Raw genomic sequence first — 115,343 nt, 5'->3', positions numbered from 1 at the left:
ATGGCACGGCCAAGCAGATCCTTACCGATAATCGCGACAAGCTTGATGCAATGGCTGATGCATTGATGAAGTACGAGACCATCGATGCAGACCAGATCGACGACATTATGGCCGGTCGGGCGCCTCGTGAGCCTCGTGATTGGGAAGGTGGTTCGGGTACTTCGGGCACCCCGCCAGTGGTTCAGAACGAACGTCCTGAAACCCCAATCGGTGGCCCGGCAGCTGACCATTAAGGTTTGAAATGACTTTTGCTTCGTCCTCCCCCCGGTTGCCTTGCGGCAACCGGGTTCTTGATTTGGCCCATACGCATGTCATGGGCATTCTTAATGTAACCCCTGACTCCTTTTCCGATGGTGGCCGCTTCAGCCAGCTTGATGCTGCATTGCGCCACGCAGAAGCTATGGTGGCGGCTGGCGCGACCTTGATTGATGTGGGCGGTGAATCGACTCGGCCTGGTGCTCGCGCAGTTTCTCCTTTGGAGGAGTTGGAGCGCGTGGCGCCGATTGTCGAGCGCATCGCTCGAGAGTTGGATGTGATCATTTCGGTTGATACCTCCACCCCGGCCGTGATGCGTGAGACTGCGCGATTAGGTGCCGGCTTGATCAACGATGTGCGGTCCCTGCGGCGCGACGGTGCCCTGGATGCAGCCGCAGCTACCGGTTTGCCGGTGTGTTTGATGCATATGCTGGGTGAGCCCGGCAATATGCAGGACAGCCCGCACTATGATGACCTGGTTGGTGAAGTGAGTGGTTTTCTCTCCGAGCGCGTTGCCCAGTGCGTCGCGGTAGGTATTGCGCCGGAAAAGATCATCCTTGATCCGGGGTTTGGTTTCGCCAAGACCCTGCAACACAATTTGAGTTTGTTCAAGCACATGGAGTCCTTGCACGCCCTTGGTCGGCCCCTGTTGGTCGGTGTTTCGCGCAAGAGCATGATAGGGCTGGCATTGAGCCGTCCGGTGGGTGAGCGGTTGTACGGCGGTCTTGCACTGGCGGCGCTCGCGGTGACCAAGGGTGCGCGCATCTTGCGTGTGCATGACGTTGCTGAGACCGTGGATGTGGTACGCATGATTGCAGCTGTGGAATCAGCCGAATAAGAATGATGGAGCACTTATGACTAAAAAATACTTTGGCACCGACGGTATCCGTGGTCGGGTCGGCGAGTTTCCGATTACTCCTGATTTCATGCTCAAGCTTGGATGGGCGGCGGGTATGGCGTTCCGCAGCATGGGGGCGTGTCGCATCCTGGTGGGCAAGGACACCCGGATTTCGGGGTACATGTTTGAATCAGCGCTTGAGGCCGGCTTATCCGCCGCAGGCGCCGATGTGATGTTGCTGGGGCCAATGCCGACGCCCGCGATTGCATACCTGACGCGTACCTTTCACGCTGAGGCCGGTATTGTGATCAGTGCTTCGCACAATCCACACGACGACAACGGCATCAAGTTCTTCTCCGGCCAGGGCACCAAGTTGCCGGATGAGATTGAGCTGATGATCGAAGAATTGTTGGATACGCCGATGACCGTGGTCGAGTCCAGCAAGCTGGGCAAGGTGTCACGTATCAATGACGCGTCTGGTCGTTATATCGAGTTCTGCAAGAGCAGTGTGCCAACCAGCACCAATTTTGCCGGCCTGAAGATTGTTGTCGACTGCGCCCATGGTGCGACCTACAAAGTCGCGCCAAGCGTATTCAAGGAGTTGGGCGCAGACGTGACAGTGCTGTCGGCTCAGCCCAACGGATTGAACATCAACGAAAACTGCGGCTCCACCCATATGGAGCAGTTGCAAGCCGCTGTCCTGGCCGAGCATGCCGACCTCGGGATTGCCTTCGACGGTGACGGCGACCGTGTGCTGATGGTCGACCACACGGGTGCCGTGGTCGATGGCGATGATCTGTTGTTCATCATTGCCCGTGACCTGCATGAGCGTAACAAGCTGCAAGGCGGTGTCGTCGGTACGCTGATGAGCAACCTGGGGCTTGAGCTGGCGTTGGCAGACCTGGGTATTCCTTTTGTTCGCGCCAACGTCGGTGACCGGTATGTGATCGCCGAGCTGCTGGAGCGTAACTGGCAGGTAGGTGGTGAGAACTCCGGGCACGTGGTGTGCTTCCAGCACACCACCACCGGTGACGCGATTATTGCGGCGTTGCAGGTGCTATTGGCTTTGCGTCGCCGCGAAGAGAGCCTGGCCCAGGCGCGTCAGGCTTTGCGCAAATGCCCGCAAGTATTGCTGAACGTGCGTTTCGCAGGTGGGGAAAACCCGATCGAGCACCCTGCTGTCAAAGAGGCTTGCGAGCGCGCGACCCTGGCAATGGCTGGTCGTGGACGGGTATTGCTACGCAAGTCCGGCACAGAGCCTTTGGTGCGCGTCATGGTCGAAGGTGACGACGAAATACAGGTTCGCGGTCATGCCGAGGACCTGGCAAAACTGGTAACTGAAGTTTGCGCCTGAATTCGGCTTGCCAGTGATGATGTGGTTGGGTAACATCTGCGCCCACTTTGACCGACGAGGTACAGCATGCGTCGCACTATGGTAGCTGGTAACTGGAAGATGCACGGTACCCGCGCCAGTGTCGCTGAGCTGATCAATGGCCTTCGTCACTTGGCCTTGCCTAGCGGTGTTGATATCGCGGTGTTCCCGCCTTGCTTGCATATCACCCAAGTGGTGGATGGCTTGAAAGGTAAGTCGATTCAGGTCGGCGCGCAGAACTCCGCGGTGGAAGCCATGCAAGGTGCGTTGACCGGTGAGATTGCACCGAGTCAGCTGGTTGATGCGGGTTGTTCCTATGTGCTTGTCGGGCACTCCGAGCGCCGTCAGATGATGGGCGAGCGTGATGGGACACTCAATCGCAAGTTCGCAGCAGCGCAGGCTTGTGGCTTGATTCCGGTGTTGTGTATTGGGGAGACCCTTGAGCAGCGTGAATCGGGCAAGACTCTTGAGGTTGTCTCGCGTCAGCTTGGCAGCATCATCGAGGAGCTGGGTGTTGGTGCGTTCGCAAAGGCGGTAATTGCTTACGAGCCGGTCTGGGCCATTGGCACCGGGCTGACTGCTACACCGCAACAGGCGCAGGATGTGCACGCAGCCATCCGTGCTCAGTTAGCGGCAGAGAATTCTGAAGTCGCACAAGGTGTGCGGCTTCTATACGGCGGCAGCGTGAAGGCGGCCAATGCGGTCGAACTGTTCGGCATGCCGGATATCGATGGGGGGCTCATTGGTGGAGCTTCCCTGAATGCAGATGAGTTCGGTGCGATTTGTCGCGCCGCGGGAAACTGAAAAAATGCTGGAAACAGTCGTAGTCGTTTTTCATCTGTTGGCTGCCCTGGGCGTAGTTGCCCTGGTTTTGTTGCAACAGGGTAAAGGTGCGGATGCTGGTGCGTCTTTCGGTGCAGGTGCTTCAAATACTGTGTTCGGAAGCCAAGGTTCCTCTACCTTTCTTAGTAAGTTTACTGCTATACTTGCCGCCGGTTTCTTCATAACCAGCTTAGGGTTAGGTTACTTTGCTAAAGAGAAAGCTCATGTGCTGACTCAAGTAGGTTTGCCAAACCCAGCAGTGTTGGAAGTGCCAAAAGCAAAACCGGCTTCTGATGATGTCCCGGTGCTTCAAGAGCAAAAGTCGGCTACTCCAGCGACTGACGTACCTCCAGCTCAAGAGCAGAAGTAAGAAGGGTTGTAAGCGCTGTATTGCCGAGGTGGTGGAATTGGTAGACACGCAACCTTGAGGTGGTTGTGCCCATAGGGTGTAGGGGTTCGAGTCCCCTTCTCGGTACCAATTATCAGGAGAGCCCGCTGTTGCGGGCTTTCTTGTAGGTGGAAGGTTACATTGACCCTGTAAGGGATCGGTCGTATACTTCCGCCCCAGCTTTGTCGCGGGGTGGAGCAGTCTGGTAGCTCGTCGGGCTCATAACCCGAAGGTCGTCGGTTCAAATCCGGCCCCCGCAACCAGTTTTAGCGGAGCCCCTTTTAAGGGGCTTTTTGTTAGCTGGACACTTTCAACGCCGCTGTTCGACGGCGTTTCAAGGATGGGCGTTTCGCCCATTTTTTTATTTTGCACAGCATGCACATACATGCACGAGGGGGTTCAGGTGTCGAGCAAGCTAGAAGAGTTGCAGGCCTTGTTGGCCCCGGTGGTCGTGGCCCTAGGCTATGAATGCTGGGGTATTGAGTTTTCGGCTCAAGGTCGCCACTCAATGTTGCGCGTTTATATCGATAAAGAGGGCGGCGTGCTGGTGGACGATTGTGCCATTGTCAGCCGTCAGATCAGCGGTGTTCTGGATGTTGAAGATCCTATCTCCGTTGAATACACCCTCGAAGTTTCCTCGCCAGGCATGGAACGCCCACTGTTCACTATTGATCAGTTTGCAAAATTTGCCGGTGAACAAGTGAAGATCAAGCTGCGATCCCCGTTCGAAGGGCGTCGCAACTTTCAGGGCCTTCTGCGCGGTGTAGAAGAACAGGATGTCGTGGTGCAGGTAGAAGACCATGAGTTCCTGTTGCCGATCGATATGATCGACAAGGCCAACATTATTCCCAGTTTTGACTGAGACGCGGATCCCGCGGATCCAATGGCTTGCGAAAGGCGAGGCGTACGATGAGCAAAGAAGTACTGCTGGTTGTTGAGTCGGTATCCAATGAAAAGGGCGTACCGGCAAACGTGATTTTTGAAGCGCTGGAGCTGGCCCTGGCCACTGCTACCAAAAAGCGTTTTGAAGACGAAGTTGATCTGCGTGTGGAAATCAACCGCCACACCGGTGCCTATGAGACTTTCCGTCGCTGGACGGTCGTCGAAGAAGCCGATCTTGATGATCCGGCCATCGAAACCTGGCCAAGCAAGGTTGCTGAAACGCACCCAGGCGCCCAGGTCGGTGATGTCGTTGAAGAAAAGATCGAGTCCATCGAGTTCGGCCGCATTGCTGCACAGACCGCCAAGCAGGTCATTGTGCAGAAGGTTCGCGAAGCCGAGCGCGCTCAAGTCGTTGATGCCTATCGCGAGCGCCTGGGTGAAATCATCTCCGGCACCGTGAAAAAAGTTACCCGCGACAATGTGATCGTCGACCTGGGCAACAACGCTGAAGCGTTGCTGGCCCGCGAAGACATCATCTCCCGCGAAACCTTCCGTGTTGGCGTGCGTTTGCGTGCGCTGCTCAAGGAAATCCGCACCGAGAACCGTGGCCCTCAGTTGATCCTGTCGCGCACTGCGCCGGAAATGCTGATTGAGCTGTTCCGTATCGAGGTGCCGGAAATTGCCGAAGGCCTGATCGAAGTCATGGCTGCGTCCCGCGACCCGGGTTCGCGTGCCAAGATCGCGGTCCGCTCCAAGGACAAACGCATCGACCCGCAAGGCGCTTGCATTGGTATGCGCGGTTCGCGCGTCCAGGCAGTGTCGGGCGAATTGGGTGGTGAGCGTGTGGACATCGTCCTCTGGGACGACAACCCGGCGCAGTTCGTGATCAACGCCATGTCGCCGGCTGAAGTGGCGGCAATTATCGTTGACGAGGATGCCCATGCAATGGACATCGCCGTTGGCGCAGACAATCTGGCCCAGGCCATTGGTCGTGGTGGTCAGAACGTGCGTCTGGCCAGCCAGTTGACCGGCTGGACCCTGAACGTGATGACCGAATCGGACATCCAGGCTAAGCAGCAAGCTGAAACCGGTGACATCCTGCGCAACTTCATCGACGAGTTGGAAGTCGACGAAGACCTGGCGCAGGTGCTGGTAGATGAAGGCTTCACCAGCCTGGAAGAGATTGCCTACGTACCGTTGGAAGAAATGCTCAACATCGACGGCTTTGACGAAGACACCGTCAACGAGCTTCGCGCTCGGGCCAAGGATCGTTTGTTGACTAAAGCCATCGCTACTGAGGAAAAGCTGGCAGACGCCCATCCGGCCGAAGACCTGCTCTCGCTTGAGGGTATGGACAAGGATTTGGCGATGGAACTGGCGGTGCGCGGCGTAATTACCCGCGAAGACCTGGCCGAGCAGTCTATTGACGATCTGCTCGACATCGACGGCATTGACGATGATCGTGCCGGCAAGTTGATCATGGCCGCCCGAGCCCATTGGTTCGAGTAATTAGGCGCGGCCTGAGGAGAGAAGTGCATGACGCAAGTCACGGTGAAACAACTGGCCGATGAGGTCAAAACACCGGTAGAGCGCCTGTTGCAGCAGATGCGTGAGGCAGGTCTGCCGCACACCGCCGCCGAGGAACATGTGAGCGACAGTGAGAAGCAATCGTTGCTGACTCACTTGAAAAGCAGCCACAAGGCGAAAGTGGAAGAACCGCGCAAGATTACATTGCAGCGCAAAACAACCAGCACCCTGCGGGTGGCTGGTAGCAAGAGCATCAGCGTTGAAGTGCGTAAGAAGAAAGTCTTCGTACAGCGCAGCCCGGAAGAAATCGAAGCCGAGCGCAAACGCGAGATGGACGAACGTCGCGCAGTAGAAAATGCTGCACGCCAGAAGGCTGAAGAAGAAGCCAAGCGTCGCGCCGAAGAAGAAGCGCGTAGCCAGCCTGCTGCTGCGCAATCCGCTACTGACGCAGTCGCTGCACCTAGCGCGCCTGTTGAAACTGTGCGTGAGGCCGCTCCGGTTGCCGCTGCTCCAGCACCTGCTGCTGACGCTCGCAAGCGCGACGAACCTCGTCGTCCGGACAAACCACGTGCCGACGATAACAATCGTCGCAGTGGTGGTGGCGATGGCGAGCGTAAAAACGCTCCGCATCGTGCCTCGGTCAAAGAGAAAGCGCCTGCTCCACGCGTTGCGCCACGCACTACCGACGAAGAAAGCGATGGCTTCCGTCGTGGTGGTCGCGGCAAGGCCAAGCTGAAGAAACGCAACGCCCACGGTTTCCAGAGCCCAACCGGCCCTGTCGTGCGTGATGTGCAGATCGGCGAGACCATCACGGTTGGCGATCTGGCCAATCAGATGTCGGTCAAGGCTGCTGAAATCATCAAGTTCATGTTCAAACTGGGTACTCCAGCGACCATCAACCAGGTGCTTGATCAGGAAACTGCTCAACTGGTAGCCGAAGAACTGGGCCACAAAGTGACCCTGGTCAGCGACACCGCCCTGGAAGACTCCCTGGCCGAGTCCCTGAAGTTTGAAGGCGAGACCTTCTCCCGTGCACCAGTCGTGACCGTAATGGGCCACGTTGACCACGGTAAGACCTCGCTGCTCGACTACATCCGTCGTGCCAAGGTAGCTGCCGGCGAAGCCGGTGGTATCACCCAGCACATCGGTGCATACCACGTTGAAACCGAGCGCGGCATGGTCACCTTCCTTGACACCCCAGGTCACGCCGCGTTTACCGCAATGCGTGCCCGTGGTGCCAAGGCGACCGACATCGTGATCCTGGTAGTTGCAGCGGACGACGGCGTAATGCCGCAGACCATTGAAGCTGTCCAGCACGCCAAGGCCGCTGGTGTTCCACTGGTTGTTGCCGTGAACAAAATCGACAAGCCGGGCGCCGATCTCGATCGCATCCGTAGCGAACTGTCGGTTCACGGTGTGACTTCCGAGGAGTGGGGCGGTGATACGCCGTTCGTTTCGGTTTCGGCGAAAGTCGGTACTGGCGTAGACGAGCTGCTCGAAGCGGTCCTGCTGCAAGCCGAAGTCCTGGAACTCAAAGCAACGCCATCGGCCCCGGGTCGTGGTGTTGTAGTTGAATCGCGTCTCGACAAGGGTCGTGGCCCGGTTGCTACCGTTCTGGTTCAAGACGGTACCCTGCGCCAAGGCGACATGGTGCTGGTCGGTTCGAACTATGGCCGTGTACGTGCCATGCTCGACGAGAACGGCAAGCCAATCAAGGAAGCGGGTCCATCCATCCCTGTCGAGATCCTCGGCCTGGACGGTACCCCGGACGCTGGCGACGAGATGAGCGTGCTGTCGGACGAGAAGAAAGCCCGTGAAGTGGCTCTGTTCCGTCAAGGTAAGTTCCGCGAAGTCAAGCTGGCCCGTGCTCACGCCGGCAAGCTGGAAAACATCTTCGAGAACATGGGCCAGGCAGAGAAGAAGACGCTTAATATCGTCCTCAAATCTGACGTCCGTGGTTCCCTCGAAGCGTTGAACGGCGCCTTGAACGGCCTGGGTAACGACGAAGTGCAAGTGCGTGTTGTGGGTGGCGGTGTCGGTGGTATTACCGAGTCCGACGCCAACCTGGCACTGGCTTCCAACGCTGTACTGTTCGGCTTCAACGTGCGTGCCGATGCTGGCGCTCGCAAGATCGTCGAGCAGGAAGGCCTGGACATGCGTTACTACAACGTCATCTACGACATCATCGAAGACGTCAAGAAGGCCCTCACCGGCATGCTTGGCAGTGACGTCCGGGAGAACATCCTGGGTGTCGCCGAGGTTCGTGACGTGTTCCGCTCGCCGAAATTCGGTGCGATCGCCGGTTGCATGGTTATCGAAGGTACCGTGTACCGTAACCGTCCAATTCGTGTACTGCGTGAAGACATCGTTATCTTCGAAGGCGAGCTGGAATCCCTGCGCCGCTTCAAGGATGACGCTTCCGAAGTGCGTGCCGGCATGGAATGCGGTATTGGCGTCAAGAGCTACAACGACGTCAAGGCTGGCGACAAGATCGAAGTCTACGAGAAGGTTCAGGTTGCTCGCAGCCTCTAACTCGCGCACTTCAGGAGCCACGCCGCGTGTGGGCATGCAAATGCCCCGCGCAGCGTGCGGACTCTAAACGCAACGCCCGGTCTGGCTTTTGTCAGGCCGGGCGTTTGCCGCTTTCAGACCCCATGGGTTTCACCGTGTGGCAGTAACAGGTAACAAGACATGGCAAAAGAATACAGCCGTACCCAGCGTATCGGCGATCAGATGCAGCGTGAGCTGGCCCAACTGATCCGTCGCGAAGTCAAAGACCCGCGTGTTGGCCTGGTCACCATCACCGCTGTAGAAGTGAGCCGTGACGTCGGTCACGCGAAGATCTTCATCACCGTGATGGGGCAGGACAACAGCGAAGAAATCGCGCAAAGCATCAAGGTGCTCAACTCGGCGGCAGGTTTCCTGCGCATGCAGTTGGCCCGTGAAATGAAGCTGCGCAGCGTGCCCCAGTTGCACTTCCACTACGACGAAAGCGTCGTGCGTGGTGCGCACCTGTCGGCCCTGATCGAGCGCGCCGTGGCTGAAGACAATCAGCATCCGTCCACACCTGAAGACGCCAAGGAGTAAGCGGTGGCTCAGGTCAAACGTATCCGTCGCAACGTCAGCGGCATCATTCTGCTCGACAAGCCGATTGGCTTTACCTCCAATGCCGCGTTGCAGAAGGTCCGCTGGTTGCTCAATGCCGAGAAGGCCGGACACACCGGCAGCCTTGATCCCTTGGCTACTGGCGTACTGCCGTTGTGCTTTGGCGAGGCCACCAAGTTCTCGCAATACCTGCTCGACTCGGACAAGGGTTACGAAACCCTGATGCAACTGGGCAAGACCACCACCACGGCAGATGCCGAAGGTGATGTTTTGCAGGTTCGCGACGTGACCGTTGGTCGTGCTGATATCGAAGCTGCTTTACCTGCTTTTCGTGGGCAAATCAGTCAGATACCGCCGATGTACTCGGCTCTAAAGCGTGATGGGCAGCCCCTTTACAAGCTGGCACGTGCGGGCGAAGTAGTGGAGCGCGAACCGCGTTCTGTTACTATTGCGCGCTTGGAATTGCTCGCCTGTGAAGGTGACACCGCACGCTTGGCCGTAGACTGCAGCAAAGGCACTTATATCCGTACCCTGGTGGAAGATATTGGTGAACAGCTCGGTTGCGGCGCGTATGTAGCTGAACTGCGACGCACCCAGGCTGGCCCTTTCACCCTGGCCCAGACGGTCACGCTGGAAGAGTTGGAAGCCGTGCATGCCGAGGGCGGCAACGAAGCAGTTGATCGCTTCCTGATGCCATCGGACAGCGGTTTGCTGGATTGGCCATTGCTGCACTTTTCGGAACACAGCGCGTTCTACTGGCTTAACGGCCAGCCGGTACGCGCCCCGGATGCCCCGAAGTTCGGCATGGTGCGGGTACAGGATCATAACGGTCGCTTTATCGGTATCGGTGAAGTGAGCGAAGACGGGCGCATCGCGCCACGTCGACTGATTCGGTCAGAATGACCGAACGAGTGTGGCTGTTAACAGGCACGGTCAACACTCATTTTTAGATACAGGGATTTGTCCCTGGCCTGTTGAAACTGCCCTTTGGGTGGTTTCCTGAAAAAAGGATTGCCTCATGGCTCTCGACGTTCAAGAAAAAGCACAAATCGTAGCTGACTACCAGCAAGCTGTTGGTGACACTGGTTCGCCAGAAGTGCAAGTTGCACTGCTGACCCACAACATCAACAAGCTGCAAGGTCACTTCAAGGCCAACGGTAAAGATCACCACTCCCGTCGTGGTCTGATCCGCATGGTAAACCAGCGCCGTAAGCTGCTGGACTACCTGAAAGGCAAGGATCTGGGTCGTTATCAGGCTCTGATCGGTCGCCTGGGTCTGCGTCGCTAATCAGCGATTGCGCTAGAGGTTGGTTGTCTGCCGTGTGTCAGTGGGATTCCCGCTGGCCCATGGTAGGCTCCCAGCCTCAAGTTTTATCTGGATACACGTTTTACCCCTGGACAAGGGTTGGGCCGATTCCCGACATTGCCCAAGAATTTCGCAAGAAGACAAGTTCCCCAAGAGCCACAAAGAAGGTAGGACACCGTGAACCCGGTTATCAAAAAATTCCAGTTCGGTCAGTCGACCGTTACCCTCGAGACAGGCCGTATCGCCCGTCAAGCCTCCGGCGCAGTGCTGGTTACCGTTGATGACGACGTTACCGTATTGGTGACCGTTGTTGGCGCCAAGCACGCCGACCCAAGCAAAGGCTTCTTCCCTCTTTCCGTTCACTACCAGGAAAAGACTTACGCTGCCGGTAAGATCCCTGGCGGTTTCTTCAAGCGCGAAGGCCGTCCTTCCGAGAAAGAAACCCTGACTTCCCGACTGATCGACCGTCCGATCCGTCCGCTGTTCCCAGAAGGCTTCATGAACGAAGTGCAGGTTGTCTGCACCGTCGTTTCCACCAGCAAGAAAACCGATCCTGACGTCGCTGCGATGATCGGTACTTCGGCTGCCCTGGCCATCTCCGGTATTCCTTTCGATGGCCCGATCGGCGCAGCCCGCGTTGCTTTCCACGAAAGCACCGGTTACCTGCTGAACCCGACTTACGAGCAACTGAAAGCATCGAGCCTGGACATGGTCGTTGCCGGTACGTCGGAAGCCGTATTGATGGTTGAATCGGAAGCCAAAGAGCTGACCGAAGACCAGATGCTGGGTGCAGTACTGTTTGCTCACGACGAGTTCCAGGTTGTGATCAACGCTGTTAAAGAACTGGCTGCCGAAGCTGCCAAGCCGACCTGGGCCTGGGCTCCGCAAGCCGAAGCCACCGAACTGCTGGGCGCTATCCGCTCCGAGTTCGGCACTGCGATCTCCGATGCCTACACCATCACCGTCAAGGCCGACCGTTACGCTCGCCTGGGTGAGCTGAAGGACCAGGTTGTTGCCAAGCTGTCCGGCGAAGAAGGCCAGCCTTCTTCCAGCGAAGTCAAAGCAGCCTTCGGTGAAATCGAATACCGCACCGTTCGCGAAAACATCGTTAACGGCAAGCCTCGTATCGATGGCCGCGACACCCGCACCGTTCGTCCGCTGAACATCGAAGTCGGTGTTCTGCCGAAGACTCACGGTTCTGCACTGTTCACCCGTGGTGAAACCCAGGCACTGGTCGTTGCGACCCTGGGTACTGCCCGTGACGCACAGCTGCTGGACACCCTGGAAGGCGAGAAAAAAGACCCGTTCATGCTGCACTACAACTTCCCGCCGTTCTCGGTGGGCGAGTGTGGTCGCATGGGCGGTGCTGGTCGTCGCGAAATCGGTCACGGCCGTCTGGCCCGTCGTTCGGTCCAGGCCATGCTGCCTGCTGCTGACGTGTTCCCGTACACCATCCGTGTGGTGTCGGAAATCACCGAGTCCAACGGCTCCAGCTCCATGGCTTCGGTCTGCGGTGCTTCCCTGGCGCTGATGGACGCGGGTGTGCCGATGAAGGCGCCGGTTGCCGGTATCGCCATGGGCCTGGTTAAGGAAGGCGAGAAGTTCGCCATCCTGACCGACATCCTGGGCGACGAAGACCACTTGGGCGACATGGACTTCAAAGTGGCCGGTACCGCCAAAGGTGTTACCGCGCTGCAGATGGACATCAAGATCAAGGGCATCACCGAAGAGATCATGGAAATCGCCCTGGGCCAAGCCCTGGAAGCGCGCCTGAACATCCTCGGTCAGATGAACCAGATCATTGGTCAGTCCCGTACCGAACTGTCGGAAAATGCTCCGACCATGATCGCGATGAAAATCGACACCGACAAAATCCGTGATGTTATCGGTAAAGGCGGCGCGACCATTCGTGCGATCTGTGAAGAGACCAAGGCTTCGATCGACATCGAAGACGACGGCTCGATCAAGATCTTCGGCGAAACCAAGGAAGCTGCAGAAGCTGCGCGTCAACGCGTCCTGGGCATCACCGCTGAAGCCGAGATCGGCAAGATCTACGTCGGTAAGGTTGAGCGCATCGTCGACTTCGGCGCATTCGTCAACATCCTGCCAGGCAAAGACGGTCTGGTTCACATCTCCATGCTGAGCGACGCTCGCGTTGAGAAAGTGACCGACATTCTGAAAGAAGGCCAGGAAGTCGAAGTGCTGGTACTGGACGTGGACAACCGCGGCCGTATCAAGCTGTCCATCAAGGACGTTGCAGCAGCCAAGGCTTCGGGCGTTTAATTACCCCAGGCTCACGCTGAAAAAAAGGACTCTTCGGAGTCCTTTTTTTACGCCTGAAGGAAAATGCCGAAAAATCAGACGCTTAGTAAATCGCAAAAGCCGCAACTTGCATGCAGGCACGATCAGGTTCATGCAAGTTGCACGATTTCGAAATTCGGCTATTTTGATAAGTATATGATTTTTAAGGATTTAATCTGCGCTAGAGACTTGGCACACTGCCTGCAATAACCCTGTTAACGCTGCAGCATCAAGGTTCACACACTGCAGACTTTTAATAAAACAGGAGTTACTCGTATGAAGAAGTTCGCTCTCGCTACTGCTACCGCTCTGACCCTGGCCATGGGTGCTAACGTGGCCTTTGCCCAGACTTCCCAAGCTCCAATGACTCTGGCGGCCGGTGAAGCCACCAAGGCAAAAGAAAGCGTTTCGGATACTTGGATCACCACCAAAGTTAAATCCGATCTGCTGACCGAAAAAGGCATTCCTGGTTCGGACATCAAGGTTGAGACCAACAAAGGTGTGGTTTCCCTGTCTTCGACCGTAGCCATTTCGGACGCGCAGAAAGAAACTGCCGTAGCGATCACCAAGAAAATCAAAGGTGTTACCGCAGTTTCGGCTGACGGCCTGTTGGCTGGCGGCGCTACCAAGGCAGACAACATCGACAAAACCAAAGGTGCAGCGGCTGACGCCAAAGGCGCAACCTCCGATACCTGGATCACCACCAAAGTCAAAGCTGACCTGGTCACCGAGAAAGGCATTCCTGGCACCGACATTAAAGTCGAAACCAACAAGGGTGTAGTTTCCCTGTCCTCTTCGGTCGCTGTGACCGAGGCACAGAAAACGACCGCGGTGAACATCACCAAGAAAATCAAAGGCGTTAAAGCTGTATCGGCCGATGGCCTGAAAGCAGAGTAACGCTCAAGCACTCGTCTGAACTAGCGGCGGCGGCGCGTGAGTTAGATATCCACTCAATGCACCTCTAAGTTTCATGCGACCGACCACACGGATGTGGTCATTACAGGCCCCGGCACTTCTGTGTCGGGGCCTGTTCTATTGGGGCGGGAAAGTAATGCGCCAGCGGCGCCTACTCGGCGTCCAAGTGCATCGGCGTTATCACTCGACCGTCTTTCTCTGCCTGGCCCAGTTGCGCGTCAATGAAGTAAACCCGGTCGTCCTCCAGCTGGGCTTTATCCACCAGGTAGTCCTTGATCGTGCTTGCACGGTCCTGGCCCAACTGGCGCAGCAGCACGTCACTGCCACTCCAGAACTTGATCACGCCCTCTTTCAACTTGGCCGAGCGGTCACTGCTGCTCAGGTCCTTCCATTCTGCCGGAGGCTGCTGTTTCAAGCGGGTGCGGTAAATACCTTCGAGCAAGGGGGCTTTTTCGCTCTCAGGGACTTCCAGCAAGGACGCCTGGGCCGGGACTTTCTCGCCACGGCGCTGCAGCATTTTGTAGTAGTTGTATTGGTATTCCCGCTCCAGCCGCTGGGCCGCCAGGAATGGGCCGTCGCTGCTGGCTGCGGCCGTGCCTTCGATTTCCAGGCGTAGGGCAGGGCGTTCTTTCAAGGCTTTGGCCAAGGTGTTGAGAGCGCCTTCGGCGTCTTTGTTCAACTCGCTGGAGCCTGCCGCGAACGACACGCTACCCAAGTCCTCCGCTCCGCCTCCGGTGACCAATCCGCCAATAAACTTGAACGGCGCAGTGGCCGCCCGCACCACCAGATTGCGCAGGGTTTGCCACACAATGGGCATCACGCTGAATTGCGGGTTATTCAGGTCACCGGATACGGGCAGTTCGATGGAGATCTTGCCGTCGCTGTCCTTGAGCAAGGCGATTGCCAGACGAATCGGCAAGTCCACGGCATCGGCGCTGTCGACTTTTTCGCCCAGTTGCAATTGCTCGACCACCACTTTGTTCTCAGCCTTCAACTGGCCCTTGGTGATCACGTAATGCAGGTCAAGGTTGAGGCGGCCCTTGCGGATGCGGAAACCGGCGAACTTGCCCGAGTAAGGCGTCAGGGTGGTCAGCTCGACACGTTTGAAGCTGGTGGCGATGTCCAGCGCCGCCATCGGGTCAAACGGGTTCACGCTGCCTTTGATGGTCACCGGTGCATAACGGTCCACCTTGCCCTTGATGTCAACGCTCGCCGGCTTGGCCTGGCGACTGTCGATGGTGCCGATCTGCCCATTGAGCTGTTGGATCGCAGTGGCGAAGTTGGGGGTGAGGCTGAAGTCGGCGAAGTTGGCCGAACCGTCGTTGATCGCAATCTGCCCGATATGGATACCCAGCGGCTTGTCTTTGCTCGCGGCAGGTTTGGCTGACGATTTGGCGCCACTGTCGGCCGGCTGCGGGATCAGCAAGTCGTCGACGTTGGTGGTGCGGTCATCGTTGATCATGAACCGCGCATAGGGCTGTAGCAGGTTGACCTTGTCGATCGACAGGCTGTCGCCGTGTTGGTAGTTCACGCCTTCGAGCACCAGGCGCTGCCACTTGAGGAAGTCGCGGGTCTTGAGGGTGTCGAGGGTATGCAACTGGTCAACCTGCGCTCGGCCGGTGATCTGCAGCGCCAGGGGATCGGTGCTTTTCAGGTTCACGTCGAGGTCGCTGCCAAGCATGCCACTGCGCAGTTCCAGGCGGATAAACGGGCTGATATAGGACTGGGCGACTCGCAGGTCGATGTCCTTGGTATTGACCTTCAACTTGGCGCTGACCGGGTTGAGGTTGACCGTGCCGGTTGCCTGGATCTTGCCCTGCTTGCCCAGGCCGGTGTCGACCTTCAGGGTAAAGGGGCTCTGGTTGAGGCTGTCGAAGTTCTGCACGTCGACGTTCAACGGGCCGAGCTCCAGCGCCACCGCAGGTTTGGCCTGACGGTCGGCCAAGTGCACTTGGTAGTTGCGCAGCTGTACATCCTTGAGCAGCACTTGCCAGGGCTTGCTTGGGGCGACGGGCGCAGGCTTTGGCGAGTCGGCCGTGGCGGGTGCAGTCGCAGGCTCCGGCGCCTTGGCCGGTTTGTTCGGCTGGCCGGCGAACAGTTTTTGCCAGTCCAGTTGCCCATCCGCTTCACGAGCCGCCCAGGTCTCGAGTTTATTGCTGCGGATCTTGCCCACCACCACCTGCTGTTTGGCCAGGTCCACCGTGGTCTCGCTGACGTCCAAACGCTCCAGGCGCACCAACGGCCGGCCATCCGGAGCCTTGATCGCGAACGGTGCGATGCTGGCTGCGGTGTTGGTCAGGTTCAGCTCGGTCTCTTTGGCCAGGCTGAACCTGTATTCAGTACTGAAGTTGAGCACGCCGTCTTCAAGTACCAGGGGTAAGGCGTCACGCACATAAGGCCACCAGGCTTTCATCTTGCCGCCGGTGACTTTGAGCGTACCTTCGGACGTGATCGGCACCAGGCTGAAGTTGCCTTTCCAGTCGATCTGCCCGCCTTCAGGGCCGGCGGCGACCAAGGTCATGTCCGCATTGTCTTCCGGCAGGGTGCTGAGATTCTTCAGTTCGAAGTCGAGGGTGTCGTAGAGGAATTCGATGGGTTCGCTGGGACGCAGGTCTTGGAAATGCAAATAACCGCCAGCCAGCTTGATGCTGTCGACACGCAGCGGGAACGGCTTGGCGTCAGGGTCTGCCGGGGTCGGCTCGCTCGGTGGCAGCTTGAACAACTGCGCCAGATTCAGCTGGCCTGACTTGTCGAACAACAACTCGGTCCTGGGCTTGTCCAGTTGCACATCCGCCAGGTGCAGGGCGCGGGTCCACAGGCTATCGGCCTGCAGATTGGCGTAAAGCCGTTCGAAACCTACCTGTTCCTTACCGGGCTCGCCGATCTTCAAGCCCCATACCGTTACTTCCAGGCTGAACGGGTTAAGTTCGATCCGTTCGATGTGTGCCGGCACTGTGGCGTAATTGGCCAACTGTTGGTTGGCAATGCGAAGGGCGATGCCAGGCAAAATCAGAAAGCCCAGCAAGCTGTACAACGCGAGGGCAGTCAACAAGGCGCCAGCGGCGCGAATCAATCCTTTGGGCATGGGGCGGCGCCATCTATGTCAAACAGGAGTGCCTTGGAGTATGGCACGGGTTTTCGGTTCCGAAGAACCGGGCCTTTAGGATGCTGCTTACAGTTGAAGTATCAGAGTCTTCAGCGGTGGCTGTTGATCTTGTGAGGGAAAGTCCGCGCCGGGCGTCATGATTTTCCAGTCCCGCACCGGACGCCCAGCCTTTTGCGCACAACGCAGCACCTGTTCACGCCAATCCTCCATGCTGACTTTTGCCAGGTTGTTACAGCAGATCAGCACGCCATTGTCGGCTGTAGCGAGCAGTGCCGGCTTGAGCAGGCTCTGGTAGTCACGCAACAGGTCAACGGTACCGAAGGCACTCTTGGCCCAGGCCGGCGGGTCGAGCAACACCAGGTCATATTGACGCTGCTCCAGGCGCGGATAGCTCGGCAGTTTTTGCCCGCGACGCTGGGTGATCGGCAGCCCGGCCAGTTGGCGAATCGCCGGGAAGTAGTCCGATTGTACGAACTCCATGGTAGGAAGCTGTGGATTGAGCTGGCCGTTTTCACGCCCCACCGCCAGGTTGCCCTCGGCGAAGTCCAGGTTGCATACCTCGCGCGCACCCCCGGCAGCGGCGCTCAGGCCCACCCCACAGGTGTAGGCAAACAGGTTCAGTACGCTTTTGCCGGCGCTGTGGCCCTTGACCCAGCCGCGGGTATTGCGCAGGTCGAGGAACAGCAGTGGGTCCTGGCCGGCGTGGCGCCCACGGACACGGTAATTGAGGCCCCATTCGTGGCCGACCAGGTCTTCCAGCGCGGCAGGTTCGGCGCGGTATACCGAATCTTCGCGATCGACCCGCGAGTTGCCGCGGGAGCGGTCGTTGTAGACCAGCAGCAACTCCAGGCCCATGTGCTGGTTGACCAGTTGGTGCAGCTCCAGCAGGTCGGCGGTTTCCAGCGACTGATGGAAGCTTTGCACCAGTAACTGCGGGCCGTAGCGGTCGATGGTCAGGCCGCCGGCGCCTTCCTGGCTGCCATGGAACAGCCGATAGCAATCGGTGCCCTGGGCGTGCAGTTCGCTGATCAGATCCTGGCGATGATCGAGGGCGGCGCGCAGCGCCTGATTCAAGGGAGACATGGAGCGCGCCTTGCTTAGGTAAATGGGGGTAATGAGGGCGCGGAGTTTAGCAGCTATGGCGCGTTGCCTACATCAACCCCATCCGCCGGTGTGCACGCTGCACCGAACCATTGCGCATCGCCCAGCGCAACAACGGCGCGCTGCGCTTGACCCCGGCGCGGATCATCCGGCGTTGCAGCGGGCCCTGGTGCTGATCGAGCAGGGTGCTGGCCCAGTCCGGCAGCAGGTCGATCCCGGCTTGCATCATCAAGGCACCAAAAGGCTTGGCCAACAGGCTGGGGGAGGGCGCGTTCAGCAACAGGCGCAGCACTTCGCGGCTGCGCTCGTCGCACAGCAATTGCGGGCGGATATTCTCAAGGTAATCGGAAATTTCCTGGCGTGAATGCGGCACATCCTGCGCGCCGAGCCGTTCTGCGACGACGGCGATCTCGCTGTAGTAACGGTCCTGATCACGGCCGCAGAGGTGCGGGTTGCGATAGCGCAAGTGGGCAGCAAGAAAGTTGCTCACCTCCGCCACATGCACCCAGGTCAGCAGCGCTGGATCGCTGGCCGCGTAAGGCCTCCCGTCCGGGGCATGGCCCACCACCTGCAGGTGAATGGTGCGCACTTTTTCGATCAGCCAGTCGGCGTCTTTGCGCGCGCCGAACGTGGTACCGGAAATAAACTGCGAGGTACGGCGCAGGCGCCCAAGCATGTCCTGGCGAAAATTCGAATGGTCCCACACGCCGGCCAGGGCCAATGGGTGCAAGGCTTGCAGCATCAAGGCGCTGATGCCGCCGATGAGCATGCTGCTGAAGTCACCATGGACTTGCCAACTGACCGAGTCCGGCCCGAACAGGCCCGGATCGCCCTTGGGGTTTTCCAGGTCCAGTTGGCCCAGTGACAAGCCAGTGAGGCTCATCAACTGGGTTTCGATACGGCTGCGGATAAATTCCATGGCGACTCGGGTTTCCTAGCGGTTCAGGCGTTTGTCGATCAGGCCGTCGACGACGCTGGGGTCGGCCAGGGTCGAGGTATCACCCAGGCTGTCCAGTTCGTTGCAGGCGATCTTGCGCAAAATCCGGCGCATGATCTTGCCGGATCGGGTTTTCGGCAAGGCCGGTGCCCATTGGATCAGTTCCGGCTTGGCAAAGCTGCCGATTTCTTTGCTGACCAGTTCCAGCAGGTGTTTTTTCAGCGCCTCGCTGGGTTCGACGCCATTCATGGGGGTGACAAAGGCGTAGATGCCCTGGCCCTTGACGTCGTGGGGGTAGCCCACCACGGCAGCCTCGGCCACCTGGTCATGCAGTACCAACGCACTTTCTACCTCGGCGGTGCCGATACGGTGGCCGGACACGTTGATCACATCGTCGATACGCCCGGTGATCCAGTAGTCGCCGTCCTCATCGCGGCGCGCGCCGTCACCGGTGAAATAGTAACCGGGGTAGGGTTTGAAATAGGTGTCGACCATGCGCTGCGGGTCGCCGTAGACGCTGCGAATCTGCCCCGGCCAGCTGGCCTTGATCGCCAGTACGCCGCTGCCGGCACCGCTGATGACCTTGCCTTGTTCATCCAGCAGCACGGGCTGCACGCCAAACATCGGCTGGGTGGCGCAACCTGGTTTGATGCGCTGGGCGCTGACCAGCGGGCTGAGCATGATGCCGCCGGTCTCGGTCTGCCACCAGGTATCGACAATAGGGCAACGCTGTTCGCCCACCGCGTTGAAGTACCAGTCCCAGGCTTCCGGGTTGATCGGTTCGCCCACGCTGCCCAGCAGACGCAGGCTGGCGCGGGAGGTCGTCTCCAGCGGGGCGTGACCCTCGCGCATCAACGCGCGCAAGGCGGTGGGAGCGGTGTAGAAGATATTCACCTGGTGTTTATCGATGACCTGCCAGAAGCGCGAACTGTCCGGGTAGCTCGGCACACCTTCGAACATCAGCGAGGTCGCGCCATTGGCCAGCGGCCCGTACACGATGTAACTATGGCCGGTGACCCAACCCACGTCGGCGGTGCACCAGAACACCTCACCGTCGCGGTAATCGAGTACGTACTTGAAGGTCATTGCCGCCTGGAGCAGGTAGCCGCCCGTGGTGTGCAGCACACCCTTGGGCTTGCCGGTGCTGCCGGAGGTGTAGAGGATAAACAGCGGGGCTTCGGCGTCCATCGGTTCGGGAGGGCAATCGTCGCTCGCTGCATCCAGGGCCTGTTGATACTTGAGGTCGCGGCCTTCGCTCCAGCTCACCGGTGCGCCGGTGCGTTGTACCACCAGCACCGTGCTGACGTCGGGGCAGCTGGCCAGGGCCTTGTCGACGTTCTGTTTCAACGCCACCGGCTTACCACCGCGCACGCCTTCATCGGCTGTGATCACGGTGCGGCAGTCGGCGTCCAGAATGCGGTCGCGCAGGGCGTCCGGTGAGAACCCGCCAAATACCACCGAGTGCACCGCGCCAATCCGCGTGCAGGCCAGCATGGCGTAGGCCGCTTCCGGGATCATCGGCATGTAGATACACACCCGGTCGCCCTTTTTCACGCCACGGCTTTTCAGCACATTGGCCAGGCGGCAGACGTTTTGGTGCAGTTGGCGGTAGGTGATTTTGGAAGATTTTGCAGGATCGTCACCTTCCCAGATGAAGGCCGGCTGATCGGCGCGTTGCGCCAGGTGACGGTCGATGCAGTTGTAGCTGACGTTCAACTGGCCACCGGCAAACCATTGGGCGGCACCGGTCTGGATGTCTGACTGCTGGACGGTGTGCCACGGTGTTATCCAGTCGAGAAAGCCCTTGGCCTGCTCGGCCCAGAACGTGTCCGGCTGTTCGATGGATTGGCGATAGAGGCGCTGGTAGTCCTCTTGACTGAGTTGCGCAGCCCGGCGGACGGCATCGGCGGTGGGAAACGTGCTGATATCGAACATGAGCGATCCTTATTCTTGTTTTTGCGACAAGTCATAAAGATGCACCCTGTATGGAGAGGGTTCAAGGCCAACGTCCAAACGGACGTTGGCCTTGCGGTGCCTGCATCAGCCGCGGTGACGGCCGCGGAAGTAGTTGATCAGCCCCTGGGTCGAAGCGTCTTCGGCCAAGGTTTCTTCGGCGCCGGTGAGGCGATTGTATACGCCCTTGCCCAGCTCCTTGCCCAGCTCCACGCCCCATTGGTCGAAGGCGTTGATGCCCCAGATCACGCTTTGCACGAACACTTTATGTTCATACATCGCAACCAGGGCGCCCAGGCGACGCGGGCTGATGCGTTCAACCACGAGCGTGTTGCTCGGACGGTTGCCCGGGATCACCTTGTGCGGTGCCAGCTTCTGCACGTCGTCTTCCGGGATGCCCTTGTCGCGCAGCTCGGCTTCGGCTTCGCTGCGGGTCTTGCCGAGCATCAGTGCCTGGCTTTGGGACAGGCAGTTGGCGTACAGCCACTGATGGTGGTCGGACACCGGGTTGAAGCTGACGATCGGCACGATGAAGTCGGCCGGGATCAGTTGGGTGCCTTGGTGCAGCAACTGGTGATAAGCATGTTGGCCGTTGCAGCCGACGCCACCCCAGATCACCGGGCCGGTATCGGTGGACACCGGTTTGCCGTCCTGGCGCACGCTCTTGCCGTTGGATTCCATGTCCAGCTGTTGCAAGTGCTTGGTGATGTTACGCAGGTAGTGGTCGTACGGCAGGATCGCATGGCTCTGCGCACCCCAGAAGTTGCCGTACCAAACGCCCAGCAGGCCCAGCAGCACCGGCATGTTCTGTTCGAACGGCGCGTTCTGGAAATGCTGGTCCATGGTGTAGGCACCGGACAGCAGTTCCTTGAAGTTGGACATGCCGATGGCCAGGGCGATTGGCAGGCCGATGGCCGACCACAACGAATAACGGCCGCCCACCCAGTCCCACATCGGGAAGATGTTTTCTTCGCGGATACCGAAGGCCACGGCGGCCGCGTTGTTGCTCGACACGGCGATAAAGTGGCGGTACAGCTCGGCTTCCGAGCCACCCTGGGCCAGGTACCAGGCGCGGGCGGCCTGGGCGTTTTTCAGGGTTTCCAGGGTGTTGAAGGATTTCGACGAGACGATAAACAGCGTGGTCTCGGCGCGCAGCTTCATGGTCAGCTCATGGAATTCGCTGCCATCGATGTTCGCCAGGTAGTGGCAGCGCACGCCTTTGTGGGCGTAGGACAACAGCGCTTCAGAGACCAGCTCCGGGCCGAGGAACGAGCCGCCGATGCCGATATTCACCACATCGGTGATCGGCTTCTCGGTGTAGCCACGCCACAGGCCGTCGTGGATGCGGCCGACCAGGTCGGTGATCTGGTTCAGCACCTTGTGCACGTCCGGCATGATGTTCACGCCATTGACCGACAGCTTGTCGCCCACCGGGCGACGCAGGGCGGTGTGCAGGGCAGGGCGGCCTTCGGAGGAGTTGACCGGCTCGCCCGCATACAGCGAGTTGATTGCGTCTTTAAGACCCACTTCGTTGGCAAGGCCCACCAGCAGGTCGCGGGTCTCGCCGGTGATCAGGTTTTTCGAGTAATCGAGGAAAAGTCCGCAGCTGCTCAAGGTGAACTGGGAAAAGCGCTGGGGATCGGCATTGAACGCTTCGCGCATGCTGAAATCCTGCATGGCTTGGCGATGTTGGTTGAGCGCTTGCCAGGCGGGCAGAGCGGTAACGTCATGAGGGGTGCGGTAGTACGCCATCGCTGCGGGTTTCCTTTTATTACGGGGACTGCCTTTAGGACACTTCAAAGCCCGGAACATCCAGTCTTATCTCAAGGATTGGGTTCCAGACAGCGCTAACCATAGCGCAGGGCGATTACATTAAACCTAGCGTGTCGATATGTCTTGGCTTTGTCTGCGCTGTGGCCGGTACTTTTTTATACCGGCACAGCGATCAGGGCAATCGGCGGGGTGTTCAGAGGGGTCAGTCGAGGGTCAGATGCAGGTTGTCGATAAGGCGGGTCGTGCCTAGGAAGGCCGCCACCAGAATCACAATATCCCGATCCTCCGCCGTAGCGGCCCGCAGGTGCAGGCCCTGGCGCACTTCGAGGTAATCCAGGCGCAACCCGGCAGCCTCGATCTGCTGCACCTGTTCGGCACGCAGCCTGGCGAAGTCGTGATCACCGCTTTTGATGGCTGCGGCAATCTGGCTGAGGCTGCGGTACAGCACCGGCGCGATCGCACGTTGTTCTTCGCTGAGAAAACCGTTGCGCGAGGACAGCGCCAGGCCATCATCGGCGCGTACGGTGGGCTCGCCGATAATCTGGATCGGCATGTTCAGGTCATGGACCATGGCACGAATCACGGCCAGTTGCTGGTAGTCCTTCTGGCCAAATACAGCCATGTCCGGCTGGACCATGTTGAACAATTTGCTGACCACGGTCGCCACGCCTTCGAAATGCCCGGGACGGCTGGCGCCGCACAAGCCTTCGGACAATTGCGGGACGCTGACGCGGGTCTGGCCGGTCATGCCGCCGGGGTACATCTCCTCGACGGTTGGCGCGAACAGCAGGTTGCAGCCGGCCTGCAGGAGCTTTTCCTGATCGGCGGCCAGGGTGCGAGGGTACTTGTCCAGGTCTTCGCCGGCGCCAAATTGCAGTGGGTTGACGAAAATACTCGCCACGACAAAGTCCGCCTGCTGCACAGCCTTGCTGACCAGGCTGGCATGTCCGCTGTGCAGGTTACCCATGGTGGGCACGAAGCCGATGCGTTTGCCGGCCTTGCGGGCGTGGGCGACGGCGGCTCTGAGTTCGCGTACGGTTTTTACGGTGTTCATGCAGAGAATCCGTGTTCGGCGCCTGGGAAGGTCACGCCTTTGACTTCGGCGACGTAGGCACTCAATGCCGCGTGGATGCTGTCCTGGCCAGTCATGAAGTTCTTCACGAACTTTGGCACGCGGCCGGTAATCGACAGGCCGAGCATGTCGTGCAGCACCAGCACCTGGCCGTCGGTGGCCGAGCCCGCGCCAATACCGATCACCGGCACCTTAACGGCCTGGGTGATTTCTGCCGCGAGTTCGCTGGGCACGCATTCGAGCAGGATCATCGCGACGCCCGCCTGCTCCAGGGCGATGGCATCGGCGCGCATCTGGCGCGCCTGGGCTTCGTTGCGGCCTTGCACCTTGTAGCCGCCGAGGATGTTCACGGACTGTGGTGTCAGGCCCATATGTGCACAGACCGGCACACCGCGTTCAGCCAGCAGGCGAATCGACTCGGCGAGCCATACGGCGCCCTCTACCTTGATCATGTGTGCACCGGCACGCATCAGTTTGCCGGCGTTCAGGAAGGTCTGCTCGACGGTGGCGTAATCCATGAACGGCAGGTCGGCGATTATGAATGCGCCGTCGTTCCCGCGCTTGACGCTGGCGGTGTGGTAGGCCAGTTCATCGGTGGTGACGGGCAGGGTGCTGTCATTCCCTTGAAGGACCATGCCCAGGGAGTCGCCTACCAACAACACTTCAACCCCGGCCTGGCAACTGGCGTGGGCGAAGGTGGCGTCATAGCAGGTGAGCATGGTGATTTTTTCACCTTTGAGCTTGAGGCTCTGCAAGGTGGTCAGGGTAATGTCTGGCATGAAAAGGGTCCTCGTTCAGGCGCTTGGAAACAGCGAGTAACGCGCGTGAGTCTTCGTTTATACAGGCGCACTGTCTTGAGAGCAGTGCTTATAAGGCCTGGATTGCGCCCTTCATTGCCGGGTTGGCGGCAGCGGGACGCCTATAGTCGTGAGGAGGACACGGGAAGTCAATTGGATGTGTTACCGCATTGTTACGATGGCGGTGTTACCGCTGTTACTGACGCGATTCAGCAACCGGGAGCCGTTCCAGGCCGACAAACGGGCAGGCGTCAAGCAGGGCACTGAGGGGGTTGCCATCCGGCAATTGCAATGCGGCAGGTGCCAGTTCGGCCAGCGGATACAACACAAATGCACGCAGGTGCATCTGATAGTGGGGCACCTTCAGGCGCGGTTCGTCGATCAGGCGATCGCCAAACAGCAGAATGTCCAGGTCAAGGGTGCGAGGGCCCCAACGCTCCAGGCGCTCGCGGCCCTGATCGTTTTCGATGGCTTGCAGCGCGTCCAGCAGGTCAAGTGGCGCAAGGCGGCTGTCCAGGGCGGCAACTGCGTTGGTGTAGCGCGGCTGGCCCGGGAGCAGGGAGTCACTTTGGTAAAAGGCGGACACACCCGCGACGCAAGTGTCTGGCAATTGCGCCAGCGCTTGGATAGCGCTGCGCAATTGCTGGTCCGGGGCTGCCAGGTTGCTGCCCATGCCGATGTAGATGCGTTCCACGTTTATTCGCCCGCAGCGCCCGAGGCATCGGCAGCACTGCGTTTGCGCTTGGTGCCGCTGCGACGACGCTTCTTCGGCCCTGCGCCTTCGCCATCACCCTTGCTGCCGAGGTCGCGAATCATGTCGCGGCGTTGGCTGTCATTGGCATCCTGATAGTCGGTCCACCATTCGCCCAGGCCGTCGGTCTGCTCACCGGCGCTTTCACGCAGCAGCAGGAAGTCGTAGCCGGCACGGAAGCGCGGGTTGTCCAGCAGCAGGTCGGCACGCTTGCCGCTGCGGCGCGGCAGGCGTTCCTGCATGTCCCAGATCTCGCGGATCGGCATCGTGAAACGTTTCGGGATAGCAATGCGCTGGCACTGTTCGGCGATCAGCTCGTGAGCGGCTTCCTGCATGGCCGGGATCGGCGGCATGCCACGTTCCTGCAGACGCAGTACGCGCTTGGGCAGGGCCGGCCACAACAGGGCGGCAAACAGGAACGCCGGCGTGACCGGTTTGTTCTGCTTGATGCGCAGGTCGGTATTGATCAAGGCTTCGCTGATCAGCGTGTGGGTATAAGTCGGGTTGTACTCCAGTGCTTCGGCGCTGGCCGGGAACAGTGGGTCGAACAACTGCAAGTCGACCAGCATTTCGAAGGTGTCGGCGGCGTAGCCGGAGAGGAACAGCTTGAGCACTTCTTCGAACAGACGCGCGGACGGGATTTCCCGCAGCATCGGTGCCAGCTCGCGTATCGGTGCGGCGGTGTGTTTCTCGATACCGAAGTTGAGCTTGGCGGCGAAGCGCACGGCCCGCAGCATGCGCACCGGGTCTTCCTGATAGCGCTGCGTCGGGTCGCCGATCAGGCGGATCAGGTTATTGCGGATGTCGTGTACGCCATTGGCGTAATCGAGGATGCGTTCGCTGACCGGGTCGTAATAGAGGGCATTGATGGTGAAGTCGCGGCGCTGTGCGTCTTCTTCCAGGGTGCCATAGACGTTGTCGCGCAGGATGCGCCCGCTCTCGTTGCGGGAGGACTGATTGGTGTCTTCCTCTTCATCGTTTTGCGGGTGGCCGGCACGGAAGGTCGCGACCTCGATGATTTCGCGACCAAAGTGGATGTGCACCAGCTTGAAGCGGCGACCGATGATTCGCGCATTGCGAAACTCGGCACGCACTTGCTCAGGCGTGGCACTGGTGGCGACGTCGAAATCCTTAGGCGTGATATTGAGCAGCATGTCGCGTACGCAACCGCCCACCAGGTAGGCCTGGTAACCGGCGTTCTGCAACCGTTCGACGATATTCACCGCATAACGGCTGAATTGAGCGCGCTGCAACGAATGCTGGCTGCTGTTGAGCACTTCAGGCGTGCTGCGTTTGTGTTGCGTACGACGCAAGGGAGAACGGAATGACTGGAACAACTTCTTCAGCATGGGATGCACTGTTTGAAGGAATGTTCGGCCATAACGAAGAATGACCGCATGATGGGCGGGGATTCTAGCATTTAGTCAGGGGATGGTGTAGGAACAAGCTTCGGCGTTGCGCCATAAGCCTTAAATCGTCAAATCCCGGAAACTACAAGGGGAGCCGAAGCTCCCCCAGAAGTAGTTGCGTGCTCTATTTTTATTATTGATTTCGGGCTTCTTGTTTTTGTTGATCGCCCTCGCCATGAAGCTTCACCTTCATGACCCTCCCAATTGGGAGTCAAGAGCAAACGGATTGCTTTGGTCGCTGTGTTGCTGATCTACGATCCAACCAGTTCAGGCTCTGCCTTAGGGCAGTTTTTGTTGTTCTCGGCCTGGTTGCGGGGCAAGCCCCAAATGCAACGCCTCTCCAAAAGAATCAGTTAGCTGCGCCTCCGCCGTGTTGTTTTTGTTATGCGTGAGTCGATTCGTCTTATTTTTATTGTCTTGTACAAAGCTTGTTATTGTTGTTGTACTAAGCATATAGCAGGGTGCGTGCCAACTTTTGCGTCGCCAAGCAAAACCGGGGGGTTGAGGTGTTTTTTGGTTTTTGAGGGGCAAAAAAAAGCCGGGGCTTCGTTACCGTAAGCCCCGGCTTTTGTTACGCGAAATATCCGCGGTAACAGTTTTTTCACATCTGAGGGTGTTACCTGTGGAGGCGCACCCTCAGCTTTCGCTGGCCACCCCGGTCTTGCGCCGTGGAATGCCCAGGCGCTGGCGGCGTTCCCACAGGCACTTGCGGCTCACGCCCAGCTTGCGTGCCAGCTCGGTCTCGGTCATGTGGTCCTGATGCTCAAGGACGAAATGCTGGAAGTAGTCTTCCAGTGACAAATCTTCCGTCGGCTCATGGCTGGTATTGCTGGCGCCGCCCTGTGTCGGGGCCAGGCCAATGAAATCGTCATCTTCCAAGTCACTGAGCTCAATATCGATACCCAGCAGCTCGGCGGAAATTTCCGGGCTTTCCGACAGGATCACTGCACGCTCGACCGCATTCTCCAGTTCCCGCACGTTACCCGGCCACGAGTAATGCCGAATCGCCTGCTCGGCGTCCGGCGCGAACGTCAGGTCGGTACGGTTGATGCGCGCACTCTGGCGCAGCAGGAATGCGTTGGCGATCTCATTCACGTCGGCACCGCGCTCACGCAGGGCCGGCAATTTGAGCGCGATCACGTGCAGGCGGTAATACAAGTCTTCACGGAACTGACCGATCTTGGCCAGGCTCTTGAGGTCGCGGTGGGTGGCCGCGATCAGGCGTACGTCAACCTTCTGCGATTGCACCGAGCCTACACGGCGAATCTCACCTTCCTGCAGCACACGCAGCAGTCGCGCCTGGGCCTCCAGCGGCAACTCACCGATTTCATCAAGGAACAACGTCCCGCCGTCCGCCGCTTCCACCAGGCCCGCACGCCCAGCGCTGGCGCCGGTAAAAGCGCCTTTCTCGTGGCCGAACAGTTCGGACTCGATCAGGGATTCGGGGATCGCCGCACAGTTCACCGAAATCATCGGCGCCTTGGCGCGTTTGGACAGGTTGTGCAGGGCGCGGGCCACCAGTTCTTTACCGGTGCCTGACTCGCCCTGGATCAATACATTGGAGTCGGTGGGCGCGACCTTACGGATCTTGCCGTACAGGTCCTGCATCGGCGGGCAGGAGCCAATGATGCCGATTTCGCCGTTGCTGTTGTCGACTCCCGGTTTGTCGGCGCCGTTGGTGGCCTTGCCGGCGGGGCGCTGTTCGGCAGGCGCGCTGCTGGCTGACTGGCGGTCGCGCAGGATGCGGGCCACGGCCTGGAGCATTTCATCGTGGTCAAACGGCTTGGCAATGTAGTCCACCGCGCCCATTTTCATGGAATCAACCGCCGAGCGCAGGCTGGCATAGCTGGTCATGATCAGCACCGGGGTGCCCTGGCCAAGCTTGATCAGCTCGGTGCCCGGTGCGCCGGGCAGGCGCAGGTCACTGACAATCAGGTCGAACGTGGGGATGCTGAAACGCTCTTGTGCTTCCTGCACCGAGCCGGCTTCGCTGACCTGGTATTGATTACGTTCAAGCAGGCGACGCAAGGCAGAGCGGATAATGGTTTCGTCTTCGACGATCAAAATGTGCGGCATTGATTCAATTCTCTCGACGGTCTCAGTTCACAGCGGACGTCGCTTCGACATGACGCGGCAAGGTCACCCGAATACGGGTGCCGCGTTGGCTTTCGGTGTCAGCCGGGCTGTCGATGGTGATTTGTCCATAATGCTCTTCAACGATGGAATAGACCAGTGCAAGGCCCAGACCGGTACCTTCACCCGGGTCCTTGGTGGTGAAGAAGGGTTCGAACAATCGGTCCATGATGTTCTGTGGAATACCGCTGCCTTCATCTTCGACGATCAGATCGACGGTATGTTCGAAAGCCTCGGTCTTGACGCGTACCGCACCACCGGCCGGGGTTGCGTCACGGGCGTTGGACAGCAGGTTGATCAGCACTTGGGCCAGGCGTTGTGAGTCGCCGTCGACCCAATGGTCGGGGTCGCACAAGTTGAAGAACTGTACTTCGAAATTGCGCCGGTTCAAGGCGAGCAGCCCAATGGCATCCTGGGCCACTTCGGCCAGGCATACGGCCTCATCCAGATTCTGATGGCCGCCGGCATGGGCAAAGCTCATCAGCGACTGCACGATGCGCGAGACGCGTTTGGTCTGTTCGAGGATCTGGCCGCTGATTTCGATGATTTCGCCGTCTTCCTCACGCTCTTCCCGCAGGTTTTGCGCGAGGCAGGCGATACCGGTGATCGGGTTGCCGATTTCGTGGGCCACGCCCGCTGCCAGGCGACCAATGCTGGCCAGGCGCTCGGAGTGCACCAGCTTGTCCTCGAGCATCTGGGTTTCAGTCAGGTCTTCGACCAGCAGAACCAGGCCGCTGTTACCGGGGGCCAACGGTTCATCGATCGCGGCTTTGTGCAGGTTGAGCCAGCGGGTCTGGCCGTCGAGGGCCAGGTGCTGTTTGTGCAAGTGCTCGTCGGGCAGGTTGATAAAGCCCTGGAGCAGTTCTTTCCATGGATCGCCCAGGGTATTCAGGCGCGAGCCCACCACCCGTTGCGCGGCGATGCCGGTGAGTTCTTCCATGGCCTTGTTCCACATCAGGATCTCTTGATCCTTGGCTAGGGAACACACGCCCATCGGCAGTTCCTGCAGGGTCTGGCGATGGTAACGGCGCAAGGCGTCGAGTTCGGCAGCCAGGCCGGTGAGGCGCGAGTGGTAATCCTCCAGCCGGCTCTCGATGAAATGGATGTCTTCGGTGACGTAGTTTTCGCCGCCGGCCTTGTAGGGCAGGAAGGTTTCCACCATGTCCTGGGACACGCTGGGGCCCATCAGGCCGGACAGGTTGGCTTCGATGCGGTCGCGCAGGCGACGCAGCGCATACGGGCGGCGTTCGTCAAAGGGCAGGTACAGATCGCGCAGCGCCTGCTCGACTTCCTTCTGAGCCGCCTTGGCGCCGAGGGGCTTGGCCAGTTGCGTGGCGAATTCCTGGGGCGAGGCTGCGTGCAGTTCGCGGCGTTGCGGGCGACGCACGTTATCCACCGCGCACGCCTCGGCGGCGCTGGTCTCTTCCGGGCTGGCATTGGTGAACAGTGAGATCAGGGTGAACATCAGTACGTTGGCGGCCAGCGAGGCAATCGCCGCCATGTGCCAGCTGGTGTCGTCCAGCACGTAGATCATGTTCAGCAGCGGAATGTAGAAACCCTGCAGGTTGCCGACCAACGGCAGCAGCATGGTGACGATCCATACCAGGATCCCGGCCAGCAGCCCGGCGATAAACCCACGGCGATTGGCGGTCGGCCAGTACAGCACCGATAGCACCCCCGGCAGAAACTGCAAGGTGGCGACAAACGCGACAATGCCCAGGTTGGCCAGGTCTTGCCCGGCGCCGAGCAACAGGTAGAACCCGTAGCCGGCCATGATGATCGCGACGATGAGTGCGCGGCGCGTCCATTTCAGCCAGCGGTAGATATTGCCTTCGGCGGGCGGCTGGTACAGCGGCAGCACCAGGTGATTGAGGGCCATGCCCGATAGAGCCAGCGTCGTGACGATAATCAGCCCGCTGGCAGCAGACAAACCTCCGACATACGCTAGCAGCGCCAACGCCGGGCTATTGGCGGCGATACCGATACCCAGGGTGAAATACTCGGGGTTGGTGGTAGCCCCCAGTTTCAGGCCGGCCCAGAGGATCAGCGGCACCGCAAGGCTCATCAACAGCAGGAACAGCGGCAAGCCCCAGCTGGCGCTGACCAGCGAGCGCGGGTTGAGGTTCTCGGTGAAGGTCATGTGGTACATGTGCGGCATTACGATCGCCGAGGCGAAGAACACCAGCAACAGCGTGCGCCATGGGCCTTCCTGCAGCGGCGTGTGCAGGGCGGCGAGGGCGGTCTGGTTTTGCAGCAGCCACAGCTCCAGCTGTTGCGGGCCGTCGAACACGCCATAGAGCGCGTAGAGGCCGACGCCGCCGATGGCGATCAGCTTGATCACCGATTCGAACGCAATCGCAAATACCAGCCCTTCGTGTTTCTCGCGGGTGGCGATGTGGCGTGAGCCGAAGAAAATCGTAAACAGGCTGATCAGCGCACAGAACGCCAGGGCGACCCGGTGTTGCACCGGCTCGCGGGTCAGGATGCTGATGGAGTCGGCCACCGCCTGGATCTGCAGGGCCAGCAAGGGCAGCACGCCGATCAGCATGAATACCGTGGTCAATGCCCCGGCCCACGTGCTGCGGAAGCGGAAGGCGAACAGGTCGGCCAGGGACGACAGCTGATAGGTGCGAGTAATTTTCAGGATCGGGTACAGCAGCACCGGTGCCAGTAGGAATGCACCTGACACCCCCAGGTAGCTGGAGAGAAAGCCGTAGCCGTATTGATAGGCCAGGCCGACGGTGCCATAGAACGCCCAGGCGCTGGCGTACACGCCGAGGGACAAGGTGTAGGTCAACGGATGGCGAATGATCGCCCGCGGAATCATTCCGCGCTCACTGATCCAGGCGACGCCAAACAACGCGGCCAGGTAGGCGGCGCTGATCAGCAGCATCTGAGTGAGGCTAAAGCTCATCGGCATCTTTTTGGCTCTGCAGGATGAAGGTCACGACGATCAGGATCAGCCACAGCAGATAGGGGCGATACCAGGCGCCCGTGGCGTCGATCCACCAATCCATGATGGCGGGGGAAAACAGGTAGATCCCGACGACCAGCAGCAGGACCAATCGATAGATGTACATGTTGGCCTTTGATTGAGAGTGCGGTAATGCAACGGTTTTCTGTAGGAGCGAGCTTGCTCGCGAAGGGCGCTAACCTAAACGCGTACATCCTGGATAAACGTGTTGCCTGGGAGTTTTTCGCGAGCAAGCTCGCTCCTACGCGATGGTAACGGATGGCTGGCAGGCTGCAAGCGCCTTCAGCGTAATTGCGCTTCGGCCAGGGTCAGTGTGCGTGGGATCCTGCTGGCATCCCAGTGCACAATGCCCCAATCCAGCAACTCCCGTGGGCTGGCATGAAGCAGTTCGTCGCCAGGCTGCTGGCCAAGGGCGCGCAGGGCTCTCAATAGCAGCGGCGTGGCCTGGTCGGGATTCAGCGGCGGGGAACGATAGGATTTGCCCAGCTTGTTACCGTCCGGCTGGACGATCAACGGTACGTGCAGATAGCGCGGCTGGCGCAGGCCCAGCAACTCCTGCAGGTACAGTTGGCGTGGCGTGGAGTCGAGCAGATCGGCGCCGCGCACGATATCGGTAACCCCTTGCCAGGCATCGTCGAGCACCACGGCCAGTTGATAGGCGTAGAGGCCATCGCGGCGACGGATGACGAAGTCGCCGACGTCACGGCCCAGGTGTTGTCGGAATTCTCCTTGTACGCGGTCAGTAAAGTGGTACTCCAACTCGGGAACACGCAGGCGGATGGCGGCGTCCTGCTGGTCGTGACCGGCATTTCGGCACAGGCCTGGGTAAATCCCGTCGTAGGGCTCCAATTGTTTACGTGAACAGGTACAGGCGTAGGCCAGGCCGTGGTTGAACATATCGTTCAGTACCTTGGCGTAGGCGTCATGCCGCTCGCTTTGTCGGACCAGTTCGCCATCCCACTCAAAGCCGTAGCTCTCCAGGGCATGCAGGATTGCCGCCTGGGCGCCGGGCTCTTCGCGGGGAGGGTCGAGGTCTTCCATGCGCATCAGCCAGCGGCCTTGATTGGCGCGGGCATCGAGGTAGGAGGCGAGGGCGGCGACCAGGGAACCGAAGTGCAAATGGCCGCTGGGCGTGGGGGCGAAACGCCCGATATAGGTAGAGGCAGTCATGGGCCGGATACTACTGGAAAATCGGTAAATCCCAGAAACAAAAATGGGGCGTTCGCACGCCCCATTCGTTCAGCTCGGCTGGATCACTTGCCGACCTGTTTTTCCTTGATTTCAGCCAAGGTCTTGCAATCTACGCAGAGGTCCGCAGTAGGACGGGCTTCCAGGCGACGGATACCGATCTCGACACCGCAGGATTCGCACCAGCCGTATTCTTCGTCTTCGATCAGTTGCAACGTCTTGTCGATTTTCTTGATCAGCTTGCGCTCGCGATCACGGGCGCGCAGTTCTAGGGCGAACTCTTCTTCCTGGCTGGCACGGTCTGCCGGGTCCGGGAAGTTGGCCGCTTCATCCTTCATATGGTCAACCGTGCGGTCGACTTCCTGCATCAAGTCCTGCTTCCACTGCTTCAGGATTTTGGAGAAGTGCTCGCGCATGGGCTTGCCCATGTATTCCTCACCCTTCGATTCAACGTAGGGTTGGAAGCCGCTGATGCTCTGTTGCTTTGCTTGGGTGGACATGAATAGACCGCCTCTCACTCTTCTAATCCATTGCGCAGGATTGCAACGTCACCGACACCTGCCGGCCCTGCGGCTGCAAGCGGGCGAACTTACCAGATAGATTCAGGGTGCGCCACTCCCGGTTGTCGACGCCCGTCACGCAGGGGTTGCCAACTGCAGCAGCCCGCTGTGGCTGGGTATACATCGTCTCGAATGTTGATTTTAGTCGTTTTGCAAGCGCTTGCCGGGTTCATCTTGGACGGCCAGGCAGGCAATAGAGCATGTTTTACCGCGAGGGTTCGGTAGAATCCTGATTTTGTCCTCACCGTTAAGGAAGGCTAATGGCTCAGCCCTACAGTGCGCGCAGTCGCGCCATCGAACCTTTTCATGTCATGGCGTTGCTGGCGCGAGCCAATGAGTTGCAAGCGGCAGGCCATGATGTGATCCACTTGGAGATCGGCGAGCCGGATTTCACCACGGCTGAGCCGATCATCAAGGCGGGTCAGGCGGCGTTGGCCAATGGCAAGACCCGCTATACCGCGGCCCGTGGCCTGCCGGAATTGCGTGAAGCCATCAGCGGTTTCTACCAGCAGCGCTACGGATTGAACGTCGATCCCGAGCGCATCCTGATCACCCCAGGGGGCTCCGGCGCACTGTTGCTGGCCAGCAGTCTGTTGGTGGACCCCGGCAAGCATTGGCTGCTGGCAGACCCGGGTTACCCGTGTAACCGGCACTTCCTGCGCCTGGTGGAAGGTGCCGCGCAACTGGTGCCGGTAGGCCCTGACGTGCGTTATCAACTGACCGCTGACCTGGTGGCCAAACACTGGGATCAGGACAGCGTGGGCGCGTTGGTTGCCTCCCCGGCGAATCCCACCGGCACGATCCTCACGCGTGATGAATTAGCCGGGCTTTCCGACGCAATCAGGGCGCGTAACGGCCATCTGGTGGTGGATGAGATCTATCACGGCCTGACCTACGGCACTGACGCCGCCAGCGTGCTGGAGGTCGACGATGAGGCCTTCGTCCTGAATAGTTTTTCGAAGTATTTCGGCATGACCGGTTGGCGCCTGGGCTGGCTGGTGGCGCCGCCGGCTGCGGTCGGCGACCTGGAAAAACTGGCGCAAAATCTTTATATCAGCGCGCCCAGCATGGCCCAACATGCGGCGCTCGCCTGTTTTACCCCGCAGACCCTGAGCATTTTGGAGGAGCGCCGTGCCGAATTTGGCCGGCGTCGCGATTTCCTGCTGCCCGCCTTGCGCGAGTTGGGCTTCGGGATTGCCGTAGAGCCGGAAGGTGCGTTCTATTTGTATGCCGATATCAGTGCGTTCGGCACAGATGCCTTCGCATTTTGTCGTCATTTCCTAGAAACCGAGCATGTCGCCTTTACCCCCGGTCTGGATTTTGGCCGCTATCAAGCGGGCCATCATGTGCGCTTTGCCTACACGCAAAACCTTGATCGACTACAGGAGGCGGTGGAACGAATCCAGCGTGGCCTGCGGAGCTGGCAAGGCTGATGCGTTTTTATCCTCCCCTCGAAGAAGGCCGGCTGATTCGCCGCTATAAGCGCTTTCTCACCGATATCGAAACCGTTACCGGCGAGTTGTTGACTATTCACTGCCCAAATACCGGTTCGATGCTCAATTGCATGGTGGAAGGCGGGCAGGTCTGGTTCAGTCGCTCCAATGACCCCAAGCGCAAGTTGCCCGGCACCTGGGAAATTGCCGAAACGCCCCAGGGCCGCTTGGCGTGCGTTAACACGGCACGCGCCAATCCGTTGGTCGAGGAGGCGTTGCGCGCTGGCGTGATCACTGAACTCAACGGTTTCACCGCGTTGAAGCGGGAAGTGCCTTACGGCCAGGAGAAAAGCCGCATCGACTTTCGTCTCGAATATCCCGACGGCGCGGCGTATGTGGAAGTCAAAAGTGTCACGCTGGGGTTTGATGGCACCAGGGTTGCCGCTTTCCCCGATGCGGTGACCCAGCGTGGCGCCAAGCACCTGCGGGAACTGGCGCATCTGGCGCGTGAAGGTGTGCGGGCGGTGCAGTTGTATTGCGTCAACCTCTCGGGGATTGACGCGGTGCGCCCGGCGCTGGAAATCGATGCTGCCTACGGTGCGGCCTTGCGCGAGGCTAAAGCTGCCGGGGTGGAAGTGTTGGCGTATGGGGTGCGCGTGACGTCCGAGGAGATTTGCGTGGACCGTCGTTTAGACGTGCTGCTCGACTAGAGATCCACCCACAGGCCCTGCGCGTCTTCGCGACCGCGCAGGGCCTTGAGGCTTGTACCTGCGCATGGGCCGGCAATGCACTCGCCGCTTTCGATCAGGAACAGCGCGCCATGGGTAGCGCACTGGATCAGGCTGGCGCTGTCGTCTAGGAACCGGTCGGGTTGCCACTCCAGTGGAATGCCGCGATGTGGGCAGCGGTTGATATAGAAGTAGGCGATGCCGTCCCGGCGTACCGCCAGCAGCGGCGTGCCATCCATCGTAAAACCGAGGCTGCTGTTGGGCGCGAGCATGTCCGAGGGGCAGAGAAACTTCATTTCAATCCTTAAGTGCCTTGACGTTCAAATGCAAACAATTATCAAATGCCGGCTTCGCCCGTTAGCTGACTGGGTGCTCAGTTCGATGTCCGGCAGGGGTTATCTGTCACATCGATGAGTGCTCGAAAGGCCCTGCCCTTTGGAAGGAAACCCTGTTATGCGCCTGAGTGCCAGCGCTATTGCGCTTGTTGTCGGACTGCTGGTCAACCATGGGGCGCAAGCCTCTGAACTGCCACAACGCTGGGTGAGTGCCGGTGGGGCGCTGTCGGAATGGGTCACGGCGTTGGGCGGTGAGCCGAAGTTGGTGGGTGTGGATACCACCAGCCAGCATCCTGAATCGCTCAAGGCGTTGCCAAGTATCGGCTATCAGCGGCAATTGTCGGCCGAAGGCATTCTCAGCCTTCGCCCACAGGTGCTGGTGGGGACTGAAGAGATGGGGCCGCCGCCGGTGCTGGCGCAGATTCGCAGTGCAGGTGTCCAGGTCGAGATGTTTTCGGCGCAGCCGGATTTGCCGACCTTGAGGGGTAATCTTCAGCACTTGGGTAAGTTGCTGGGAGATGAGGCTAAGGCCAGTGCATTGTTTACCGGATATGAACGGGCCCTTGATCACCAGAAAAGCTGGGTCGCCAAGGCTCAGGCCGCGCAGAAGGCACCGGGCGTGTTGCTGCTGATCGGTCATGCTGGCGGCAAGCCGTTGATTGCCGGTAAGGACACGGCGGGCGATTGGGTGGTGCAGCAGGCCGGCGGGCATAACCTGGCTACCCACAGCGGTTACAAGCCGTTTTCGGCGGAGTCGTTGGCAGGGTTGAGCCCGGATGTGCTGGTGTTTGCCGACCGCGCTCTTACGGGGGACGCGGCGCGCGCGGCGTTGTTCAAGGAGAATCCGATCCTGGCTTCGACGCCGGCGGCCAAGCGTGGCCGCGTGTTCGAGCTGGACCCGACCTTGCTGGTGGGTGGGCTTGGACCGCGCCTGCCGCAAAGTCTGGTGAAACTCTCGGCCGGTTTTTACCCATCACAGGCTAAACCTGCCCCATGACCACGCTGGTTAAGCCGAAAACGCTGTTCATCGGCCTGGCGCTGTTATGCCTGTTGGCGACCTGGCTCTCGTTGGCGTTGGGCCCGGTAAGCTTACCGTTGCTGGATACGCTCAAGGCGGCATTGCGCTTGATGGGCGTGCCGATAGAGGCGCACGGCCTGGAGCAGGCTGAGTTGATCCTGGGGCAGATTCGTTTGCCGCGTACGTTGCTCGGTTTGGCGGTTGGCGGCGTATTGGCATTGTCCGGCGTGGCCATGCAAGGGTTGTTTCGTAACCCGCTGGCCGATCCGGGGTTGGTCGGGGTTTCCAGCGGGGCGGCACTGGGGGCGGCAATCGCCATTGTCGGCGGTGCATTTTTTGGTGGGTTACCGGAGGCATTCGGGCCTTATGTGCTGTCGCTGTGCGCGTTTCTAGGCGGGCTGGGCGTGACCGCGCTGGTTTATCGACTGGGGCGTCGTAACGGTCAGACCAATGTGGCGACGATGCTGCTTGCCGGCATTGCCCTCACTGCACTGGCAAGCTCGGCGGTGGGCCTGTTCACCTACCTGGCGGACGACGCCACCCTGCGTACCCTGACGTTCTGGAACCTTGGCAGCCTCAACGGCGCGAGCTATTCGCGGTTATGGCCCTTATTGCTGGTCAGTGCCGGTGTGGCGCTCTGGTTGCCGCGCCGGGCCAAGGCATTGAATGCGCTGTTGCTCGGTGAATCCGAAGCCAATCACCTGGGAATTGATGTTGAAGGGCTCAAGCGCGAGTTGGTGTTCTGTACCGCATTAGGTGTAGGTGCTGCGGTGGCTGCGGCGGGCATGATTGGTTTTGTCGGGCTGGTGGTGCCGCATCTGGTCAGGTTGCTGGCCGGGCCTGATCACCGCGTGCTGCTGCCGGCGTCGATATTGGCGGGCGCGAGTTTGTTGCTGTTTGCCGACTTGGTTGCGCGACTGGCCTTGGCACCGGCTGAATTGCCGATTGGTATCGTGACTGCGTTTATTGGCGCGCCGTTTTTTCTTTACCTGTTGTTACGGGGGCGTGCCTGATGCTGCGTGTTGAAGACCTGCAGATCCGGCGTGGCCACAAGGTCGTGCTGGCGGACGTCACTCTGGAGTTGCTGCCGGGTGAAGTGATCGGTGTGCTGGGTCCCAATGGCGCGGGTAAGAGTACGTTGCTGGGGGCGTTGTGCGGTGAGTTGCATCCGGATCAGGGCGAGGTGTGGTTGGGGCAGCAGGCGTTGAAAGACTGGAGCGGACCGCAGCGCGCGCAGCGGCTGGCGGTGTTGCCACAAACCTCGACCCTGGACTTCGCGTTCCGTGTCGAAGAGGTGGTCGGCATGGGCCGTTTGCCCCACCAGGCGGGGCGTGTGCGCGATGATGAAATTATCCACGCAGCCTTGCTGGCGGCAGACGTCGCACACTTGAAAGGTCGCAGTTACTTGGCGCTGTCTGGCGGCGAGCGTCAACGTGTGCACTTCGCGCGGGTGCTGGCGCAACTATGGCCAGGTGAGTCGGGGCAGACATTGCTGCTGGATGAGCCGACATCGATGCTGGACCCCCTGCATCAGCACACGACCCTGCAAGCGATCCGCCGCTTTGCCGATCGTGGTGCAGCGGTGCTGGTGATCCTCCATGACCTGAACCTGGCTGCGCGCTACTGTGATCGCATTTTGCTGCTGGAGCAGGGCCGTCCCCACGCCTTGGATACACCGGCGCAGGTGCTGCGGCCCGAGCCGCTTAAGGCCGTGTTTGGTTTGGAAGTATTGGTTCAGCCGCACCCGGAGCGTGGGCATCCGTTAATCATTGCTCGCTGAGGCGTGCTTTTTCACAGGCAAAAAAAGACCCGGCAAAAGCCGGGTCAAATAACCGTGATTAGCCTGATGAGGAGATAATCTGAGAGTCCGAACCAATGGTCTTTCAGTTATCGGCTGATCTCGCGACCAGTTGTGATAATCATAACGATTCTCATTTGAGAGTCAACAGTTGTTTTTGAAGGATCTGCGGTTTTCCTCAAACGTCCGTTCGAAGTGCGCGTAAACATTGGGCCTTGCCGACGACCTAGCTCTTCTGACGCGCTGAAATGGCATCCAGCTGGCGGTTCAACGCCTCCTTACGCTCGACCGGAATGTCATTCCAGTGCACGTCCATCAGGGCCCCTTCGATCGCATAGAGCAACACTTTTGATGCGCGAAACCCGCGAGTCCTGACGGCTCGATACGCATCGACCGCTCCCAGGCGACGCAAGTCGGATGCACTGTGGATGCCCACCGCATGCAGCCACTGCGCTGACGTCTTGCCAAGGTTTTTCAGGTGTTGCAGCTCATCGTTCATCAAGCCTCCTTGCGACGGCCGAATGGTGCGGTGGGTATCGTGACCAGGCAGGCCTGAACAGCAGTGTAGCGCTCAGTAGGAAAAGCGTAGTTCTTTGGTCCGAAACGGCCAAAAAGCTTATAAGAATGGCGCGGGGATTTTGACGCTGGGCAGGCGTGAAGCACCCGCTACGCGTTGCGCGTAGTCGGGCTTGGATCGAATGTTACTTGGTGCGGTAGCGCAGGCGAGTGCCGAAATTGACCGACATGAGGATCTCATCGGCAGTCAATTCAGGCGGGAAGTAGGTGCCCGAAATCTGCGCATGGGCCAGGCTGGCGCCTTCCATTGAGCAGTCGCGCAAATCCAGGCCGCGCAAGTCGGCGGAGCGGAAATACGCGTCGGTGAAGTCCACGCCGGTGGCGTTCAGGTCGCGCAAGTCCAGCCCACGGAAGTCGCCGCCGCGCATGTCGATAATGCCGCCTGCCGGGCGTGCCTGATTGAAGCCACGAATATCGTCTTTATGCAGGAGTGCGTAGAGCGGTGTATCTAGAAGCTTGGGCTGACTCATGAAAACGACTCCTGTTGGATTTATGACGCCATTATAGTGCCACTATTTCTTGGGCGTGCGTCCAAGTAGACGACACGCCCAAGAAATTTTTCTTACAGGCCTGGCAGGCGCTGGCGAATTTGTGCGACCAACGCATCGAGGGTTCCACTTTGGTTGGTCTCGACGCGTTTACTCAGCAACAGTTCTTCGGCGGTCAGTGGGTCACGGTTGGCCTGTTGTTCTTCGATAACGCTCAGGGTCGCGTCGGATGGATCGTTTTTGTCGGCCTGACGTTGCGCCAACCAACTGGTGATAACCGCCTGTGGCGCGTTGCAGTCCAGGATCAGGAACGGCGCCCCCGTGGCTTCGGCCACCTTGGCTGCGGCGTCGCGTTGTTCGCGTTTGAGGAAGGTGGCATCCACTACTACCGGGAAGCCGGCGCGCAGCACGGTATCCGCGATGTCATTCAAGCGAGCGTAGGTCCTGGCGCTGGCGTCGGATGCATAGATGCCGGCCTGGGGCGTGTTTTCCACCTGCTGCTCGCCGAACATGCGCTTGCGCTCCACGTCCGAGCGCAGGCGTACAGCGCCCAATGCTTCCACCAGGCGCATGGCCACGTGGCTTTTGCCCACTGCCGAGACGCCATGGGTAATTGCCAGGAAGCGCGATGGAATGGTGCTGTAGCTTTCTGCCAGGTTGGCGTAGTTGCGGTATTGGCGCAGGGTCGTGGCGCGCTGCACCGGGCTTGCCTCGCTCGGCATGCTGAACAGCGCCACCTTGGCACGTACCAGGGCGCGGTAGGCTTTGTAGAAGTTCAGCACTTCAAGGCCCTGATAGTCACCGGTCAGTTCCAGGTACTGGCTGATAAAGCGCCGCGCCAGGGACTTGAGGCCGCGGTCTTCCAGGTCCATGGCCAGGAAAGCGGTGTCGGCGTACACATCGGTGAAGCGAAACGGCTCGTTGAACTCGATGCAGTCGAAGATCACCACGTTGCCGTCAATCAAGGTGGCGTTGCCGAGGTGGATGTCACCGTGGCACTCGCGGGTGAAACCGTCGAGCTTGCGCTGTGCCAGCAGCGGTTTCAGGCGCTCGAAGCTGCTTTCGGCCCAGGCTTGCAGGGCTTCCAGTTGAATCAGGTCGGCCTTGTCGCTGAGGAATGGGCGGATCTGGTCGAAGTTCTGCCGTACCGGCGCCATCACTTCATCGGGGGTGCCGGCCGCGTGGTCCTGCGGCACTTTTGGTGCGGCGAGGTGAAAGCGTGCGATCTGCCTGGCCATTTCATCGATGTGCGTGGCGGTCAATTCGCCATTGGCTTGCAGGGTGCTGAGCAGTTGGCTTTGCGGGAACTGACGCATCTTCAGGGCATATTCGATCACCGGGCCGTCGCCACCCAATTGTGGGGCTTCGGCAGTGCCGGTAATCGGCAACACTTCCAGATACAGATCCGTTGTCAGGCGTTGGTTGAGGCGCAGCTCTTCGTTGCAGAAGTGCCCGCGTTTCTCCAGGTCGGTGAAGTCCAGGAACCCGAAGTTCATCGGTTTTTTCAATTTATAAGCGTAGGGGCCGGTCAAGATGACCCATGAAATATGCGTTTCGATGACTTGGAACGCTTCAACCGGATGAGGGTACAAAGCCGGGTTTTGCAGGGCTGCGATCAGTGACTGGCTCACGGGCGATCCTTCAGAGTCGGGGGGAAATCATGGCGCGCATTATGGCTGCTACGGGCGGTCGTGCAAACCGCTGTCCGGCTCATGTTGATCATCAATAAAGTGCGTATAATCCGCCGCCATGACTCGAACCCGATCTCCCCGTTCCCGTAAAAAACCTCCTTCCCGCGGCCTGCGCTCGTGGCTTGGCTGGGCGCTCAAGCTCGGCCTGGTAGGCCTTGTGGTGCTCGCTGGCTTTGCGGTCTACCTCGACGCTGTGGTCCAGGAGAAGTTCTCCGGCAAGCGCTGGACTATCCCGGCCAAGGTGTACGCACGCCCGCTGGAACTGTTCACCGGCCAGAAGCTGAGCAAGGATGACTTCCTCACCGAACTCGACGCCCTGGGCTATCGACGCGAACCCGTGAGCAATGGTCCGGGGGCGGCTGCGGTCAGCGGCAACACCGTCGACCTCAATACCCGCGGCTTTCAGTTCTATGAAGGCCTGGAGAAAGCCCAGCCTGTGCGCGTGCGCTTCTCCGGCGACTACGTGGCCGAACTGTCCTCCCTTAACGGTTCGAAGTTGCCGGTGGTACGCCTGGAACCGCTGATGATCGGCGGGATTTACCCGAAGAACCTTGAAGATCGCATCCTGATCAAGCTTGATCAGGTGCCGCCGTATCTACTGGAAACGTTGGTGGCTGTAGAGGACCGCGACTTTTATAGTCACTGGGGCGTTTCGCCGAAGTCGATTGCCCGTGCTGTCTGGGTGAATACATCCGGAGGCAGGATGACCCAGGGCGGCAGTACGCTGACCCAGCAGTTGGTGAAGAACTTCTACCTGACCAACGAGCGCAGCCTGACCCGTAAGCTCACCGAAGCCATGATGGCGATGCTGCTCGAGCTGCACTACAGCAAGCAGGAGATCCTTGAGGCGTACCTCAACGAGGTATTCGTCGGCCAGGATGGTCAGCGCGCGGTGCACGGCTTCGGTTTGGCCAGCCAGTTCTTTTTCGGTCAGCCGCTGTCGGAGTTGAAGCTGCATCAAGTGGCCTTGTTGGTGGGCATGGTCAAGGGGCCTTCCTACTACAACCCGCGTCGCAATCCGGAGCGTGCGCTTGAGCGCCGTAACCTGGTGCTCGATGTGCTTGAACAGCAAGGCGTTGCCACGGCGGAACAAGTGGCCGCGGCGAAGAAAATGCCACTGGGTGTGACAACCCGCGGGAAGTTGGCGGACAGTTCATTCCCAGGCTTTATCGATCTGGTAAAGCGCCAGTTGCGTGAAGACTACCGCGACGAAGACTTGACCGAAGAAGGCCTGCGGATCTTCACCAGTTTCGACCCGATCCTGCAGATGAAGGCAGAAGCGTCGGTCAACGACACCTTCAAGCGCCTGACGGGCCGTAAGGGCGCCGACGAAGTAGAAGCCGCCATGGTGGTGACCAACCCGGAAACCGGTGAAGTCCAGGCCATGATCGGCAGCCGCCAGGCCAGCTTTGCCGGTTTCAACCGCGCACTGGATGCCGTGCGGCCGATCGGCTCGCTGGTCAAGCCGGCGGTCTACCTGACGGCGCTGGAAAAGCCGAGCAAATACACCCTCACCAGCTGGCTGTCGGATGATCCACTGTCGGTCAAAGGAGGGGACGGCCAGGTCTGGACGCCGCAGAACTTTGATCGCCGCTCCCACGGCACGGTGTTCCTGTACCAGGGCTTGGCCCATTCCTACAACATTTCCACGTCCCGGCTCGGCTTGGAGGTTGGCGTGCCGAATGTCCTCAAGACACTCGCGCGCCTGGGCATCACCCGCGAATTCCCGGCTTTCCCGTCGATTCTGCTGGGTGCCGGTGCCATGACGCCGATTGAAGTGGCGACCATGTACCAGACCCTCGCCAACGGTGGCTTCAACACCCCGATGCGCGGGATCCGCAGTGTACTGACGGCGGAGGGGGAGCCGCTCAAGCGCTATCCTTTCCAGATTCAGCAGCGTTTCGATGCGGGCTCCATCTATCTGATCCAGAACGCCATGCAGCGTGTGATGCGTGAAGGTACCGGCAGCTCGGTCTATAAAGTCTTGCCTTCCAACCTGACACTGGCGGGCAAGACCGGTACCAGTAACGACTCCCGTGACAGCTGGTTCGCCGGTTTCGGCCAGGATGTGCTCGCCGTGGTGTGGCTGGGCCGTGACGACAATGGCAAGACACCATTCACCGGCGCCACTGGCGCATTGCAGGTCTGGACCAGTTTCATGCGCAAGGCCGACCCGCTGCCGCTGAACATGCCGCAGCCGGATAACATCGTGCAGGCCTGGATTGATCCGCATACCGGCCAGGGCTCCGATGCCAACTGTCCGGGCGCGGTGCAGATGCCGTATATTCGCGGCAGCGAACCACCAGCCGGTGCTGCGTGCGGTGGCGGAGCCCCTGCAGATGCGGAATCGGTGATGGATTGGGTCAAGGGCTGGATGAATTAAGCAAAGAGGGTTTCAAGTGAACAAGTGGTGGATTCCAGCTATTACAGCTCTGGCTTTGCTCGGCGGTTGCTCCAGCGTGCAGCGCGGCTCTATTCCTGTGGTGGATTCGAGTACAGCTGTCTCCAATAATGACCGGATATCGGCCAATGGCGGTTTCCGCCAAACCGTGACCAACCGTCCGGCCCAGGCCAGGCCTCAGGCCGTGCCGCAGGATTCGGGTGTGGTCGTGATGGTGCCGGGCGGCGGTGCAGCTACCTCGGCGCCAATCAGTGCCGAGCCTTGGACGCCTGGGCCAAGCACCTCCGGGCCGATCGATTCCGCGCCGATGCAGACCGCGCCGATCAACCAGGGTACCTACACCATGCCGTCGACGCCGAGCGGCATTCCATCGTCCTCCAGCGCTGGCGGTTTGTCAGCCGACGAGCAATTGGATGGCCCGGTGCTGGCGTTGCTGACCACTGCCCAGCAACAGCAGGCGGGGGGGATTTGAATGGTGCATCGTCGAGCCTTGAGCGGGCCCAGCGTGTTGCGCCCCGTGAACCGCAAGTGTTGTATCGCCTTGCCCAGGTACGCATGGCCCAAGGCGATGCGCCGCAGGCTGAGCAATTTGCCCGTCGTGGCCTGACCCTGGCCAACGGTCGTCCTGATCTGCAAGCCAGTCTGTGGGCTTTGATTGGTGATGCGCGCGCCGCACAAGGTGACGCCGCCGGCGCTGCCCAGGCTCGGCAAAAAGCCAAGGTCAGCCTCTGATGGATGCTCGGTTTCCAGCGATTGCCGAACAGTTATTGCTGATCGAGCGCGAATTGCGCGTGCAGGGCTGGTGGGACGAAGTGTCCCCCAGCACCGAGGCGCTCAGCAGCGTCGAGCCGTTTGCGGTCGACTCACTGGACTTCCACCAGTGGTTGCAATGGATCTTCCTGGTGCGCATGAAACAGATTCTCGAAGAGGACCTGCCGTTGCCCAATGCGTCAGGCATTCTCGAAATGGCCGAGATGGTCTATGCCGATCGGCCTCAGGAGAGTCTTGGTTTACGTAACGCGCTGAAAAAGTTCGATCAACTGATCGTCGACGCTCGTTAATTGCCTGGCTGCCGGTTTTTCCGGCAGTCTTGCGCATATTTCTACCGCTTGACGACATTCAGGCGAGTTTTATCCCTCCTCAAAGCCCTTTCTTCTACGTTCTCATGCGCTTAGTTGGAAAAAAGCGCAATTATTGCTTGACTTGAGAGGCCTGAAACAGAAGAATCCAAAGTCCGCTGTATCGGGACTGCCAGAAGCAGGCCCGCTCAGCAGATCATGAGGCGCACATCCGCGCCGACCTGTTACACCCGCAACGCGTTACCTCGCGCTGGGTGGGAAAAGCCCGCAACACTTGGGACGATCCCAATACTTGCTCAGTCAGTGCTGACGTAGTCGGCGACCACCGTCGCTCATGCTCTGTTGAGAAGTAAACCTATTAAGACCCGTCGGTTTTAAACGGACGGTATTCTGGCGTTTTAGAGGTGAACAACGTGGAGCTTTTATCTGGCGGTGAGATGCTCGTCCGCTTTTTGCGTGACGAAGGCGTCGACTATATCTACGGGTACCCAGGTGGTGCTCTGCTGCATGTTTACGACGCACTGTTCAAGGAACCGGCTGTTACCCACATCCTGGTTCGTCACGAACAGGCCGCGACCCATATGGCTGACGGTTATGCCCGTGCCACCGGTAAAGCCGGTGTGGTACTGGTAACGTCCGGTCCAGGCGCAACCAATGCCATTACTGGCATCGCGACTGCTTATATGGACTCCATCCCGATGGTGATCATTTCCGGCCAGGTGCCAAGCACCATGGTGGGGACCGATGCGTTCCAGGAAACCGACATGATCGGTATCTCCCGGCCGATCGTGAAACACAGCTTCATGATCAAGCATGCCTCGGAAATTCCGGACGTCATGAAAAAGGCCTTCTACCTCGCGCAGTCCGGTCGCCCGGGTCCTGTCGTGGTCGATATCCCGAAAGACATGACCAACCCGGCTGAAAAATTCGAATACGTTTTCCCGAAGAAAGCCAAGCTGCGTTCCTATAGCCCGGCCGTTCGTGGGCACTCGGGCCAAATCCGCAAGGCGGCAGAAATGCTCCTGGCGGCCAAGCGTCCCGTGTTGTACTCGGGTGGTGGCGTGATCCTGGGCGGCGGTTCTGCACCGCTGACCGAACTGGCCAAGCTGCTCAACCTGCCGGTCACCAACACCCTGATGGGCCTCGGCGCATTCCCGGGTACGGACCGTCAGTTCGTGGGCATGCTGGGCATGCACGGCAGCTACACCGCCAACCTGACCATGCACCATGCCGACGTGATCCTGGCAGTGGGCGCACGTTTCGATGACCGCGTGATCAATGGCGCGAGCAAGTTCTGCCCGAATGCCAAGATCATCCATATCGACATCGACCCGGCGTCCATCTCCAAGACCATCAAGGCCGACGTGCCGATCGTAGGTCCTGTTGAAAGTGTATTGACCGAAATGGTTGCTGCGCTCAAGGACATCGGTGAGACGCCGAACAAGGAATCCGTTGCCAGTTGGTGGAAGCAGATCGACGAATGGCGCGGTGACCGCGGCCTGTTTCCTTACGACAAGGGTGACGGCAGCATCATCAAGCCACAAACCGTGATCGAGACCCTCTGCGAAGTGACCAAGGGCGACGCCTTTGTGACCTCCGATGTGGGCCAGCACCAGATGTTCGCCGCGCAGTATTACAAGTTCGACAAGCCTAACCGCTGGATCAACTCCGGTGGCCTGGGCACGATGGGCTTTGGTTTCCCAGCAGCTATGGGTGTGAAACTGAGTTTCCCGGACTCTGACGTCGCCTGCGTCACCGGTGAAGGCAGCATTCAGATGAACATCCAGGAACTGTCGACGTGCCTGCAGTACGGTCTTCCGGTGAAAATCGTGTGCTTGAACAACGGTGTGCTGGGTATGGTTCGTCAGTGGCAGGACATGAGCTACGGTAGCCGTCACTCCCATTCCTACATGGAATCGCTTCCGGATTTCATCAAGTTGGTTGAAGCCTATGGCCACGTCGGCATTCGCATCACTGATCTGAAAGATCTGAAGCCGAAGATGGAAGAGGCGTTCGCCATGAAGGACCGCCTGGTGTTCCTCGATATTCAAGTGGATACCAGCGAGCACGTCTACCCGATGCAGATCAAAGACGGCTCCATGCGCGATATGTGGCTGAACAAGACGGAGCGTACTTAATCATGCGGCACATTATCTCCCTGCTTCTGGAGAACGAACCCGGCGCTCTGTCTCGTGTTGTCGGCCTGTTTTCGCAACGCAACTACAACATCGAAAGCCTGACCGTGGCACCGACCGAAGACCCGACCCTGTCGCGCCTGACGTTGACCACCGTGGGCCACGATGAGGTGATCGAGCAGATCACCAAGAACCTCAACAAGCTGATCGAAGTGGTCAAGTTGGTCGACCTGTCGGAAAGCGCCCACATCGAGCGCGAGCTGATGCTGGTTAAGGTTAAGGCCACGGGTGCTCAACGTGCCGAGATCAAGCGCACTACCGATATTTATCGCGGGCAGATCGTCGATGTGAGCGCCAGTGTTTATACCGTTCAACTGACCGGTACGAGCGACAAGCTGGACAGCTTCATCCAGTCGATCGGGACGGCCTCGATTCTGGAAACGGTACGCAGTGGTGTCACCGGGATTGCCCGTGGCGACAAAGTACTCAGCATCTAACCCAAATTAGCGAATGGCCTTACGGCCTGGATATATAGAGGAACCTCATGAAAGTTTATTACGATAAAGATTGTGACCTGTCGATCATCCAGGGCAAGAAAGTCGCCATCATCGGCTACGGCTCCCAGGGGCACGCGCAAGCTTGCAACCTGAAAGACTCCGGCGTTGACGTGACTGTTGGCCTGCGTAAAGGCTCGGCCACCGTTGCCAAAGCCGAAGCTCATGGCCTGAAAGTGACTGACGTTGCTTCCGCCGTTGCTGCAGCCGACCTGGTCATGATCCTGACCCCGGACGAGTTCCAGTCCGCGCTGTACAAGAACGAAATCGAGCCGAACATCAAAAAGGGCGCCACCCTGGCCTTCTCCCACGGCTTCGCGATCCACTACAACCAGGTTGTACCGCGCGCTGACCTCGACGTGATCATGATTGCGCCGAAAGCACCGGGCCACACCGTACGCTCCGAGTTCGTCAAAGGCGGTGGTATCCCTGACCTGATCGCGATCTACCAAGATGCTTCGGGCAATGCCAAGAACGTTGCGCTGTCTTACGCTGCCGGCGTAGGTGGCGGTCGTACCGGCATCATCGAAACCACCTTCAAGGACGAGACCGAAACCGACCTGTTCGGCGAGCAGGCCGTTCTGTGCGGCGGTACCGTTGAGCTGGTTAAAGCCGGTTTCGAAACCCTGGTTGAAGCTGGCTACGCGCCGGAAATGGCCTACTTCGAATGCCTGCACGAACTGAAGCTGATCGTTGACCTCATGTACGAAGGCGGTATCGCCAACATGAACTACTCGATCTCCAACAACGCCGAATACGGCGAGTACGTGACTGGCCCGGAAGTGATCAACGCCGAGTCCCGCCAAGCTATGCGCAACGCCCTGAAACGTATTCAGGACGGCGAGTACGCCAAAATGTTCATCAGCGAAGGTGCTACCGGCTACCCTTCGATGACCGCCAAGCGTCGTAACAACGCTGCTCACGGTATCGAAGTCATCGGCGAGCAACTGCGCTCCATGATGCCGTGGATCGGTGCCAACAAGATCGTCGACAAAGCCAAAAACTAAGTCGTACGTATCAACAGAAAACGCGGCTTAGGCCGCGTTTTTTCGTTTGAGGGGCGGGTTCTGGTATAAAGCTGCATCGTTTGCGGGCGAACACTCGCCGCAAGTATTGGTCGAATTTTTTTCACACCGTTGCAAGGTAAAGTCCATGAGCGAACGTCCCGAAGAGCCAAGCCAGGCTTCTGACGCCGAAAGCCTGCTACCGATCGATGAACATGTCGAAGAAGGGCATGACGCTGAAGGCCGTAAGGTCCGGCATCGTGGCATCTATTTGCTGCCCAATCTGTTCACTACGGCAAATCTGTTTGCCGGGTTCTATTCCATCATCAACTCAATGAGTGCCCAAAGTGCCCTGGCGGCGGGTGATGCGGCGAGCGCCAGCAAGTATTTCGGCTTTGCTGCCATCGCAATCTTTGTGGCCATGGTGCTGGACGGCCTTGATGGTCGCGTGGCGCGCATGACCAACACCCAAAGCGCCTTCGGTGCCGAGTATGACTCGCTATCGGACATGGTTGCCTTTGGTGTTGCGCCTGCACTGCTGGCCTTCGCCTGGGCGCTGGGGGACATGGGCAAGGTTGGTTGGATGGTCGCCTTCATCTATGTCGCGGGTGCGGCGTTGCGTCTGGCGCGCTTCAATACCCAGGTGGGTACTGCTGACAAGCGTTACTTCATTGGTCTGGCCAGTCCGGCGGCAGCGGGCGTGGTCGCGGGTATCGTCTGGGCGTTCAGTGACTACGGCATCCAGGGTTCAAAAATGTCGTTCCTGGTGGCGTTGATGGTTGCTGCGGCCGGTATGCTGATGGTCAGCAACATCAAGTACAACAGCTTCAAGGAGCTTGATCTCAAAGGGCGTGTGCCTTTCGTGGCGATCCTGGCAGTGGTATTGGTGTTCGCGGTGGTCTTCAGTGATCCTCCTCGGATCCTGCTATTGGCCTTCCTGGTCTACGCCGCTTCGGGGCCGATTCAGTACTTGCTGCATATGCGTCGGGACAAAACGTTGCCTTAATGTAATTTCCCCCATACTCCGCAGTCTATTGGTGCATCAGTTCTCCAATGCTGCGGAGTTGCCATGTTAATCAAATTGCCCAAAGCGTCCGATTGCCAAGAATCGGATGTCACGCCTGAATCCTTCTACCTTTCTCGCCGTAGCTTGCTCGGTGGTGCGCTTGCCAGCATTGCTGCCAGCAGCCTGCCGCGTTGGGCCAGTGCTGACGAGGCCGCGCGTTATCCCGATGTTGAGCCTGGCAAGGCGCCCAATTGGTTTGCCGAAAAATTGCCGGCAACGAAATGGCAGGCGGTGACGGTCAAGGATGAGCCCATCACCCCGTTCAAGGACGCAACCCACTACAACAACTTCTACGAGTTCGGTACAGACAAGGGCGATCCCGCGAAAAATGCGGGCTCGCTCAAGACCGAGCCCTGGAGTGTGGTGATCGATGGTGAGGTCGCAAAGCCGGGGCGTTACGCCCTTGAAGACTTCATGAAGCCCTATCAATTAGAAGAGCGGATCTACCGTTTACGCTGTGTCGAGGCGTGGTCGATGGTCATCCCGTGGATGGGTTTTCCGATCTCTGCCTTACTCAAGCAGGTTGAGCCGACCTCCAAGGCCAAATACATCCGCTTTGAAACCCTCCAGGATGCCAAGAGCATGCCTGGGCAGCGTTCGAGTTTTGGCTTGATCGACTGGCCTTATGTAGAAGGGCTGCGTCTGGATGAAGCGATGAACCCTTTGGCGATTCTGGCCGTTGGCATGTATGGGCGCGAGTTGCCCAATCAGAACGGTGCACCGTTACGTCTGGTCGTACCTTGGAAGTACGGTTTCAAGAGCGTGAAATCCATCGTGCGTATCAGTCTTGTAAGCGAGCAGCCCAAAACCACTTGGCAGAGTATCGCGGCGGATGAATATGGCTTCTATGCGAATGTGAACCCTACGGTGGATCATCCCCGCTGGACCCAGGCGCGGGAGCGTCGTCTGCCAAGTGGGCTGTTCAGTCCCAATGTGCGTGAGACGCAGATGTTCAATGGCTACTCGGATGAGGTCGCCTCTTTATATACAGGCCTCGATCTGCGGAAGAACTACTGATGCGTTACCCCATCTGGCGCATTGGCGTTTTTATAGCTGCGGCAGTGTGGCCGTTATTATGGCTGTATGAGGCATGGAGTTTTGCCTTGGGGCCGGATCCGGGCAAGGTGCTGGTTGATCGGCTTGGCCTGGGTACCCTGATCCTCTTGCTGATTACCCTTGGAATGACGCCGCTGCAGAAACTGAGCGGTTGGGCGGGGTGGATCGCGGTGCGCCGGCAGCTTGGATTGTGGTGCTTTGCTTATGTAGTGGCGCATTTAGCGGCTTACTGTGTGTTTGTCCTGGGGCTGGATTGGTCGCAATTGGGTGTGGAGCTGCGTAAGCGGCCCTACATTATTGTGGGGGCGCTGGGGTTCTTGTCTTTGTTTGTGTTGGCGGTGACTTCTAATCGCTATAGCCAACGCCGACTGGGTAGTCGCTGGAAGAAGCTGCATCGGCTGGTGTATGTGATTCTTGGGCTTGGTCTGTTGCACATGCTGTGGATCGTGCGAGCTGATCTGAAGGAATGGGCTATCTATGCTTCTATAGGTGCGTTGCTTCTGGTACTGCGTGTACCGCCAGTGGCGCGCCGAATCCCCCGACTTATTACTAAAAAAGCACCCACTGCAACAAAAGCGTAATTAACGCTTGACCGCAGATTGTAGACGTCTATAATTCGCCCCACTTCCGGCGCAGTCGAAACGCAAAACTCCTTGGTAAACAAAGAGTTATGCAGAATAAGGCAGCGGATTGCTTCAGTTCATCGAAGCCCAGAAGAAGTTGGTAGGGTCGTGTTGTTTGACGCTATTAACGATTCGATCTTCTCGGTCGAAAGCGGAGAAAAAGAGGTGTTGACAGCAGCGTGTAACGCTGTAGAATTCGCCTCCCGCTGATGAGAGATCGGAAGCGCAAGTGGTTGAAGTTGTTGAAGAAATCTTCGAAAGCTTCTGAAAATAATCACTTGACAGCAAATGAGGCTGCTGTAGAATGCGCGCCTCGGTTGAGACGAAAGCTCTTAACCAACCGCTCTTTAACAACTGAATCAAGCAATTCGTGTGGGTGCTTGTGGAGTCAGACTGATAGTCAACAAGATTATCAGCATCACAAGTTACTCCGCGAGAAATCAAAGAATAACCAACGATTGCTGAGCCAAGTTTAGGGTTTCTTAAAAACCCAAAGATGTTTAAACTGAAGAGTTTGATCATGGCTCAGATTGAACGCTGGCGGCAGGCCTAACACATGCAAGTCGAGCGGTAGAGAGAAGCTTGCTTCTCTTGAGAGCGGCGGACGGGTGAGTAATGCCTAGGAATCTGCCTGGTAGTGGGGGATAACGTTCGGAAACGGACGCTAATACCGCATACGTCCTACGGGAGAAAGCAGGGGACCTTCGGGCCTTGCGCTATCAGATGAGCCTAGGTCGGATTAGCTAGTTGGTGGGGTAATGGCTCACCAAGGCGACGATCCGTAACTGGTCTGAGAGGATGATCAGTCACACTGGAACTGAGACACGGTCCAGACTCCTACGGGAGGCAGCAGTGGGGAATATTGGACAATGGGCGAAAGCCTGATCCAGCCATGCCGCGTGTGTGAAGAAGGTCTTCGGATTGTAAAGCACTTTAAGTTGGGAGGAAGGGCCATTACCTAATACGTGATGGTTTTGACGTTACCGACAGAATAAGCACCGGCTAACTCTGTGCCAGCAGCCGCGGTAATACAGAGGGTGCAAGCGTTAATCGGAATTACTGGGCGTAAAGCGCGCGTAGGTGGTTTGTTAAGTTGGATGTGAAATCCCCGGGCTCAACCTGGGAACTGCATTCAAAACTGACTGACTAGAGTATGGTAGAGGGTGGTGGAATTTCCTGTGTAGCGGTGAAATGCGTAGATATAGGAAGGAACACCAGTGGCGAAGGCGACCACCTGGACTGATACTGACACTGAGGTGCGAAAGCGTGGGGAGCAAACAGGATTAGATACCCTGGTAGTCCACGCCGTAAACGATGTCAACTAGCCGTTGGGAGCCTTGAGCTCTTAGTGGCGCAGCTAACGCATTAAGTTGACCGCCTGGGGAGTACGGCCGCAAGGTTAAAACTCAAATGAATTGACGGGGGCCCGCACAAGCGGTGGAGCATGTGGTTTAATTCGAAGCAACGCGAAGAACCTTACCAGGCCTTGACATCCAATGAACTTTCCAGAGATGGATTGGTGCCTTCGGGAACATTGAGACAGGTGCTGCATGGCTGTCGTCAGCTCGTGTCGTGAGATGTTGGGTTAAGTCCCGTAACGAGCGCAACCCTTGTCCTTAGTTACCAGCACGTGATGGTGGGCACTCTAAGGAGACTGCCGGTGACAAACCGGAGGAAGGTGGGGATGACGTCAAGTCATCATGGCCCTTACGGCCTGGGCTACACACGTGCTACAATGGTCGGTACAGAGGGTTGCCAAGCCGCGAGGTGGAGCTAATCCCAGAAAACCGATCGTAGTCCGGATCGCAGTCTGCAACTCGACTGCGTGAAGTCGGAATCGCTAGTAATCGCGAATCAGAATGTCGCGGTGAATACGTTCCCGGGCCTTGTACACACCGCCCGTCACACCATGGGAGTGGGTTGCACCAGAAGTAGCTAGTCTAACCTTCGGGAGGACGGTTACCACGGTGTGATTCATGACTGGGGTGAAGTCGTAACAAGGTAGCCGTAGGGGAACCTGCGGCTGGATCACCTCCTTAATCGACGACATCAGCTGCTCCATAAGTTCCCACACGAATTGCTTGATTCATTGAAGAAGACGATAAAGAAGCAGCCCGAAATTGGGTCTGTAGCTCAGTTGGTTAGAGCGCACCCCTGATAAGGGTGAGGTCGGCAGTTCGAATCTGCCCAGACCCACCAATTTTGTGTGGGAAACGCCTGTAGAAATACGGGGCCATAGCTCAGCTGGGAGAGCGCCTGCCTTGCACGCAGGAGGTCAACGGTTCGATCCCGTTTGGCTCCACCACTACTGCTTCTGCGTTATGAAAGCTTAGAAATGAGCATTCCATCAGTATGATGGTGAATGTTGATTTCTAGTCTTTGATTAGATCGTTCTTTAAAAATTTGGGTATGTGATAGAAAGATAGACTGAACGTTACTTTCACTGGTAACGGCTCAGGCTAAGGTAAAATTTGTGAGTGGCTCTTAATTGAGTATGATCGAATTTTCGGCGAATGTCGTCTTCACAGTATAACCAGATTGCTTGGGGTTATATGGTCAAGTGAAGAAGCGCATACGGTGGATGCCTTGGCAGTCAGAGGCGATGAAAGACGTGGTAGCCTGCGAAAAGCTTCGGGGAGTCGGCAAACAGACTTTGATCCGGAGATGTCTGAATGGGGGAACCCAGCCATCATAAGATGGTTATCTTACGCTGAATACATAGGCGTAAGAGGCGAACCAGGGGAACTGAAACATCTAAGTACCCTGAGGAAAAGAAATCAACCGAGATTCCCTTAGTAGTGGCGAGCGAACGGGGACTAGCCCTTAAGTGGCTTTGAGATTAGCGGAACGCTCTGGAAAGTGCGGCCATAGTGGGTGATAGCCCTGTACGCGAAAATCTCTTAGTCATGAAATCGAGTAGGACGGAGCACGAGAAACTTTGTCTGAATATGGGGGGACCATCCTCCAAGGCTAAATACTACTGACTGACCGATAGTGAACTAGTACCGTGAGGGAAAGGCGAAAAGAACCCCGGAGAGGGGAGTGAAATAGATCCTGAAACCGTATGCGTACAAGCAGTGGGAGCCCACTTTGTTGGGTGACTGCGTACCTTTTGTATAATGGGTCAGCGACTTATTTTCAGTGGCGAGCTTAACCGAATAGGGGAGGCGTAGCGAAAGCGAGTCTTAATAGGGCGTCTAGTCGCTGGGAATAGACCCGAAACCGGGCGATCTATCCATGGGCAGGTTGAAGGTTGGGTAACACTAACTGGAGGACCGAACCGACTACCGTTGAAAAGTTAGCGGATGACCTGTGGATCGGAGTGAAAGGCTAATCAAGCTCGGAGATAGCTGGTTCTCCTCGAAAGCTATTTAGGTAGCGCCTCATGTATCACTGTAGGGGGTAGAGCACTGTTTCGGCTAGGGGGTCATCCCGACTTACCAAACCGATGCAAACTCCGAATACCTACAAGTGCCGAGCATGGGAGACACACGGCGGGTGCTAACGTCCGTCGTGAAAAGGGAAACAACCCAGACCGTCAGCTAAGGTCCCAAAGTTATGGTTAAGTGGGAAACGATGTGGGAAGGCTTAGACAGCTAGGAGGTTGGCTTAGAAGCAGCCACCCTTTAAAGAAAGCGTAATAGCTCACTAGTCGAGTCGGCCTGCGCGGAAGATGTAACGGGGCTCAAACCATACACCGAAGCTACGGGTATCACGTAAGTGATGCGGTAGAGGAGCGTTCTGTAAGCCTGTGAAGGTGAGTTGAGAAGCTTGCTGGAGGTATCAGAAGTGCGAATGCTGACATGAGTAACGATAATGGGTGTGAAAAACACCCACGCCGAAAGACCAAGGTTTCCTGCGCAACGTTAATCGACGCAGGGTTAGTCGGTCCCTAAGGCGAGGCTGAAAAGCGTAGTCGATGGAAAACAGGTTAATATTCCTGTACTTCTGGTTATTGCGATGGAGGGACGGAGAAGGCTAGGCCAGCTTGGCGTTGGTTGTCCAAGTTTAAGGTGGTAGGCTGGAATCTTAGGTAAATCCGGGATTCTAAGGCCGAGAGCTGATGACGAGTTAACTTTTAGTTAACGAAGTGGTTGATGCCATGCTTCCAAGAAAAGCTTCTAAGCTTCAGGTAACCAGGAACCGTACCCCAAACCGACACAGGTGGTTGGGTAGAGAATACCAAGGCGCTTGAGAGAACTCGGGTGAAGGAACTAGGCAAAATGGCACCGTAACTTCGGGAGAAGGTGCGCCGGTGAGGGTGAAGGACTTGCTCCGTAAGCCCATGCCGGTCGAAGATACCAGGCCGCTGCGACTGTTTATTAAAAACACAGCACTCTGCAAACACGAAAGTGGACGTATAGGGTGTGACGCCTGCCCGGTGCCGGAAGGTTAATTGATGGGGTTAGCTAACGCGAAGCTCTTGATCGAAGCCCCGGTAAACGGCGGCCGTAACTATAACGGTCCTAAGGTAGCGAAATTCCTTGTCGGGTAAGTTCCGACCTGCACGAATGGCGTAACGATGGCGGCGCTGTCTCCACCCGAGACTCAGTGAAATTGAAATCGCTGTGAAGATGCAGTGTATCCGCGGCTAGACGGAAAGACCCCGTGAACCTTTACTATAGCTTTGCACTGGACTTTGAATTTGCTTGTGTAGGATAGGTGGGAGGCTTTGAAGCGTGGACGCCAGTCTGCGTGGAGCCAACCTTGAAATACCACCCTGGCAACTTTGAGGTTCTAACTCAGGTCCGTTATCCGGATCGAGGACAGTGTATGGTGGGTAGTTTGACTGGGGCGGTCTCCTCCTAAAGAGTAACGGAGGAGTACGAAGGTGCGCTCAGACCGGTCGGAAATCGGTCGTAGAGTATAAAGGCAAAAGCGCGCTTGACTGCGAGACAGACACGTCGAGCAGGTACGAAAGTAGGTCTTAGTGATCCGGTGGTTCTGTATGGAAGGGCCATCGCTCAACGGATAAAAGGTACTCCGGGGATAACAGGCTGATACCGCCCAAGAGTTCATATCGACGGCGGTGTTTGGCACCTCGATGTCGGCTCATCACATCCTGGGGCTGAAGCCGGTCCCAAGGGTATGGCTGTTCGCCATTTAAAGTGGTACGCGAGCTGGGTTTAGAACGTCGTGAGACAGTTCGGTCCCTATCTGCCGTGGACGTTTGAGATTTGAGAGGGGCTGCTCCTAGTACGAGAGGACCGGAGTGGACGAACCTCTGGTGTTCCGGTTGTCACGCCAGTGGCATTGCCGGGTAGCTATGTTCGGAATAGATAACCGCTGAAAGCATCTAAGCGGGAAACTAGCCTCAAGATGAGATCTCACTGGGACCTTGAGTCCCCTGAAGGGCCGTCGAAGACTACGACGTTGATAGGTTGGGTGTGTAAGCGCTGTGAGGCGTTGAGCTAACCAATACTAATTGCCCGTGAGGCTTGACCATATAACACCCAAGCAATTTGCGTCGAAAGGCCAGATTGCGGTGTGTGAAGACGCAATGAACCGAAAGTTCGAGATCTTACAAAACACCGACAGCTGTCACATACCCAATTTGCTGAAGCGAGGCCAGCCGGCCACGACTCAGTACCCGAATTTCTTGACGACCATAGAGCATTGGAACCACCTGATCCCATCCCGAACTCAGCAGTGAAACGATGCATCGCCGATGGTAGTGTGGGGTTTCCCCATGTGAGAGTAGGTCATCGTCAAGATTAAATTCCGAAACCCCATTTGCGAAAGCAGATGGGGTTTTGTTTTGGGCGCTCGAAAAGTGCGAGGAGGCGCCTCGGGAGGGGCTTCAGTGCTAAAGTCCATGCCCTCGATTTTGCTTTTCCCAAGGAAGCCGTTATGCCGGATGCGACGTCCCTCAGTGCTGGATTCATGGTGGTTCACGGCAACCGCTTGGACGAACTGCGCAGCCTGGTGGTGAGTTGGATGCGCCGTTATCCCCTGGCGCCCCTGGAAAACGAAATCGCCCTGGTACAAAGCAACGGCATTGCCCAGTGGCTCAAACTGGCCTTGGCTGAAGACCCGGAAGACGACGATATGGGAGGCTGCGGAATTGCCGCCGCCATCGATGTACAGCTCCCCGGCAGCTTCATGTGGCAGCTCTATCGCATGGTCCTGGGACGTGACGAAATCCCTCCAAAATCCCTGCTCGATAAAGCCCCGCTCACTTGGCGCCTGATGCGCCTGCTCCCGGAACTCATCGATCAACAGCACTTCGAGCCGTTGCAACGCTTCTTGACCCACGACTCCGACCTGCGCAAACGCTACCAACTGGCGGAACGACTGGCTGACCTGTTCGACCAATACCAGGTCTACCGCGCTGACTGGCTGGAAGACTGGGCCGCTGGCCGTCATCAATTGCGTAACGGTCGAGGCGAATCAAAGCCACTCAGCCCGGCCAACTGCTGGCAAGCCGAGTTATGGCGCGCGCTGCTGTTGGACGTCGGTGAAGAGGGCATGGCCGAAAGCCGCGCCGGCGTGCACCAGCGCTTTATCGAACGTATCAATGCGCTTGAGCAAGCGCCGAAGGGGCTGCCTTCCCGGGTGATTGTCTTCGGGATTTCTTCCTTGCCCGCCCAAGCGCTGGAGGCGCTGGCCGGCCTGGCCCGTTTCAGCCAAGTCCTGCTGTGCGTGCACAACCCGTGTCGCCACCATTGGTCCGACATCGTGGCCGACAAAGACCTGCTGCGTAACGAATACAAGCGCCAGGCGCGCAAAGCCGGCATGCCCGTTACCATCGACCCACAAACCCTGCACCAACATGCTCATCCGCTGTTGGCCGCCTGGGGCAAACAAGGTCGTGATTACATCAGCCTGCTGGACAGTTACGACGATCCCAACAGCTACCGCGCCGCTTTTCGCGATGGTCGAATCGACCTGTTCAGCGACAGCGAGCCCACCACACTGCTCAACCAGCTTCAGGACGATATCCTCGAACTGCGCCCGCTCAATGAGACTCGGGAACAATGGCCGGCTGTCGATCTGGAGCGTGATACATCCATCCGCTTCCACATTGCCCACAGCGCCCAACGCGAAGTGGAGATTCTCCACGACCAATTGCTCCAACGCTTCAGCGCCGACCCCACGCTTCGCCCAAGGGACATCATCGTCATGGTCCCCGACGTCGACAGCTATGCGCCGCATATCCGCGCGGTATTCGGTCAACTGGACAGAATCGATCCCCGCTTCATCCCCTTCACCCTGACCGATCAAGGTCAGCGCGGCCGCGATCCCCTGCTGATCGCCGTTGAACACCTGCTCAAACTCCCCGACAGCCGCTTCCCCGTCAGCGAGATTCTCGACCTGTTGGATGTCCCGGCCTTGCGCGAACGCTTCGCCATCAAGGAGCGCGATCTGCCCACACTGCACCGCTGGATCGAAGGCGCTGGCATCCGTTGGGGGCTCAACGCCGAGCAACGCGCGGGTCTCGGTCTGCCGAGTAATCTGGAACAAAACAGCTGGCGATTTGGCCTTCGCCGTATGCTTCTAGGCTACGCCGTCGGCACCGGTGCAGCCTGCGAAGGCATTGAGCCCTACGACGAAATCGGCGGGCTTGATGCGGCCTTGATCGGCCCACTGGTCGCTTTGCTTGATGCGCTCAGCGATGCCCATCAAGCGCTGTCACAACCCGCAGCACCCCACGAATGGGGCGAGCGTCTGCAACGCCTGATGCAACTCTTCTTCCTACCCAGCAGCGAGCACGACGACTACCTGTTGGGTCAGCTTGAGCAACTCAGGGAAACCTGGTTGGAAACCTGCGAGTCCGTTGGCCTGCAGGATGAGTTACCGCTTACCGTAGTCCGCGAAGCCTGGCTGGCCGGCCTGGATCAAGGCCGTCTGTCCCAGCGCTTCCTCGCCGGAGCTGTCAATTTTTGCACCCTGATGCCCATGCGCGCCATCCCCTTCAAACTCGTCTGCCTGCTCGGCATGAACGATGGCGACTACCCACGCGCCCAACCACCGCTGGATTTCGACCTGATGGGCAGCGACTACCGGCCCGGCGACCGTTCGCGCCGCGAAGACGACCGTTACCTGCTGCTCGAAGCCCTGCTGTCCGCCCGCGACCAGCTCTATATCAGCTGGGTCGGCCGTAGCATCCGCGATAACAGCGAGCGCCCGGCCTCTGTACTCATCGGCCAACTGCGCGACCATATCGCCAGTGGCTGGCACAACGCACAAGAAACACCGCTACTGGACGCGATGACCCAGGAACACCCGCTCCAACCCTTCAGCGCCCGTTACTTCCACGAAGGTGATCCGCTGTTCAGCTACGCCCGCGAATGGCAGTTACTCCACGCCGCCCCGGATGCCGTTACACAGGAAGACCAACTGGCGCAGCACCAACAGGAGGAGCCCCTGAGCCTCGGCCAGTTACAGGATTTCCTACGCAATCCGGTCAAACACTTCTTCAGCCAGCGTCTGAAAGTGTTCTTCGAAGCCGCCGAAGTACCCTTGGCCGATGAAGAACCCTTCGTGCTTGACGCGCTGCAACGCTACAGCCTGAGCGACAGCCTGTTGAACGCTGCGCTGTCCCAGCCCGAGCACCTCGACCAGGCCCTCAACGCCCAGGCTCTGCGGCTGCAAGGCAGTGGCCTGTTGCCGATGGTTGGTTTCGGCGAGTGCCTGCGCAACGAACTCATTGAGCCCCTGCCCGACTTGTTGCAACGCTACCAGCAGTTGCTGGCGCTCTGGCCAACGCCACACACCGCTGCAGAACCGATCAGTTTCGAGCATCAAGGTATAGCGCTGGAAGGCTGGATCAGCGGCCTGCATCGACGCAGTGATGGCGGATTGCTGAGTGTCACCACCATCCCCAATAGCATCGGCTCGATCAAAACACGCAAATGGCATCGTCTGATTCGTCCTTGGGTCAATCATGTGGTGGCCTGTGCCTGCGGTCTGTCGTTGAGCACGGGGTTGGTGGCCAGCGACGATACGTTGCTACTGGCCCCGCTGGATAAGCCCATCGCCCGGGAAATCCTCGGCAACCTGCTGTTGGCCTGGCACAGCGGCATGAGAGAGCCGCTCCCGGTAGCCGTCAAGACTGCCTTCGCCTGGCTCAGCCAAACCGATCCGGTCAAAGCCCACGCCGCCGCGAGCAAAGCCTATGAAGGTGACGGCCTGACCACCGACGGCGAGCGTCGCGAAACCCCGGCGCTCACCCGACAGTTCCCCGATTACGCCGCCCTGGCCGCCAGCGAAGAGTTCGAAGGCTGGTGCGAAACCTTGTATCGACCGCTCATCAACGCCCCATGGCGATCACTCACAGGCGAGGAGGCCGGCCCATGAGCAGCAAACCCTTGGCCCTGGCCTTCCCGTTGAATGGCAGCCAGCTGATTGAAGCCAGCGCCGGCACCGGCAAAACCTTCACCATCTCCGCCTTGTACCTGCGTCTGGTCCTTGGCCACGGTGACGGTGAGTCCGGTTTTGGCCGTGAACTGCTGCCGCCGCAAATCCTCGTGGTGACCTTTACCGATGCCGCCACCAAAGAGCTGCGCGAACGCATCCGCATTCGTTTGGCCGAAGCTGCACGTTTCTTCCGCGAAGAGATTGAACAGCCCGACGCGCTGATCGCCGACCTGCGTGCGCAATACCTCCCCGAGCAATGGCCCGCCTGTGCCAACCGCCTGGACATCGCCGCCCAGTGGATGGATGAAGCGGCGGTTTCCACGATTCACAGTTGGTGCCAGCGCATGCTGCGCGAACACGCGTTCGACAGCGGCAGCCTGTTCACCCAGACCCTGGAAACCGACCACAGTGACCTGCTCGGCGAAGTGCTGCGCGATTATTGGCGACTGTTCTGCTACCCGATGCACGACGACGTACTCAACTGGGTACGCAACAACTGGGGCGGCCCGGCCGCGTTGATGCCACGCGTGCGCGCACTGTTCGGCAGCGAACGGCCGACGGATGAAACCCGCGAACCCGCCGAGTTGATCAACGCTTGCCTGCAAGAACGCCGTGAAGCGTTGATAAACATCAAGGCTCCCTGGCAACAATGGGCCGCCGAGCTACGCGATATCTGTCTGCAAGCCGTAGCCGCCAAAGCCGTCGACGGCCGCAAGATGCAAGCGCGTTACTTCGAGCCCTGGTTCGAAAAGATCAGCGCCTGGGCCGCTGACGAAACCCTCGAGCAACTGGACATCGGCACCGGCTTCACTCGCCTCACCCCCGACGGCATGGCCGAAGCCTGGAAGGGCGACCCGCCGCAACACCCCGGCATCGACGCCATGGCCGGCCTCAAGGCCGCCCTCGACGCGCTGCCAACCCCCGACGCGGCGGTGTTGCAACACGCTGCCGTTTGGGTGGGCAACCGCTTTGAAGAAGAAAAACGCCGTCGTGCCGAAATGGGCTTTGACGACATGCTGATCCGCCTCAACGCTGCCCTGCGAGCCGATGGCGGCGAGCGTCTGGCCAGTGTGATCCGCGAGCAGTTCCCGGTGGCCCTGATCGACGAGTTCCAGGACACCGACCCAGTGCAGTACAGCATCTTCGACAGCATCTACCGTATCGAAGAGAACCACCTCGACAGCGGCCTGTTCCTGATTGGCGACCCCAAGCAAGCCATCTACGCCTTCCGCGGCGCCGATATCTACACCTACCTGCGTGCGCGCAAATCCACGCTCGGCCGTCATCACACCCTGGGCACCAACTTCCGTTCCAGCCATGCGATGGTCGAGGCAGTGAACCACGTGTTCCAGCGGGCGGAAACCGGCCGCGGCGCGTTCCTGTTCCGGGAGTCGAATGGCGACAACCCGGTGCCGTTCCACCCGGTGCTATCCCAAGGCCGCAAGGAAAAGCTGCAGGTAGACGGCCAAACGTTGCCGGCAATGAACCTGTGGCACCTGCCCACCGACCAGCCGGTTTCCAACGCGGTGTACCGCCAACAACTGGCCGGTGCCTGCGCCACCCGGATTGTCGAATTGCTCAACGGCGGGCAGCAAGGTACGGCCGGTTTCCTGCAGCCGGACGACAGCTTCCAAGGCGTACTGCCGTCGGACATCGCCATCCTCGTGCGCGACGGCAAGGAAGCCCAGGCCGTGCGCGCCGAGTTGGCCGCCCGTGGCGTGCGCAGCGTGTACCTGTCCGACAAGGACTCTGTCTTCGCCGCCCAGGAAGCCCACGACCTGCTCGTCTGGCTCAAGGCCTGTGCCGAGCCGGACGTCGAGCGGCCGCTGCGGGCCGCCCTGGCTTGCGTCACCTTGAACCTGTCACTGCCGGAACTGGAGCGTCTGAACCAGGACGAACTGGCGTGGGAAAGCCGCGTGATGCAGTTCCGAGGCTACCGCACGATCTGGCGCACCCAAGGCGTGTTGCCGATGCTGCGTCGCCTGCTGCACGACTTCAAACTGCCGCAAACCCTGATCGCCCGCAGCGACGGCGAACGTGTGCTGACCAACCTGTTGCACCTCAGCGAGTTGTTGCAACAAGCCGCGTCGGAACTGGACGGCGAACAGGCGTTGATCCGCCACCTGGCCGAGCACCTGGCGTTGTCCGGCCAGGCCGGCGAAGAGCAAATCCTGCGCCTGGAAAGTGACGAGCAACTGGTCAAGGTGGTGACCATTCACAAATCCAAGGGCCTGGAGTACGACCTGGTCTTCCTGCCTTTCATCTGCTCGGCCAAGCCGGTCGACGGCAGTCGCCTGCCGCTGCATTACCACGATGAACACGGCAAATCCCACGTCAGCCTGCGCCCGACCGCCGAGTTGATCGCCCAGGCCGACGATGAGCGCCTGGCCGAAGACCTGCGTTTGTTCTACGTGGCCCTGACCCGCGCCAAACATGCCTGCTGGCTCGGCGTTGCCGACCTCAAACGTGGCAACAGCAGCAGCTCGGTACTGCACCTGTCGGCGCTGGGTTACTTGCTCGGCGCCGGTGCGTCGTTGAGTGAGTCTGCCGGCCTCGCGCGTTGGCTGCTGGATCTGCAGGACGGCTGCCCGGCCATCCACTACGCCCCTGTGCCCGACGCCCAGGACATCCTGTTCCACCCGCCGCGCAACACCGCCCACTTGCTCGCGCCCTTGTTACCCAAGCGCAAGGCCGCCGAGAACTGGTGGATCGCGTCCTACAGTGCCTTGCGCATTGGCGACAGCATGAGCGTCGCCAACCTTGAAGCGCCCGAAAGCCCACAGGCGCAAAAGCTTTTCGATGACGAACGTCTCGATCCCGATGCACCGCGTGACGTGGCGGCGTCCGGCGCAGACATTCACCGTTTCCCACGCGGTCCGAACCCCGGCACCTTCCTTCATGGCCTGCTGGAGTGGGCCGGGGAAGAAGGCTTCAACGTGACCTCGCAAGCCATCGAACACGCCGTAGGCGCGCGCTGCAATCGCCGCAACTGGGAAGGCTGGATCGTCACCCTCAGCGATTGGCTGGGCCATCTGCTGCACACGCCGCTGCCGGTGGATAACGACCAGGTCGCCCTGAGCGACCTGCAGCACTACCAGATCGAAATGGAGTTCTGGTTCGCCAGCCATAAAGTCGACGTGCTCGCCCTCGACAAGCTGGTGTGCCAGTACACCCACAACGGTGTGTCCCGCGTCGCCGCCGAACCGGTGCTGCTCAACGGCATGTTCAAGGGTTTTATCGACCTCACCTTCGAACATGACGGCCGTTACTACGTGGCCGACTACAAATCCAACTGGCTCGGCCCTGACGATTCGGCCTACACCCAGGACGCCATGGAACAGTCGATCCTCGAGCACCGCTACGACCTGCAATACGTGCTTTACCTGCTCGCGCTGCATCGTCAACTCAAGGCGCGCCTGCCGGACTACGACTACGACCGTCATGTGGGTGGCGCGCTGTACCTGTTCCTGCGCGGCACTCAGGCCGTCAGCCGAGGGGCGTTTTTCACCCGGCCGCCACGGGAACTGATCGAAAGCCTGGACCTGCTGTTCCAGGGCAAGCCCATCCCGCCCAAGGCTGAGCCTGCCTGGGAACAAGGAGTGTTGTTATGAGCCTGTCGCCGTTACCGCTTGAGGCGTTAGCGCCCTTGAGCCGCGCCGCCGACCTGGTGCACCTGCTGGAGCGTTGGGTTGACAGGGGGTGGCTGCGGGCGTTGGACAAGGCGTTCGTGGGCTTCCTGCACGAGCTCGATCCACACGCCGACCCCTTGGTCCTCCTGGCGGCGGCGCTGACCAGCCATCAACTCGGCCACGGCCATGTGTGCCTGGACCTGTTCGAAACCCTCAACGCGCCGGATTTTGCCCTGTCCCTGCCGCCCGAAGGCGACCTGCAAAGCGGCGCCATGCTGCTGCCGTCGCAATTGCTCGACGGCCTCGACGGCGCCCACTGGTGCCATGCACTGGCCGCCAGCCCGTTGGTCGCCCTGGCGGTGGACGGCAGCGAATCGGCACACAGTCGTCCCCTGGTACTGTCGGGCAAACGCCTGTACCTGCGCCGCTACTGGACTTACGAACGACGTATCGACAGCGCCTTGCGCCTGCGTCTCGCCACCCAGGAAAACGTCGCCGCCGATTTGCCCCAGCGCTTGAATGGCTTGTTTGACCAGCCGGCGCCCGATGGCGTGATCGACTGGCAAAAACTCGCCTGCGCCCTGGCCACCCGCGGTGCATTCAGCATCGTCACCGGCGGCCCCGGCACCGGCAAGACCACCACCGTGGTGCGCCTGCTCGCGCTGTTGCAGGCGCCGGCCGTTGAGTCCGGCAGCCCGCTGCGTATCCGCTTGGCCGCGCCGACCGGTAAGGCCGCCGCGCGTTTGACCGAATCCATCAGCCAGCAAGTGCTGTCGCTGACAGTGGCGCAAAGCGTGAAGGAAAAGATCCCGACCCAGGTCACCACGGTCCACCGCTTGCTGGGCAGTCGCCCGGGCACTCGGCACTTCCGCCATCACCTTGGCAACCCGCTGCCCCTGGATGTCCTGGTGGTGGACGAAGCCTCGATGATCGACCTGGAAATGATGGCTAACCTGCTGGATGCGTTACCGCCCCATGCTCGCCTGGTGTTGTTGGGCGACAAGGACCAGCTTGCCTCGGTAGAGGCCGGCGCCGTACTCGGTGATTTGTGCCGCGACGCCGAAGCTGGTTGGTACAGCCCCCACACCCGCCAATGGCTGCAAACCGTCAGCGGCGAAGACCTCAGCGCCAGTGGCCTGCACGAAGACCTCGATGGCAGCCATCCCTTGGCCCAGCAAGTGGTGATGTTGCGCTACTCACGGCGTTTCGGCGAAGGCAGCGGCATCGGCCAACTGGCGCGCTGGGTCAACCAGCAAAACGCCGAAGAGGCCCGCAAGCTGCTGGCCGCGCGCAGCCACAGCGACTTATTCTGCGTCAGCCTCAAAGGCGAGCACGACCACGCCCTGGAGCGCCTGGTGCTGGACGGGCAGGGCGACGGCGCCCAGGGTTATCGCTATTACCTCAACCTGCTGCACAGCGCGCGCCCCACCGTCGACACCCCGCGCGATGACCTCGCCTGGACCCACTGGGCCCAGCAACTGCTGCAAGCCTTCGATGCGTTCCAACTGCTCTGCGCCGTGCGCAAGGGCCCTTGGGGGGTGGAGGGACTGAACCTACGCATCACGGCCGCCTTGCGCAAAGTGCGGCTGATCGAGGGGGATGAGCAATGGTACGAAGGCCGTCCGGTGTTGATGACGCGCAACGATTACGGCCTGGGCTTGATGAACGGCGATATCGGCATTGCCCTCAAACTGCCTGAAAGCGACGGCGGCCCCCAGGTGCTGCGGGTGGCTTTCCCACGTAACGATGGCCAGGGTGGCGTGCGCTTTGTCCTGCCCAGCCGTCTCAATGATGTGGAAACCGTGTACGCCATGACCGTGCACAAATCCCAGGGCTCGGAGTTCACCCACACCGCGCTGATCCTGCCGGACGCGCTGAACCCGGTGCTCACCAAAGAGTTGATCTACACCGGCATTACCCGCGCCAAGCGCTGGTTCAGCCTGATCGAACCCCGGGGCGGGGTGTTTGAAGAGGCCGTGCGACGCAAGGTCAAACGCTTGAGTGGGTTGATGCTGGCGTTGGGTCAGGAGTCAGAACTATCTGATGCTGTGCTATCGTTGCGGCATCACCCCGAAAACACCTGAGAGTATCGCTGCATGAACGTGGCCGTCTCGCCCACAGAGCGTAGTTTGAGCTGGAGGCGCCTGCTGCTGGTGGCGGTTCTATGCCTGCTGGCGCCCCGCGTATTTGCCGAGGGCCCAGGCCCGGCGGACCAGCGCGCCCAGGCGGTCACGCAAGTGGTACTCGGTATCCTCAGCTATGCCCGCTGGCCGGTAGAGCCGGAGCAACTGCGCCTGTGCATCGTCGGCCCGACCCAATACACCGACGACCTGATCAAAGGCACCACCCAGGCTACCGGTCGTCCGGTCGTGGTGCGGCGCCTGCTGGTCGACCACCCCGATGTGGTCAACGCCTGCGACGCCGTGTACATCGGCAAACTCAGCAATGACGAACGCAACCGCCTGTTTGCCTCGTTGATCGGCCACCCCGTGCTCAGCATCAGCGAAGGCGGCGACCAGTGCACCGTGGGCAGTCTGTTCTGCCTGCGGGTGGGCGATGAGCAAGTGTCGTTTGAGGTCAACCTCGACTCGGTGGCGCGCAGCGGCGTGCGCATTCATCCCAGCGTGTTGCAACTGTCCCGGCGCCGGGCGCCCGCCACATGAAAGTGGCGAACGTACGACCTACCCTGCGTTCCGTCATCGGCCGAGGGCACATGATCCTGGCGCTGGTGGCGGTGACGCTGGCCAGTGTTTCCCTGACCCTGCTCGGCGTGTTGGCGCTGCGGGTCTACGCCGAACACAACCTGCACCTGATCGCCCGGTCCATCAACTACACCGTGGAAGCGGCCGTGGTGTTCAACGACCGCGGCGCGGCCACCGAAGCCCTCAGCCTGATTGCCTCCACCGAAGAAGTCGCCCAGGCTGACGTGTTCGATAGCAGTGGCCGGCTGTTGGCGCACTGGGAACGTCCGGAAACCGGCATGCTCTCCCGGGTTGAACTGGCGCTGGCGCATACCCTGCTCGAGCAGCCCATCAGCCAACCGATCCTCCACCAGGGGCGCACCATCGGCAGCATTCACCTGACCGGCCACGGCGGTAGCCTGCTGCGCTTCCTGCTCAGCGGCCTGGCGGGGATCCTGATCTGCACCGTCCTCAGTGCCTGGGTCGCCCTGCACTTGGCGCGGCGTCTGTTGCGTGGCATTACGCAGCCGCTGCAAAGCCTCGCCGCCGTGGCCCACGCCGCCCGCAGCGAGCGTGACTTCGACCGCCGCGTGCCGCCGGCCCGCATCGCCGAACTCGACAGCCTGGGCAGCGACTTCAATGCCTTGCTTGGCGAGATGGAAGCCTGGCAAAACCATCTGCAAAGCGAAAACGAAACTCTCGCCCACAAGGCCAACCACGACAGCCTTACCGGTCTGCCCAACCGCGCGTACTTCGAAGGCCGCCTGATTCGCGCGCTGCGCAGCGCCGCCAAAGCCAAGGAGCAGGTGGCCGTGCTGTACCTCGACAGCGACCGGTTCAAAGAGATCAATGACAGCTTCGGCCATGCCGCCGGTGATGCCGTGCTGGTGGCCGTCGCCGAACGGGTGCGTGCGCAATTGCGTGAAGATGACCTGGTAGCGCGCCTCGGCGGTGACGAGTTCGCCATCCTGCTGGCGCCGCTGCACAAGGTGGAAGACGCCCAGCGCATTGCCGAAAAAATCATCGCCAGCATGGACATGCCGATTGCCGTGCCTGGCGACACCCAGGTGTTGACCTCCCTCAGTATTGGTATCGCCATCTACCCCGAACATGGCGTCACACCCGGCACCTTGCTCAATGCCGCCGATGCGGCGATGTACCAGGCCAAGCGTTTGTCCTCGGGTGGCCAGCAAACGGCGGAGTCGGAGAGCCCCGTCGTCAACGTTCAACACAGGAGTTGATCCCTTGTTCTCGACCGCGCGTCTTATGTTTATCACCCTGCTGGTGACACTGCTCGCCCTTGGCGGCTGCCAGACGGCGCCTCCCAAAGGCCTGACCCCGGCGCAAGTCGCCGTCCTCAAGCAACAGGGCTTCGAGCTTACCGATGACGGCTGGGCGTTCGGCCTGTCCGGCAAAGTGCTGTTTGGCAGTGACGTCGAAACCCTTAACCAACCCAGCACCGACATCGTCCAACGCATCGGCAAGGCCCTGCTGGGTGTGGGCATCGAGCGCGTACGCGTCGATGGCCACACCGACGGCTCGGGCAAGGAAACCTACAACCAGCAACTGTCCCTGCGCCGCGCGAAAAGCGTGGCGACGGTGCTGCAGGGCGTGGGCATGAAAGAGGAAAACATCCAGCTGCGTGGGCTGGGCAGCAGTAAACCGGTGGACACCAACGACACAGCGGAAGGGCGTACCGAGAATCGGCGGGTGTCGATTGTGGTGATCGCGGACTGAGCCGGCAGCCCGATTTCAATCTGAAATCCAATCAAAATGTGGGAGAGGGCTTGCCACCTCCCACATTCGAACGGTGTTCGCTTAGTTGGCCGGAGATTCTCTAGGAGCCTCCTGCCATTTAAGGGGAGTTGTCGTTGCTGGCCTTTAATCCGCAAACCGCATCTCCCGCGTCTCCCCCATCAACAACCCCTGGTTCTGCTCCGTCACCTCGCGGATGTAATCCCACAACAACGTAATCCGCTTCAGCTTCCTCAGGTCCTCCCGGCAATACATCCAGAACTGCCGGGTAATCGCAATCTGCTCCCCTAGCACCGGCAGCAGCCGTGGATCCTGTGCCGCGAGAAAGCACGGCAAGATCGCCATCGACCGCCCTTGCTGCGCCGCCACGTACTGCGCAATCACGCTGGTACTGCGCAGGCTGGCGCTGGCGCCGGGCACGACGTTGGCCAGGTACAGCAGCTCCGAGCTGAAGGCCAGATCATCCACATAGCTGATAAACGGATGCTCGGCCAAATCTGCCGGTTTGTGGATAGGCGGGTGTTGGTCGAGGTATTCCTGGGTCGCGTACAGCTGCAGTTTGTAGTCGCACAGTTTGCAGCACACGTAGGGCCCGTGTTCCGGGCGTTCCAGGGCGATGACGATGTCGGCTTCGCGCTTGGACAGGCTGATGAAGTGGGGCAGGGGCAGGATGTCGACCGAGATGGCGGGGTAGGTGTCGACGAAGTGGCTCAACTGCGGGGTGACGAAGAAGCTGCCGAAGCCTTCGGTGCAGCCCATGCGCACATGGCCGGACAGCGCCACGCCGGAGCCGGACACTTGCTCGCAGGCCATGTGCAGGGTGCTTTCGATGGACTCGGCGTAGCCCAGCAAACGCTGGCCTTCGGGGGTGAGGACGAAGCCGTTGGTCCGGGATTTTTCGAACAGCAGCGTACCGAGGGACACTTCCAATGAGCTGATGCGCCGCGACACGGTGGTGTAGTCCACCGCCAGGCGCTTGGCGGCGACGCTGGCCTTGCGGGTGCGGGCCACTTCGAGGAAAAACTTCAGGTCATCCCAATTCAGGGAACCCAGTGATGTGATGTTTTTTTGCATATTGGACCGGCTTTTATGTGCGTTCTTATTAGAGATTTGCACATCTATACTCCAAAAACAGTCCGAACGCCTCATTCTTCAAGGCGATTCAAGCGCCTTGTCTCTGCATAAATATAAGAGTTGGAGACCACATGAACGCATCTGCCGATATTTCCGTGCAACAGGTCAAGTTGCTCATCAATGGTGAGTGGGTCGAGTCCAAGACCACCCATTGGCAAGACATCGTCAACCCGGCCACCCAGCAAGTGCTGGCCAAAGTCCCGTTCGCCACGGCCGATGAAGTCAATGCCGCCATCGACGCCGCCCATCAAGCCTTCCAGACCTGGAAGCTGACGCCGATCGGCGCGCGCATGCGCATCATGCTCAAGCTGCAAGCCCTGATCCGCGAACACTCCAAGCGCATCGCGGTGGTCCTCAGCGCCGAGCAGGGCAAGACCATTGCCGATGCCGAGGGCGATATTTTCCGTGGCCTGGAAGTGGTGGAGCACGCCTGCTCCATCGGCACCCTGCAAATGGGCGAGTTCGCCGAGAACGTCGCCGGTGGCGTCGATACCTACACCCTGCGCCAACCCATTGGCGTGTGTGCCGGCATTACCCCGTTCAACTTCCCGGCGATGATTCCGCTGTGGATGTTCCCGATGGCCATCGCCTGCGGCAACACCTTCGTTCTCAAGCCGTCCGAACAAGACCCACTTTCGACCCTGCTGTTGGTGGAGCTGGCGCTGGAAGCCGGCGTACCGGCGGGTGTGCTCAACGTGGTGCACGGCGGCAAGGACGTGGTGGATGCGCTGTGCACCCATAAAGACATCAAGGCTGTGTCCTTTGTCGGTTCGACTGCCGTCGGCACTCATGTCTACGACCTGGCCGGCAAGCACGGCAAGCGCGTGCAATCGATGATGGGCGCCAAGAACCACGCCGTGGTGCTGCCGGATGCCAACCGCGAGCACACCCTCAATGCCCTCGTCGGTGCCGGTTTCGGCGCGGCGGGCCAGCGTTGCATGGCCACCTCGGTGGTGGTGCTGGTGGGCGCGGCCAAGCAATGGCTGCCGGATCTGAAAGCGCTGGCGCAAAAGCTCAAGGTCAACGCCGGCAGCGAAGCCGGCACGGATGTCGGCCCGGTGATCTCCAAGCGCGCCAAGGCCCGTATCCTGGAATTGATCGAAAGCGGCGTGAAAGAAGGCGCCAAGCTCGAGCTGGATGGCCGCGACATCAAGGTGCCGGGCTTCGAGCAAGGCAACTTCGTCGGTCCGACCCTGTTCTCGGGCGTGACCACCGATATGCAGATCTACACCCAGGAAATCTTCGGCCCGGTGCTGGTGGTGCTGGAAGTCGACACCCTCGATCAGGCCATTGCGCTGGTCAACGCCAACCCGTTCGGCAACGGCACCGGCCTGTTCACCCAGAGCGGGGCGGCGGCGCGTAAATTCCAGAGCGAAATCGATGTGGGCCAGGTCGGTATCAACATCCCGATCCCGGTGCCCGTGCCGTTCTTCAGCTTCACCGGTTCCCGTGGCTCCAAGCTCGGCGACCTCGGCCCGTACGGCAAGCAAGTGGTGCAGTTCTACACCCAGACCAAGACCGTCACCAGCCGTTGGTTTGACGACGACACGGTCAACGATGGCGTCAATACCACCATCAACCTGCGCTGATTCGGGAGACGACCATGAAGATTGCATTTATCGGCTTGGGCAACATGGGCGCACCGATGGCCCGCAACCTGATCAAGGCCGGCCATGGGCTGAACCTGTTCGACCTGAACCAGACGGTGCTCAAGGAACTCGCCGAATTGGGCGGCAACATCAGCGACTCGCCGCGTGACGCTGCCCGCGGCGCCGAGCTGGTGATCACCATGCTGCCCGCCGCCGCCCATGTGCGCAGTGTCTGGTTGAATGAAGACGGTGTGCTGGCGGGGATCGGCAACGGCGTGCCCGCGGTGGATTGCAGCACCATCGACCCACAGACCGCGCGCGACGTCGCCGCTGCTGCCGCCAAGCAAGGCGTGGTGATGGCCGACGCACCGGTCTCCGGCGGCACCGGCGGGGCGCAGGCCGGGACCCTGACCTTCATGGTCGGCGCCACCCCGGAACTGTTCGCCACCCTGCAACCGGTGCTGGCACAGATGGGCCGCAACATCGTGCACTGCGGCGATGTGGGCACCGGGCAAATCGCCAAGATCTGCAACAACCTGCTGCTCGGCATCAGCATGGTCGGCGTCAGCGAAGCCATGGCCTTGGGCGACGCGCTGGGCATCGATACCCAGGTGCTGGCCGGGATCATCAACAGCTCCACCGGGCGCTGCTGGAGTTCCGACACCTACAACCCATGGCCGGGCGTGATCGAAACCGCGCCGTCGTCCCGTGGCTATACCGGCGGGTTCGGCGCCGATTTGATGCTCAAGGATTTGGGCCTGGCTACCGAGGCGGCGCGCCAGGCGAAACAGCCGGTGATTCTGGGGGCTGTGGCTCAGCAGTTGTACCAATCGATGAGTCAGCGTGGGGAAGGGGGCCAAGACTTCTCGGCGATTATCAACAGCTACCGCAAGCCCAAATAAGGGCATTCAGGGACGAGCATTGTGGTGAGCGGGCTTGCCCCGCGCTGGGGCGCGAAGCGGCCCTGAAACCAGACGCCGCATTCTTTCTGAGAGAATGCGGCGTTTTTTATTGGGGCTGCTTTGCAGCCCAGCGCGGGGCAAGCCCGCTCACCACAGAAGGCGACTGCACCACAAAAAACTCAAGCAAACACAAAATACTTACGTACCGTCTCGACCACTTCCCACGTTCCCTTCATCCCTGGCTCCACCACAAAGATATCCCCAGCCCGCAAGTGAATCGGTTCCATCCCCTCAGGCGTGATCACGCAGTAGCCTTCCTGGAAATGGCAGTATTCCCATTTCACATATTCGACATACCACTTGCCCGGCGTGCAGATCCAGGTGCCCATGATCTTGCTGCCGTCTTCGCTGGTGTAGGCGTTGAGGTTGACGGTGTGCGGGTCGCCTTCGAGCTTTTCCCATTTGCAGGCATCCAGGACCGGCAGGGGGTGGGTGTCGCGCAGTACGGTGATGGGCTTGGACATGATGACTCCGAGGCAGGGAATGGAAAGATGCACCCTAAGGCCTGGGACGTTGCGCCAGTGGTCTGAACTCGACATCGGGATGCCCAGAAGCGCAGGTGAACACGACTCCTCAAGCCATGTGCAGTCAATGTGGGAGGGGGCTTGCCCCCGATGGCGCCGGGTCAGCCGACACTTTTGAGCGTGAATCAGTGATTTCCTCGCAGTAAGTGCGAAAGAAGTCACTCACGGCGCACGAATTCGCAAGAAAATTCACGTCTGGCCCTCGTATCATTCACCCCAGTAACCGCCGAGAGCCTTCAAATGACCTCAATAAAAACGTGGTGGGATATCAGTCCGCCCTTGAGCACGGCAACCCCGACCTGGCCGGGCGATACGCCGTTCCAGGAAGAGCGTGTGTGGCAGTTCGGCCCGGAGTGCCCGGTGAATGTCGGACGCATCACCCTGTCGCCGCACACCGGCGCCCATGTGGATGCGCCGCTGCATTACAGCGCCGACGGAGCGCCGATTGGCGAGGTGTCGCTGGAGGTGTACATGGGCCCGTGCCGGGTGCTGCATTGCCTGGACAGCGGTGCGCTGGTCCAGCCCCATCAGTTGCAAGGGCGTGTGGATAACCTGCCGGAGCGCGTGCTGCTGCGTACTTATCCACAAGCACCGCTGACCGAATGGGATTCGAACTTCACCGCCATCGCCCCGCAGACCATTGAACTGCTGGCCGGCCTGGGTGTGCGCCTGATCGGTATCGACACGCCCTCCCTGGACCCGCAACAGTCCAAGACCATGGATGCCCACAACGCCGTGGCGCGGCATGGCATGGCGATCCTTGAAGGCATCGTGCTCGACGACGTACCGGAGGGCGACTACGAACTGATCGCCCTGCCGCTGCGTTTCGCCAACCTGGACGCCAGCCCGGTCCGTGCCATTCTCCGCCCGCTCAAGGAGCCCACGCGATGAGCCAATGTCCTTTCTCTGCCGACTACCAGCCACCGGAAGAATGGCATAACGCCGAACTGAATTTTTCCGAGTCCATGAGCTACGGCGACTACCTGGACCTGGGCAAAGTGCTCAGCGCCCAGCACCCGCTGTCGCCGGACCACAACGAAATGCTCTTCATCATCCAGCACCAGACCTCCGAGCTGTGGATGAAGCTGATGCTCCACGAACTCAAGGCCGCCCGCGAACACGTGCGCCTGGGCGAGTTGCCGCCGGCATTCAAGATGCTGGCGCGGGTGTCGCGGATCTTCGATCAACTGGTGCACGCCTGGGCTGTGCTGGCGACCATGACGCCGTCGGAATACAAGGCGATTCGCCCGTTCCTGGGGCAGTCCTCCGGGTTCCAGTCGTTCCAGTACCGCGAGATCGAATTTATCCTCGGCAACAAGAGCCCCGCGCTGTTGCGCCCCCACGCCCATCGGCCTGAGTTGTTGCAGGCGTTGCAGGTGGCGATTGCCACGCCGTCGCTGTATGACGAGGCGATCAACCTGATGGTCAAGGCGGGGCTGGCGATTGACCCCAAGCGTGCCGAGCGCGATCCGACGGCGGCGACCGTTCACGATGAGTCGGTGGAGGCGGCGTGGCGCGAGGTGTATCGCGATCCGAGCCGGTATTGGGACTTGTATCAGTTGGCCGAGAAGTTTATCGACCTGGAGGATTCGTTCCGCCAATGGCGCTTCCGGCATGTGACCACAGTGGAGCGGATTATCGGCTTCCAGCCCGGCACCGGCGGCACCGAGGGCGTGGGTTACCTGCGCAAGATGCTCGACACCGTGCTGTTCCCCGAGCTGTGGCGAGTGCGCTCCACGCTGTAAACAAAAAGCCCCGGATCACCGGGGCTTTTCATTTGCAATGCAATCAAATGCGGGAGGCGGCGACCGCTTTCGTCTTGCTCATTCGCAACCGGTAGGCCACATAGATAACCCCCACCCAAACCGGCATCGCATACACTGACTCGCGAATCCCCGGGATCGCCAGCATCACGCTGATGATCATCAGCATGAACGCCAGGCACAGGTAGTTGCTGAACGGGAACCAGAAGGTCTTGAACGACGGTGTTACCCCTTGCTCACCCATAGCTTTGCGGAACTTGATGTGGGTGATGCTGATCAGCGCCCAGTTGATCATCAGCGAGGCAACCACCAGCGCGAACAGCAGCTCCAGGGCACTTTGCGGTGCCACGTAGTTGACCACCACGCACAGCATCGTCACCAGCGCCGAGATCGCCAGGGCTCGCAGCGGTACGCCTTGCTTGTTGAGCTTCATCAGCGCTTTCGGCGCATCGCCTTGCTCGGCCAGGCCGAACAGCATGCGGCTGTTGCAGTACACGCCGCTGTTGTACACCGACAGCGCCGCGGTCAGCACCACGAAGTTGAGGATGTGGGCGGCGGTGTCGTTGCCGATCAGCGAGAAGATCTGCACAAACGGGCTGCCGCTGTAGGCATCGCCTGACGCGCCGAGGGTTTGCAGCAGTTGATCCCATGGGTACAGCGACAGCAGTACGGTCAATGCGCCGACGTAGAAAATCAGGATCCGGTACACCACCTGGTTGATCGCCTTGGGGATCACCTTGCGGGGCTCACTGGCCTCGGCAGCGGTGATACCCACCAGCTCCAGGCCGCCGAACGAGAACATGATGAAGGCCATGGACATCAACAGCCCCATGCCGCCATTCGGGAAGAATCCGCCGTGGCTCCACAGGTTGCTGACCGACGCTTGCGGGCCGCCGGTGCCGCTGAACAGCAGGTAACAGCCGAGCACGATCATGCCGACAATCGCCACCACCTTGATGATCGCGAACCAGAACTCCGCTTCACCGAAGAACTTCACGTTCAGGGTGTTGATCAGGTTCACCGCGACAAAGAACACCAGGGCGCTGACCCAGGTCGGGATCTGCGGCCACCAGAACTGGATGTACTTGCCCACCGCAGTCAGCTCGGCCATGCCCACCAGCACGTAGAGCACCCAGTAGTTCCAGCCGGCCAGGAAGCCCGCGTAACCGCCCCAGTATTTGTGCGCGAAGTGGCTGAACGAGCCGGCCACCGGTTCTTCGACGATCATCTCGCCGAGCTGGCGCATGATCAGGAACGCGATGAAACCGGCGATCGCGTAGCCCAGGATCATCGACGGCCCTGCCGACTTGAGTACCCCGGCCGAACCGAGGAACAGCCCCGTGCCTATCGCCCCGCCCAAGGCGATCAACTGAATATGCCGGTTCTTAAGGCCACGCTTGAGGCCTGCCGGGTTAACCATGTCATCCGCCATTAACGTTCCCTTCTACTTGTTTTTCTCGGGGTAGAACCCCTCAGAAGTGCTGAGGAGTCAGATATTACTCTGCGTAAACTTTTCGTAATACAGCTGAACGCCATCAAGTGCCTGATCCGCCAGCCATTGTTGGATGGATTCGACCATTGGCGGAGGGCCGCACACGTACATATCCGCCAATCCGTCGCGCAATTCGGCCAGGTCGAAATGCTCGGTGAGGTAGCCGCGCTTGCCGGCCCAGTCGGGGGCGGCATCGCTGAGGACTTCGGTGTAGCGAAAACCCGGCAGTTTCGCCGCATAGGCCGCGATGCGTGGGGCTTCGCATAAGTCCTCGGCGCCGCGTACGCCATAGTAGAGATGCACCGGCTGGTTGCAGCCGGTGGCGGCCAGTTGATCGAGCATGCCCAGCAGCGCCGACAGCCCGGTGCCGCCGGCGACCAGCACCAGCGGTTGGGTCACATGGCGCAGGTAGAACGCACCCAGCGGTGCTTCCATCCGCAGTTCATCGCCGACTTGGCAGCGCTCACGCAGGTAGTTGCTCATCACCCCATCGGGCAGCAAGCGGATCAGGAACTGCAATTGATTGCCCGCCAGGTTGGCGAAGGAGTAGGAACGCCAATGGCCTGTGCCCGGTACCGCAAGGCGCGCATATTGGCCCGGTAGAAAATCCAGCGGCGCATCCAACTGCACCTTCAGGATCGCCGTGCTGGTCGACACCTGTTGCACCTCGCTGACCGTCCCGCGCACTTGCACCGGCCCCGGCGCATTGCACAGGCTCGAATCAAAGTCGAAGTAGAACGCCGCGTCGGACTTCACCCGCGTCTGGCAACTGAGCATCTTGCGCTGTTGCAGGTCGAGCCTAGAGAGGGCTTCCTCGTCCACATAGTCCTGGGTGTAGTCACCCGACTCGCACCGCCCCTGGCAGGTGCCGCACACGCCTTCGCGGCAGTCCAGGGGGATCTTGATGCCATTGCGCAGCGCCGCATCCAACAGGATTTCATTTGCGCCCACCGGGAAAAACAGGGTCTTGCCGTCGGCAAAACTGAAGGCCACTTTGTGATTCATGTGTTGTTCTCTGCATATTTATGACGTACATACGGCCTGTTGTGGTGAGCGGGCTTGCCCCGCGCTGGGCTGCGAAGCAGCCCCATGAGAGTCGCCGCATTTTTCCCGCCAAACCGCAGTGCTTGCACCAAGGGCCGCTGCGCGACCCAGCGCGGGGCAAGCCCGTTCACCACAAAAAGCCCGCTCACCACAACAACAAGGGTGCTTTAGAGGTGATAGAAATCCAGCACCGAATTGATGGTGTCGTTAAGCAGCAGCGCATGCTTGCGAGTGATCAGCCAACTGTCGCCATGGGGCTTGAGGCGATAGGTGGCATGCCCGTAGAACTGCTCCGATGTGGCCAGCCGATAGAACAGCGTGTGCCAGTTCAACCGGACCTCCAGCGTGCCGTCCGCCTGCTCGGCGATGCGTACGTTGTTGATCAGGTGCAAGGTGCGCGGCATCGGTGTAGCGGACGCCGCCTTGCCGGTGCGCAGGCGGAACACGCGGTCTTCCAGGCCCGAACGGTTGGCGTAGTAGATCAGCGACATCTCGCGCTTGGGGTCGCGGGTGTAGACGTGCTCCGAGTCCCATTGCGGCAGGTGGAATTCGCTCTGGGGGTCGAACAACTGCACGTAGGCGTCCCAGTCCTGGGCGTCGCACAGCTCGGACTTAAGGTAGAAAAACTGCTCGATCCGATACTGCAATGGCGCATTCATCATTCCACCTCCCGCAGTGTCAGCGCGTGTTGGTCCAGGCCCTTGAGCAGGAACTGCTGCCAGTTGCGGTGCTGGTTGACGTACAGGCCTTCATGGGTGAATTCGGTGCCGGTCATGGCCGGCGAGATGCCGATGGCTTCGCTGTTCGGCGTTGGCCCGGTTTCCCAGCGATGGCTGCCGCGTGAAATATCGCTCCAGCGTTCCAGGCGGCCCTGGAAACCACGCTGGGCTTCGCGGAACTCCACCAGGTCGTCCGGTGTGCCCATGCCCGAGACGTTGAAGAAGTCTTCGAACTGGCGAATACGGTTTTCACGGTCGGCGTCGGATTCGCCTTTCACCCCCAGGCACTGGCTGATGATCTCGGTCTTGTTCCACGCCACCGGACGAATGATGCGCAGCTGCGAGCTGATCTGGTCGAGGAAGAACAGGCTCGGGTAGATATTCAGGTTACGCAGGCGGTGCATCATCCACTTGGCCTTCTGCTGGCCATGCTCTTGTACCAGGCGCGGCATGATGGTGGCGTAGCCGGAGCGCACGCTGGGGTTGGGCATGTCGCTGAACAGCACGCTGTGGCCATTGTTGAAGGCGAACCAGCCGTCATCGGTGTTGGCGTCGCCGGCGCCGAGCTTGCTGTAGTCCAGGGTGCTGGCGGACCCGCTGCCGCTCTCGGTATTCACCTGCTGGCGATGCTGCACCGTGGCCACATAGTTGTAGTGCACGGTGCTGACGTGATACCCGTCCAGGCCGTTTTCGTTTTGCAGTTTCCAGTTGCCGTCGTAGGTGTAGGCCGACTTGCCCGGCAGCACCTCCAACTCACCAGTGGCGGACTGCGCGACCATCATGTCGAAGAACACTTTGGCGTCGCCGAGGAAGTCTTCCAGGCTGTCACGGCCATTCACATCCAGGCTGATGAAGACAAAACCCTTGTAGCTCTCGATGCGGGCCTTTTTCAGGCCGCGCGTTGCCTTGTCGAAACTTTCCGGATATTCCCCCGGCGCCTTGACCTTCACCAGCCTGCCATCGCTCTTGTAGCACCAGGCGTGGAACGGACAGGTGAAGGTGGACTGGTTGCCTTTGCCGACCCGGGTCAGGGTGGTGCCGCGATGCTGGCAGGCGTTGACCAGCGCATTGAGCCGGCCCTCGCCATCACGGGTAATGATCATCGGCTGGCGCCCGGCGCGCATCGTCACGAAGTCATGATGATTGGCCAGTTCGCTTTCATGGCAGGCGTAGATCCAGTTCTTCTCGAAGATCAACTCCATCTCAAGATCAAACAGCTCCGGCTCGGTGAACATGTCGCGGGCGATGCGGAATACGGAGTCTGCCGGGCGAAAATCCAGGCAGCTCTCGATAAAGCTTTTCCATTGCTCGACGCTTCTTGCACCACTCATGGGAGGCACCTTTTGATAATGGCTGAACAGGTGAGCCATTAAGAGGCTGCGGCAAGGTGGCGGGCTATCCGCTTAATGGGGGAAGGTGGGCCGCAAAGTTGGGCAGCAAATACCCACGGTGGTGCAGGGCGGTGACGCGACGCGCTACCGTCTGGCGAGGCAAGGGGCGTCAACACCTGCGGTTTATCCACATAGTGGACGGTTGCTATCCACCCGGTTGCAATCGGGCCGGCGTGGCGTAGAACTTGCTGTGGAGCCACAACGACGCGCCGCCAGAGCGCGCAACCGCCTGACCGCCGTGGGTGCACACTGATGAATAGTCCTACACGCGATATCCATGTCCAACGCTTCGACCTCGAAGGCGCCCGCAGCTGGATGTCCGGCATTTGCGGGCCGCACCGCCTGGCGACGAGCACGCCCGAGCGCCTGCGCTTTCATCACAGTGCCAACGTGTTCAAGTCCCGGGCCACCACCCTGGGCGTGATCGAATACGGCACCGACGTGACCATCGATATCGAAGACGCCGAGCACTTCAGCAGCTACAGCCTCACGCTGCCGTTGGTGGGTGAGCAGGAGCTGAGCAAGAACGGCCAACGCCTGAGTTCCAACCGTGATCAGGGCGTGATCATTGCGCCCAATGAACACCAGGTGCTGGCCATATCCGGTGACTGCCGCAAGTTGCAGGTGGTGATCACGCGGGCGGCGATGAGCGAGTCGCTGGAGGGCTTGCTGCAACGGCCGGTTGACGCGCCACTGCAATTTGAACCGGTGATGGATGCGGTGGAGGGGGCGTCGGCGTCGTGGTGGCGCATGGCGCGCTACTTCATCGCCGAACTGGAGTGCCGTAGCGAATTGTATGAACAGGCGGCGTTCACCCGTGACCTGGAAAGCTCATTGATCAAGGGCCTGATCCTCGCCCAACCGAACAACTACTCGGAAGAACTGCGCGCCGTACTGGGGGTGAAACTGCCCCATTACCTGATCCGTGCGCGCCAATACATTCACGCCAACGCCCGCGAGGCGCTGCACCTGGAAGACCTGGAAGCCGCTGCCGGGGTGTCGCGGTTCAAGCTGTTCGATGCGTTTCGCAAGTACTTTGCCCTGTCACCCATGGCCTACCTGAAGAAGCACCGGCTGAGTGCGGTGCGCCAGGAAATCCTCGAGCACGGATCGATCCGCACCATCTCCGAGATCGCCTTCGGCTGGGGCTTTACCCACCTGGGGCGGTTCTCGGCGGAGTATCGAAAACTGTTCGATGAATCCCCCAGCCAGACGCTGCAACGCATGCGTATGCGCAGTACTTGAACCTGATGAAGATCAACCTGTGGGAGGGGCGGTACCTGGGCGATTTCAGATCAGTTCTTCAACCAACTGCAGGCAATGACTAAGCCCCGGCGACTGATCATTCACCCGTCGGCTGAGAATGATCGGCGAGGTCGCCGTCGCTTCCACAACCGGCGTGTAGCCGATATCCGCGCGATGCAGCACCTGCACCGACGCCGGCACCAGTGTCACGCCCATGCCCGCACCGACCAGGCCGATGGCGGTCTGCAGTTCGTTGGTCCACTGCGCCACCTTGAGGCTCAGGCCGTGGGCGTCGAACAGTGCAATCACATGGTCGGCATAGCTGGGGCGCGGGTTACCGGGGTAGAGCACAAACGGCTCGGCGGCCAGTTGGGCGAGGGTCGCGGGTGCATCGAGCAATGGGTGGCCGGCGGGCAGCACGGCGACCAACCGATCCTCCACCAGCACGCGCTGGACGATGGCCGGGTCGTCGATACGAATGCGCCCGAAGCCCACGTCGATACGTCCGGCCTTGAGCGCCTCGACCTGCTGCAAGGTGGTCATCTCCGACAGCCCCAACTCCAGTTCCAACGCCTCATGGCTGCGCAACCGCCGGATCAATTCCGGCAGCACGCCATACAAGGTCGACGGCGCAAAGCCGATGCCCAGCCAGGTCTTCTCGCCCTGGCCGATGCGGCGGGTGTTGTCGCAGACCTTGGCCAATTGTTCGAGCAACACATTGGCGTGCTCATAGAAAAACCGCCCGGCCTCGGTCAGCCGCAGCGGTCGGCCACGCTCCAGCAGAATCACGCCCAATTCCTCTTCCAATTGTTGGATCTGCCGGCTCAACGGTGGCTGGGCGATGTGCAGGCGTTCGGCCGCGCGGGTGAAGTTGAGGGTCTGCCCCAACACCTGGAAGTAGCGCAGATGACGCAGTTCCATAACGGCTCCTTTCATACCTTAAGGGTATTGCTCGAGACTAATTCTATATTGGAAGCCAGGAAAAATGCGGCACAGAATCGACGTAAATCTATAAAGAACCCAGCGGGTATTGCCATGCCGATTTGCGCCATCGAGTCGATCGAGACCATTATCGTCGACCTTCCCACCCTTCGCCCGCACAAGCTGGCGATGCACACCCTGCAAAACCAGACGTTGGTAATCATCCGCGTGCGCTGCGCCGACGGCATCGAAGGCATCGGTGAATCCACCACCATCGGCGGCCTGAGCTACGGCAACGAGAGCCCCGAGAGCATCAAGGTCAACATCGACCGTCACTTCGCCCCACTGCTGATCGGCCAGGACGCCAGCAATATCAACGCGGCCATGTTGCGCCTGGAACGCAGCATTCGCGGCAACACCTTTGCCAAATCCGGTATCGAAAGCGCCTTGCTCGACGCCCTTGGCAAGCGCCTGAACCTGCCGGTCAGCGAACTGCTCGGTGGGCGTGTGCGCGATGCACTGCCGGTGGCCTGGACCCTCGCCAGCGGCAATACCGCCCAGGACATTGCCGAGGCCGAAAAGATGCTCGACCTGCGCCGCCACCGCATCTTCAAATTGAAGATCGGTGCCGGTGAAGTTGGCGAGGACCTGGCCCATGTCATCGCGATCAAACAGGCCCTGGGCGAGCGTGCCAGCGTGCGCGTCGACGTCAACCAGGCCTGGGACGAAGCCGTGGCCCTGCGTGCGTGCAAGGTGCTCGGCGACCACGGCGTCGACCTGATCGAACAGCCGATCTCGCGTAACAACCGTGGCGGCATGGCCCGGCTCAACCTGTCGAGCCCGGCGCCGATCATGGCCGACGAATCCATCGAGTGTGTGGAAGATGCCTTCAACCTGGCCCGTGAAGGCGCGGCCTCGGTGTTCGCCCTGAAGATCGCCAAGAACGGCGGCCCCCGCGCGGTATTGCGCACCGCCGCGATTGCCGAGGCCGCTGGTATCGGCCTGTACGGCGGCACCATGCTGGAAGGGGGGATCGGCACCCTGGCGTCGGCGCATGCCTTCCTCACGCTGAACAAACTGGCGTGGGGCACCGAGTTGTTCGGCCCGCTGTTGCTGACCGAAGACATTCTTGCCGAGCCGCCGCTGTACCGCGATTTCCAGCTGCATGTCTCCCACATGCCGGGCCTGGGCCTGGCCATCGATGAGGAGCGCCTGGCGTTCTTCCGTCGTGACAAACACTAAGAGGCGCCGCCCATGTTGTTCCACGTAAAAATGACCGTGAACCTGCCCGTCGACATGCACCCCGAGCGCGCCGCCAGCCTCAAGGCTGACGAAAAGGCCTTTGCCCAGCGTCTGCAGCACCAGGGCAAATGGCGCCACTTATGGCGCATCGCCGGGCTCTACGCCAACTACAGCGTGTTCGACGTCGACAGCGTGCAAGAACTGCATGACCTGCTGATGCAACTGCCGCTTTACCCCTACATGGCCATCGAAGTGAATGCCTTGTGCCGGCACCCTTCGTCGATCCATGAAGACGACCGCTAGGCCGGTTTTCACCCTGATAACTACAAGATGAGGAACGCACCATGTCCATCCGACTGTCCCAGACTGCCCAGGCCCAACGGTTTCTCGAAGAAGCCAGCGGCAACCTCACTGACGGCGGCAACCCGCGCACCAAGGCGCTGATCTACCGGATCCTGCGCGATACGGTAAACATCATCGAAGACCTGGACGTGACCCCGGAAGAGTTCTGGAAGGCGGTCAACTACCTCAACGAACTGGGCAAGCACCAGGAGGCCGGACTGCTCGCCGCCGGGCTCGGCCTGGAGCATTACCTGGATATGCTGATGGACGCCGCCGACGAGGAAGCCGGCAAGTCCGGTGGTACCCCGCGCACCATCGAAGGTCCGCTGTATGTGGCCGGCGCGCCGCTGTCGAAGTACGAGGCGCGGCTGGACGATGGCAAGGACGACGCTGTGCCGCTGTTTATGCGCGGGCAGGTGCGCGACACCGACGGCAAGCCGTTGGCGGGGGCGATTGTCGATGTGTGGCAGGCCAATACCGGCGGTACGTATTCGTGGTTCGACCCGACGCAATCCGAATTCAACCTGCGCCGCCGTATCGAGACCGACGCCCAGGGCAACTACCGCTTTCGCAGCATCGTGCCGTCGGGCTACGGCTGCCCGCCGACCGGGCCGACCCAGCAGTTGCTCGATCAACTGGGGCGTCACGGGCAGCGCCCGGCGCATATCCACTTCTTCATCTCGGCGCCGGGGTATCGGCACTTGACCACCCAGATCAACCTGTCGGATGACCCGTACCTGCACGATGATTTTGCCTACGCGACGCGGGATGAGTTGATTGCCGAGATTCGCTTCAGTGACGATCAGCAACTGGCGCGGGAGTTTGGCGTGGAGGGGCGGTTTGCGCAGATTGATTTTGACTTTGAGTTGCAAACCGCCGCAGCGCCGGTAGAGCAAAAACGTATGCAGCGGGTTCGCGCGTTGGAGGATTGATCAACACGGTCAAAAATGTGGGAGGGGGCAAGTCGAATCGTCGCACCGCCCCTCCCACATTTGATCGGTGTCGTGGCTGACTATTTGCGAACGACCAGATCAAGCACCTCATCCCGATCCTTGATCTTCTGCAGCACAATCTCCGAGCGGATATCCATCACCCCCGCCGTGCGGTTCAGGTGGTTCACGATAAAGTCCGAAAAGTGCTTGAGGTTGCGTGCCTGCACCCGCAGCACATAGTTGCTGGCGCCGGTGATCACGTAGGCGCTGGCCACTTCCGGCCAGCCTTGCACCTTCTTGATAAACGTCTCATGCCAATCCTCCACATCCTGGCGCAATGACAGGTGGACGATGGCCTCCAGTTCAATCCCCAACTGCTCGGCATTTAACACTGCACGGTAGCCGCTGATAATCCCTTCGCTCTCCAGCAGGCGTAGACGACGCAGGCAGGCAGAGGGCGACAACGCGACTTTTTCCGCCAGTTCCTGGTTGCTGATACGGCCATCCTGTTGCAGGAAATGCAGGAGGCGCAGGTCGGTGGCGTCAAGGATCATGGTTAGAATAAATCCGCGTATTTAGGGGTTAAATTCGAATTACCTACAGCTTAATTAGCCTGTTACCCACCACTTTGCACGAAAATTCTCTAAATCTTCGTTCATTATTTGCTGCATCCTCACTGACAAAAACCAGGACAACCCATGACCCCTCGCAGCCATTGCCAAGCCCTCGACACCCAGGACCCGCTGGCGCCGCTACGTCAGCAGTTCGCCTTGCCGCAGGACGTTATCTACTTGGACGGCAACTCCCTCGGTGCGCGTCCGGTGGCGGCGTTGGCGCGGGCGCAGGCGGTCATCGCGCAAGAGTGGGGCAATGGCTTGATCCGCAGTTGGAACAGCGCCGGCTGGGCCGACTTGTCCCAGCGCCTGGGCAACCGCCTGGCGCCGCTGATCGGTGCGCGGGACGGTGAGGTGGTGATCACCGACACTACCTCGATCAACCTGTTCAAGGTGCTCAGCGCCGCCTTGAGCGTGCAGCGCCAACGTGAGCCGGCGCGCAAGGTGATCGTCAGCGAAGCGAGCAACTTCCCCACCGATTTGTACATCGCCCAGGGCCTCGCCGAGTTGCTGCAACAGGGCTATTCCCTGCGCCTGGTCAACAGCCCGGATGAACTGCCCAGGGCCATCGACGGCGACGTGGCGGTGGTGATGCTCACCCACGTCAACTACAAGACCGGCTACATGTACGACATGCAGGCGCTCACCGCCTTGAGCCATGAATGCGGCGCGCTGAGCATCTGGGACCTGGCGCATTCGGCGGGCGCAGTGCCCATCGACCTGCACGGGGCCGGTGCTGACTATGCGATTGGCTGCACTTACAAATACCTCAACGGCGGCCCCGGCTCCCAGGCGTTCGTGTGGGTCAACCCGGCGTTGGTAGACCTGGTGCACCAGCCGCTGTCGGGCTGGTTCGGGCATACCCGGCAGTTCGCCATGGAATCCAGCTATGCGCCGAGCGCCGGCATCGCCCGCTACCTGTGCGGCACCCAGCCGATCACGTCGCTGGCGATGGTGGAATGCGGCCTGGAGATTTTCGAACAGACCGACATGGCCCGCCTGCGCAGCAAATCCCTGGCGCTGACCGACCTGTTTATCGAGTTGGTCGAAAGCCGCTGCGCCGCCCACAACCTTGTGCTGATCACTCCCCGTGAACACGCTCGGCGTGGCAGCCATGTGAGCTTCGAACACCCGGAGGGATATGCGGTGATCCAGGCCCTGATCGCACGTGGCGTGATCGGTGATTACCGCGAGCCGCGCATCATGCGTTTTGGGTTTACGCCGCTGTACACGAGTTTTACCGAGGTGTGGGATGCGGTGGAAATCCTCGGTGAGATTCTCGACAACGGCACCTGGGACCAGCCGCAATTCAAGGTCCGCCACAGCGTCACCTGAAGATAATGCAGATCAAAATGTGGGAGGGGCGGTGCGACGATTCGACTTGCCCCCTCCAACAGGGGATTTGCGTCAATATCCAAATAGTGCAACCACAATAATAAAGGGGCACACCACGTGAGCACACCCGACAACGGCTTTGCCGAGATCACCCACCGCGAACTGGGCCTGAGGCGCCAGCTCACTTCCGGCCAGATGAGCATGATCGCCATCGGTGGCGCCATCGGCACCGGGCTGTTCATGGGCAGCGCCTATGCCATCGGCTACGCCGGGCCCAGCGTGCTGGTGAGCTACGCGATCGGCGCGTTGATCACCTTGCTGCTGATGGGCTACCTGGCCGAGATGACGGTGGCCCATTCCACCTCGGGCTCTTTCGGCGCCTATGCCGAGTTCTACATCAGCCCGCTGGCCGGGTTCCTGGTGCGTTATGCCTACTGGGCGGCGATTGTGCTGGCGGTGGGGGCCGAGGTCACGGCGGTGGCGATGTACATGAAGTACTGGTTCGCCCACGTGCCGGAATGGGTGTGGATCGTGTCGTTTTCCAGCGTGCTGATCCTGCTCAACGCCATCAGCGTCAAGACTTTCGGCAACTTCGAATACTGGTTTTCGACGATCAAGATCAGCGCCATCGTCGGCTTCATCATCCTCGCGGTGTACGTGGTATTCGGCTCCGGCAACCCGCAATACGGGGTGCAGAACTACACGGCCCACGACGGGTTTTTCCCCCATGGCTTGAGCGGCATGTGGATCGCCGTGATCGTGTCGATCTTCAGCTACCTGAGCGTCGAGATGATTGCCGTGGCTGCCGGTGAGGCGGCGGACCCGGAGCAGGCCGTGAAGAAAGCCTTTCGCGCGACCATCGTGCGGCTGGTGGTGTTTTACCTGCTGACCCTGGCGCTGATGCTCGCCATCGTGCCATGGAACCAGGCCGGCCAGGCCCAGAGCCCGTTCGTCACGGTGATGCAGACCATCGGCATTCCCGGCGCCACCGGGGTGATGAATTTCGTGATCCTGATTGCGGCCTTGTCGGCGATGAACAGCCAGCTCTACATCACCACGCGCATGATGTTCAGCCTGTCCCGCGCCGGCTTTGCGCCCAGGTCCATGGGGGCGTTGAGCAAGAGCGGCATTCCGCTGAATGCCTTGCTGTTGTCCAGCTCGGGCATCGCCCTGGCGACGCTGTTGAACCTGGTGTACCCGGAAAGTTCGTTCACCCTGATGATGGCGATCTCGATGTTTGGCGCGATCTTCACCTGGTTCATGATCTTCCTCACGCACCTGTTCTTCCGGCGCTATCGCAAGCGTCATGGCGGCGCGAAGCTGTCGTTCCAGTTGCGCCTGTTTCCCTACAGCACGTTATTGGGGCTGATGCTGATGGGCGCGGTGATGATCACCACGTACTTCACCGAAGCGTTCAAGATGACCCTGGTGTTTGGCGTGCCGTTCCTGCTGATTCTGTCCGCGGTGTATTACGGGTTTTTCCGCAAGGGCAGGGCCAAGGCATCGAACAAGGCCTTGGCGTAACCCGGCAATTGTTCGAACGAACGCGCGCATAACAGCAACGTGCGGCAAGCCCACTCTTCCTGCAACGGCTGGGCGATGAAGCGGCGCGGCGCTGGCCAGCGCGCCAGCGCCGCCTGGGGCACGATGCCCAGGCCGGCGCCGCGGGCCACCATGCGAATCAGCCCGTCAAAACCCTCGGCGCGGATGCGCGTCTGCACACGAAAGCCCGCGTGCAGTGCCTGTTCTTCCAGATACACCGCGAGGGCGCTGGCGGCGGCCAGACCCACGTAGTCGTATTGCAGGCTGTCGACAAAGCTCACCGTGCCGCCCGCCAGGGGATGGTCGTGCGGCATGATCAGCGCCAGCGGGTCGTCGCGAAAGGGCAAAGTCTGCAAGCCATGGGTGTCCACGGCGTCGGAGATGATCCCCAGCTCCGCCGTGCCCTGGCGCAAGGCCTGGGTGATGCGCAGGCTGGGCAATTCCTGCAGGTCGATATCGAGGTTGGGGTGTTCGCGCAGAAAGTCCGCGAGCAGTTCCGGCAGGTATTCGCTGAGCGCAGTGGTGTTGCACAGCAGGCGCACCTGGCCTTTGACGCCCTTGGCATATTCCGCCAGGTCCTGCTGCAGGTGCTCGGCCTGTTGCAACAACAGGCGGGCGTGACGGGCCAGGGCCTTGCCTGCCGGTGTGGGGGTGACGCCGCGACGTCCACGCTGGAGAAACTCGATGCCCAACGACGCCTCCATCGCCCGGATGCGGGCACTGGCGGCGGCCAGGGATAAATGGCTGCGGGCCGCGCCGGCGGTGATGTTGCCGGTGTCGAGGGTGTGCAGGTAGAGGCGCAGGTCGATCAGGTCAAAGTGCATGGCTGATGGCTCGAGGGAGTAGACGGGCCTCAGGCTCACGCAAAACAAGAGGCTGCCTCAGTATATGGCGAATTTTAGAGCGCATCGAAAAGTCGCACACTCTGCCCATGAATACCTTCCTCGCGTTTTACCAGAACCTCGGCCCCGCCCTTACCTTGCTGGTGATCGGCACCTTCCTGCTGGCCGGTACGGTCAAGGGTATCATCGGCCTGGGCCTGCCCACTGTCGCCATGGGCATGCTCGGCCTGGCTATGTTACCGGCGCAGGCTGCGGCATTACTGATCATCCCTTCGACCGTCACCAACCTGTGGCAATTGGCATTCGGCGGGCACCTGAGTGCGTTGCTCCGGCGGCTGTGGCCGATGTTGCTGCTGATTTTCCTCGGCACTGGGCTGGGCACGGTGTGGCTGGGGATGGACGGCGGGCAATGGGTGGTGCGCGCACTGGGCGCGGCGTTGCTGGCGTATGCACTGAGCGGACTGTTCCTGCCCACGTTCAAGGTGAAGGCCCGGACCGAGCGTTGGCTGGGCCCGGTGTGTGGGCTGATCACCGGCCTCATCACCTCGGCCACCGGTGTGTTTGTGATTCCTGCCGTACCGTACCTGCAGGCACTGGGTTTGAATCGCGATCAACTGGTGCAGGCGTTGGGGTTGTCGTTCACGGTATCGACCCTGGCCCTGGCCGCCGGTCTAGCCTGGCGCGGCACCTTGGGCGCTGGCGCAATCAATGCCTCGTTGCTGGCCTTGGTGCCGGCGCTGCTGGGCATGTGGCTGGGCCAGGTGGTGCGCCAGCGCATCAGTGCGGTGCTGTTCAAGCGGGTATTTTTTATCGGCATGGCACTGCTGGGCGGGCATTTGCTGATCAGCGGTTAACAATTAGTGATCCATTCGTGCCTTGTGGTCAAAGGTATTTTGCCCGGTGCCGGCTTATTCCGAAGGGCCGAGGTGGATAGGCTGCGTCCAGACATTTTCAACCTTCTGGATGCTTCCCATGAAAAAAGTACTCTTGCTCAACGGCGGTAAAAAGTTCGCCCACTCCGATGGCCGCTACAACACCACCCTGCATGACACCGCCTTGGCGGTATTGGACCGAGGCGGTATCGACGTCAAGGTCACCCATATCGACGAAGGCTACGACGTGGCTGAAGAGGTCGCCAAATTCCTCTGGGCAGACGTGATCATCTACCAGATGCCCGGCTGGTGGATGGGCGCGCCGTGGATCGTCAAGAAGTACATCGACGAAGTCTTCACCGAGGGCCACGGCAGCCTGTACGCCAGCGATGGCCGCACCCGTTCCGACGCCTCGCAGAAATACGGCAGCGGTGGCCTGGTCCAGGGCAAGCACTACATGCTGTCACTGACCTGGAATGCACCGCAGCAAGCCTTCGACGATCCGACCGATTTCTTCGAAGCCAAGGGCGTGGATGCGGTGTACTTCCCGTTCCACAAAGCCAACGAGTTCCTCGGCATGACCGGCCTGCCGACCTTCCTGTGCGTGGACGTGATGAAACGCCCGGCCATCGAGGTGGATGTGGCGCGCTACGAACAGCATCTGGCGCGGGTGTTCAACCTCTCGGTGTAAGCTGCGGTACACCGATAACGAGGACCGCCCGTGAAAGCCCGATCCGATGAGCTACAGATCTTCGTCAGCGTGATTGAGTGCGGCTCGATTTCCGCCGCCGCGGAGCAGGTCGGGCAGACGCCATCGGCGGTCAGTCGCACCCTGTCGCGCCTGGAAGCCAAGCTTGAGACCACGCTGATCAACCGCACCACGCGGCGCATGGACCTGACCGAGGAGGGCAAGTACTTCTTCGAGCATGCCAAGCTCATCCTGGCGCAGATGGACGAGCTGGAAGAGCGCCTGTCGTCACGTCAGAAGAACCCCGCCGGGCGCCTGCGCATCAATGCCGCCGTGCCGTTCATGCTGCATGGGATCGTGCCCTACATCGCTGAATTCCGCCGTTTGTACCCGCAGATCCAGCTGGAGTTGAACAGCGATGACCTGATCATCGACCTGCTGGAACAGAGCACCGATATTGCGATTCGCATCGGTGCCCTGGCCGACTCAACCCTGCATGCACGATCCCTGGGCTGTACGCCGCTGCATATCCTCGCCAGCCCTCATTACCTCAAACAGTACGGCACGCCGACGACGGTCGCCGAGTTGGCTGACCACACCCTGCTGGGCTTTACCCAGACCGAAACCCTCAACCACTGGCCGCTGCGTCATGTGGAGGGTGACCGCTGGCTGATCGAGCCCAGCGTGGCCGCGTCCAGTGGTGAAACCCTGCGCCAGTTGGCGTTGGAAGGGCAGGGCATTTGTTGCCTGTCGAACTTCATGACCGTCGAAGACATCAATGCCGGGCGCCTGGTGCCGGTGCTGGAGGCGTTCAACAGCGGGTATCGCCAACCGATCCACGCGGTGTTCTACCGCAACTCGCAATTGGCGCTGCGCATCCAGTGCTTCCTGGACTTTATCCAGGCCAAGCTGGCGCGGTATGCCTGCTGATTCGTGACCCTCACGCAAGAGTGAATTGGGCGGTGCGGGCTTATTCGTCAGGGATGAGTCCGTAACAATGGACCCATCACTTACCCCGTCAGGAGCACTCTCCATGCACGTATTCATTACCGGCGCAGCCGGTTTTATCGGCGGTTCCATCGCCACCGGCCTGGTCAAGGCCGGTCACACGGTCACCGGCCTGGTACGTAGCGCCGAGCAAGCGGCTGAAATGACCGCCCTGGGCATCAACCCGGTGATCGGCACCCTCGACGATGCTGCTGTGTTGACCGAGCAAGCGCACAAAGCCGATGCAGTGATCAATGCCGCGAGCAGCGACCATCGTGCTGCGGTGGAAACCCTGCTGGCCGCACTGAAAGGTTCGGACAAGCCATTCCTGCACACCAGCGGTTCGAGCATCGTGGGGGATGCGTCGGGCGGTAAGTCCAGCGATGTCATCTATTTCGAAGACAGCCTGCCGGAACCGACCGTCGACAAGGCTGCCCGCGTGGCCATCGACAACCTGATCCTGGCGGCCGCAAAAGACGGCGTGAACTCAGCGGTGATCTGCAACACGCTGATCTACGGCCACAGTCTCGGTGTGAAGCGCGACAGCGTGCAACTGCCGCGCTTGCTCAAGCAGGCACGCAAGAGCGGTGTGGTGCGCCATGTCGGCACCGGGCAGAACATCTGGTCCAACGTGCACATTGAAGACGTGGTGGCGCTGTACCTGCTGGCACTGACCCGCAACGTGCCGGGTACGTTCTACTTTGTGGAAAGCGGCGAGGCCTCGTTTATCGACATGACCACGGCGATTGCCCAAGCCCTGAACCTGGGCCGGCCGCAGGATTGGCCGTTGGCCGAGGCTGAGGCCGAGTGGGGCTATGAAATGGCCAACTATGGCCTGGGCTCCAACAGCCGCGTGCGCGGCAGGCATGCCCGCGAGTTGCTGGGTTGGGCGCCGAAGCGTACGTCCGTAGTCGAGTGGATTCGCCACGAGATGGTTTAACAGAGGTGGGACACGGAGGGTATGCAGCTTAAGCGGTCGCCATTGGGCGGCCGTTTGTGTTTATGGACTGAATGAACGTGTACATGGATTGCGTGAAAGGCTTCCAGCCTAGAGAATGCAAGGATTCTGTTATCAGGCTTATGCCCGCCTGCGGTTTTTGGCGATGAAAGACTTGGAGTCTCGAATGATAAAAACCATAGTGATTAAAGGCTTCAAGTCTATTCCAGAGTTGACGCTAGAGTTAGGACGAGTTAATTGCTTTATCGGCGCCAACGGTGTCGGTAAAAGTAATATCTTGGAGGCCATTGGTGTTTTGGGCGCAGCAGCAAACGGCGTAGTTGATTCGGAGTCTCTTCTGCGACGTGGCGTCAGACCTGGTTTGCCGAGACTTTACAAAACGTCGTTCACCGGCGGAAGAACGCCGCCAGAAATTCGATTGAGTGCCATAGGTGCTCAAAGTGAGGAATATAGAACTTCAATTTTGAACCCTATTGATAAGCCTGAGCCGGCTTGGGAGTTCAAGACAGAGTATCTACGAGATTCGAATACTGAGATTCTGACTGCCGGTGTCAGAAGTTTGAAAAATTTGAAACCTACTGCTGGATTGGCGGCACTTAAGTTGGTGGATCTTTCACCGGATAACCCGGCTGCCAAATTGATGCAGCAGTTGCAGGACTACGCGATTTATAGCCCGAATACACCCACCCTACGGGCAATGGTGGCTGACCCGCAAACGCGTTCACCGCTGGGGTTGTCGGGCGGGCGGCTGGCTGACGCATTTGCTGAACTCAAGAGTGCTTTGGACGCTGATCCGCAATTGATGGACTCCGTACTGGAGTTAATCGACTGGGTTGTCGATATCGACGCCGTATCAACGGCAAATTCTTTATTGTCACCCTCGGTATCCCGTACTGGCCAAAGCGTTCTAAAGCTTACTGATCGATATATGAAAAGTGGGCGCAACTCTCTCACGGCATACGACGCCAGTGAGGGCGCTTTGTACGTATTGTTCAGTGCAATTCTATGTTTATCTCCTGCCGCGCCGATGGTGCTTGCGATTGACAATCTGGACCAAGCCTTGAACCCGCGTCTTGCCATGCGGCTGACTGAAAAACTGTCTTATTGGTTGAAGAAAAACGATGCCCGCAGACAGCTACTGTTTACAACTCATAACCCTGCCGTACTTGATGGACTTGACCTTTCGGATGATGAAATTCGTTTATTTGCGGTTGATCGCAATAGTGAAGGCCATACCAGTGTTATTCGGATAGAGCCAACCGAAAAGCTACTGAAAATGAACAAAGAATATCCGCTGTCCCGGCTATGGATGATGGGGCACCTAGGGGCGCTGCCCAATGTCTGACTTGCGCATCGCGTTGATCGCCGAAGGAAAAACCGACCTGGTGGTGGTGGAGGCTGCTCTTAAGGCGATTTTATTAGAGCCGTTTGTTCTCAAACTGATACAACCAGAAGCATCTTCACGTGAACTGGGTGAGGGCTGGGGTGGTGTTGCCAAGTGGTGTCATCAAAGTGTCGAGCGCGGTGAGGGCGTATTGCATGATGATCCAACGCTTTTTTTGTATGACTTTTACATCATTCATTTGGACGCTGATGTGGCTGGCATGACGTATGCGCATGCCAGGCTTGAAGAGCTTGCTCAGCAACACAGTTGGGGCGCGTTGCCGTGTCAGATGCCGTGTCCTGTTGCACAGGATTCGGTTACCGCTTTGCGTACCGTCCTGCTGTCCTGGCTAGGCAATCCTGTTCCCACAAGCAAGACAGTGATTTGTATTCCCTCCAAGGCTATTGAGTCTTGGTTGGCGGCCGCCATCCTCCCGGCGACTGCAACTGCGCTTACAGATATCGAATGCAATTTTAATATGAAAACGGTATTGGCTCAGTTGCCCAAGGCGTCCCGGATCAACAAGCGAGCTGACTACATATTGAGAGCCCCTTTAGTCCAGAGTAGATGGAAGCGGGTATGTCAGCTTTGCACCCAGGCCGATGTCTTTGATCAGGATGTCAGAGCTGTGTAGTCTTCGTCGGCTGTTAAGATTCCCGCGATTTTCACACCCTTCAAAAAAGGCGATCAGTCAGGATCGCGTTTGTCATCATTGATGGCTGAAGTTTTTACTGACTTATACTTTTTGGTACCTCATGAACCTCACTCGTCTGCGCGCCGATGCCCTGGCCGGCCTCACCACGTCCTTTGCGCTGCTGCCCGAATGCATCGCCTTTGCCCTGGTGGCTCACCTCAACCCGCTGATGGGGCTGTACGGCGCCTTTATCATCTGCACCCTCACGGCGTTGTTCGGCGGCCGGCCCGGCATGGTGTCCGGGGCGGCAGGCTCGATGGCGGTGGTGATCGTCGCGCTGGTGGTGCAGCACGGCGTGGAATACCTGCTGGCTACGGTACTGCTGGGCGGGCTGATCATGGTCGCGTTCGGCCTGTTGCGCCTGGGCAAGCTGGTGCGCATGGTGCCGCACCCGGTGATGCTGGGGTTCGTCAACGGCCTGGCGATCATCATTGCCCTGGCCCAGTTGGAACATTTCAAGAACGGTGAACGCTGGCTCAGCGGTACGCCGTTGTACGTGATGACGGGCCTGGTGCTGGTGACCATGGCCATCGTCTACCTGCTGCCGCGCATCACCCGTGCGGTGCCGCCGGCCCTGGTGGCGATCCTTGGCGTGGGCCTGGCCGTGTACCTGCTCGGCCTGCCGACCCGTACCCTCGGCGACATGGCCCACATCGCCGGCGGCCTGCCGAGCTTCGCGCTGCCGCAGATCCCCTGGACCCTGGAAACCCTCGGCATCATCGCCCCCTATGCGTTCCTGATGGCCATGGTCGGCCTGCTGGAAACCCTGCTGACCCTGAACCTCACCGACGAAATCACCGAGACCCGTGGCTACCCCGACCGCGAAAGCGTGGCCCTGGGCGCGGCGAATATGCTCTCGGGCCTGTTCGGCGGGATGGGCGGTTGCGCGATGATCGGGCAAACCGTGATCAACCTCAGCTCTGGCGGGCGTGGACGTTTCTCCGGGGTGTTCGCCGGGGTGATGATCCTGCTGTTTATTTTGTTTCTGTCACCGCTGATCGAGCGGATCCCGCTGGCGGCGCTGGTGGGGGTGATGTTCGTGGTGTCCCAGCAGACCTTCGCCTGGGCGTCCCTGCGGGTGATCAACAAGGTGCCGCTCAATGATGTGCTGGTGATTATCGCGGTAACAGTGATCACGGTGTTCACCGACCTGGCCACCGCCGTGCTGTGCGGCATCGTGATCGCAGCACTGAACTTTGCCTGGCAACAGGCCCGTGAGCTGTACGCCGATGAGCATCTGGAAGCGGATGGCAGCAGGCTCTATCGCCTGCACGGTACGCTGTTCTTTGCCTCGACGACGCCGTTCCTGAACCAGTTCGACCCGGCCAACGACCCCGCCCAGGTGACGCTGGATTGTCGTCACCTGAGCTTTGTCGACTACTCGGCGATTGCCGCACTGATGACCCTGCGCGAGCGCTACAGCAAGGCCGGCAAGCATTTGCGCGTGCTGCATTTGTCCGAACGCTGCAAGAAGCTGCTCAAGCGTGCCAAGGTTCACCACGACTGATCACATACCCCTGTAGGAGCGAGCTTGCTCGCGAAAAACCAGAGAGCGCCGCGGGCATCCAGAAAGCCCGCGTTGTCGTTGGCGATCTTCGCGAGCAAGCTCGCTCCTACAGAGGGCGATGCAGCCTTGCATTACGGCCCGACCAGGTCTTCCAGTTCCTGGGCGCGGGTCTGGGTCATGTCCAGCACGCAGCCGGTGCCGTTGACCTGGTCGATGGTGCCGCCGGTAGCCGAGCCGACGAAGGCACAATTGGCGTCACGGTACTTGATCCACAGGCGCTGCAGGTCCTGCAGTTGCTGCCTGCGGTTGCCTTCCTGGGCGGCGAGGGCGGTTTTGTAGGCTTTGTTCAGGCGCGTGTCTTGCACCTTGGTTTCCTTGACGTTGCAGCTGACCATGTCGGCAGTGGTATTGGCGCCGTCCATGCATTTTTTCAGCGCCGGGTTGTCGGCAGCGGCGGCAGTGCCGCACACGGCGAGAAGCAGGGCGCCGGCGGCGAGTGTGGTGCGAATCATGCTCGATTTTCCTGGCATCGGTGGATGTGCATTCTATGACTCAAGCCTCTTCGTTGAGTTTCCAGCCTTCTCTGAACTTCATGTAAGAACACCCCCCGAATTTTCATGCGCGGCCCTTGGGCATACCCCAACGCGACAGCGCTTATCTGTGGGCGAAAGTTACTTTCATAAAATTTGAAAATGCTCCTCGGTAATGATTTATGAGTTTCACAACCAATTCGACGTGACCCTTTCCGAGGAGTACCGCATGGCCGCATCACCGGGCTTCGGGCTGTTGGCATACGCTGCCATCGCCATCATTGCTTTGATCGTGCTGATCGCACGTTACCGGCTCAACCCGTTTATCGTCATCACCCTGGTGTCCATCGGCCTGGCGCTGATGGCCGGGATGCCGGCGGACACCATCATGGGTTCCTACGAGGCGGGCGTCGGCAAAACCCTGGGGCATATCGCCCTGGTCGTGGCGCTGGGCACCATGCTCGGCAAGATGATGGCCGAGTCCGGTGGCGCCGAGCAGGTGGCGCGCACGCTGATCAACCGTTTCGGCGAACGTAATGCCCATTGGGCCATGGTGTGCATCGCCTTCCTGGTGGGGCTGCCGCTGTTTTTCGAAGTGGGCTTTGTATTGCTGGTGCCGATCGCCTTTACCGTGGCGCGGCGCGTGGGGGTGTCGATCCTGATGGTCGGCCTGCCAATGGTTGCCGGCTTGTCGGTGGTGCATGCGTTGGTGCCGCCGCACCCGGCGGCGATGATGGCCGTGCTGGCGTATAACGCGTCGGTGGGGCAGACCGTGCTCTATGCGATCCTCATCGGTATCCCGACGGCGATCATCGCCGGCCCGGTGTACGCCAAATTCATCGTGCCGCGTATTCACCTGCCGGCGGAAAACCCGCTGGAACGCCAGTTCATCGAGCGCGAACCCCGTGAGCGTTTGCCGAGCTTTGCACTGACCATGGGCACCATCCTGTTGCCGGTGGTGCTGATGATGATCGGCGGTTGGGCCAACGTGATTTCCACCCCGGGTACGGGCTTCAACCAGTTCCTGCTGTTTATCGGCAACTCGGTGATCGCGCTGCTGGTGGCGACCCTGGTGAGTTTCTGGACCCTGGGCCTGGCGCAGGGCTTCAACCGCGAGTCGATCCTCAGGTTCACCAATGAATGCCTGGCGCCGACCGCGAGTATCACCTTGCTGGTGGGCGCGGGCGGTGGCCTGAACCGGATCCTCGTGGATGCAGGCGTCACTCATGAGATCCTCGGCCTAGCCCATGCCTTCCACTTGTCGCCGCTGGTGATGGGCTGGCTGTTCGCGGCGTTGATGCGGATTGCGACGGGCTCAGCCACGGTAGCCATGACTACGGCTTCGGGCGTGGTAGCCCCGGTCGCCCTGGGCCTGGGTTATCCACACCCGGAATTGCTGGTGTTGGCTACTGGCGCGGGTTCGGTGATCTTTTCCCACGTTAACGACGGCGGCTTCTGGCTGATCAAGGAATACTTCAATATGACGGTGATCCAGACCTTCAAGACCTGGACCGTATTGGAGACCCTGATCTCTGTGGTTGCCTTCGGTCTGACTTACGGTCTGTCCTGCATTTTGTAACCCGGAGCCTCCATGGACATCCTCTACCAGATCCGCGCCCGCCAGGATTCCTTCAGCGCCGGCGAAGGGCGTATCGCCAGGCTGATGCTGGAGGATGTGGGCTTTGCCGCCTCGGCCAGCCTGGAAGAGCTGTCCCAACGGGCCGAGGTCAGTACCGCGACCTTATCGCGGTTTGCCCGCAGTGTCGGTTGCCGGGACTTGCGCGATCTGCGCCTGCAACTGGCCCAGGCCAGCGGCGTCGGCAGCCGCTTCCTGGACCCGGCGGGGTTGCCTGAGCAGTCGGCGTTTCATCGGCAGATTCTTGGCGATATCGAGGCGACGCTGCGCCAGCATTTGTCGGGTTTCAACCAGGCGAGTTTTGTCGATGCGGTCAACCTGCTGGGGAAGGCGCGGATGATCCACGCGTTCGGCATGGGCGGGCCGTCGAGTTTGTGCAGCGATGAATTGCAGGTGCGCCTGGTTCGCCTGGGCTACCCGATTGCCGCCAGCCACGACCCGGTGATGATGCGTGTCACGGCGGCAACCCTGGGGCCGGAACACGCGCTGATCGTCTGCTCGCTCACCGGCCTCACCCCCGAGTTGCTTGATGTGGTGGCGCTGGCGCGCAACTACGACGCGCGCATCGTCGCCATCACCCTGGCCGACTCGCCCCTGGCGCAGTTGGCGGATGTGCTGCTGCCGCTGCAACCGGCCGAAACCAGTTTTATCTACAAACCCACGGCGGCGCGCTACGGCATGCTGCTGGCCATCGACCTGCTCGCCACCGAGCTGGCGCTGGCCCTGCCCGACGACAACCAGGAACGTTTGCGCCGGATCAAGCTGGCCCTCGACGATTATCGCGGCGGCCCTGACAGCCTGCCGCTTGGAGATTGATATGACGTACGACACGCTGATTCGCCAGGCGCTGATCATCGATGGCAGCAACACCGAAGGGTTTGTCGCCGATGTGGGGCTGCGTGACGGGCGCATCGAGACCATTGGCGACTTATCGACGGCGGTGGCCGCGCATGAAATCGATGCGACTGGCCGTGTGCTGGCGCCGGGCTTTATCGATGTCCACACCCATGACGACACGGTGGTCATCCGCCAGCCACAGATGCTGCCCAAGCTCAGCCAGGGCGTGACCACGGTGATTGTCGGCAACTGTGGCATCAGCGCCTCACCGGTGAGTTTGCGCAGCGATCCGCCGGACCCGATGAACTTGTTGGGCAGCGCTGCAGCGTTTGTTTATCCCTGTTTCAGCGACTATCGCAGCGCCGTTGAAAGCGCTCATCCAGCGGTCAACGTTGCGGCATTGATCGGTCACACGGCGCTGCGCAGTAACCACATGGACGACCTGCATCGCACTGCCACACCGGATGAAATCGCCGCCATGCGCGTGCAGTTGCACGAGAGTCTCGAGGCCGGCGCCCTCGGTTTATCCACAGGCCTGGCCTACGCCAGCGCGTTCAGTGCCGAGACCGATGAAGTGCTGCAACTGAGTGAAGAACTCACGTCCTTCGGTGCGGTGTACACCACCCATTTGCGCAGCGAATTCGAACCGGTGCTGGAGGCGATGGACGAGGCTTTTCTGATTGGCCGGCACGCACAGGTACCGGTGATCATTTCCCACCTCAAATGTGCGGGAGCGGGGAACTGGGGGCGTAGTCCGCAGCTGTTGGCAGCGTTGGAATCAGCGGCTAAAACCCATCCGGTGGGGTGTGATTGTTATCCCTATGCGGCCAGTTCCTCGACCCTGGACCTCAAGCAGGTGACCGACGCGTTTCGCATCACGATTACCTGGTCGACGCCGCACCCGGAAGTGGGTGGGCGCGACTTGCAGGACATTGCCGGCGAATGGGACGTCTCCCTGATGGACGCCGCCCGTCGTCTGCAGCCTGCGGGGGCGGTGTACTACGGGATGGATGAAGCGGATGTGCGACGCATCCTTGCGCATCCATTGTCGATGGTGGGGTCTGATGGGTTGCCCGAAGATCCGTTTCCACACCCACGCTTGTGGGGGGCGTTTCCACGGGTGCTGGGGCATTTCAGCCGGGATGTCGGGTTGTTCCCGTTGCATACCGCCGTGCACAAGATGACCGGCTTGTCGGCAGCGCGTTTTGGGTTATCCGAGCGTGGTGAAATTCGTGAAGGGCACTGGGCCGACCTTGTGTTGTTCGACCCGTTGCGGGTACGGGATGTGGCGGACTTCAATGAACCTCAGCGTGCAGCGCAAGGCATTGATGGCGTGTGGGTCAACGGCGTATTGAGCTACAGCGATGGTCGGGCGAACGGTCAGCGATCGGGGCGATTCCTGGCGCGCAGTGGGGATTTGCGTGATGGGTTTTCGACTCTATAGTGGGCGCTTTCATACACGGAGCGGTTGCCATGCACTTAGGAAAAGTTACCCCCATCCTGCGGATTTTCGATGAGGCCAAGGCCTTGGAGTTCTACGTCGACTTCCTGGGGTTCAAGGTCGATTGGCAGCATCGCTTTGAGGCGAATTATCCACTCTATCTGCAAGTGTCGCTGGGCGATTGTGTGCTGCACCTGTCCGAACATCATGGCGATGCTTCGCCGGGCGCGGCGGTGCGGATTCAGGCGCAAGGGGTGGACACGTACCAGCAGCAGTTGGCAGGCAAGGATTACCGTTACGCCAAGCCTGGGGTTGAGGAAACGCCTTGGGGATCGCGGGAGATGAGCATCAAGGATCCGTTTGGGAATCGGGTGGTGTTTGTTGAGGAAGGTGAGGGCTGAGAGGCAAATCGCAGACAATAAAAAACCGCCTGAGTAGGGCGGTTTTTTATTGCAATCCCGGTTAGTAGCTGGGGTTGCATATTCAGCGGAAGCTATGACCAGCGAGAAGAATACTACTGCCGATTGTCGCGCCCCGCAAGGACTGGCCAAGGCCGACGATTTTCACGCATTTCACTGAATGTTTAAAAAAACGGTGGCAAGAATTGGCAATAAATTAGCGGAGCTCTGCGGAGGGTTTTCTCATCGCCCGTCACACCTTCGATGAAGATGTTGGTTAGTATCACCCCCGTTCCAAGTATGTCGTTTGTAGGTGGCTGGGTATGCGCGCGGAATTATGGACCGAACGCCACGGGCTAGTAATCCGTGCCGGATTTATGCGGGAGGAACCAAAGCCCGGCCGCCTCATCGGAAGCTATGACCAGCATCCTAAGGCCCACATGTTCCGGTAAGTGTGCTGGAGGTAAGGCCCAACTTACGGAGGGCTGAGTATGTCTAAGTTTGCACGACGTACATGGAACCTCGTAGTGAACTGCCTACGTGCTTATCACGTATGGAAGTTCCTGCGGGACAGCTTCGATGACCGCTAACGTCTGAGAAGTGGAGCCGCTTCGGGTAATACCGAAGCGGCTTTTTGGTTTCTTAAACCCGGAAGTGACTGACCATCTGCTGCAACTGGCTACCCAAACGTGCCAGTTCCACGCTCGATTTTGCCGTCTCATCGCTCGCGGTGGCGGTCTGCTCGGACACGTCACGCACATTCACGATGCTGCGGCTGATCTCTTCGGCCACGGCGCTTTGTTGTTCGGCAGCGGCGGCGATCTGCTGGTTCATCGACTGGATGTTCGACACCGTGCGGGTAATGTTTTCCAGTGACACACCGGCCTTGCGCGTCAGTTCGACACTGCTGTCGGTGAGGCTGCGGCTGTTGTTCATCACGTTGGCGACTTGCTGGGTGCCGTTCTGCAAACCGGCGACCAGGCCTTCGATTTCCTCGGTGGATTTCTGCGTGCGCTGGGCCAGGCCGCGCACTTCGTCGGCGACCACGGCAAAGCCGCGACCGGCTTCACCGGCACGCGCCGCTTCGATCGCTGCGTTGAGGGCCAGCAAGTTGGTCTGTTCGGCCACCGCCTTGATCACGTCCATCACGCTGCCGATCTTGTTGCTCTCTTGTTGCAGGTGCGCCATGGCATCGGTGGAACGTTCCACTTCGGCGGCCAGGCGTTCGATCTGGGCGATGGCCTCGGCCACCACTTTATCGCCTGCGCGGGCCTGGCCGTCAGCGTCGGCGGCGGCCAGAGAAGCTTGTTCGGCGTTGCGTGCGACTTCCTGCACGGTGGCGGTCATTTCGTGCATTGCCGTGGCGACCTGATCGGTCTCGATCTTCTGGCTGTTCACACCGGCGCTGGTCTGCTCGGTGACGGCCGACAGTTCTTCGGCGGCGCTGGCGATCTGGGTCACGCCGTCGCGAATCCCGCTGATCAGTTCACGCAAGGTGGTGCCCATGCGCTGGATGCCTTGTTGCAGTACGCCCAGCTCATCGCGACGGGTGACCTGGATATTGTGGCTCAGGTCGCCGGAGGCGATGCGCTCAACCACGGCCAGGGTTTCCTGGATCGGGCGGGTGATCTGGCGGGTGATCACCCAGGCAGCAATGATGCCGACCAGCAGTGCAAGCAAGGTGCTGATCAATTGCAGGCTACGGGCTTGTGCACTTTCGGCGTCACGGCGGTTCAACTGGATGTCGTAGAGCTTGTCACTGATGGTGACGATGTCGGCACCCTGGGTGGTCATTTCAGCACGGGCGGCGACAATGTTGGCGTTGGCGGCCTTGTAGTTCTGCACGGCGCTGCGATAGGCGCCAAGGGCGGTTTCCAAAGAGGTCAGTGCGCTTTGCTGGCTGGCGCCGAAGGCGGCGCTGAGGTCTTTCAAGCCACTGATGGCTTTTTCGATTTGTGCGGCAGCGCGGGCTTCGGTATCCGGGTTGACGTTGCCGGTGTAGCCACGTACTTCATAGCGGGCCAACTGGAACTGCATCTTGGCGTCGGCCACGGCCTGGAACTGTGCAAGGTGCTCCGCGCTGTCGGGCATTTGCTTCACACTGGCTTCCAGCGCGTCGATTTGGGCGTTGGCGATATCGGCCTTGTCGCCCATCATTTGGCGAGAGGTATTACCGTTACGGTAAGCCTCACGCATTTTGTTCAGGGATTGCTGATAAGCCGTGATGATGGCTTTCTGCTCGTTGAGCAGCTTGACGTTTTCCGGGCTCTTGAAGCTGTCCAGGAGTTTCTGTTGCTGGGCAGCGAAGGTGTCCAGGCTGGTCTGCACGTTCTGCGCCACGGCTTCGTCGCCGTTAGCGAGCATGTATTGCAGGCGCACGATGCGCAGTTTGGTCAGCGACGCGTTGAGCTGGGTGATATCGCTCATCCAGTTACTACGGTCGATCAGGCTGCCGAGGCTGGTCCAGCCGGTGAAGGCCAGGATTGAGGTGAGGACCAGTACCAGGCCAAAGCCCAGGCCCAGTTTGAGGTTGACGCTGATGTTACCGAACCAGCTGTTCATCGAATGCTCCGCGAAGGTGATTTTTTGTCTGCTGGACGGTGTTGTTGTTTGAGCCAGCCAAGGTGTGTAGGCCTGTATCGGCGAAAGGGTTTGAATCTGAAGCGCTTTTATCGTGCGTGCGACGAAGCGTCGCGATCCCGGTGCCGCTCTGCCGTGCAGGGCTCATCACGAGCGGGTCTTGTGTGCTAGTCTGCTGGCCCTTTTAGTTCAGGGCGGCGCGCACATCACTGTTTCCAGTGCTGCCCTACAGCGGAGCCTCTTCATGTCCGAAGTTAATCTGTCCACCGACGAAACCCGCGTCAGCTACGGTATCGGCCGTCAGTTGGGCGACCAACTGCGCGACAACCCACCACCGGGTGTGAGCCTGGACGCGATCCTGGCTGGCCTGACCGATGCATTCGCCGGCAAACCAAGCCGTGTTGACCAGGAGCAAATGGCCGCCAGCTTCAAGGTCATCCGCGAAATCATGCAAGCCGAGGCTGCTGCCAAGGCTGAAGCCGCCGCAGGCGCTGGCCTGGCGTTCCTGGCTGAAAACGCCAAGCGTGATGGCATCACCACCCTGGCTTCCGGCCTGCAATTTGAAGTGCTGACCGCAGGTGACGGCGCCAAGCCGACCCGTGAAGACCAGGTTCGTACTCACTACCACGGCACCTTGATCGACGGCACGGTGTTCGACAGCTCCTACGAGCGTGGCCAGCCTGCAGAATTCCCGGTAGGCGGCGTGATCGCCGGCTGGACCGAAGCCCTGCAACTGATGAATGCCGGCAGCAAATGGCGCCTGTACGTGCCGAGCGAATTGGCTTACGGCGCTCAAGGCGTTGGCAGCATTCCGCCGCACAGCGTGCTGGTATTCGACGTCGAACTGCTCGACGTTCTGTAAGACCTGCTTTTGATTACCTGTAGGAGCGAGCTTGCTCGCGAAAAACGTCAACGATGACGCGGGCATCCTGGATGAGCGCGTTGTTTATGCGGTCTTCGCGAGCAAGCTCGCTCCTACAGTGTTTTGCTGGTTTCCTCATGGATGAAATTTGCCATTGAGCTCCGTCGCCGGGCGTAACGCTCGGGCATAGCAGAACAGAAACAGATTACGCACCACTTCCTTGAGCACTCCTGGTTCACTCGAACTCAGGCCGTTGACGTCCAGGTCACCCTGATCCTGCAATTCATTCAGAGCTTCTTCTTCCAGCACCGCACAGACTTCGCCGGTTTCCCGATGAAGGATGCGCAGGTAAGGGTGTGGGCGGTCGAGCCAGGCATCTATCAAATAAGTCATGGGTACATCTCCTTGATGGGTTTCAATGAGAATAATTCTTATTCGTAGAATAGCAAGTGCCTATTGGCAGTTTCCTGGTTTTTCTGTGTGGATATTGCGAGGGGTCAACAGGGAGGGCAAAACGCCATCCCGCGCGGGCGCGGGATGGATGCAGCAGGTTCAGACTTTGCGCACGAACTCGGACTTGAGTTTCATCGGGCCGATACCGTCGATCTTGCAATCGATATCGTGGTCGCCGTCGCACAGGCGGATGTTCTTGACCTTGGTGCCGACCTTCACGACCAGGGACGTGCCCTTGACCTTGAGGTCTTTGATCACGGTGATGGTGTCGCCGTCCTGCAGGACGTTGCCCACAGAGTCTTTCTTCACGGTTTCATCGCCGGCTGCTTCGGCCTCGCCATTGGCGGACCACTCATGGGCGCATTCCGGGCAGATCAGCTGGGCGCCGTCTTCATAGGTGTATTCGGAATTGCATTTCGGGCAGGGTGGCAACGTGCTCACTAAAGCTCCTTGAGATTCAGGGATGACTAAAAGTCGCACATTATATAGGGTTTTGTGATGTTGCAGGCTGTATGAAATCCAAATGTGGGAGGGGGCTTGCCCCGATGACGGTGTTCCAGCCGATATATCGACTGGCTGATCCACCGCGATCGGGAGCAAGCCCCCTCCCACATTGTAGGTATGGCTTAGTGAGTACGGGCGACCGCAAACTCACTCAGCTCAACCAGGGCATCCCGGTACTCGCTGGCCGGAAGGGCTTGCAGGCACTTGATCGCACGGGCCACGTAGTCACGCGCCAGTTGCGCGGTGTACTCCAGGGAGCCGGAAGCTTCCACGGCAGCACGGATGGCCTCCAGGTCTTCGATCCCGCCTTTCTGGATCGCCTTGCGCACGAGTGCCGCCTGTTCCGGCGTGCCTTCGCGCATGGTGTAGATCAGCGGCAAGGTCGGTTTGCCTTCGGCCAGGTCGTCGCCGACGTTCTTGCCCAGGGTCTCTGCATCGCCACGGTAGTCGAGCAGGTCGTCCACCAGCTGGAATGCCACGCCCAGATGGTCGCCAAAGGTACGCAGGGCTTCGGCCTGCTCGGCGGTCGCGCCACAGAGCGCGGCGGCACTGTGTGTGGAGGCTTCGAAGAGCATCGCGGTCTTGCCGCGAATCACTTCCATATAGGTTTCTTCGGTGGTGCTGGCGTCGCGAACCTTGGACAGCTGCAGCACTTCGCCTTCAGCGATGATGCGCGTGGCCTGGGAAAGAATCTTCATCACCGGCATCGAGCCCAGCTCGACCATCATTTCGAACGAGCGCGAGTACAGGAAGTCGCCCACCAGCACGCTCGGGGCATTGCCCCACATCGCATTGGCGGTCTCGCGGCCACGGCGCATGCCGGACATGTCGACCACGTCGTCATGCAGCAGGGTCGCGGTGTGCAGGAACTCGATGGTGGCGGCCAGCAGGCGCAGGTCATCGCCTTCGCGGCCCAGGGCCTTGCCACACAGCAGCACTAATAAAGGACGCAGGCGTTTACCGCCCGCCGACGTAATATAGTCGCCAATTTTGGAGACCAGCGGCACTTTAGACGTCAGCTGCTGCTTGATGATGCCGTCGACGGCGCTAAAATCGTCCGCGACCGCGCGGTAGAAAGCTTGGGGTTGCATCAGCGACAGTCGCTCCAGAAGGGTTGCGCGGCATGCTAGGACCCTGACCCCGTAGTGTCAAGGCGCGATAGACGGCCACTTGCAACACCCATTTACCTTGCGTACAATCGCGCACCCTGAACTTCCTGGGCAGCACCTGCCTTACGCAATTGCATTCGGGACGTCCATCCCATGCAGCCATGCCAGCCAATACCTCTTCTTATAAAGCGCTGGGTGAGCAGGATTATCGGAGAAATACCATGTCGTACGCAGTAATTGTTACTGGTGGCAAGCAATACAAGGTCGCCCCAGGTGAATACCTGAAGATCGAAAAACTGGAAATCGCTACCGGCGAATCCGTTACCTTTGATCGCGTTCTGTTGGTCGCCAATGGCGATGACGTGAACATCGGCGCTCCAGTTGTTGCTGGCGCTACCGTTGTGGCTGAAGTGATCTCCCAAGGTCGTCACGATAAAGTCCGCATCATCAAGTTCCGTCGTCGTAAGCACCACATGAAGCGTATGGGCCACCGCCAGTGGTACACCGAGATCAAAATCACCGGTATTCAGGCTTAATTTCAGCCTAATTCCTCACTAGGAGAATTGACTCATGGCACACAAAAAAGCTGGTGGTAGTACCCGTAACGGTCGCGACTCAGAAGCCAAACGCCTTGGCGTTAAGATGTATGGCGGCCAGAAAATCATTCCGGGCAACATCATCGTGCGTCAGCGCGGCACCCAATTCCACGCCGGTTACGGTGTTGGCATGGGTAAAGATCACACCCTCTTCGCGAAAATCGAAGGCGTGATCAAGTTTGAAGTAAAAGGCGCGTTCAACCGCCGTTACGTGAGCGTTGTCGCCGCTTAATTGCGCGATCGCTGGAAAAGCCCTGTCTTGCGACGGGGCTTTTTCGTTTGTGGAGTGAGTCTCTTGCAAAGCTGTTTGTAATGGGCTCAAGCAGCTGGATTTGCGGCTGTTGATTGAGGTCCCTGCGCTCATTTTTGCAAGAGTCTTATGTCTTGGTTTCTTAAGCTCGTCCATGCGGCGAGAGGCGTTTTGTTATGAAGTTCGTTGATGAAGTTTCCATCCGAGTAAAAGCAGGCGACGGCGGTAACGGTTGCATGAGTTTCCGTCGCGAAAAATTCATCGAAAACGGTGGCCCTAACGGCGGTGACGGCGGTGACGGCGGTTCCATCTACATGATGGCCGACGAAAACCTCAACACCCTGGTCGACTACCGTTACACCCGGCACTTCGATGCCGAGCGTGGCTCCAACGGCGGCAGCACCGACTGCACCGGTAAAAAAGGCGAAGACCTGGTACTGCGTGTACCGGTCGGCACCACGATCATCGACTCCGCGACCCAGGAAGTGATTGGCGACCTGACCAAGGCCGGCCAGAAACTGATGGTTGTACAGGGCGGCTGGCACGGTCTGGGTAACACCCGATTCAAGTCCAGTACCAACCGTGCACCGCGCCAGACCACGCCGGGCAAGCCGGGCGAGCAACGCGACCTGAAGCTGGAAATGAAAGTACTGGCTGACGTGGGCCTGCTGGGCCTGCCGAACGCCGGCAAAAGTACCTTCATCCGCTCGGTGTCGGCCGCCAAGCCGAAAGTCGCCGACTACCCGTTCACCACCCTGGTGCCAAACCTGGGCGTGGTCAGCGTCGACCGCTGGAAAAGCTTCGTGATCGCCGACATTCCCGGCCTGATCGAAGGGGCTTCCGACGGTGCTGGCCTGGGGATTCGCTTCCTCAAGCATTTGTCCCGCACCCGTTTGCTGCTGCACCTCGTCGACATGGCGCCATTGGATGACACCAGTGCACCGGACGCCGCCGAAGTGATCGTCAGCGAACTGACCAAGTTCAGCCCGGCCCTGGCCGAGCGTGATCGCTGGTTGGTGCTGAACAAGTGCGACCAGATCCTCGAGGAAGAGCACGAGGAGCGCGTCAAGGAAATCGTCGATCGCCTGGAATGGACAGGTCCGGTCTACGTGATCTCGGCGATCGCCAAAGAAGGCACCGAGCGCCTGACCCGCGACATCATGCGCTACCTGGAAGACCGTGCCGACCGTCTGGCGGCCGACCCGGTATTCAAGGCCGAACTCGCCGAACTCGATCAGCAGATCGAAGACGAGGCCCGTGCCCAGTTGCAGGCCCTGGACGACCAGCGTGCCTTGCGTCGCAGCGGCGTGAAGTCGGTCCATGATATCGGCGACGATGATTGGGACGAAGAAGACGTGGATGATGAAGACGGTCCGGAAATCATTTACGTGCGCGACTGATAGGTTGCGATAAACTCGAACGCCGCTCCCTGGAGCGGCGTTTTGGTATCCGGGTATAACGTTATGGCCAGCGCTGGGTCGCGCGGCCCTCTATCTAAGGTTGAAGATGATGCGGAGCAAAGTGACAGGTGCGCAGCGCTGGGTCGTAAAGATCGGAAGTGCGCTGCTGACGGCAGATGGCAAAGGCCTGGATCGTGCAGCCATGAGCGTCTGGGTCGAGCAGATGGTGGCCTTGCATGAGGCGGGTGTCGAGTTGGTGCTGGTGTCGTCCGGGGCGGTTGCCGCCGGGATGAGCCGCCTCGGCTGGACCGCGCGACCCAGCGCGATGCACGAACTGCAAGCCGCCGCCGCCATCGGCCAGATGGGCCTGGTGCAAGCCTGGGAATCCAGCTTTGCCGAGCATGGCCGCCACACGGCGCAGATCCTGCTGACCCACGATGACCTGTCCGACCGCAAGCGTTACCTCAACGCCCGCAGCACCTTGCGTGCGTTGGTGGAGCTTAAGGTCATCCCGGTGATCAACGAGAACGACACCGTGGTCACCGACGAGATCCGTTTCGGTGATAACGACACCCTGGCCGCGCTGGTGGCCAACCTGGTGGAGGCCGACCTGCTGGTGATCCTCACCGACCGCGACGGCATGTTCGACGCCGACCCGCGCCACAACCCCGATGCCCAACTGATCTACGAAGCGCGGGCCGATGACCCGGCGCTCGACGCCGTGGCCGGCAGCGTCGGCGGCGCCCTGGGGCGTGGCGGCATGCAGACCAAGTTGCGCGCAGCACGCCTGGCAGCACGTTCCGGGGCCCACACCATCATCGTCGGTGGGCGCCTGGAGCGTGTGCTGGATCGCCTCAAGGCGGGTGAGCGCATCGGTACGTTGCTGTCGCCCGAACGCGGCATGCTGGCGGCGCGCAAGCAATGGCTGGCCGGGCACCTGCAAACCCGCGGCACCCTGGTGCTCGACGATGGTGCGGTGTCGGCGTTGTCTCAGGGCCACAAGAGCCTGCTGCCGGTGGGCGTCAAGTTGGTGCAGGGCAGCTTCCGCCGTGGCGAGATGGTGGTGTGCGTGGCGCCCGACGGTCGTGAGATCGCCCGTGGCCTGGCCAACTACAGCGCCCTGGAAGCGCAGAAAATCATTGGACAATCGTCTGACGCGATTGTCGGACTCTTGGGTTACATGGCGGAACCGGAACTGGTTCACCGCGATAACCTGATCCTGGTCTAAACAAAGGGAATACACGATGCGCGTGATGAAGGGATTGCTCGGCCTGCTGCTGGCCCTGCCGCTGCTGGCTTCGGCCGAAGAAGTTGGCCAGGTGTCGACGGTGTTCAAGTTCGTCGGCCCCAACGACCGGATTGTGGTCGAAGCGTTCGATGACCCCAAGGTCGACGGCGTGACCTGCTATTTGTCACGCGCCAAGACCGGCGGCGTGAAAGGTGGCCTGGGCTTGGCCGAAGACCGTGCCGAAGCCTCGATCGCCTGCCGTCAGGTCGGCCCGATTCGCTTCAAGGGCGAGCTCAAGGACGGCGACGAAGTGTTCAAGGAGCGCACCTCGCTGGTGTTCAAGACCATGCAGGTGGTGCGTTTCCTCGACAAGAAGCGCAATACCCTGGTGTACCTGGTCTACAGTGACCGCTTGATCGAAGGCAGCCCGCAGAACGCGGTGACGGCGATTCCTATTCTGCCGTGGCCGACCGCTCAGTAATCCGCAGGCAAGTTTTGCAATCGGCGTCTATGATTGCAGGCTTGCGGGTTGTAATCTCGAAGCGCTGCTTTGCTAAGAACATGGGAAATCTGGAGTTCGTCATGAGTGCTTTCCACGACCTGAAACTCAAAGCTTTGGACGGACAAGAGCTGCCGCTGGCGCCCTTCAAGGGGCACGTTGTGCTGGTGGTCAACGTAGCCTCCAAGTGTGGCCTGACCCCGCAATACGCTGCGCTGGAAAACCTTTATCAGCAGTACAAGGACCAGGGATTTACCGTGCTTGGCCTGCCGTGCAACCAGTTTGCAGGCCAGGAACCGGGTACCGAGGAAGAAATCCGCGAGTTCTGTAGCCTGAACTACGGCGTGACCTTCCCCCTGGGCAGCAAGCTCGATGTGAACGGCCCTGAGCGTCACCAACTGTACCGTTTGCTGGCGGGCGAGGGCGCCGAGTTTCCAGGGGATATCACCTGGAATTTCGAGAAATTCCTGCTGGGCAAGGATGGCCGGGTCCTCGCGCGTTTCTCGCCGCGCACCGCACCGGATGATCCAACGGTCGTGCAGGCTATCGAAAAAGCCCTGAATTGAGCACCTGTCGGTGCAGCTTCAAGTTGTAAGCTTGAAGCTGCAAGTAGAAGCACATGCGCGGCTCTTGCAGCTTTAAGCTTGCAGCTGGCCGCTGCTTTCATACCCCTTAATCACCCAAATCAATAGTGCTATTCGGCACGCTGCACTCCTCATATTATCCGCATCATAAACCTCGTCTTCCGCGGAGTGCTCCCATGCCTGTCCAAGCCTTGTTCAAACCGTTCCAGCTCGGTGCACTGCAGCTGTCGACCCGTGTGGTCATGGCGCCGATGACCCGTTCGTTTTCCCCAGGTGGCGTGCCTGATTCCAAGGTCATCGAGTACTACCGCCGCCGTGCCGCTGCCGGCGTGGGCCTGATCATTACCGAAGGCACCGTGGTTGGTCACCCAGCCTCCAATGGCTACCCGAATGTCCCGCATTTCTACGGCGAGGCGGCGCTGGCCGGCTGGAAGAAGGTCGTCGATGCCGTGCACGCCGAAGGTGGCAAGATTGTCCCGCAGCTCTGGCACGTGGGCAGTGTGCGCCGCATCGGTACCGAGCCTGACGCCAGTGTGCCGGCCTACGGCCCGATGGAAAAACTCAAGGATGGCAACGTGGTCGTCCACGGCATGACCACCCAGGACATCAAGGATGTCATTGCCGCGTTCGCCCAAGCCGCCAAGGATGCCCAGGGCATCGGCATGGACGGCGTGGAAATCCATGGCGCCCACGGCTATCTGGTCGACCAGTTCTTCTGGGAAGGCAGCAACCAGCGCACCGACGAATACGGCGGCAGCCTGGCCAACCGTTCGCGCTTTGCCATCGAGTTGATCCAGGCCACCCGCGCCGCCGTCGGCCCGGACTTCCCGATCATCTTGCGTTTCTCCCAGTGGAAGCAGCAGGACTACACCGCACGCCTGGTGCAAACCCCCGAGGCCTTGGGTGAATTCCTCAAGCCGTTGTCTGATGCCGGTGTGGATATTTTCCACTGCTCCACCCGTCGTTTCTGGGAGCCGGAGTTCGAAGGTTCCGACCTCAACCTCGCCGGCTGGACCCGCCAACTCACGGGCAAACCGACGATCACCGTGGGCAGTGTCGGCCTGGATGGCGAATTCCTGCAGTTCATGGTCAACACCGACAAGGTTGCCCAACCGGCCAGTCTGGAAAAGCTGCTGGAGCGCTTGAACAACGACGAGTTCGACCTGGTCGCTGTTGGCCGTGCGCTGCTGGTGGATCCGGATTGGGCCGTGAAGGTGCGTGAAGGTCGTGAAGGCGACATTCTGCCGTTCAGTCGCGAGGCGTTGACGACCCTGGTGTAGGGGGGAGCCCAGGCCTGCGTTCACTATCGACGGCTGAGCGTGAGGGTTTAGCTGTTTCAGGCGAAAGGCTGGGTATTGAATACCCGGCCTTCCGCTTGTGTTCAGGCCATCATTCGCCTCAATGCTTATTGCCTTGTCCTTGGTCCATATGGATTAAAGCTAGAAGTGCTGTCCGTCTGGTCGGAACGTGCCCATTGAGGTGGCCTGACGGAACATTGCTCCTGGTTTGGGCGCGTACCCCCAGGTAGTGGAAGGCGGTCAGTGGGCTGCGGGCGTTGCCAGTCGTTCTGCGCCGGCTGCCAGGCGTTTTGCGAGTGTGTGGACTGTGGGCGGTTGTCATGGTTGTGCGGTGGGCGTTGCCAGTCGTTCTGCGCCGGCCGCCAGGCGTTTTGCGGGCGTGTGGACTGCGGGCGGTTGTCATGGTTGTGCGATGGGCGTTGCCAGTCATTCTGCGCCGTTTGCCAGTTGTTTTGCGGGCGCGAAGGTTGCGGGCGGTTCCAGCCAGTGTTTGCGTGGTTCTGGTGGTTTTGACCGCTTCCGGATGGGGATGCCCATGCGGAGGGGTTGAATGGTTGGAATCTCAGCGCCATTGATCCATTTATCAGTGTCGACATAGTGCTCTCTATTAGTTTTTCAGCATGAATGACCTGCCTCGTTCGAGTGTGTTTCACAGGGACACACCCCCTCTTACGGCAGGTGTCATATCAGTGGTGATAATTCGTTCGACGTTCCGGAAATATCCTGTTGTGGCGTGCCGATTCAGGCAGTCCCAAGCAGGGATTCCTACCGTTGAAACCAATATTCAAGGGGTAGGCAGGCAGGACCGGGAATTGGCCTACGTCATTCGTAGAGGGTTCAACGAATGTCAGGCAGTGTTGAAGCTGCCAAATGTTCTGCGCACACATCGCGTAACTGGTTCTCGAACTGCTCGATAATCGCCGGCCAGCCCTGGCGGCTCGCATGTTGGCGTGCATTGAGGCGGGCCCTGCGCAAATGTTCGCTGTCTTCCAGCAACCATCTGGCCGCATCGCAAAACGCGTCCTCATCACCCGGCATGGCCAGCACACCGTTGTAACCATGGCGGATATGCTGGGTCGCCGCCGCCTGGTCGTACGCCACCACACCCAGCCCGGAGGCCATGGCCTCGAGCACCACATTGCCGAAGGTTTCGGTCAGGCTGGGGAACAGGAACACATCCCCGGATGCGTAATGCCGCGCCAGTTCTTCGCCGCGCTGGGTGCCACAGAACACCGCGTCGGGCAGGTCGCGCTCGAGCATCGGGCGTTGCGGGCCATCGCCGACGATGATCAGTTTCAGCCGACGCCGTGGATAAGTTGCCTGCAGCGCGTCAAAGCAGCGCTTGAGCAGCCCGAGGTTTTTCTCCTGGGCCAGGCGCCCCACGTGCAGTACGGCAATATCGTCGTTTTCCAGGCCCCAGCTTTCCCGTAGTGCGTTGTCACGCTTGGCCGGGTGGAATAATTGGCTGTCCACCCCGCGCGCCAGCATCCCCAGGCGCTCGAAATGCCGACGCTCCAGTTCCAGGCGTTGGCTGGCGCTGGGCACCAGGGTCAAGCTCGAACGGTTATGAAACCAACGCAGGTAGTGCGTAACCATGCGGCTTAACAGGCTCAGGCCATACTGGTTGGAGTACTGCTGGAAATTGGTGTGAAAACCGCTGACCACGCTGATTCCCAGGCGCCGCGCCGCCCGCAGCGCCGACAGCCCCAGCGGGCCCTCGGTGGCGATGTAGAGCACGTCGGGGCGCTGGCGTGTCCAGCGGCGCAGCAACTTGTGCATCGACGACTGGCCCCATTGCAGGCCTGGGTAACCCGGCAGCGGCCAGCCACGGCAGAGCAGCAAGCCATCATCGCTGGGCCGGCTTGCATCGGCGCCCTGGCGCGGGCGAACCAGTTCGACTTGATGGCCACGCGCGCGCAAACCTTCGCACAGGCGGCCAAGGGTATTGGCCACCCCGTTGATCTCTGGCGGGAAGGTTTCGGTGATGAGAGTGATGTGGAGCGAAGCTGTCGTCATGACCCACAGTGTCGCCGTGGGCCATGTCGCCATTGTGTCATGCAGATGATGGATTTATGACTTGACCACTTTCGGCGTCGCCATGGCCTCGGCGCCCTGTTCGCGCACCCAGAACAACGTCGCCCCGGCCACTGCCGCCGGCATCATCAACAGGTTGACCACCGGCACCAGCAGCACCAGGTAGACGATGCCGCCGAAGCTCATGCTCTGCCAGCGCTTCTGGCGCAGCCAGGCGAGCATTTCGTTCCAGCCCAGCTTGTGGTTATCGGCCGGGTAGTCGATGTATTGGATCGCCATCATCCACACGCCGAACAGCAACCACAGTGGCGCGGCGATCAGGTTGACCACCGGAATGAACGACAGGATAAACAGGCCGATGGCCCGTGGCAGGAAGTAGCCCAGCTTGCGCATTTCCCGGGCCAGGGTACGCGGAACCATTTCAATCAGTTCGCCCCAGCTGAAGGCCGGGAAGTCATCGGTACCCCGTACCACCACTTCGACTTTCTCGGAAAGAAAGCCGTTGAACGGTGCCGCGATGATATTGGCGAGCATGGTGAAGGTGAAAAACACCATCAGCACCACCAGCACCACAAACAGCGGCCATAGCAGGTAATTCAGAAAGCTCAGCCAGCCGGGCAGGGTCGGCATCAAGTGGTCGACCCACAGGCTGAACTGATGGCCGGCAAAGTAGATCAAGCCGATGAACAGCACCAGGTTGATCGCCAGCGGCAGCAACACAAACAGGCGCAGGCCGGGGCTCAGCACCAGTTTGAGGCCTTCACGCAGGTATTGCGGGCCGGAAAGAACAGGGGCGGGCATGGAGAACTCCGAGCAGGATGACGAACGCGCCGACCTTACCGGCTTTGCCTTCAAGGCGAAAGCGTGGTCGGTGTGACGACATCAACGGTAACAAAGGCGTCGATTAATCGGCCTGACTGCATAGAGACCGCCTATGAGCTGGATTGTTATTCCGTATTTCCTTAATCTTGCCCCCCTCGATACGCTGCACCCATTATTTTTCAGGGCCTGCGAGTTAAAGCCTTCCCCAAGTGCTTCGTGGTCCCTTTTTTATTCCAGCCGTCTTGTAGTCCGGGCGGTCGATAGGAGTGAGTCATGTCTGATACCCGTCATTCGCGAGTGATTATTCTCGGTTCCGGCCCTGCCGGTTACAGCGCTGCCGTCTACGCTGCCCGGGCCAACCTCAAGCCGCTGCTGATCACCGGCATGCAGGCGGGCGGTCAGTTGACCACCACCACTGAAGTCGACAACTGGCCGGGCGATGTCCACGGCCTGACAGGTCCGGTGCTGATGGAACGTATGAAAGAACACGCCGAGCGCTTTGAAACCGAGATCGTGTTTGATCACATCAACAAGGTCGACTTCTCGAAAAAACCTTACAGCCTGACCGGCGACAGCGGCGTCTACACCTGCGACGCACTGATCATCGCCACTGGCGCCAGCGCTCGTTACCTGGGCTTGCCATCGGAAGAAGCGTTCATGGGCAAGGGCGTTTCCGCTTGCGCC

At 59.8% G+C, this 115,343-nt stretch carries 95 protein-coding genes, 4 tRNA genes, 3 rRNA genes and 4 pseudogenes (2 of these 106 only partly in view); 70 read left to right on the top strand and 36 right to left on the bottom strand.

Annotated features, from left to right (window positions below):
• From ftsH to BLW22_RS24935, 15 genes are all read left to right on the top strand, one after another.
• On the top strand, nt 1-233 hold the final stretch of the coding sequence (ftsH, locus tag BLW22_RS25005) for an ATP-dependent zinc metalloprotease FtsH (protein WP_027605365.1). The gene continues 1,678 nt to the left of window position 1, outside the view; 233 of the gene's 1,911 nt are visible here — the last part of the coding sequence; its start codon lies off the left edge, out of view; it ends in the stop codon at nt 231-233.
• An 8-nt stretch (nt 234-241) separates the two neighbouring features.
• Complete coding sequence (gene folP / locus BLW22_RS25000; RefSeq protein ID WP_074847627.1) at nt 242-1,093, top strand: dihydropteroate synthase; 852 nt, start codon at nt 242-244, stop codon at nt 1,091-1,093.
• Nucleotides 1,094-1,109: 16 nt separating this feature from the next.
• Nucleotides 1,110-2,447 (top strand): phosphoglucosamine mutase, encoded by a 1,338-nt coding sequence (gene glmM / locus BLW22_RS24995; protein WP_065925311.1) that lies wholly within the window; start codon nt 1,110-1,112, stop codon nt 2,445-2,447.
• Between the two features lie 66 nt (nt 2,448-2,513).
• Nucleotides 2,514-3,269: a triose-phosphate isomerase gene (gene tpiA / locus BLW22_RS24990; protein WP_015885920.1), complete on the top strand. Its 756-nt coding sequence runs from the start codon at nt 2,514-2,516 to the stop codon at nt 3,267-3,269.
• Between the two features lie 4 nt (nt 3,270-3,273).
• Nucleotides 3,274-3,657 carry a preprotein translocase subunit SecG gene (secG, locus tag BLW22_RS24985; RefSeq protein ID WP_010206600.1) on the top strand — a complete coding sequence of 128 codons (384 nt, stop codon included), beginning with the start codon at nt 3,274-3,276 and terminating at the stop codon, nt 3,655-3,657.
• A 22-nt stretch (nt 3,658-3,679) separates the two neighbouring features.
• Nucleotides 3,680-3,765, top strand: a tRNA-Leu gene (locus BLW22_RS24980).
• Between the two features lie 96 nt (nt 3,766-3,861).
• Nucleotides 3,862-3,938 (top strand) — tRNA-Met (locus tag BLW22_RS24975).
• 140 nt (nt 3,939-4,078) lie between these two features.
• On the top strand, nt 4,079-4,537 hold the full coding sequence (rimP, locus tag BLW22_RS24970; RefSeq protein ID WP_003235029.1) for a ribosome maturation factor RimP: 459 nt from the start codon (nt 4,079-4,081) through the stop codon (nt 4,535-4,537).
• Nucleotides 4,538-4,584: 47 nt separating this feature from the next.
• Nucleotides 4,585-6,066 carry a transcription termination factor NusA gene (nusA, locus tag BLW22_RS24965; protein ID WP_003212187.1) on the top strand — a complete coding sequence of 494 codons (1,482 nt, stop codon included), beginning with the start codon at nt 4,585-4,587 and terminating at the stop codon, nt 6,064-6,066.
• A gap of 27 nt (nt 6,067-6,093) precedes the next feature.
• Nucleotides 6,094-8,616 (top strand): translation initiation factor IF-2, encoded by a 2,523-nt coding sequence (infB, locus tag BLW22_RS24960; RefSeq protein ID WP_065925310.1) that lies wholly within the window; start codon nt 6,094-6,096, stop codon nt 8,614-8,616.
• 159 nt (nt 8,617-8,775) lie between these two features.
• Nucleotides 8,776-9,171 carry a 30S ribosome-binding factor RbfA gene (gene rbfA / locus BLW22_RS24955; protein WP_029298974.1) on the top strand — a complete coding sequence of 132 codons (396 nt, stop codon included), beginning with the start codon at nt 8,776-8,778 and terminating at the stop codon, nt 9,169-9,171.
• Nucleotides 9,172-9,174: 3 nt separating this feature from the next.
• Complete coding sequence (truB, locus tag BLW22_RS24950) at nt 9,175-10,092, top strand: tRNA pseudouridine(55) synthase TruB (protein ID WP_003176136.1); 918 nt, start codon at nt 9,175-9,177, stop codon at nt 10,090-10,092.
• 115 nt (nt 10,093-10,207) lie between these two features.
• Entirely contained in the window at nt 10,208-10,477 is a 270-nt protein-coding gene (gene rpsO / locus BLW22_RS24945; RefSeq protein ID WP_003176135.1) for a 30S ribosomal protein S15, read from the top strand.
• A 195-nt stretch (nt 10,478-10,672) separates the two neighbouring features.
• Nucleotides 10,673-12,778, top strand: coding sequence for a polyribonucleotide nucleotidyltransferase (gene pnp / locus BLW22_RS24940; protein WP_027605371.1), 2,106 nt, complete (start codon nt 10,673-10,675; stop codon nt 12,776-12,778).
• A gap of 294 nt (nt 12,779-13,072) precedes the next feature.
• Nucleotides 13,073-13,693, top strand: coding sequence for a BON domain-containing protein (locus BLW22_RS24935; protein ID WP_027605372.1), 621 nt, complete (start codon nt 13,073-13,075; stop codon nt 13,691-13,693).
• Between the two features lie 169 nt (nt 13,694-13,862).
• Here BLW22_RS24935 and BLW22_RS24930 read toward each other — a convergent pair whose 3' ends face one another.
• The 14 genes from BLW22_RS24930 to dksA form a co-directional block, all read right to left on the bottom strand.
• Nucleotides 13,863-16,796 carry a DUF748 domain-containing protein gene (locus BLW22_RS24930; protein WP_074847626.1) on the bottom strand — a complete coding sequence of 978 codons (2,934 nt, stop codon included), beginning with the start codon at nt 16,794-16,796 and terminating at the stop codon, nt 13,863-13,865.
• A gap of 87 nt (nt 16,797-16,883) precedes the next feature.
• The gene (locus BLW22_RS24925) at nt 16,884-17,900 is read right to left on the bottom strand and encodes a class I SAM-dependent rRNA methyltransferase (protein ID WP_074847625.1); all 1,017 of its coding nucleotides are present in this window, start codon (nt 17,898-17,900) and stop codon (nt 16,884-16,886) included.
• Nucleotides 17,901-17,967: 67 nt separating this feature from the next.
• Complete coding sequence (locus tag BLW22_RS24920; RefSeq protein WP_065925307.1) at nt 17,968-18,837, bottom strand: oxygenase MpaB family protein; 870 nt, start codon at nt 18,835-18,837, stop codon at nt 17,968-17,970.
• Nucleotides 18,838-18,852: 15 nt separating this feature from the next.
• A complete protein-coding gene (gene acs, locus BLW22_RS24915) occupies nt 18,853-20,790 on the bottom strand; it encodes an acetate--CoA ligase (protein WP_065925306.1) in 1,938 nt (645 codons plus the stop codon).
• Nucleotides 20,791-20,895: 105 nt separating this feature from the next.
• Nucleotides 20,896-22,560, bottom strand: a complete 1,665-nt coding sequence (pgi, locus tag BLW22_RS24910) for a glucose-6-phosphate isomerase (protein WP_027605377.1) — start codon at nt 22,558-22,560, stop codon at nt 20,896-20,898.
• A gap of 223 nt (nt 22,561-22,783) precedes the next feature.
• Nucleotides 22,784-23,635 carry a pantoate--beta-alanine ligase gene (panC, locus tag BLW22_RS24905; RefSeq protein ID WP_074847624.1) on the bottom strand — a complete coding sequence of 284 codons (852 nt, stop codon included), beginning with the start codon at nt 23,633-23,635 and terminating at the stop codon, nt 22,784-22,786.
• Nucleotides 23,632-24,432 carry a 3-methyl-2-oxobutanoate hydroxymethyltransferase gene (gene panB / locus BLW22_RS24900; RefSeq protein ID WP_065925304.1) on the bottom strand — a complete coding sequence of 267 codons (801 nt, stop codon included), beginning with the start codon at nt 24,430-24,432 and terminating at the stop codon, nt 23,632-23,634. Before panB ends, panC begins: the two co-directional genes overlap by 4 nt.
• A 214-nt stretch (nt 24,433-24,646) precedes the next feature.
• On the bottom strand, nt 24,647-25,144 hold the full coding sequence (gene folK / locus BLW22_RS24895) for a 2-amino-4-hydroxy-6-hydroxymethyldihydropteridine diphosphokinase (RefSeq protein WP_074847623.1): 498 nt from the start codon (nt 25,142-25,144) through the stop codon (nt 24,647-24,649).
• 2 nt (nt 25,145-25,146) lie between these two features.
• Complete coding sequence (locus BLW22_RS24890) at nt 25,147-26,550, bottom strand: polynucleotide adenylyltransferase PcnB (protein ID WP_027605381.1); 1,404 nt, start codon at nt 26,548-26,550, stop codon at nt 25,147-25,149.
• 696 nt (nt 26,551-27,246) lie between these two features.
• Entirely contained in the window at nt 27,247-28,686 is a 1,440-nt protein-coding gene (locus BLW22_RS24885; RefSeq protein ID WP_065925302.1) for a sigma-54-dependent transcriptional regulator, read from the bottom strand.
• 22 nt (nt 28,687-28,708) lie between these two features.
• A complete protein-coding gene (locus BLW22_RS24880; protein ID WP_027605383.1) occupies nt 28,709-31,663 on the bottom strand; it encodes a sensor histidine kinase in 2,955 nt (984 codons plus the stop codon).
• The gene (locus BLW22_RS34680; protein WP_003176118.1) at nt 31,647-31,823 is read right to left on the bottom strand and encodes a hypothetical protein; all 177 of its coding nucleotides are present in this window, start codon (nt 31,821-31,823) and stop codon (nt 31,647-31,649) included. The genes BLW22_RS24880 and BLW22_RS34680 overlap by 17 nt, the downstream gene beginning before the upstream one ends.
• A gap of 176 nt (nt 31,824-31,999) precedes the next feature.
• Complete coding sequence (gene gluQRS, locus BLW22_RS24875; protein WP_074847622.1) at nt 32,000-32,887, bottom strand: tRNA glutamyl-Q(34) synthetase GluQRS; 888 nt, start codon at nt 32,885-32,887, stop codon at nt 32,000-32,002.
• 83 nt (nt 32,888-32,970) lie between these two features.
• Nucleotides 32,971-33,405: an RNA polymerase-binding protein DksA gene (gene dksA, locus BLW22_RS24870; protein ID WP_005791430.1), complete on the bottom strand. Its 435-nt coding sequence runs from the start codon at nt 33,403-33,405 to the stop codon at nt 32,971-32,973.
• A 320-nt stretch (nt 33,406-33,725) separates the two neighbouring features.
• Here dksA and BLW22_RS24865 point away from each other — a divergent pair, with 320 nt between their 5' ends.
• Nucleotides 33,726-34,898, top strand: a complete 1,173-nt coding sequence (locus BLW22_RS24865; protein WP_065947695.1) for a pyridoxal phosphate-dependent aminotransferase — start codon at nt 33,726-33,728, stop codon at nt 34,896-34,898.
• Nucleotides 34,898-35,608, top strand: coding sequence for a DNA/RNA nuclease SfsA (sfsA, locus tag BLW22_RS24860; protein WP_065925299.1), 711 nt, complete (start codon nt 34,898-34,900; stop codon nt 35,606-35,608). The genes BLW22_RS24865 and sfsA overlap by 1 nt, the downstream gene beginning before the upstream one ends.
• On the opposite strand, the gene BLW22_RS24855 is transcribed toward sfsA, so the two are convergent.
• A complete protein-coding gene (locus BLW22_RS24855; protein WP_065947696.1) occupies nt 35,605-35,922 on the bottom strand; it encodes a Rieske (2Fe-2S) protein in 318 nt (105 codons plus the stop codon). The two genes, sfsA and BLW22_RS24855, sit on opposite strands and share 4 nt — an antisense overlap.
• A gap of 157 nt (nt 35,923-36,079) precedes the next feature.
• Between BLW22_RS24855 and BLW22_RS24850 the strand changes: the two genes are divergently transcribed.
• The 3 genes from BLW22_RS24850 to BLW22_RS24840 are packed head-to-tail and all read left to right on the top strand — an operon-like array spanning nt 36,080 to nt 38,759.
• Nucleotides 36,080-36,958 carry a heme/hemin ABC transporter substrate-binding protein gene (locus BLW22_RS24850; RefSeq protein ID WP_074847621.1) on the top strand — a complete coding sequence of 293 codons (879 nt, stop codon included), beginning with the start codon at nt 36,080-36,082 and terminating at the stop codon, nt 36,956-36,958.
• A 50-nt stretch (nt 36,959-37,008) separates the two neighbouring features.
• The gene (locus BLW22_RS24845) at nt 37,009-37,992 is read left to right on the top strand and encodes a FecCD family ABC transporter permease (protein ID WP_162844277.1); all 984 of its coding nucleotides are present in this window, start codon (nt 37,009-37,011) and stop codon (nt 37,990-37,992) included.
• Nucleotides 37,992-38,759, top strand: a complete 768-nt coding sequence (locus BLW22_RS24840) for a heme ABC transporter ATP-binding protein (RefSeq protein WP_065925295.1) — start codon at nt 37,992-37,994, stop codon at nt 38,757-38,759. Before BLW22_RS24845 ends, BLW22_RS24840 begins: the two co-directional genes overlap by 1 nt.
• Before the next feature lie 244 nt (nt 38,760-39,003).
• Here the strand turns inward: BLW22_RS24840 and BLW22_RS24835 are convergent, their stop codons facing one another.
• The 3 genes from BLW22_RS24835 to BLW22_RS24825 all read right to left on the bottom strand — a co-directional run bounded on the left by BLW22_RS24835 (nt 39,004) and on the right by BLW22_RS24825 (nt 41,472).
• Nucleotides 39,004-39,276, bottom strand: a complete 273-nt coding sequence (locus tag BLW22_RS24835) for a TfoX/Sxy family protein (RefSeq protein WP_027605391.1) — start codon at nt 39,274-39,276, stop codon at nt 39,004-39,006.
• A 202-nt stretch (nt 39,277-39,478) separates the two neighbouring features.
• Nucleotides 39,479-39,823, bottom strand: coding sequence for a pentapeptide repeat-containing protein (locus tag BLW22_RS24830; RefSeq protein WP_065925294.1), 345 nt, complete (start codon nt 39,821-39,823; stop codon nt 39,479-39,481).
• A gap of 92 nt (nt 39,824-39,915) precedes the next feature.
• Nucleotides 39,916-41,472, bottom strand: coding sequence for a bifunctional aminoglycoside phosphotransferase/ATP-binding protein (locus BLW22_RS24825; RefSeq protein WP_065947699.1), 1,557 nt, complete (start codon nt 41,470-41,472; stop codon nt 39,916-39,918).
• A gap of 118 nt (nt 41,473-41,590) precedes the next feature.
• Between BLW22_RS24825 and mrcB the strand changes: the two genes are divergently transcribed.
• From mrcB to BLW22_RS24720, 20 genes and pseudogenes are all read left to right on the top strand, one after another.
• A complete protein-coding gene (gene mrcB, locus BLW22_RS24820) occupies nt 41,591-43,915 on the top strand; it encodes a penicillin-binding protein 1B (RefSeq protein WP_074847619.1) in 2,325 nt (774 codons plus the stop codon).
• Nucleotides 43,916-43,931: 16 nt separating this feature from the next.
• A pseudogene (locus tag BLW22_RS24815) lies at nt 43,932-44,665 on the top strand (tetratricopeptide repeat protein).
• Nucleotides 44,665-44,994, top strand: a complete 330-nt coding sequence (locus tag BLW22_RS24810; protein ID WP_065925290.1) for a YqcC family protein — start codon at nt 44,665-44,667, stop codon at nt 44,992-44,994. Before BLW22_RS24815 ends, BLW22_RS24810 begins: the two are co-directional and overlap by 1 nt.
• Nucleotides 44,995-45,425: 431 nt before the next feature.
• Entirely contained in the window at nt 45,426-47,150 is a 1,725-nt protein-coding gene (locus BLW22_RS24805) for an acetolactate synthase 3 large subunit (RefSeq protein ID WP_065925350.1), read from the top strand.
• A 2-nt stretch (nt 47,151-47,152) separates the two neighbouring features.
• The gene (ilvN, locus tag BLW22_RS24800; protein ID WP_003176102.1) at nt 47,153-47,644 is read left to right on the top strand and encodes an acetolactate synthase small subunit; all 492 of its coding nucleotides are present in this window, start codon (nt 47,153-47,155) and stop codon (nt 47,642-47,644) included.
• A 47-nt stretch (nt 47,645-47,691) separates the two neighbouring features.
• Nucleotides 47,692-48,708, top strand: a complete 1,017-nt coding sequence (ilvC, locus tag BLW22_RS24795; RefSeq protein ID WP_003176099.1) for a ketol-acid reductoisomerase — start codon at nt 47,692-47,694, stop codon at nt 48,706-48,708.
• Between the two features lie 145 nt (nt 48,709-48,853).
• Nucleotides 48,854-49,711 carry a CDP-diacylglycerol--serine O-phosphatidyltransferase gene (gene pssA, locus BLW22_RS24790; RefSeq protein ID WP_027605398.1) on the top strand — a complete coding sequence of 286 codons (858 nt, stop codon included), beginning with the start codon at nt 48,854-48,856 and terminating at the stop codon, nt 49,709-49,711.
• 63 nt (nt 49,712-49,774) lie between these two features.
• Complete coding sequence (msrP, locus tag BLW22_RS24785; protein WP_065925289.1) at nt 49,775-50,788, top strand: protein-methionine-sulfoxide reductase catalytic subunit MsrP; 1,014 nt, start codon at nt 49,775-49,777, stop codon at nt 50,786-50,788.
• Nucleotides 50,788-51,408, top strand: a complete 621-nt coding sequence (msrQ, locus tag BLW22_RS24780; protein WP_065925288.1) for a protein-methionine-sulfoxide reductase heme-binding subunit MsrQ — start codon at nt 50,788-50,790, stop codon at nt 51,406-51,408. The genes msrP and msrQ overlap by 1 nt, the downstream gene beginning before the upstream one ends.
• A 544-nt stretch (nt 51,409-51,952) precedes the next feature.
• Nucleotides 51,953-53,489 (top strand): 16S ribosomal RNA (locus BLW22_RS24770).
• A gap of 83 nt (nt 53,490-53,572) precedes the next feature.
• A tRNA-Ile gene (locus BLW22_RS24765) sits at nt 53,573-53,649 on the top strand.
• A gap of 30 nt (nt 53,650-53,679) precedes the next feature.
• Nucleotides 53,680-53,755: transfer RNA gene (locus BLW22_RS24760), tRNA-Ala, on the top strand.
• 249 nt (nt 53,756-54,004) lie between these two features.
• A 23S ribosomal RNA gene (locus BLW22_RS24755) occupies nt 54,005-56,896 on the top strand.
• 152 nt (nt 56,897-57,048) lie between these two features.
• A 5S ribosomal RNA gene (gene rrf / locus BLW22_RS24750) occupies nt 57,049-57,164 on the top strand.
• Together the 16S, 23S and 5S rRNA genes with 2 tRNA genes alongside form the textbook arrangement of a ribosomal RNA operon.
• Before the next feature lie 136 nt (nt 57,165-57,300).
• A complete protein-coding gene (gene recC / locus BLW22_RS24745) occupies nt 57,301-60,750 on the top strand; it encodes an exodeoxyribonuclease V subunit gamma (protein ID WP_074847618.1) in 3,450 nt (1,149 codons plus the stop codon).
• The gene (gene recB / locus BLW22_RS24740; RefSeq protein WP_074847617.1) at nt 60,747-64,421 is read left to right on the top strand and encodes an exodeoxyribonuclease V subunit beta; all 3,675 of its coding nucleotides are present in this window, start codon (nt 60,747-60,749) and stop codon (nt 64,419-64,421) included. The genes recC and recB overlap by 4 nt, the downstream gene beginning before the upstream one ends.
• A complete protein-coding gene (recD, locus tag BLW22_RS24735; RefSeq protein ID WP_065947231.1) occupies nt 64,418-66,523 on the top strand; it encodes an exodeoxyribonuclease V subunit alpha in 2,106 nt (701 codons plus the stop codon). The genes recB and recD overlap by 4 nt, the downstream gene beginning before the upstream one ends.
• 12 nt (nt 66,524-66,535) lie before the next feature.
• On the top strand, nt 66,536-67,102 hold the full coding sequence (locus BLW22_RS24730; RefSeq protein ID WP_065925941.1) for a regulatory sequestration protein YfiR: 567 nt from the start codon (nt 66,536-66,538) through the stop codon (nt 67,100-67,102).
• Nucleotides 67,099-68,361, top strand: coding sequence for a diguanylate cyclase DgcN/YfiN (locus BLW22_RS24725; protein WP_065925942.1), 1,263 nt, complete (start codon nt 67,099-67,101; stop codon nt 68,359-68,361). The genes BLW22_RS24730 and BLW22_RS24725 overlap by 4 nt, the downstream gene beginning before the upstream one ends.
• Before the next feature lie 4 nt (nt 68,362-68,365).
• Nucleotides 68,366-68,857: an outer membrane lipoprotein YfiB gene (locus BLW22_RS24720; RefSeq protein WP_065925943.1), complete on the top strand. Its 492-nt coding sequence runs from the start codon at nt 68,366-68,368 to the stop codon at nt 68,855-68,857.
• Between the two features lie 144 nt (nt 68,858-69,001).
• Here the strand turns inward: BLW22_RS24720 and BLW22_RS24715 are convergent, their stop codons facing one another.
• Complete coding sequence (locus BLW22_RS24715) at nt 69,002-69,949, bottom strand: LysR family transcriptional regulator (RefSeq protein WP_065925944.1); 948 nt, start codon at nt 69,947-69,949, stop codon at nt 69,002-69,004.
• 131 nt (nt 69,950-70,080) lie between these two features.
• Between BLW22_RS24715 and BLW22_RS24710 the strand changes: the two genes are divergently transcribed.
• Nucleotides 70,081-71,598, top strand: coding sequence for a CoA-acylating methylmalonate-semialdehyde dehydrogenase (locus tag BLW22_RS24710; RefSeq protein ID WP_065925945.1), 1,518 nt, complete (start codon nt 70,081-70,083; stop codon nt 71,596-71,598).
• Between the two features lie 14 nt (nt 71,599-71,612).
• On the top strand, nt 71,613-72,500 hold the full coding sequence (mmsB, locus tag BLW22_RS24705; protein ID WP_065925946.1) for a 3-hydroxyisobutyrate dehydrogenase: 888 nt from the start codon (nt 71,613-71,615) through the stop codon (nt 72,498-72,500).
• Between the two features lie 179 nt (nt 72,501-72,679).
• Here the strand turns inward: mmsB and BLW22_RS24700 are convergent, their stop codons facing one another.
• A complete protein-coding gene (locus BLW22_RS24700) occupies nt 72,680-73,024 on the bottom strand; it encodes a cupin domain-containing protein (RefSeq protein ID WP_003230905.1) in 345 nt (114 codons plus the stop codon).
• A gap of 300 nt (nt 73,025-73,324) precedes the next feature.
• Here BLW22_RS24700 and kynB point away from each other — a divergent pair, with 300 nt between their 5' ends.
• Together kynB and kynA are read left to right on the top strand one after the other, a co-directional pair.
• Nucleotides 73,325-73,975 carry an arylformamidase gene (gene kynB / locus BLW22_RS24695; protein ID WP_065925947.1) on the top strand — a complete coding sequence of 217 codons (651 nt, stop codon included), beginning with the start codon at nt 73,325-73,327 and terminating at the stop codon, nt 73,973-73,975.
• The gene (gene kynA / locus BLW22_RS24690) at nt 73,972-74,829 is read left to right on the top strand and encodes a tryptophan 2,3-dioxygenase (RefSeq protein WP_027607676.1); all 858 of its coding nucleotides are present in this window, start codon (nt 73,972-73,974) and stop codon (nt 74,827-74,829) included. The genes kynB and kynA overlap by 4 nt, the downstream gene beginning before the upstream one ends.
• 43 nt (nt 74,830-74,872) lie before the next feature.
• Here the strand turns inward: kynA and BLW22_RS24685 are convergent, their stop codons facing one another.
• The 4 genes from BLW22_RS24685 to antA all read right to left on the bottom strand — a co-directional run bounded on the left by BLW22_RS24685 (nt 74,873) and on the right by antA (nt 79,433).
• A complete protein-coding gene (locus BLW22_RS24685) occupies nt 74,873-76,279 on the bottom strand; it encodes an amino acid permease (RefSeq protein WP_065925948.1) in 1,407 nt (468 codons plus the stop codon).
• A gap of 57 nt (nt 76,280-76,336) precedes the next feature.
• Nucleotides 76,337-77,344, bottom strand: coding sequence for an anthranilate 1,2-dioxygenase electron transfer component AntC (gene antC, locus BLW22_RS24680; RefSeq protein ID WP_065925949.1), 1,008 nt, complete (start codon nt 77,342-77,344; stop codon nt 76,337-76,339).
• A 206-nt stretch (nt 77,345-77,550) separates the two neighbouring features.
• Entirely contained in the window at nt 77,551-78,042 is a 492-nt protein-coding gene (antB, locus tag BLW22_RS24675; RefSeq protein ID WP_065925950.1) for an anthranilate 1,2-dioxygenase small subunit, read from the bottom strand.
• Complete coding sequence (antA, locus tag BLW22_RS24670) at nt 78,042-79,433, bottom strand: anthranilate 1,2-dioxygenase large subunit (protein WP_074847616.1); 1,392 nt, start codon at nt 79,431-79,433, stop codon at nt 78,042-78,044. Before antA ends, antB begins: the two co-directional genes overlap by 1 nt.
• 312 nt (nt 79,434-79,745) lie before the next feature.
• Here antA and BLW22_RS24665 point away from each other — a divergent pair, with 312 nt between their 5' ends.
• Nucleotides 79,746-80,738 (top strand): AraC family transcriptional regulator, encoded by a 993-nt coding sequence (locus BLW22_RS24665; protein ID WP_074847615.1) that lies wholly within the window; start codon nt 79,746-79,748, stop codon nt 80,736-80,738.
• Between the two features lie 45 nt (nt 80,739-80,783).
• Here the strand turns inward: BLW22_RS24665 and BLW22_RS24660 are convergent, their stop codons facing one another.
• Nucleotides 80,784-81,659, bottom strand: a complete 876-nt coding sequence (locus BLW22_RS24660) for a LysR family transcriptional regulator (RefSeq protein WP_065925953.1) — start codon at nt 81,657-81,659, stop codon at nt 80,784-80,786.
• A gap of 114 nt (nt 81,660-81,773) precedes the next feature.
• Here BLW22_RS24660 and BLW22_RS24655 point away from each other — a divergent pair, with 114 nt between their 5' ends.
• From BLW22_RS24655 to catA, 3 genes are read left to right on the top strand one after another with little or no spacing between them, the layout of a single operon-like run.
• A complete protein-coding gene (locus tag BLW22_RS24655; protein WP_074847614.1) occupies nt 81,774-82,901 on the top strand; it encodes a muconate cycloisomerase family protein in 1,128 nt (375 codons plus the stop codon).
• A gap of 12 nt (nt 82,902-82,913) precedes the next feature.
• Entirely contained in the window at nt 82,914-83,204 is a 291-nt protein-coding gene (catC, locus tag BLW22_RS24650) for a muconolactone Delta-isomerase (RefSeq protein ID WP_027607668.1), read from the top strand.
• Between the two features lie 41 nt (nt 83,205-83,245).
• A complete protein-coding gene (gene catA, locus BLW22_RS24645) occupies nt 83,246-84,175 on the top strand; it encodes a catechol 1,2-dioxygenase (RefSeq protein WP_065925955.1) in 930 nt (309 codons plus the stop codon).
• An 80-nt stretch (nt 84,176-84,255) separates the two neighbouring features.
• Here the strand turns inward: catA and BLW22_RS24640 are convergent, their stop codons facing one another.
• Complete coding sequence (locus BLW22_RS24640; RefSeq protein WP_003176072.1) at nt 84,256-84,729, bottom strand: Lrp/AsnC family transcriptional regulator; 474 nt, start codon at nt 84,727-84,729, stop codon at nt 84,256-84,258.
• A gap of 144 nt (nt 84,730-84,873) precedes the next feature.
• On the opposite strand from BLW22_RS24640, the gene kynU reads away from it, so the two are divergent.
• Complete coding sequence (kynU, locus tag BLW22_RS24635; protein WP_074847613.1) at nt 84,874-86,124, top strand: kynureninase; 1,251 nt, start codon at nt 84,874-84,876, stop codon at nt 86,122-86,124.
• Between the two features lie 117 nt (nt 86,125-86,241).
• Entirely contained in the window at nt 86,242-87,648 is a 1,407-nt protein-coding gene (locus BLW22_RS24630) for an amino acid permease (protein ID WP_074847612.1), read from the top strand.
• Here the strand turns inward: BLW22_RS24630 and BLW22_RS24625 are convergent.
• Nucleotides 87,594-88,490, bottom strand: coding sequence for a LysR substrate-binding domain-containing protein (locus BLW22_RS24625; RefSeq protein WP_074847611.1), 897 nt, complete (start codon nt 88,488-88,490; stop codon nt 87,594-87,596). The genes BLW22_RS24630 and BLW22_RS24625 overlap by 55 nt on opposite strands.
• A gap of 107 nt (nt 88,491-88,597) precedes the next feature.
• On the opposite strand from BLW22_RS24625, the gene BLW22_RS24620 reads away from it, so the two are divergent.
• The 7 genes from BLW22_RS24620 (at nt 88,598) to BLW22_RS24590 (ending at nt 95,598) form a co-directional block, all read left to right on the top strand.
• Nucleotides 88,598-89,362, top strand: coding sequence for a sulfite exporter TauE/SafE family protein (locus BLW22_RS24620; RefSeq protein ID WP_074847610.1), 765 nt, complete (start codon nt 88,598-88,600; stop codon nt 89,360-89,362).
• 118 nt (nt 89,363-89,480) lie between these two features.
• Nucleotides 89,481-90,071, top strand: coding sequence for an NADPH:quinone oxidoreductase MdaB (locus BLW22_RS24615; RefSeq protein ID WP_065925960.1), 591 nt, complete (start codon nt 89,481-89,483; stop codon nt 90,069-90,071).
• Nucleotides 90,072-90,101: 30 nt separating this feature from the next.
• Nucleotides 90,102-90,998 carry a LysR family transcriptional regulator gene (locus BLW22_RS24610; RefSeq protein ID WP_074847609.1) on the top strand — a complete coding sequence of 299 codons (897 nt, stop codon included), beginning with the start codon at nt 90,102-90,104 and terminating at the stop codon, nt 90,996-90,998.
• 103 nt (nt 90,999-91,101) lie between these two features.
• Nucleotides 91,102-91,995, top strand: a complete 894-nt coding sequence (locus BLW22_RS24605; RefSeq protein WP_065947219.1) for an NAD-dependent epimerase/dehydratase family protein — start codon at nt 91,102-91,104, stop codon at nt 91,993-91,995.
• 184 nt (nt 91,996-92,179) lie between these two features.
• Nucleotides 92,180-93,358, top strand: coding sequence for an AAA family ATPase (locus BLW22_RS24600; protein WP_074848241.1), 1,179 nt, complete (start codon nt 92,180-92,182; stop codon nt 93,356-93,358).
• Nucleotides 93,351-94,031 carry a hypothetical protein gene (locus BLW22_RS24595; protein WP_065947218.1) on the top strand — a complete coding sequence of 227 codons (681 nt, stop codon included), beginning with the start codon at nt 93,351-93,353 and terminating at the stop codon, nt 94,029-94,031. The genes BLW22_RS24600 and BLW22_RS24595 overlap by 8 nt, the downstream gene beginning before the upstream one ends.
• A 121-nt stretch (nt 94,032-94,152) precedes the next feature.
• Nucleotides 94,153-95,598, top strand: a complete 1,446-nt coding sequence (locus BLW22_RS24590) for a SulP family inorganic anion transporter (RefSeq protein ID WP_074847608.1) — start codon at nt 94,153-94,155, stop codon at nt 95,596-95,598.
• 131 nt (nt 95,599-95,729) lie between these two features.
• On the opposite strand, the gene BLW22_RS24585 is transcribed toward BLW22_RS24590, so the two are convergent.
• The gene (locus BLW22_RS24585) at nt 95,730-96,110 is read right to left on the bottom strand and encodes a lysozyme inhibitor LprI family protein (RefSeq protein ID WP_065925965.1); all 381 of its coding nucleotides are present in this window, start codon (nt 96,108-96,110) and stop codon (nt 95,730-95,732) included.
• Nucleotides 96,111-96,357: 247 nt separating this feature from the next.
• Here BLW22_RS24585 and BLW22_RS24580 point away from each other — a divergent pair, with 247 nt between their 5' ends.
• Genes BLW22_RS24580 through BLW22_RS24565 form a run of 4 tightly spaced genes read left to right on the top strand, consistent with a single transcriptional unit; the run spans nt 96,358 to nt 100,443 of the window.
• Nucleotides 96,358-97,707, top strand: a complete 1,350-nt coding sequence (locus tag BLW22_RS24580) for a GntT/GntP/DsdX family permease (RefSeq protein WP_235865606.1) — start codon at nt 96,358-96,360, stop codon at nt 97,705-97,707.
• A 12-nt stretch (nt 97,708-97,719) separates the two neighbouring features.
• Nucleotides 97,720-98,580, top strand: coding sequence for a MurR/RpiR family transcriptional regulator (locus tag BLW22_RS24575; RefSeq protein WP_065925967.1), 861 nt, complete (start codon nt 97,720-97,722; stop codon nt 98,578-98,580).
• A gap of 1 nt (nt 98,581) precedes the next feature.
• Complete coding sequence (locus tag BLW22_RS24570) at nt 98,582-100,045, top strand: N-acyl-D-amino-acid deacylase family protein (protein ID WP_074847607.1); 1,464 nt, start codon at nt 98,582-98,584, stop codon at nt 100,043-100,045.
• A 29-nt stretch (nt 100,046-100,074) separates the two neighbouring features.
• A complete protein-coding gene (locus BLW22_RS24565) occupies nt 100,075-100,443 on the top strand; it encodes a glyoxalase superfamily protein (protein ID WP_027607654.1) in 369 nt (122 codons plus the stop codon).
• Nucleotides 100,444-101,082: 639 nt separating this feature from the next.
• Here BLW22_RS24565 and BLW22_RS36080 read toward each other — a convergent pair.
• The 3 pseudogenes from BLW22_RS36080 to BLW22_RS36070 all read right to left on the bottom strand — a co-directional run.
• Nucleotides 101,083-101,676: pseudogene (locus BLW22_RS36080) on the bottom strand (methyl-accepting chemotaxis protein); the annotation flags it as partial.
• Nucleotides 101,677-101,937: 261 nt separating this feature from the next.
• Nucleotides 101,938-102,084 (bottom strand): annotated as a pseudogene (locus BLW22_RS36165) (HAMP domain-containing protein); the annotation flags it as partial.
• A gap of 120 nt (nt 102,085-102,204) precedes the next feature.
• A pseudogene (locus tag BLW22_RS36070) lies at nt 102,205-103,002 on the bottom strand (methyl-accepting chemotaxis protein); the annotation flags it as partial.
• Nucleotides 103,003-103,264: 262 nt separating this feature from the next.
• Between BLW22_RS36070 and BLW22_RS24555 the strand changes: the two are divergent.
• On the top strand, nt 103,265-103,882 hold the full coding sequence (locus BLW22_RS24555) for a BamJ family beta-barrel-assembly machinery protein (RefSeq protein ID WP_003176055.1): 618 nt from the start codon (nt 103,265-103,267) through the stop codon (nt 103,880-103,882).
• Between the two features lie 135 nt (nt 103,883-104,017).
• Here the strand turns inward: BLW22_RS24555 and BLW22_RS24550 are convergent, their stop codons facing one another.
• The 3 genes from BLW22_RS24550 to BLW22_RS24540 form a co-directional block, all read right to left on the bottom strand.
• Nucleotides 104,018-104,275, bottom strand: a complete 258-nt coding sequence (locus BLW22_RS24550) for a PA4570 family protein (RefSeq protein WP_003194088.1) — start codon at nt 104,273-104,275, stop codon at nt 104,018-104,020.
• 159 nt (nt 104,276-104,434) lie between these two features.
• Entirely contained in the window at nt 104,435-104,776 is a 342-nt protein-coding gene (locus BLW22_RS24545; protein ID WP_017254008.1) for a zinc ribbon domain-containing protein YjdM, read from the bottom strand.
• A 185-nt stretch (nt 104,777-104,961) separates the two neighbouring features.
• Complete coding sequence (locus tag BLW22_RS24540; protein ID WP_065947210.1) at nt 104,962-105,930, bottom strand: polyprenyl synthetase family protein; 969 nt, start codon at nt 105,928-105,930, stop codon at nt 104,962-104,964.
• 239 nt (nt 105,931-106,169) lie between these two features.
• On the opposite strand from BLW22_RS24540, the gene rplU reads away from it, so the two are divergent.
• The 7 genes from rplU (at nt 106,170) to BLW22_RS24505 (ending at nt 111,785) form a co-directional block, all read left to right on the top strand.
• Nucleotides 106,170-106,484: a 50S ribosomal protein L21 gene (gene rplU, locus BLW22_RS24535; RefSeq protein WP_003176051.1), complete on the top strand. Its 315-nt coding sequence runs from the start codon at nt 106,170-106,172 to the stop codon at nt 106,482-106,484.
• 34 nt (nt 106,485-106,518) lie between these two features.
• Nucleotides 106,519-106,776 (top strand): 50S ribosomal protein L27, encoded by a 258-nt coding sequence (rpmA, locus tag BLW22_RS24530; RefSeq protein ID WP_003176049.1) that lies wholly within the window; start codon nt 106,519-106,521, stop codon nt 106,774-106,776.
• Between the two features lie 194 nt (nt 106,777-106,970).
• Nucleotides 106,971-108,194, top strand: coding sequence for an Obg family GTPase CgtA (gene cgtA / locus BLW22_RS24525; protein ID WP_015885843.1), 1,224 nt, complete (start codon nt 106,971-106,973; stop codon nt 108,192-108,194).
• A gap of 109 nt (nt 108,195-108,303) precedes the next feature.
• The gene (gene proB, locus BLW22_RS24520) at nt 108,304-109,422 is read left to right on the top strand and encodes a glutamate 5-kinase (RefSeq protein ID WP_065925971.1); all 1,119 of its coding nucleotides are present in this window, start codon (nt 108,304-108,306) and stop codon (nt 109,420-109,422) included.
• 16 nt (nt 109,423-109,438) lie between these two features.
• Nucleotides 109,439-109,903 carry a CreA family protein gene (locus tag BLW22_RS24515; protein WP_027607650.1) on the top strand — a complete coding sequence of 155 codons (465 nt, stop codon included), beginning with the start codon at nt 109,439-109,441 and terminating at the stop codon, nt 109,901-109,903.
• Between the two features lie 101 nt (nt 109,904-110,004).
• Nucleotides 110,005-110,487: a glutathione peroxidase gene (locus BLW22_RS24510; RefSeq protein WP_065925972.1), complete on the top strand. Its 483-nt coding sequence runs from the start codon at nt 110,005-110,007 to the stop codon at nt 110,485-110,487.
• A 194-nt stretch (nt 110,488-110,681) separates the two neighbouring features.
• Nucleotides 110,682-111,785 carry an NADH:flavin oxidoreductase gene (locus BLW22_RS24505; RefSeq protein ID WP_065925973.1) on the top strand — a complete coding sequence of 368 codons (1,104 nt, stop codon included), beginning with the start codon at nt 110,682-110,684 and terminating at the stop codon, nt 111,783-111,785.
• 855 nt (nt 111,786-112,640) lie between these two features.
• Here BLW22_RS24505 and BLW22_RS24500 read toward each other — a convergent pair.
• Together BLW22_RS24500 and cysZ are read right to left on the bottom strand one after the other, a co-directional pair.
• Nucleotides 112,641-113,819 (bottom strand): glycosyltransferase family 4 protein, encoded by a 1,179-nt coding sequence (locus tag BLW22_RS24500; protein ID WP_074847606.1) that lies wholly within the window; start codon nt 113,817-113,819, stop codon nt 112,641-112,643.
• Nucleotides 113,820-113,873: 54 nt separating this feature from the next.
• Nucleotides 113,874-114,638 (bottom strand): sulfate transporter CysZ, encoded by a 765-nt coding sequence (gene cysZ, locus BLW22_RS24495; RefSeq protein WP_074847605.1) that lies wholly within the window; start codon nt 114,636-114,638, stop codon nt 113,874-113,876.
• A 294-nt stretch (nt 114,639-114,932) separates the two neighbouring features.
• On the opposite strand from cysZ, the gene trxB reads away from it, so the two are divergent.
• Nucleotides 114,933-115,343: the 5' end (the start) of a thioredoxin-disulfide reductase gene (trxB, locus tag BLW22_RS24485; protein ID WP_025858049.1), read on the top strand. It continues 552 nt past the right edge of the window; 411 of the gene's 963 nt are visible here — the first part of the coding sequence; it begins with the start codon at nt 114,933-114,935; its stop codon lies off the right edge, out of view.

The sequence above is a fragment of the Pseudomonas marginalis genome (assembly GCF_900105325.1).
GTDB classification, from domain to species: Bacteria; Pseudomonadota; Gammaproteobacteria; order Pseudomonadales; family Pseudomonadaceae; genus Aquipseudomonas; species Aquipseudomonas marginalis.
Note: the sequence above shows the minus strand (reverse complement) of the source record. Positions and strands in the feature narration are given on the sequence as shown.

Bases quoted from the DNA above. Each gene is read 5' to 3' on its own strand.
- folP (WP_074847627.1), top strand. From the start codon at position 242: ATGACTTTTGCTTCGTCCTCCCCCCGGTTGCCTTGCGGCAACCGGGTT.
- BLW22_RS24920 (WP_065925307.1), bottom strand. From the start codon at position 18,837: ATGGAATTTATCCGCAGCCGTATCGAAACCCAGTTGATGAGCCTCACT.
- BLW22_RS24840 (WP_065925295.1), top strand. From the start codon at position 37,992: ATGCTGCGTGTTGAAGACCTGCAGATCCGGCGTGGCCACAAGGTCGTG.
- BLW22_RS24660 (WP_065925953.1), bottom strand. From the start codon at position 81,659: ATGGAACTGCGTCATCTGCGCTACTTCCAGGTGTTGGGGCAGACCCTC.
- msrP (WP_065925289.1), top strand. From the start codon at position 49,775: ATGTTAATCAAATTGCCCAAAGCGTCCGATTGCCAAGAATCGGATGTC.
- secG (WP_010206600.1), top strand. From the start codon at position 3,274: ATGCTGGAAACAGTCGTAGTCGTTTTTCATCTGTTGGCTGCCCTGGGC.
- kynB (WP_065925947.1), top strand. From the start codon at position 73,325: ATGACCTCAATAAAAACGTGGTGGGATATCAGTCCGCCCTTGAGCACG.
- BLW22_RS24710 (WP_065925945.1), top strand. From the start codon at position 70,081: ATGAACGCATCTGCCGATATTTCCGTGCAACAGGTCAAGTTGCTCATC.
- BLW22_RS34680 (WP_003176118.1), bottom strand. From the start codon at position 31,823: ATGTACATCTATCGATTGGTCCTGCTGCTGGTCGTCGGGATCTACCTG.
- BLW22_RS24595 (WP_065947218.1), top strand. From the start codon at position 93,351: ATGTCTGACTTGCGCATCGCGTTGATCGCCGAAGGAAAAACCGACCTG.
- BLW22_RS24685 (WP_065925948.1), bottom strand. From the start codon at position 76,279: ATGGCGGATGACATGGTTAACCCGGCAGGCCTCAAGCGTGGCCTTAAG.
- panC (WP_074847624.1), bottom strand. From the start codon at position 23,635: ATGAACACCGTAAAAACCGTACGCGAACTCAGAGCCGCCGTCGCCCAC.
- sfsA (WP_065925299.1), top strand. From the start codon at position 34,898: ATGCGTTTTTATCCTCCCCTCGAAGAAGGCCGGCTGATTCGCCGCTAT.
- cgtA (WP_015885843.1), top strand. From the start codon at position 106,971: ATGAAGTTCGTTGATGAAGTTTCCATCCGAGTAAAAGCAGGCGACGGC.
- acs (WP_065925306.1), bottom strand. From the start codon at position 20,790: ATGTTCGATATCAGCACGTTTCCCACCGCCGATGCCGTCCGCCGGGCT.
- tpiA (WP_015885920.1), top strand. From the start codon at position 2,514: ATGCGTCGCACTATGGTAGCTGGTAACTGGAAGATGCACGGTACCCGC.
- BLW22_RS24810 (WP_065925290.1), top strand. From the start codon at position 44,665: ATGGATGCTCGGTTTCCAGCGATTGCCGAACAGTTATTGCTGATCGAG.
- BLW22_RS24625 (WP_074847611.1), bottom strand. From the start codon at position 88,490: ATGCACTTTGACCTGATCGACCTGCGCCTCTACCTGCACACCCTCGAC.
- antB (WP_065925950.1), bottom strand. From the start codon at position 78,042: ATGAATGCGCCATTGCAGTATCGGATCGAGCAGTTTTTCTACCTTAAG.
- recD (WP_065947231.1), top strand. From the start codon at position 64,418: ATGAGCCTGTCGCCGTTACCGCTTGAGGCGTTAGCGCCCTTGAGCCGC.
- BLW22_RS24540 (WP_065947210.1), bottom strand. From the start codon at position 105,930: ATGCAACCCCAAGCTTTCTACCGCGCGGTCGCGGACGATTTTAGCGCC.
- BLW22_RS24730 (WP_065925941.1), top strand. From the start codon at position 66,536: ATGAACGTGGCCGTCTCGCCCACAGAGCGTAGTTTGAGCTGGAGGCGC.
- BLW22_RS24585 (WP_065925965.1), bottom strand. From the start codon at position 96,110: ATGATTCGCACCACACTCGCCGCCGGCGCCCTGCTTCTCGCCGTGTGC.
- BLW22_RS24575 (WP_065925967.1), top strand. From the start codon at position 97,720: ATGGACATCCTCTACCAGATCCGCGCCCGCCAGGATTCCTTCAGCGCC.
- BLW22_RS24700 (WP_003230905.1), bottom strand. From the start codon at position 73,024: ATGTCCAAGCCCATCACCGTACTGCGCGACACCCACCCCCTGCCGGTC.
- BLW22_RS24850 (WP_074847621.1), top strand. From the start codon at position 36,080: ATGCGCCTGAGTGCCAGCGCTATTGCGCTTGTTGTCGGACTGCTGGTC.
- nusA (WP_003212187.1), top strand. From the start codon at position 4,585: ATGAGCAAAGAAGTACTGCTGGTTGTTGAGTCGGTATCCAATGAAAAG.
- BLW22_RS24890 (WP_027605381.1), bottom strand. From the start codon at position 26,550: ATGCTGAAGAAGTTGTTCCAGTCATTCCGTTCTCCCTTGCGTCGTACG.
- BLW22_RS24665 (WP_074847615.1), top strand. From the start codon at position 79,746: ATGAATAGTCCTACACGCGATATCCATGTCCAACGCTTCGACCTCGAA.
- BLW22_RS24510 (WP_065925972.1), top strand. From the start codon at position 110,005: ATGAGTGCTTTCCACGACCTGAAACTCAAAGCTTTGGACGGACAAGAG.
- BLW22_RS24935 (WP_027605372.1), top strand. From the start codon at position 13,073: ATGAAGAAGTTCGCTCTCGCTACTGCTACCGCTCTGACCCTGGCCATG.
- BLW22_RS24865 (WP_065947695.1), top strand. From the start codon at position 33,726: ATGGCTCAGCCCTACAGTGCGCGCAGTCGCGCCATCGAACCTTTTCAT.
- BLW22_RS24500 (WP_074847606.1), bottom strand. From the start codon at position 113,819: ATGACGACAGCTTCGCTCCACATCACTCTCATCACCGAAACCTTCCCG.
- BLW22_RS24925 (WP_074847625.1), bottom strand. From the start codon at position 17,900: ATGTCTCCCTTGAATCAGGCGCTGCGCGCCGCCCTCGATCATCGCCAG.
- infB (WP_065925310.1), top strand. From the start codon at position 6,094: ATGACGCAAGTCACGGTGAAACAACTGGCCGATGAGGTCAAAACACCG.
- rplU (WP_003176051.1), top strand. From the start codon at position 106,170: ATGTCGTACGCAGTAATTGTTACTGGTGGCAAGCAATACAAGGTCGCC.
- recC (WP_074847618.1), top strand. From the start codon at position 57,301: ATGCCGGATGCGACGTCCCTCAGTGCTGGATTCATGGTGGTTCACGGC.
- dksA (WP_005791430.1), bottom strand. From the start codon at position 33,405: ATGTCCACCCAAGCAAAGCAACAGAGCATCAGCGGCTTCCAACCCTAC.
- BLW22_RS24615 (WP_065925960.1), top strand. From the start codon at position 89,481: ATGAAAAAAGTACTCTTGCTCAACGGCGGTAAAAAGTTCGCCCACTCC.
- ilvC (WP_003176099.1), top strand. From the start codon at position 47,692: ATGAAAGTTTATTACGATAAAGATTGTGACCTGTCGATCATCCAGGGC.
- catC (WP_027607668.1), top strand. From the start codon at position 82,914: ATGTTGTTCCACGTAAAAATGACCGTGAACCTGCCCGTCGACATGCAC.
- BLW22_RS24555 (WP_003176055.1), top strand. From the start codon at position 103,265: ATGTCCGAAGTTAATCTGTCCACCGACGAAACCCGCGTCAGCTACGGT.
- recB (WP_074847617.1), top strand. From the start codon at position 60,747: ATGAGCAGCAAACCCTTGGCCCTGGCCTTCCCGTTGAATGGCAGCCAG.
- BLW22_RS24930 (WP_074847626.1), bottom strand. From the start codon at position 16,796: ATGCCCAAAGGATTGATTCGCGCCGCTGGCGCCTTGTTGACTGCCCTC.
- BLW22_RS24835 (WP_027605391.1), bottom strand. From the start codon at position 39,276: ATGAACGATGAGCTGCAACACCTGAAAAACCTTGGCAAGACGTCAGCG.
- BLW22_RS24565 (WP_027607654.1), top strand. From the start codon at position 100,075: ATGCACTTAGGAAAAGTTACCCCCATCCTGCGGATTTTCGATGAGGCC.
- BLW22_RS24880 (WP_027605383.1), bottom strand. From the start codon at position 31,663: ATGCCGATGAGCTTTAGCCTCACTCAGATGCTGCTGATCAGCGCCGCC.
- BLW22_RS24830 (WP_065925294.1), bottom strand. From the start codon at position 39,823: ATGAGTCAGCCCAAGCTTCTAGATACACCGCTCTACGCACTCCTGCAT.
- antC (WP_065925949.1), bottom strand. From the start codon at position 77,344: ATGAATCACAAAGTGGCCTTCAGTTTTGCCGACGGCAAGACCCTGTTT.
- BLW22_RS24600 (WP_074848241.1), top strand. From the start codon at position 92,180: ATGATAAAAACCATAGTGATTAAAGGCTTCAAGTCTATTCCAGAGTTG.
- BLW22_RS24590 (WP_074847608.1), top strand. From the start codon at position 94,153: ATGAACCTCACTCGTCTGCGCGCCGATGCCCTGGCCGGCCTCACCACG.
- mmsB (WP_065925946.1), top strand. From the start codon at position 71,613: ATGAAGATTGCATTTATCGGCTTGGGCAACATGGGCGCACCGATGGCC.
- BLW22_RS24605 (WP_065947219.1), top strand. From the start codon at position 91,102: ATGCACGTATTCATTACCGGCGCAGCCGGTTTTATCGGCGGTTCCATC.
- msrQ (WP_065925288.1), top strand. From the start codon at position 50,788: ATGCGTTACCCCATCTGGCGCATTGGCGTTTTTATAGCTGCGGCAGTG.
- BLW22_RS24885 (WP_065925302.1), bottom strand. From the start codon at position 28,686: ATGCCGCACATTTTGATCGTCGAAGACGAAACCATTATCCGCTCTGCC.
- glmM (WP_065925311.1), top strand. From the start codon at position 1,110: ATGACTAAAAAATACTTTGGCACCGACGGTATCCGTGGTCGGGTCGGC.
- pssA (WP_027605398.1), top strand. From the start codon at position 48,854: ATGAGCGAACGTCCCGAAGAGCCAAGCCAGGCTTCTGACGCCGAAAGC.
- kynA (WP_027607676.1), top strand. From the start codon at position 73,972: ATGAGCCAATGTCCTTTCTCTGCCGACTACCAGCCACCGGAAGAATGG.
- BLW22_RS24715 (WP_065925944.1), bottom strand. From the start codon at position 69,949: ATGCAAAAAAACATCACATCACTGGGTTCCCTGAATTGGGATGACCTG.
- proB (WP_065925971.1), top strand. From the start codon at position 108,304: ATGCGGAGCAAAGTGACAGGTGCGCAGCGCTGGGTCGTAAAGATCGGA.
- mrcB (WP_074847619.1), top strand. From the start codon at position 41,591: ATGACTCGAACCCGATCTCCCCGTTCCCGTAAAAAACCTCCTTCCCGC.
- BLW22_RS24515 (WP_027607650.1), top strand. From the start codon at position 109,439: ATGCGCGTGATGAAGGGATTGCTCGGCCTGCTGCTGGCCCTGCCGCTG.
- BLW22_RS24580 (WP_235865606.1), top strand. From the start codon at position 96,358: ATGGCCGCATCACCGGGCTTCGGGCTGTTGGCATACGCTGCCATCGCC.
- BLW22_RS24505 (WP_065925973.1), top strand. From the start codon at position 110,682: ATGCCTGTCCAAGCCTTGTTCAAACCGTTCCAGCTCGGTGCACTGCAG.
- panB (WP_065925304.1), bottom strand. From the start codon at position 24,432: ATGCCAGACATTACCCTGACCACCTTGCAGAGCCTCAAGCTCAAAGGT.
- BLW22_RS24550 (WP_003194088.1), bottom strand. From the start codon at position 104,275: ATGACTTATTTGATAGATGCCTGGCTCGACCGCCCACACCCTTACCTG.
- rpmA (WP_003176049.1), top strand. From the start codon at position 106,519: ATGGCACACAAAAAAGCTGGTGGTAGTACCCGTAACGGTCGCGACTCA.
- ilvN (WP_003176102.1), top strand. From the start codon at position 47,153: ATGCGGCACATTATCTCCCTGCTTCTGGAGAACGAACCCGGCGCTCTG.
- gluQRS (WP_074847622.1), bottom strand. From the start codon at position 32,887: ATGACTGCCTCTACCTATATCGGGCGTTTCGCCCCCACGCCCAGCGGC.
- BLW22_RS24855 (WP_065947696.1), bottom strand. From the start codon at position 35,922: ATGAAGTTTCTCTGCCCCTCGGACATGCTCGCGCCCAACAGCAGCCTC.
- cysZ (WP_074847605.1), bottom strand. From the start codon at position 114,638: ATGCCCGCCCCTGTTCTTTCCGGCCCGCAATACCTGCGTGAAGGCCTC.
- BLW22_RS24570 (WP_074847607.1), top strand. From the start codon at position 98,582: ATGACGTACGACACGCTGATTCGCCAGGCGCTGATCATCGATGGCAGC.
- BLW22_RS24655 (WP_074847614.1), top strand. From the start codon at position 81,774: ATGCCGATTTGCGCCATCGAGTCGATCGAGACCATTATCGTCGACCTT.
- BLW22_RS24725 (WP_065925942.1), top strand. From the start codon at position 67,099: ATGAAAGTGGCGAACGTACGACCTACCCTGCGTTCCGTCATCGGCCGA.
- antA (WP_074847616.1), bottom strand. From the start codon at position 79,433: ATGAGTGGTGCAAGAAGCGTCGAGCAATGGAAAAGCTTTATCGAGAGC.
- rbfA (WP_029298974.1), top strand. From the start codon at position 8,776: ATGGCAAAAGAATACAGCCGTACCCAGCGTATCGGCGATCAGATGCAG.
- catA (WP_065925955.1), top strand. From the start codon at position 83,246: ATGTCCATCCGACTGTCCCAGACTGCCCAGGCCCAACGGTTTCTCGAA.
- rpsO (WP_003176135.1), top strand. From the start codon at position 10,208: ATGGCTCTCGACGTTCAAGAAAAAGCACAAATCGTAGCTGACTACCAG.
- pgi (WP_027605377.1), bottom strand. From the start codon at position 22,560: ATGGCGTACTACCGCACCCCTCATGACGTTACCGCTCTGCCCGCCTGG.
- BLW22_RS24620 (WP_074847610.1), top strand. From the start codon at position 88,598: ATGAATACCTTCCTCGCGTTTTACCAGAACCTCGGCCCCGCCCTTACC.
- kynU (WP_074847613.1), top strand. From the start codon at position 84,874: ATGACCCCTCGCAGCCATTGCCAAGCCCTCGACACCCAGGACCCGCTG.
- BLW22_RS24640 (WP_003176072.1), bottom strand. From the start codon at position 84,729: ATGATCCTTGACGCCACCGACCTGCGCCTCCTGCATTTCCTGCAACAG.